The sequence below is a fragment of the Pseudomonas sp. WT-JTC genome, assembly GCF_056711565.1.
This window is the reverse complement of record NZ_CM160042.1, coordinates 4,860,172-4,971,604: the sequence shown is the minus strand read 5'-3', so window position 1 is coordinate 4,971,604 and position 111,433 is coordinate 4,860,172. Positions and strand designations below refer to the sequence as shown.

Here is a 111,433-nt window from a genome sequence, read left to right as displayed (position 1 = left end):
GTATTTGTCCGGCCTGGTGTTCGAGTGGCTGAAGGAGCAGGGCGGCGTCGAGGCCATCGGCAAGCTCAACGAAGTCAAGCAGCGCACGCTGTATGGCTTCATCGATGCCAGCGGCCTGTACAGCAACCCGATCAACAAGTCGGACCGCTCGTGGATGAACGTGCCGTTCCGCCTGGCTGATGATCGTCTGGACAAGCCGTTCCTGGCCGGTGCCGACGAGCGTGGCCTGTTGAACCTCAAGGGCCACCGTTCGGTGGGCGGCATGCGCGCCTCCATCTATAACGCCGTCGACATCAACGCCGTCAACGCGCTGGTTTCGTACATGGCAGAGTTCGAGAAGGAACACGGCTAATGTCTGAGCAAGAACTCAAGGCACTGCGCCTGCGCATTGATGCCCTGGACGAAAAGGTCCTGGAGCTGATCAGTGAGCGTGCGCGCTGCGCCCAGGAAGTCGCGCGAGTAAAGATGGCCTCGCTGGCCGAAGGCGAAGTGCCGGTGTTCTATCGTCCCGAGCGTGAAGCTCAGGTGCTCAAGCGTGTCATGGAGCGTAACCAGGGGCCGCTGGGCAACGAAGAGATGGCGCGGTTGTTCCGTGAAATCATGTCCTCCTGCCTGGCGCTCGAGCAGCCGCTTAAAGTGGCTTACCTCGGCCCTGAAGGCACCTTCACCCAGGCGGCGGCCATGAAGCACTTCGGCCACGCCGTGATCAGCAAGCCGATGGCGGCGATCGACGAGGTGTTCCGTGAAGTGGCGGCCGGTGCGGTGAACTTTGGCGTGGTGCCGGTGGAAAACTCCACCGAGGGCGCGGTCAACCACACCCTCGACAGCTTCCTCGAACACGACATGGTGATCTGCGGTGAAGTCGAGCTGCGTATCCACCATCACCTGTTGGTCGGTGAAAACACCAAGACCGACAGCATCAGCCGCATTTACTCCCACGCCCAGTCACTGGCGCAGTGCCGCAAGTGGCTGGACGCCCATTACCCGAATGTCGAACGCGTGGCGGTGTCCAGCAACGCTGAAGCGGCCAAGCGGGTCAAGGGTGAGTGGAACTCGGCGGCGATTGCCGGCGACATGGCGGCCGGTCTGTACGGGCTGACCCGTTTGGCCGAGAAGATCGAGGACCGCCCGGATAACTCCACGCGCTTCCTCATGATCGGCAACCAGGAAGTGCCGCCAACCGGCGACGACAAGACATCCATCATCGTTTCGATGAGCAATAAACCGGGTGCGCTTCATGAGCTGCTGGTGCCGTTCCACGACAACGGCATCGACCTGACACGAATCGAGACTCGACCATCGCGCAGCGGTAAATGGACCTACGTGTTCTTCATCGATTTCGTCGGTCATCATCGCGACCCGCTGGTCAAGGGTGTGCTGGAAAAGATCAGTCAGGAAGCAGTAGCACTCAAGGTGCTGGGTTCCTACCCGAAAGCAGTTCTCTAAGGGGCGGTAGCATATGAGTGGCAATTTCCTCGCTCTGGCTCAGCCGGGCGTGCAACAACTTTCGCCTTACGTTCCGGGCAAGCCCGTGGACGAACTGGCACGTGAGCTGGATCTCGATCCGGCCAGCATCGTCAAACTGGCGAGCAACGAAAACCCGCTGGGCGCCGGCCCCAAGGCGCTGGCGGCCATACGCGATGCGCTGGCCGAGCTGACCCGCTATCCGGACGGCAACGGTTTTGCGCTCAAGACCCTGCTGGCTGAGCAGTGTCGTGTAGAGCTGAATCAAGTGACGCTGGGCAATGGCTCCAACGACATTCTTGAGTTGGTGGCCCGTGCTTATCTGGCACCGGGCCTGAATGCCGTGTTCAGCGAGCATGCGTTTGCGGTCTACCCGATTGCCACTCAGGCTGTCGGCGCAGAGGCCAAGGTGGTCCCGGCCAAGGATTGGGGGCATGACCTGCCTGCAATGCTGGCAGCCATCGACGCCAACACCCGCGTGGTGTTCATCGCCAACCCGAACAACCCGACCGGGACCTGGTTCGACGCCGAGGCGCTGGACGAGTTTCTGCAGGATGTTCCGGAGCACGTGCTGGTGGTGCTGGACGAGGCCTACATCGAGTACGCCGAAGGCAGCGACATGCCGGATGGCCTGGACTTCCTGGCGGCTTATCCGAACCTGCTGGTTTCCCGGACATTCTCCAAGGCTTATGGCCTGGCAGCACTGCGTGTGGGTTATGGCTTGTCGACGCCGGTAGTTGCCGATGTGCTGAACCGCGTACGCCAGCCGTTCAACGTCAACAGCCTGGCCCTGGCTGCTTCCTGTGCGGCGTTGAAGGATGAAGAATATCTGGCGCAGAGCCGTCAGTTGAACGAGTCCGGCATGCAGCAACTGGAAGCCGGTTTCCGCGAACTGGGGCTGAGCTGGATTCCGTCCAGGGGCAATTTCATCTGCGTCGATCTCGGTCAGGTCGCGGCCCCGGTATTCCAGGGCTTGTTGCGTGAAGGCGTGATCGTGCGTCCGGTGGCCAACTACGGCATGCCGAATCACCTGCGCATCACCATTGGTCTGCCGGCAGAAAACAGCCGCTTCCTGGAAGCGCTGAGCAAGGTTCTGGCTCGTGGTTGATGTCACTGCTCTGCAATCTGCTGAACCTATGATCGGTCGCCTGGTGGTGGTCGGTCTTGGGTTGATCGGCGGTTCGTTTGCCAAGGGTTTGCGTGAAAGCGGTATATGCCGCGAAGTGGTCGGGGTCGATCTCGATCCGCAATCGCGCAAACTCGCGGTCGAGTTGGGTGTGGTGGATCGCTGCGAGGAAGACCTGGGCGTTGCTTGTCAGGGTGCCGACGTCATCCAGTTGGCGGTGCCGATTCTGGCCATGGAAAAAGTGCTCGCGCGTATGGCCGGCATGGATCTGGGGCAAGCGATCCTGACCGATGTCGGCAGCGCCAAGGGCAATGTGGTGCGTGCTGCCACCGAGGCATTTGGCAGTATGCCGTCCTGCTTCGTGCCGGGGCATCCGATTGCCGGTTCGGAGCAGAGTGGGGTAGAAGCCTCCAACGCCGAGCTGTTCCGTCGCCACAAAGTGATCCTCACGCCGCTGGAGCAAACCGATCCGGCAGCCCTGGCGGTGGTCGACCGTCTGTGGCGCGAATTGGGCGCCGATGTCGAGCACATGCAGGTCGAGCGTCACGACGAAGTATTGGCTGCGACCAGTCATCTGCCGCACTTGCTGGCGTTCGGTTTGGTCGATTCGTTGGCCAAGCGCAATGAAAATCTTGAGATCTTCCGTTACGCTGCGGGCGGTTTCCGCGATTTCACAAGAATCGCCGGTAGCGACCCGGTCATGTGGCACGACATCTTCCTCGCCAACCGCGAAGCTGTCCTGCGCACACTCGATACATTTCGCAGCGATCTCGACGCCTTGCGCGACGCGGTCGATGCAGGGGATGGGCACCAATTGTTGGGCGTTTTCACTCGCGCCCGGGTTGCCCGCGAGCATTTCAGTAAAATCCTGGCCCGCAGGGCCTATGTGGACGCTATGAATTCCAACGATCTGATTTTCCTGGCTCAACCTGGTGGCCGCCTGTCCGGTCGGATTCGCGTACCAGGTGACAAATCGATTTCCCACCGTTCGATCATGCTCGGCTCCCTCGCTGAGGGTGTCACCGAAGTCGAAGGTTTCCTTGAGGGTGAAGATGCCCTGGCGACCCTGCAGGCTTTCCGTGACATGGGCGTGGTCATCGAAGGCCCGCACCACGGTCGCGTGACCATTCACGGCGTTGGCCTGCATGGTCTGAAGCCGGCACCGGGCCCGATCTATCTGGGCAACTCCGGTACTTCGATGCGCCTGCTGTCCGGCCTTTTGGCTGCGCAGAACTTCGACAGCACCCTGACCGGCGATGCCTCGCTGTCCAAGCGCCCGATGAATCGCGTGGCCAATCCGCTGCGTGAAATGGGCGCAGTGATCGAAACCGCCGCTGAAGGTCGTCCGCCGATGACAATTCGTGGTGGTAACAAGCTCAAGGGGCTGACCTACACCATGCCGATGGCCAGTGCCCAGGTTAAGTCCTGCCTGCTGTTGGCCGGCCTGTATGCCGAAGGCAAGACCACGGTTACCGAGCCTGCTCCGACCCGCGACCATACCGAGCGCATGCTCCGTGGCTTCGGCTACCCGGTAACGGTCAACGGTGCGACCGCGTCGGTCGAGTCCGGCAGCAAACTGACCGCGACCCACATTGAAGTCCCGGGTGACATTTCGTCCTCGGCGTTCTTCCTGGTGGCGGCATCGATCGCCGAAGGTTCCGAGCTGGTGCTGGAGCACGTCGGCATCAACCCGACCCGTACCGGCGTAATTGACATCCTGCGCCTGATGGGCGCCGACATCACCCTGGAAAACCAGCGTGAAGTGGGTGGCGAGCCGGTGGCGGATTTGCGCGTACGTGCAGCTAAACTCAAAGGTATCGAGATTCCCGAGGCGCTGGTTCCGCTAGCGATCGACGAGTTCCCGGTGCTGTTCGTCGCCGCAGCCTGTGCCGAAGGGCGCACCGTGTTGCGTGGTGCCGAAGAGCTGCGGGTCAAGGAGTCGGATCGCATCCAGGTCATGGCGGATGGTTTGCTGGCGCTGGGCGTCAAGTGCGAGCCAACCCCGGATGGCATCATCATCGACGGCGGCCAGATCGGCGGCGGTGAAGTGCACGGTCATGGTGATCACCGTATCGCCATGGCGTTCAGCGTCGCTTCCCTGCGCGCCAGTGCCCCGATCCGCATCCATGATTGCGCCAACGTCGCGACGTCGTTCCCGAATTTCCTGGCGCTGTGCGCACAGGTCGGTATTCGCGTGGCACAAGAGGCTCAGTCGTGAACAACATTGCACCGGTCATCACCATCGATGGGCCAAGCGGTTCGGGCAAGGGCACGGTAGCCGGGATCCTGGCCAAACGCCTGGGCTGGAACCTGCTGGACTCCGGTGCGTTGTACCGATTGCTGGCCTTCGCCGCGCATAACCACGGTGTCGACCTGACCAATGAAGAGCTGCTGAAGAAGCTCGCCGCTCATCTGGATGTGCAGTTCATCGCGGCGACGGACGGTCAGTTGCAACGCATCATCCTGGAAGGTGATGAAGTCAGCGATGTCATTCGCACCGAAAGCGTCGGTTCCGGCGCTTCCCAGGTGGCTGCATTGCCCGCTGTACGCGAGGCGCTGCTGCAGCGCCAGCGAGCTTTTCAGGAAGCGCCGGGCCTTGTGGCGGATGGTCGCGACATGGGTACGGTAGTTTTTCCTGACGCGCCGCTGAAGATTTTTCTGACCGCCAGCGCCGAGGAGCGGGCACGCCGTCGATATTTGCAGTTGAAGGGCAAGGTCGAGGGTGTTAGTCTGTCGAGTCTGCTAGATGAGATACGTGCGCGCGATGAGCGTGACACCCAGCGAGCGGTAGCCCCGCTCAAACCGGCGGCTGACGCCATACAGCTGGATTCCACGGAATTGTCCATCGACCAGGTGCTGGAACGCATCATGAGCGAGATCGCCATTCGCGATATCGCCGGGTGACCAAGAAGGCCGCAGGGGACCAGTCATAGTCCTGCGGTGGCTTCTTTTAAATGAAACTAACCCACACCGTCTGGGGTGTGGAGATGGGCGTATTCTTCGCCCTCATCAACAGGAATTAAAATGAGCGAAAGCTTTGCGGAACTCTTTGAAGAAAGCCTAAAGACCCTGAACCTTCAGGCAGGCTCCATCATCACCGGTGTTATCGTTGATATCGATTACCAGGCTCGCTGGGTAACCGTTCACGCTGGCCTGAAGTCCGAAGCACTGATCCCGCTGGAGCAGTTCTACAACGACGCTGGCGAACTGAACATCAACGTCGGTGACGAAGTTCACGTTGCTCTGGACTCGGTTGAAGACGGTTTCGGTGAAACCAAGCTGTCCCGTGAAAAAGCCAAGCGCGCTGAATGCTGGATCGTTCTGGAAGCAGCCTTCGCAGCCGAAGAAGTGGTCAAGGGCGTTATCAACGGTAAGGTTAAAGGCGGCTTCACTGTCGACGTTAACGGCATCCGTGCGTTCCTGCCAGGTTCTCTGGTTGACGTCCGTCCAGTGCGCGACACCACGCACCTGGAAGGCAAAGAGCTGGAATTCAAGGTCATCAAGCTGGATCAGAAGCGCAACAACGTTGTCGTTTCCCGTCGCAGCGTCCTGGAAGCCGAGAACTCCGCCGAGCGCGAAGCTCTGCTGGAATCCCTGCAGGAAGGCCAACAAGTCAAAGGTATCGTCAAGAACCTCACCGATTACGGCGCATTCGTCGATCTGGGTGGCGTCGATGGCCTGCTGCACATTACCGACATGGCTTGGAAGCGTATCAAGCATCCTTCCGAAATCGTCAACGTTGGCGACGAGATCGATGTCAAGGTTCTGAAGTACGATCGCGAGCGCAATCGTGTTTCCCTGGGCCTGAAGCAACTGGGCGAAGATCCATGGGTTGCTATCAAAGCCCGTTACCCGGAAAGCACTCGCGTTACCGCTCGTGTAACCAACCTGACCGACTACGGCTGCTTCGCTGAGCTGGAAGAAGGCGTTGAAGGTCTGGTACACGTTTCCGAAATGGACTGGACCAACAAGAACATCCACCCTTCGAAAGTAGTACAAGTCGGCGACGAAGTGGAAGTTATGGTTCTGGACATCGACGAAGAGCGTCGTCGTATCTCCCTGGGCATCAAACAGTGCAAATCCAACCCATGGGAAGATTTCTCTGGCCAGTTCAACAAGGGCGATAAAATCTCCGGCACCATCAAGTCGATCACCGATTTCGGTATCTTCATTGGTCTGGACGGCGGCATCGACGGTCTGGTTCACCTGTCCGACATCTCCTGGAACGAAGTGGGCGAAGAAGCCGTTCGCCGCTTCAAGAAGGGCGACGAGCTGGACACCGTTATCCTGTCGGTTGACCCAGAGCGCGAGCGCATCTCCCTGGGTATCAAGCAACTGGAAAGCGATCCGTTCTCCGAGTACGTTCAAGAGAACGACAAAGGCGCCATCGTTAAAGGCATCGTGAAGGAAGTTGACGCTAAAGGCGCCATCATCACTCTGGCCGACGATATCGAAGCGACTCTGAAAGCCTCCGAAATCAGCCGTGACCGCGTTGAAGACGCGCGCAACGTTCTGAAAGAAGGCGAAGAAGTAGAAGCCAAGATCATCAGCGTTGACCGCAAGAGCCGTGTAATTCAGCTCTCGATCAAGTCGAAAGACGTTGAAGACGAGAAAGAAGCAATCCAGAGCCTGCGCGACAAGCCAGTAGCTACTGATGCTCCTGTGGCCACCACTCTGGGTGACCTGCTGCGTGCACAAATGGAAAAACAGAACTAAGTTCTGATTTTCTGTAAAAAAGGGCGACTTCGGTCGCCCTTTTTTGTGCCTTGGATTTGGCGGACTGCGCCCGGCTTCAGTGGCTTCAGTCGGAACCAAAGATGCTGAAAAAATGTCTGATTGTTTAGTCGGATCAAGCGCTTATTTGCAGCTAGTCTTTAGCCTGAAACTAATGATCGCCCGGTGGGCTTTCTGGCATAAGGACGTGAATGAACAAGCTGATTGTCGCGGTGGCAGTGCTGGCTCTAGCGGGTTGTACCACCAATGCCAAAACGCATGCGGTACGCGGGGTAAGTGGCATTGAGGTTGATTGTTCAGGGCTCGGTTCGAAATGGGACCGGTGTTACAAGCGCGCGGCCAAGGAGTGCAAGGGGGTGGGATACAAGGTTGTGGCAAGGTCTGATGATCTCAAGGAAGAGGAGGAGGTCTTCCCCTTCGGATTCAATCCCGCAGGTTTCCTGACGCGCACTATTTTGGTGATTTGCCGATGAGGTTGTGATGGCTCAAGGGTCTTCCCTCTTTCAGGGGGCAAGCATTTTGGGGTAGGGGAATAGATGGCAAAACTCGGGCTGTTCAAAATCATGCGGCCGTGCTAAAACCTTTGGAGCGCTGACCTAGCTGCTTGAAAAAGAAGGGAAAAATATGACGAAGTCGGAGTTGATCGAACGAATTGTCACCCATCAAGGGCTGCTCTCATCGAAGGATGTGGAGTTGGCCATCAAGACCATGCTTGAGCAAATGTCCCAATGTCTGGCTACCGGAGATCGCATCGAGATCCGGGGTTTTGGCAGTTTCTCTCTGCACTACCGCGCACCACGGGTCGGTCGTAATCCAAAGACCGGTCAGTCCGTTAGCCTGGATGGCAAATTCGTTCCACACTTCAAGCCAGGCAAGGAACTCAGGGATCGGGTGAATGAGGACGAGGAGGAGCAGCAGTGAGTGGAAAGGCTCGTAGCGCCGCCCCAATTCGTTATGTCGGGTTCATCCTGATGATCTTAATAGTTGTATTGATAGTGGCGTTTGTGCTGGAAAACCAAGAATTAGTTGGTGTGCAATTTCTAGGTTGGTTGATGCCTAAACTTCCAGTGTCACTGTATATGTTGCTGTCGTTGTTAATCGGTTTGGCGGTGGGGCCTCTGTTCAGTTGGTGTGCTAGCCTCAGAAAGTATCGGGGTTAGAAGTCTGTTAACTTTAGGTCAAGATAGGAAAGGCCGTTGCATTTTAGTAAGTTCGCAAGAAGTGGCGGGCTGTTTTGTTTCGTAGATAAGTCTTTTCTAGCGTTTAAGGGTACTGATCATTATGCTCCAACTCTCGACCGCCTCAACAAGCAGTGATGAGATAGATATTTTTGTCTTGATCAAAGCGCTTTGGGTGCAGAAGTGGGTAGTTATCAGTGTAATCATTCTGGTGACTATAGCCTCGGCGGTATATGCCTTTACAGCTAAGCCATTGTATGAGGCCAGAATTTACGTATTGCCTCCCACTCAAAACGATATTGCGGATTTTAACTATGGTCGAACATTGAATTCCGACCTGCCGCCTTTCACTGTTAAAGATGTTTATGACGTATTTGTTCGTAATCTCTTTAGTGAATCCTTGCGGCGTTCTTTTTTCGATGAGGTTTATTTACCGTCGTTGACTGAAAATGCACGCAAGGGTTCGCGCGACCGTCTGTATCAAAATTTCTCAAAACAGTTGGTTATATCTGTGGGTGGTAAGGAAGGCCCAGACCGTTATTCTGTTACTGTGCAGGGCTACAACCCTTCGGAAGCTGGTGAATGGGTGCGCACTTATGTTCAAAATGCCGGTGTTGCAGCAAAAAACGAAATGATCAAAAACGTGGTTAGAGAGGCTCAGGTTAGAGCGCGCAACTTGGAACAACAGATTAATGGTCTCCGTGAAAGTGCTCGCCGAGAGCGAGAGGACAAAATAAAGGTCCTAAGTGAGGCTCTGGTGATTGCTAGGGCCGTTGGTTTGAACAAACCGGTCATTATCAGTGGGAGAACCTCTGCGGAGTTGTCTCTAGGTGTGGATAGTCAGGCTTTGTATATGCGTGGAAGTGATGCGCTCCAAGCCGAAATTGATGGCTTGGAAAGGCGTGAGTCTGATGATCCGTTCATTCAGAGTCTGCGAGTTTTGCAAGTTAAGTACTTATTTCTTAAAAATCTGACAATCGATTCCTCCAGTGTTTCGGTATATCGACAGGACGGAGCAGTTGACGATCCCGATAGTCCGATCAAGCCGAATAAATTATCAATTCTGATACAGGGGGCGTGCTTTGGGCTCTTCCTGGGGCTGGCGTTGGCTCTGTTCAGGTATTTCAAACCTTTGTTGCGCGCAAAAATTTTGGTTCCCTCCTCGCATACCTGAGGTGGGTAAATTGCCTATTGGCTGCAAGGGCGTCCGGGGCTTTCTTTTGGATGCTTGTGTTGCGTTCGGAAACGCAGCGCTCGCCACTCTGAGCAGTCGTTTTCAAATACGTGCCCTTCCTTACCCCCCCTTTTTTTTTGCTTGGTCGCGGAGGGGGGAGGGGGATGGCGCGCCAAGCGTTCGCGGTTCGATGGCAATATCAAGCCATAAAGCGCATGCCGATACGTAGAAATGCGGCTACCTATCAAAATCTGGTAACGCAATTGTGTCATCTAGGAGATAATAGCGAACGGGGCAATTAGAAGGCCTTCGCCTGATGCCAGGAAAAGTGTATAGATTTTAGAATTGCCTTAAATATTATTGCGCTGGGCGTTGGTCTATGGTAGGCGAGTTGGTTATGGTTGCGGGACAGGGATGCGGAACAGAATGATTAGGCCAATCATCAACATTGGTTGTCAGGCAGTTTTTAAACTAATGTTCGCTATCGCATCTCTGAAAGTAGTGGCGTTTTATGTTGGGCCGAGCGGCATGGCTGTAGTTGGACAGATACAGGCCTTTCTTCAGATTTTAAGTGCTGGTGTATCTTCGGTAACGACCACCGGTGTGGTAAAGCTGATAGCTGAAGATAAATATCCAAAAGAGCGAGTCCTGCAGTCGTCATTGATGCTGCTATTGGCTTTTAGTTTTTCTTTCGCTTTGGTTTTGCTTTTCTCAAGCACACTTATTTCAAATTTTTTCTTACAAGGTGGGTGGGCAGAGGTGTTGATGCTTCTGCCTCTAGGTGCATTTTTTATAGGTTTGAATAATTTATTCATTTCTTATTTTAATGGTGGTCAAAAATACAGTGAGTATTTTTGGTATTCCGTGATAACAGCATTTTTTACAGCGCTGTTGACGTGTGCTTGTTCCATTGTTTTTGGCAAGCCAGGAGCTGTTTATTCAATAGCGCTGGCACCTGCTATTGCGGGTGTGTGCGTGCTGCTTCTGCCTGCGAGATTTCGACTTCCACGCCTCAATCTGGTTAGTTTGGATGTTGAAGTCATAAAAATATTGTTGTCTTACTCCCTTATGGCCTTGGGGTCGGTAGTCATAGTCTACGGCGTTCAGATTGTCCTGCGAGACTATATATCTACTAACGGCTCAATGGCTGAGGCAGGCACGTGGTATGCAGTAACTCGTCTGTCCGACATATACATGGGTATATGTAGTGTTCTCTTTTCTACGTTGTTGTTACCTAAGTACAGTTCACAAGAGGGTAGGGGGCTGACGAGTTTAGTGTTTCGTATAGGGGTAATGGCACTCGGTTTTGTTGTTGTGATGGCTGTCTCTGTAAACGTATTGGCGAGCTTCGCTATTTGGTTGATTTATGGTGATGCTTTTGCAGCTGCAACCGGAATCATGAAGGTTTATGTAATTGGCGATGCTTTAAAGTGTCTGAGTTGGGTGTTTCTTTATGTGATGATAGCTAAACAGCATGTTCGATTCTATCTCGCCTACGAAATGCTTAGTGCGTTGTTGTATCTCCTTTTCTGTGTTTTGTGTTATCGGTTTTATGGTTTCAATAATATGGCTTATGGATATCCACTGCAGGGGGCTGTTTCTCTGACTGTGGTATTAATATGGTTCTTGGTAACGCGATACAACTCAACGCCTTTAGAACAGAATAATAAGTATGACGCAGTATAATATTGTATATGTTGTGGTTTGGTTGCTGGCTATTCTCTCATTGAGAAAAGATAATCTTCCTTCGGCATGGTTGTTTTTTTTACAGGTGACGTTGCTTGCCTTGTTTGTGGGGTTGAAGTTTCAAACCGGATATGATTGGCCAATCTATGAGGCGCATTACGCTGCGGTCCAAAGTGGGGAGGCTTTTTATCTTGATTTTGAGTTTGGGTACGAGTGGCTTGTCCAGTTTTCAACAAGTATAGGGTTGGCGTTCGAGCAGTTTTCTGCGGTAATAAGTATATTGGAGGTTTCTTTTATAGCTTTCGCAGCAAGACGGTTTTTTCCCAGGTATTGCCTGGTCGTTATGGCGATAATGTACTCGGTTCCAGATTTTTATTTGATACCTGCATTTTCTCTGCTTAGGCAAGGTCTTGCAGTTAGTATATTTTTGATAGGTGTGTATAAGTTTTTTTCAGATAAAAAAATCTCAGGCTTCGTCTTCTTTGCGATTGCTTGCTCGTTGCACTATTCGGTTGTAGGTGGGTTGTTGCTACTTGCATTGCTCTATATGTTTCCCCTAAGTCGAAGGGCGTTTTCATTGGTTTTTGCTGCTTCGGTGGCGCTGTATGTATCCTCTTTTGATATCATTCGCGGTGTTGTTGAGGTTCTGATTGTTTACGTCAATCCAAAATATATGATTTATTTGGATCGTGATGTTTTTAATGCGTCCTTTGCATATCGGGCTGCATTTGCTGTCGTTTCACTAGTGTTTTTTGTATGTATATATGGGGCATGGGTAAAACATGAGTCCTCTAGTGTTGAGAACCTTGGTGATGGGGGCGGGGTACAAACCTGTCGGCTAGCCTTGTTGGGGCTGCTCATTCCTTTGATTATATTTGGATTTCCAACTCTATCCACCCGGTATCAGTTTTTCTTCGCCATATTTCTTGTAGGGTGTGCACTCGGGGCTTTGCAGTATGTGACATACGCAAGTCGCATTATTGTCATATTTGTGGTTGCGATAATTGCATACTTGCCATTCTATAGATTTCTCTCAAGTCCGCTTTCTATTGTTTATATACCCTATCAAAGTCAGCTCTTTTATGATCATAAAAATTCGACTGGGCAAGATCGTACCAATGATTTGCTCAACCAATTAGACGTGCTGTGGTCCAAATAATGAAAACAAGTAAACATATCGTTCTGCTTACTACCAAATACGCAGATGACAAAAAAGATGCCTGGTTGACTAATGAGTTGGCCTACTCATTGAATGAGGAAGGGCATAATGTCTCGGTGGTTGTTTTCTCGTGGCTCAAGAATGAACCTGTGTCATTCACTAAGGTGATTGATGGTATCAAGGTTATCAGGGTCAAGCTTCCGGCTATATTTTACAATACAGGGGTCATCGGTACTGCCCTGAAGATTTTCCTGTTTCCCTTCCTGGCTCGCCATGAAGTGCGAAAGCAAGTGGATAAATGCGACTTGTTAATTGCCAATACGCCTTGTGTGACTATTTTGGGGATGTCGCGTTATTTTAGGAAGAAATATGACTCCCGGTCTTTTCTGGTGCTCTGGGATTTCTTCCCATATTACTTGAAAGACCTTGGTGCTATTAGAAATAAGCTGTTTTTTGGCTTTTTCCGTTATCTTGAGCAGATAATGTATAAAAGTTTTGATCGTATCGGATGCATGACTGAAGGGAATGCGAAATTCCTGTTTGATAATTTTCCGGCAGTGGATAAGCAGCGTGTTGAAATTTTGCCTCTTTGGGCGAAGATCAAGCAGGTTGATCCGATAGATAAGTCTGAAATAAGGTTGAAGTACGATTTGCCATCGGCGGGGTTTATCGCTGTTTATGGTGGTGCAATGTCTATTGTTCAGGAGTTGGACAATATTCTCGATTTGGCCGAGCTTTACTCTGGCGGTGATGTGACCTTCCTTTTTATTGGCAAGGGGACTGAGAAGGAAAGGTTGGAGAAGTCGGTAATTGCTCGAGGGTTAAAGAACGTAAAGTTTATCGACTACGTGCCTCGTGATGAGTATCAGCATGTAGTTCAGGCCTGTGATGTGGGTCTGATTTCGCTGTCTAAGAAGTTAACTGTGCCGAGCTTTCCCTCTAAGTCATTAGATTATTTTAAAGTTTCTCTTCCGGTGCTTGCGTCTTTGGATTCAGTTACGGATTTTGGAGATATCCTTGAAAACAAAATATGTGCTGGTTTTGCCGTAGTGGCGGGAGATGTAACTAATCTAAAAGGCAAGTTGGACTTGTTGATTAAGGATGCTGAGCTCTGTAAGGCGCTAGGGGCCAATGGTCGGCGCTATTACGAAAAATACTTGAGCGTCGAGAACGCAAGAAGTATTATCATTTCATCACAATAAGTGGGGTCTTCTCATGGCTATTTCTTTCAGTAACTCAACGCTTTTGATCACCGGTGGCACCGGGTCGTTTGGTAATGCTGTGCTGAAACGGTTTCTCGATACCGATATCAAAGAAATCCGCGTGTTCAGCCGAGACGAGAAAAAGCAAGATGACATGCGTAAAAAATACGCAAACACCAAGCTGAAATTTTATATTGGCGACGTCAGAGATTTCCAAAGTGTGCTCAACGCTACTCGTGGAGTAGATTATATTTTTCACGCCGCTGCCTTGAAGCAGGTCCCTTCATGCGAATTCCATCCAATGGAGGCTGTGAAAACAAATGTGCTTGGTACGGATAACGTACTGGAAGCGGCAATACAGAATAACGTCAAGCGCGTAGTTTGCCTGAGTACCGATAAAGCTGTTTATCCAATCAATGCAATGGGTATATCCAAAGCAATGATGGAAAAAGTAATGGTTGCCAAATCGCGTAACGATAATAATACGGTTATCTGCGGTACTCGCTACGGTAACGTGATGGCGTCCCGCGGTTCCGTTATTCCTTTGTTTGTTGATCAGATCCGCTCGGGCATACCTCTGAGCCTGACTGATCCAAACATGACGCGATTCATGATGACTTTGGCAGATGCGGTCGATCTGGTTTTGTATGCTTTTGAGCATGGCACAAATGGTGACATGTTCGTCCAGAAAGCTCCTGCAGCGACTGTGGAAGTATTGGCGAAAGCATTGATCAATATGCTTAATGTGCCAGATCATCCCGTTCAGGTTATTGGCACCCGTCATGGTGAAAAACTTTTCGAAGCGTTGCTTAGTCGCGAAGAAATGGCCTGCGCAGAAGACCGCGGTGACTACTTCCGCGTACCGCCAGATCTGCGGGATCTGAATTACTCCAAGTTTGTGGAGCAGGGTGAGACTAAAATTTCTCGCACAGAAGACTACAACTCGCATAATACCGAGCGTCTTGATGTAGAAGGTATGCAGAAACTGCTCCTCAAGTTAAACTTTATGCGCGCTATCCAGCGTGGTGAGCACGCCACACCTGAGGAATAAGTAATGAAGGTTCTGATTACAGGTGCCAATGGTTTTGTCGGCCAGAATCTTATTTCGCATCTGAGCGAGAAGTCAGATGTCGAAGTGGTGCGCTTTACCCGCGAAGATTCGCTGGAAAACCTACCGAGTCTGGTTGCCCAGGTTGACTTTATTTTCCATCTGGCCGGTGTCAATCGTCCGTTGGACCCGCAGGAGTTTCATACCGGCAATACCGATTTGACTTGTGCGCTCTGTGATGCTATTCGTCTCGGTGGCCGGAAAGTTCCAGTACTGTATACGTCGTCGAGTCAAGCGGAGTTGGATAACCCATACGGCAGCAGTAAGCTTGGTGCCGAGCAAGTACTGCTTGATCTGAACTCGAAAAATGGTTCGGAAGTACACTTGTTTCGTTTGCCTAATGTATTTGGTAAGTGGGCTCGTCCTAACTATAATTCAGCGGTTGCAACTTTTTGCAATAATATCGCTCGCGGTCTGCCAATTCAAATCAATGATCCACATGCGCGCATTAATCTGGTTTACATAGATGATGTAATTGCATGCTTCATTGCTGTAATGGAAGGGAAGAAGTCGGGCTCGCCGTTTGTTAGTGTTGAGCCTCAATATAATATTACGGTGGGTGAGCTTTCTGAGCAATTGGCGGCCTTCCGTGATAGTCGAAAGTCGATGATTACCGAGTCGGTAGGGACTGGGCTTGTAAGGGCTCTTTATTCCACTTACTTGAGTTATCTGCCGCCCGAGCGTTTTACTTACGAAGTTCCCAAGCACGGTGATCCGCGCGGGGTTTTTGTGGAGATGCTTAAAACCAAAGAGGCCGGACAGTTTTCTTACTTTACTGCGCACCCAGGAATAACACGCGGCGGGCATTACCATCACACAAAGACGGAAAAGTTTCTTGTCATCAAAGGCACGGCATGTTTCCGTTTTCGTCATATTGTTTCGGGCGAGTTTTACGAATTGTTCACTTCCGGAGAAAATCCGGAAATTGTCGAAACAGTTCCAGGCTGGAGCCACGACATTACCAATATTGGCAGTGAGGAAATGATCGTTATGCTTTGGGCTAACGAGATTTTTGATCGCGAAGCACCTGATACGTTTACCTTTCCTGTTGGTACTGAAGCGTAATAACCGTATGCGCCGCTTTATTCCTTAAATAAGGAATGGGGCGGCGCTGTGCTTTTATGGGGGCTTGCGATCGCTTGAAGTGGTAGTCTTGTAAATCCGGTTTTTGACAGTTCGTCACCCACTCGCTGGGTCAAAAACAGGCCGGAAAGTCTGTTGGTATTGACTTTTTCGTTGGAGTTATTCCTCGAAGGGATCACCACGGGGTGATCGGATGTGGCCACCGAGCGTGGTGGAGATGAGGCGCGATCGATGGTGAACCGCCCTTTATCGCCCGTTCGCACTCAATCACCCAGGATGCAGAAGCCAAGTGGTGTAGCGTCCACTCGTCCATTAATGGCCCCCATTGGGCTTCATCCATGCTAATGGATAGCGTTAGTGGCAGTTGAAGATTAGAATTGTTGATCGTTTTTATCACTTATTAAAATGTGACGTTTAAAAATGAAAAAATTGAAAATCGTTACCGTAGTGGGTACTCGCCCGGAAATCATTCGTCTGTCGCGCGTCATGGCCGCTCTGGACAGGGACTGCGACCATGTTCTAGTGCACACCGGGCAGAATTATGACTATGAATTGAACGAGATTTTCTTTCAGGATCTCGGTATCCGTAAACCCGACCACTTTCTGAATGCTGCTGGTGCAACAGGTGCGGAAACCATCGGTAACGTCATTATTACCGTTGATCGCGTGCTGGCCGAGGTTCAGCCTGAGGCTCTTCTCGTCCTCGGCGACACCAACAGCTGCATGGCGGTCATTCCCGCCAAACGTCGCAAAATTCCGACCTTCCATATGGAAGCTGGTAACCGCTGCTTCGACATGCGTGTACCTGAAGAGATCAACCGACGTATTGTGGATCACACCGCAGATATCAATTTAACTTACAGTACCATTGCGCGTGACTATCTGCTAAGTGAAGGTTTGCCACCAGACAGGGTCATCAAAACTGGCAGCCCGATGTTTGAGGTACTTAATTATTATCGTGAAGGTATCGATTCTTCGGACGTGCTGGAGCGGCTTGGGCTTGAGCAGGGCAAGTTTTTTGTAGTGAGCGCACACCGTGAAGAAAATATTGATTCCGATACTAACTTCGGCAAGCTTGTTGACGTGCTCAACGCAGTCGCGGCGCACTATGACTATCCGGTAATTGTTTCCACTCACCCGCGGACACAGAAGCGTGTCGATGCCATGGGGGTGAAGTTTCACGAGAATGTTCGTCTGTTAAAGCCGCTCGGCTTCAAGGACTACAACAAGTTGCAGCTTGAGTCCAAAGCAGTACTTTCCGATAGCGGTACGATCAATGAAGAATCCTCCATTCTCAATTTCCCGGCGTTGAATATCCGTGAGGCGCACGAGCGTCCAGAGGGTATGGAAGAAGCCGCTGTGATGATGGTTGGCCTTGAGTCCGAGCGAGTGATGCAGGCCTTGCAGGTGCTGGACGGTCAAAGCCGAGGCGAGGTTCGCAGTCTGCGCCTGGTGGCAGACTACAGCATGCCGAATGTGGCCGATAAGGTGGTTCGAATCGTTCACAGCTACCTTGATTATGTAAATCGCGTGGTTTGGAAAAAGTATTGAGTTGAGCTGTGGGAATGTCTGAGAATAAATTAAGGATTTTAGTAGTTACTCAGTATTTTTGGCCTGAGAATATGCGTATCAATGATTTGGTACGCGATTTTTCGGATAATGGTCATGAGGTGACTGTTTTGACAGGATGGCCCAACTATCCTGAAGGCGCGGTATTCTCTGAATATAAGACCAATCCTGAGGGCTTCAAGAGTTACTTTGGTGCACGTATAGTCCGAGTTCCATTGGTCTCGCGCGGCAAGAGAAGTATCCGCTTGATGCTAAATTACCTTTCTTTTTTTTTCAGCGCTTCCACAATAGGTGCTGCGAAACTCCGTAACGAAAAATTCGATGCGGTTTTCGTATATGCGGTTTCTCCGATTATGGCTGCGATTCCGGCGGTTGTAATTGGACGTATGAAGAAAGCTCCGGTTTATGTTTGGGTTCTTGACCTATGGCCGGAAACCCTTCGAGCTGTTGGCGTATTGCGCAATCCTACCCTGCTGGCAATGGTTGGGCGCGTGGTTTCGTGGATCTATAACCGCGCCGATTATTTGCTTTTACAATCAGAAGGCTTCTCAAGCAGTGTAAAGCAATATTGCACTAAAGAGATTTCTCCAGAGCGCTTGGTTTATTTTCCAAGTTGGGCGGAAGATGAATTTTCGGGCTGTCCAGAAAAGTCATCAAGTTTGCTAGAGCGGGATGACTCTACCTTTACGGTCGTTTTTGCCGGTAATTTGGGTGACGCTCAGGATTTGCCAGCAGTGCTGGATGCCGCTGAGTCCTTGAAGCATAGCACCTCAGTACGCTGGGTAATCGTCGGGGACGGCCGCATGAGTAAGTGGCTGGGCGAGCAAGTTGAATCAAGAGGCTTGCAGAACGTATTGCTGCTGGGCCGGCACCCGCTGAGCGCCATGCCAGAAATCTTTGCCTGCGCGGATGCGTTACTGGTTTCGCTGAAAACCAACGATGTGTTTGAAAAAACAGTTCCCGGGAAAGTTCAAGCCTATTTGGCATCGAGCAAACCAATCCTGGGGATGATCAATGGTGAGGCTGCGAGAATTATTGAGGACTCCGGTTGCGGTTACACCTGCCCTTCAGGAGATGCTCAGGGGCTTGCGCGAATCACCCTGAAAATGGCAACCACGGATTCTGTTCAGCGTGAATTCATGGGGCAGGCCGGCCGTTCGTATTATTGGAGCCACTTTTCGAAAGTTACTCTTTTACGACGTTTGGAAGCACTGTTCCGTGCAGGGACTTTACGAAGGGATGTCAAATAAATAATGACGAAGTCAATATTTTTAACCGGTGCAACCGGGTTCGTAGGCGGAGCAGTTTTTAGCCGTTTGCTCACGGATAATTACACTGTTATTGCCGCTTTACGTAAAGGGACGGACTTACGTGAAGATCATGTTGCGAAGATTCACGTAGACAACATTGACGGAACCACTGACTGGCAGGGTAGTCTTGCCGGCGTGGACGTCATCATACATTCAGCAGCTCGTGTTCATGTAATGAATGACACTGAAGCCAACCCCTTGGCTGCCTTTAGGCAGGTCAATGTGGATGGCACGCTCAACTTGGCACGTCATGCGGCTGCGGCCGGTGTTCGACGGTTTATCTTTATCAGTTCGATCAAGGTAAACGGAGAAGGCACATTGCCAAACACCACCTATTCGCCTGAGGATACACCTGCCCCGGCAGACCCGTATGGCATTTCCAAGATGGAGGCAGAGCAGGGGCTTCGTGAGCTCGCGGCGAAAACGGGTATGGAGGTTGTCATTATCCGCCCAGTGCTGGTTTATGGCCCTGGGGTAAAAGCTAATTTCCGGAATATGATGCAGTGGCTTGATAAAGGTGTTCCCTTGCCTTTCGGCGCCATTCGTAACAGCCGCAGTCTGGTCGCCCTGGATAATCTGGTGGACTTGATTCTCACCTGCATCAGTCATCCCGCGGCGGCCAACCAGACATTCCTGGTCAGTGATGGCGAAGATCTTTCTACAACGCAGTTGCTGCGAAAAATGGCATTTGCTCTTGGGCGGTCGGCGCGTCTATTACCAGTGCCGTCCTGGGTATTAGGTGGCGGTGCGACAGTGTTGGGCAGAAAAGACCTGTCAAATCGACTGTGTGGGTCTCTGCGGGTAGACATCAGTAAAACGCGCGCCCTGCTTGGTTGGTCTCCACCGGTCTCGGTGGATGACGCTCTGAAAGCTACCGCACAATATTTTCGAGAAAGTAAAATAAAATGATTTATTGGTGGTTGATTCCCGCGGTGGCTGGTGTTTCATTGATATTAACTGCGCTACTGCGTCGTTATGCTTTGGCTCGCAGCATTGTTGATATTCCCAACGCTCGAAGTTCTCACTCGATACCAACTCCTCGCGGTGGCGGAGTTGCGATTGTTCTCGCGTTCTTGCTGGTACTGCCTTTTCTGGGTTGGGCTCAACTGGTCTCGTTGCCCGTATTGGTGGCTATCGGGGGGGCAGGGGCATTAGTAGCTGTGGTCGGCTTTATGGACGACCACGGTCATATCGCTGCTCGTTGGCGCTTGCTTGGACATTTTTGTGCTGCCGCTTGGGCTTTGATCTGGCTGGGGGGCTTACCTCCCCTCACCTTGTTCGGAATGAGCGTCGATCTTGGCTGGTTTGGTTATATTTTGGCTGCTTTCTATTTGGTATGGATGCTGAATCTGTATAACTTCATGGACGGAATCGACGGTATCGCCAGTGTTGAGGCGATTTGCTCCTGCTTGGGAGCCTGTCTGCTCTATTGGTTGAGCGGATTTGAAAACCTGATGTGGGTGGCGGGAATGTTGGCCATGGCCGTAGTGGGATTCTTGTTCTGGAACTTCCCTCCAGCACGAATTTTTATGGGGGACGCCGGTAGCGGGTTCCTTGGTGTAGTGCTTGCTGTCATCTCTATACAGGCTGCCTGGACGGCGCCGCAATTACTCTGGGCCTGGCTGATTTTATTGGGGGTTTTCATTGTTGATGCGACCTTCACTTTAATTCGACGCCTTGTTCGTGGTGATAAAGTTTACGAAGCTCATCGCAGCCACGCTTATCAGTTCGCATCGCGCAGATATGGCAAACACCTGCCAGTGACTCTAGCGGTAGGGGCAATTAACATTGGATGGTTGCTGCCCATCGCACTGTGCGTGAGTTACTTCGGGCTGGATGGCGCGTTAGGTCTGGTTCTTGCCTACATTCCCTTAGTGATTTTGGCGGTGAAGTTCCATGCGGGCGAACTCGAAAGAAGCCAGATGTTCGGCAACTGATTCATGGGTTTTTGAAGTGACGAGTGCGTCAGGAGACGTACACGCGTTCAACTGGGAAGCGTTTCGAGGTGTACGAGGGCGTTATGGATAAGTTACGCACGCTGTTGCTGGGGTTGCCGCGTCGGCAAAAGCGCCTCATTCAGGTTTCGACGGATGTCATTCTGGTATGGGTAGCGCTTTGGCTGGCATTTTTGGTACGGCTCGGCATTGACGACATGGTCAATCCGCTGATTGCCCACACTTGGCTTTTTTTGAGTGCCCCGGTGGTCGCAATCCCTTTGTTCATCCGCTTTGGCATGTATCGTGCTGTGATGCGATATTTTGGCAACGATGCTCTTATAGCGATTATCAAAGCGGTCAGTTTGTCGTCTCTAATTCTTGGTGTATTTGTTTATTGGTACAGCAATCATCAAAATCTTGTTCCGCGGTCGATCATTTTCAACTATTGGTGGCTGAGTCTGATTATGGTTGGCGGATTGCGTCTGGCGATGCGGCAATACTTCCTGGGTGATTGGTTTGCTGCTGCGCAGCATGTACCTTTTACCAATAGGGACGACGGTTTACCCAGAGTCGCCATTTTTGGCGCTGGCGCGGCAGGAAATCAGCTGGTAGCCGCACTGCGTATGGGGCGCATGATGCGTCCGGTGGCCTTTATAGACGATGACAAGAGCATCGCTGATCGTGTTATTTCCGGGCTTCAGGTTTATAAGCCAAAGCATATTCAACAGATGATCGACGAGACAGGGGCTCAGGAAATTCTGTTAGCAATTCCTTCTGCTAGTCGTGGCCGGCGTCGCGAAATTCTTGGTTTCCTCGAAGGTTTTCCGCTCCATGTTCGAAGCGTTCCCGGATTCATGGACCTGGCTAGTGGCCGGGTCAAAGTCGATGACATTCAGGAAGTAGACATTGCCGACCTGTTGGGGCGTGACGCTGTTCCGGCCCAAGGTGATTTGCTGGAGCATTGCATAACGGGACAATCTGTTCTGGTCACCGGCGCTGGCGGATCAATTGGCTCAGAACTATGTCGTCAGATTCTTTCTTTGCGACCGACGACGCTTCTGTTGTTTGAACATAGCGAGTTTAATCTCTACAGCATCTTGTCCGAACTTGAGCAGCGCGTAAGCAGAGAATCGCTCTCTGTTCGTCTTTTGCCCATCCTGGGATCGGTACGAAATAAGGAAAAATTACTAGATGTGATGAGGGTCTGGCGCGTAGATACGGTTTATCACGCGGCAGCTTACAAGCACGTACCGATGGTTGAGCACAATATTGCCGAGGGTGTACTAAATAACGTAATCGGTACACTCAATACCGCTCAGGCGGCGTTAATGGCGGGTGTCGCCAACTTTGTTTTGATATCGACAGATAAAGCGGTGCGCCCGACAAACGTAATGGGCAGCACAAAACGTCTCGCTGAGTTGACGCTACAGGCGCTCAGTCGAGAACTTGCCCCGGCACTATTCGATGATGACACCAACGTTTCGCGGGTAAACAAGACGCGCTTCACTATGGTACGTTTTGGCAATGTTCTTGGGTCCTCTGGTTCGGTCATCCCGTTATTTCACAAGCAGATTAAATCCGGCGGGCCACTGACGGTCACCCATCCCAAGATCACTCGTTATTTCATGACTATTCCCGAGGCGGCCCAGCTTGTAATCCAGGCAGGTTCGATGGGGCAGGGTGGCGACGTCTTTGTATTAGATATGGGAGAGCCAGTAAAAATCGTAGAGCTTGCTGAAAAGATGATCCATCTTTCGGGCTTGAGTGTGCGTTCGGAAAAGAACCCGCATGGGGATATTTCTATCGAGTTCACTGGTTTGCGACCCGGCGAAAAGCTTTACGAAGAGCTGCTGATTGGTGACAACGTGGCGGCCACCCAGCATCCGATGATCATGACTGCAAATGAGGACCATCTTCCCTGGGATGTACTCAAAATCAAGCTGGCAGAATTACTTTGCTCGATTGAACAGGACGATTACGTGCGTGTCCGCCAACTTCTACGCGAAACCGTCAGTGGTTACGCTCCTGACGGCGATATCGTCGACTGGATCTACCAGCAGCGCCGTTTGGAACCTTGATTGCTTCACATTCGGAAACGTACACGTTTTTGACAGTTCCATAACATGGCCTAAATTGGGGGAGCAGCTTAGGAAAAGCTGCTTCTTTCAACTCATGTCATGGAGCATCATCATGCGTAAAGGTTACTTCTACTCTTTGTTTTTTGCCCTTTTGAGCGGCGCTTCTGTTGCAGCTATTGCTGCTCCGGAAGCTAAAGCTGTTGAGTCTTCCAGGGTCACGGAAGCTGCTACTAGAGCGAACACCTATAAAGTTGATCTCAATGGTGCAGATGCACAAACACTTCAACGTGAACTAATCGGTGTCGGGGAGGCGAAGGCCAAGGCAATTGTTGCGTATCGTGACAATAATGGGCCGTTTGCGTCAGTGGATGAACTCCTTGAGGTCAAGGGGATTGGTAAGGCAATTCTGGAAAGTAACCGAGACAGGATTGAAGTGAATTAATCGCGAGAGTCAGAAAAAGGCCGATCATTGATCGGCCTTTTTATTGGAGCGGGAAATAAGTTTGCAGCTTTTAGTCTTCAATCGCTTTTTTAGGCAGCATGATTGTCCGGACAGCAGCGAGCATTGTTCCGAGCATCAGTCCGAATATCAAACCTAAACCAACGATTAACGCCTTCCTCGGCTTGATAGGGCCTTGCGGGGGAGACGCCGGCCTGTCGATATTAACCAGATTAATCTGTTCAAAATTGACATGCAGATTTTTCAAGTGTGCCAGCTCTTCCCTGATCTCTCCCAGGCCTTTTAAGAACAGCTCTTCGTTACTACGCTGTTTAAGCAGAGCAACTTTTCGGTTGTTAGCGAGAAGACTGAGCTCTTTCTGGATTTCATCAACGCGAGGTTCAGTAAAATCATCGGAGTTTCGGGCGACGAGTGTTGCGCGCTCTGCTTCAAGTGCCGACTGCCCCATAAAATACAGAGGTATTTGTTGGTTGCTTACTTCTGTGCGAATCATGTTGCCTTGCCTTGTCTGCCCAGCCTCTCCAAGGGCAGATGGCGTGGTAGGGGTAACAATTCCCAGATTTTTGGCAATCGATATTGCCTCATCCAACTGTTTCACACGATTTTGTCGACGGGTTTGCAGTTGTTGTCGCAGGGCTTTGAGTTCGTCCTGTAGAGTTTCTTTTTTTAACTGATCCTTTTCAAGGAGTTCTGCGATTTCTGAGTCTTTTTCGGCTTCATAGGCAGCTTTCTTGGATAACAGCTTTTTTTCTGTTTGCGCGATCCGGTTCTCAATAAGTGTTTTAAAATCCGCTTCGACTTTTTCTTTTTCGCGTTTGACTACAAACTCGGTAAAGTTGTTAACAATAGCCACCCCATCCACGCCAGATGGATACTCTACGCCAAGTTGAATTGCTTCCGAAAGATTAGCAGTTTTTTTAGGGTCGATTTGTTCGACTGTAAACGCACTGGTATTGAAACGTTCGAGGGTCTCCTCGATTGACTTGCCGTTGGCTTGTAGGGGAGCGAGTAAACCCGGATTGGCCTGGAAGAAACTTAAACGTTCGGTATAAGAATCCATGGACGAACCAATGCGTCTTAAGGCTTGCTCTGGTTGAATCTTATAAAGGCCGGACTCGTTTAACATGTCCAGGTCTGTAGCTGCCACAGGCCTGATTTCGTTCTGTACTTTATATTGAGGTTGCGCCGTTAATGCATAAGTTACTGCGATCGCTGTGGAAAGCCCGGTGAAGAGCAGAATAATAGATCTTTGCTTCCATAAGTCGCGAAGAAACTCTGTAATATCGATTTCATGATGTTCAATGTCAGGACGTATTTTTGTAGGGAAGTTCATGAAACCCTCAAATTACAAAAAGTCAGCTGGCGTTGAGAAGTGCTCTATCGGTCTTCGCTGACAGTGGTGGTGAAAAATAATTAGTAACGTTTTGCATTCTCCCGTATCTACATTCTGACGGCAAGCTGTTGACAAGTTAAACCGCTGTTTATGCAATCTATTCCTACTCAGCGGAGCCGGCAGACTCCGCAGTATGCAGCAGGCAGGTCTTTGGTGCGTTGCTGTAAGGGTTCGAGTTACCGTCGTGCTGAAGGAGGGGACAGGAAGGGGCCATATTTTTGGGCTTGTCCGCGTGGCCGCTTGCCCGTCAGAAAAATTATGTGTGTAATAAAACAGTTAAATTATGCTTATAATGAAATCTCTGTTCTCATCCTAGTGTTCCCAGGAGCATAGTCATGAACTCTACCCAGTCCCAAGGTACGGCCCTCGTCACCGGTGCTTCTTCCGGCATCGGGGCGGTTTACGCTGAGCGGTTGGCAGCTCGTGGTTTTGATTTGTTGCTGGTGGCTCGCGACGAGCAGCGACTGGAGGCGGCGGCGAGCACACTGCGCACGGCGCATGGGATCAAGGTCGAAGTGCTGAAGGCGGATCTGACCCAAAAACAAGACGTGCTGCAGCTCGAACAGCGGTTACGCAGCGATTCAAGTATCAGTTTGTTGCTCAATAACGCCGGCGTGGCGGCGGACGGGCTATTGGCCAATGCCGATACCGATCAACTGGAGCGAATGATTCAGTTGAACATCACGGCGGTCACGCGATTGGCCGCGGCGGCTGCAGCCAGTTTTACCAAGGCCGGGCGCGGCACGATCATCAATATTGCATCGGTGGTGGCGTTGTTCCCCGAGCGTTTCAATGCGACGTACAGCGCCAGCAAGGCCTATGTGTTGAGCTTGACTCAATCGTTGAACGCCGAGCTGGATGGCACCGGTGTGAAGATCCAGGCGGTCCTGCCCGGTGTGACACGCACCGAGATCTGGGAGCGTTCTGGTATCGATGCGTCAGAGATTCCTGCGGACATGGTGATGGAGGCGGGCGAGATGGTCGATGCGGCGTTGTCGGGTCTGGACCAGGGTGAATTGATCACCATTCCTTCGTTACCGGATACGGGCGATTGGGATGCCTTTGTGGCGGCGCGTCTTGTGATGGCGCCGAACCTTTCCAAAAGCAAGGCCGCTGCCCGTTATCGGTAAGCGCCATCAACCGGCTTGAGGTATGTGTGGTATGAGTAATTGTCGTGTGGTTGTAACAGGTATGGGCCTGGTGTCGCCGCTGGGGAGCGGTGTCGAAGCGGTATGGGAGCGTCTGCTGGCCGGGCGTTCCGGGCTGCGCAATCTGCCGCAGGAGGTGGTTGCCGATCTGCCGGCCACGGTCGGTGGTGCCGTGCCTACGCTGGCCTCCGATCCGGAAGCGGGGTTCGATCCGGACCGGGCAACCCCACCCAAGGAACAGAAGAAGATGGACCGCTTTATTCTGTTTGCCATGGAAGCGGCGCGTCAGGCACTGGAGCAAGCCGGCTGGCAGGCGCTGGACGCCAACGCCCAGGAGCGCACGGCCACCATCATCGGTTCAGGTGTGGGCGGTTTCGGCGCGATTGCCGACGCGGTGCGTACCACCGATAGCCGTGGTCCGAGACGTTTGTCGCCATTCACTATCCCTTCGTTTCTGGTCAACCTGGCGGCAGGTCATGTGTCGATCCAGCATGGCTTCAAGGGGCCATTGGGCGCGCCGGTCACGGCATGCGCCGCCGGGGTTCAGGCAATTGGCGACGCGGCGCGGCTGATTCGCGCGGGCGAGGCGGATATCGCGGTGTGCGGCGGTGCGGAAGCGGCGATCGATCGGGTCAGCCTTGCCGGGTTTGCGGCTGCTCGCGCCTTGTCCAGCGCTTACAACGAAACGCCTGAACGCGCTTCACGACCTTTCGACAGTGGTCGCGACGGTTTTGTCATGGGCGAAGGGGCCGGGCTGCTGGTCATCGAGTCTCTGGACCATGCACTGGCCCGGGGCGCCCAGCCCTTGGCGGAGCTGGTCGGTTACGGCACCAGCGCCGATGCCTATCACCTGACCGCCGGCCCCGAAGACGGCAGCGGCGCGCGGCGAGCGATGTCGTTGGCATTGGCACAGGCAGGTGTGTCACCGGCTCAGGTTCAGCATCTGAATGCTCATGCAACCTCGACTCCGGTGGGGGATCTGGGTGAGCTGGCGGCGATCAAGGCATTGTTCGGTGCACAAAATGGCATCGCTGTGACATCAACCAAGTCGGCGACCGGGCATTTGCTCGGCGCCGCGGGTGGACTCGAAGCGATCTTTACGCTGCTGGCGATCCGTGACCAGATTGTGCCGGCGACCCTCAATTTCGAGAGCCCGGACCCTGCCACTGAAGGTGTGGACATCGTTCATGGCGCAGCACGGCCGATGGCCATCGAATATGCGTTGTCCAACGGCTTCGGATTTGGCGGGGTCAATGCCAGTGTGCTGTTCAAGCGTTGGCAGGGTTAATCCTGTGAGTGTTTGAGGTGTTCGCGTGCGACGTCGAGAATCCGTTGGGCAAACTCGGCGTCGGCCACGCTGCGCGATAACAGCAGGGCTCCGACCAGCGTGGACATGATGACGATACTGCGGTCTGCGGTGTGTTCGCCGCCAAGGGTGTGCTGGATCTGATCGAGTCGCGCCTGGAGCACGACGTCGCTGGTTGGACTCGGTTGACCACGTAGCCCCAGTTCCGAGGAAATGGTCAGCAGCGGGCAACCTTCGTGAGGCGAGGTTTGATGCCATTCGGAGAGGTAGGTATCGATGAAGGCTTCGAGTGGATGCTCCTCTGCGAAGATTTGCGCGCACAACTCGTCGACCTGTACACCAGCCTCCTGCAAGGCTTTCTCCACCAGCTCGTCTTTGGACTTGAAGTGCGAGTAAAAGCCACCGTGGGTCAAGCCCAGAGCTTTCATCAGGGGTTGCAGCCCGGTCGCGCCGATACCATCGCGTCGAAATCGCGCTGAAGCTTCCTTGATTATGCGTTGGTGAGTCTGGGCTTTATGGTCCTGCGAGTAACGCATCTGATATCTCCGCATCAATGCGGCCCATATTAACCAATGAAAATTGCATGGTGACTGTACTTCTACTTCTAAAAAGCATGCAGATGCTTCGATATCAGTACAAAGCGGTATGATTGCAGGCACTTTCACGCAAAAACAAACCCCGCCGGTCAAGGCGGGGTTTTCAGTCAGCGGTCCTGCGCTTCCTTGGCGTCCATTTCCGCATTGCGTTCGGCGACGCGCTTACGTTGCTCTTCGGTCAGTTCGACCTTGTTGGCGGTGTCGCGCAGCATCATCAGACCACCAACGATCGAGCCGATGGCAACGACCAGAATCAACCAGGCATACCAGGGCATAGGACTCTCCTTGAAAGCAGGCGGGCGAGGGTTCGCCAACCGATCGTGCATACCACTTTGAGTGATGGGGTTTCATCGCAGTTCCATCGCTATCACTCCATTCTATGCCTGTTGTTCAAGGTTCACTCGAACCCATTCAATGTCCAGTGAGCATCGCATCCGCCGGTGCGTCGGCGCGCAATTGCGCGGTGAGCATGAAGTACACGAAACCTGCCGCCATGAAGGCCAGGAAGATCAGACCTATCAATGTGTTGAACCAGGCCATCGCCACCAGGCACACCACCGCCAGCATCAGAGCAATAAACGGCACCAGCGGGTAGCACGGCGCGCGGAAGCTGCGTTCCAGGTTCGGCTCGGCTTTACGCAGTTTGAACAGGCTGAGCATGCTCATGATGTACATCACGATGGCGCCGAACACGGCCATGGTGATCATCGCGGCGGTCAGCGTCATGCCGCCGAGGTTGATCAGGCCGTCGCTGTAGATGGCTGCAATGCCGATTACTCCGCCGGCGATGATCGCCCTGTGCGGGGTTTGAAAGCGCGACAACCTGGCCAGGGACGCCGGCAGGTAACCGGCCCGGGCGAGGGCGAAAAACTGCCGCGAGTAGCCGAGAATGATCCCGTGGAAGCTCGCCACCAGGCCGAACAGGCCGATCCACACCAGCATGTGCAGCCAGCCCGAGCTTTCGCCGACCACGGTTTTCATCGCCTGCGGTAGCGGGTCGTTGATGTTCGACAGGGTGCGCCAGTCGCCGACGCCTCCGGCGAAGAACATCACGCCCATCGCCAGCAGCACCAAGGTCAGGATACCGCTGATGTAAGCCTTGGGAATCGTGCGCTTCGGGTCCTTGGCTTCTTCGGCGGCCATGGCTGCGCCTTCGATGGCGAGGAAGAACCAGATGGCAAAGGGAATCGCTGCGAACATCCCGGCAATTGCCGGAGCACCGAACACGTCGGAGCCGGCCCAGCCATTGAGCGCGAAGTTGCTGAAGCTGAACGCCGGGGCGACCACGCCCATGAATACCAGTAACTCAACGACCGCCAACACGCAGACCACCAGTTCGAAGGTCGCCGCCAGTTTTACCCCGAGGATATTGAGGCCCATGAATACGATGTAGGCGCCGACTGCCGCGTGTTTCGGGTCCAGGGCTGGAAACTGGACATTGAGGTAGGCGCCGATGGCCAGGGCAATCGCCGGTGGGGCGAAGACGAATTCGATCAGTGTCGCCAGCCCGGCGATCAACCCGCCTTTTTCGCCAAAGGCGCGACGGCTGTAGGCAAAGGGACCGCCAGCGTGAGGAATAGCGGTGGTCAGTTCGGTGAAACTGAAGATGAAGCAGGTGTACATGGTGGCGACCATGAACGAGGTGACGAGAAAGCCCAAAGTCCCGGCCACGCCCCAGCCATAGCTCCAGCCGAAATACTCCCCGGAAATCACCAGCCCGACCGCAATACCCCACAGGTGCAGCGTGCCCAGCGTGGGTTTGAGTTGTGTGTTCATGCGTTTGCTCCCTGAGTGGTTTGGAAAGCTCAGGGGAGGGCAGTGCAGTGGGCGTGCCATTTTGCGAGGGTACGTCGTAATGGCTGGAAAGCTGTCGTATCGGGGATGTTCGCCTCTGAATACACGAAATTTGTGCGTCAGTCAGGGGCGCCGCTACTTCAAATGCCGCTTTCGCGAGCAAGCCCGCATGCCCGCTACCGCTGCAACGCGGGTATGCCGGTACGGGCAGCGGTTGATGCTCAGGTTTGTTCGGTAAGGCATTCGCGTAGCGCCGTTTGCCAGTCAGGTTGACTGACGCCCCAGTCGGTTTGCAAGCGACTGCAATCCAGGCGCGAGTTGAGCGGTCGGGCGGCGGGGGTCGGGTAGTCGCTGGTCGGAATCGGTATCAGTTTGGCGCAGGGCTTGCCCTGTTGTCGCAATGCTTCGCCGATAGCCTGTGCAAAGCCAAACCAGGAAGTTTCACCTTGAGCGGTCAGGTGATAGGTACCCCAGTTTGCAGCCGTGCTCGTCTGCCAGCGTTCGATCAAGGCGAGGGTGCTGCCGGCGATTGTACCGGCCCATGTAGGCGCGCCGATTTGATCGGCGACCACACGTAGCTCCGGTTTTTCTTGCAGCAAACGTTGCATCGTCAGCAGAAAGTTACGGCCATGAGTCGAATAGACCCAACTGGTACGCAGGATCAGGTGTTTACCTTGCACGTCCCTGATCGCCTGCTCACCGGCCAGCTTGCTCTTGCCGTATACCCCGAGCGGATTGGGCATGTCGTCCTCGTTGTAAGGCCCGGCTTTCGTCCCGTCGAATACATAGTCCGTGGAGTAATGAATCAACGGGATATCGAGTGCCAGCGCTTCTTCAGCAAGGATGCCGGGAGCAACCGCGTTAATGGCAAAGGCTGATTGCGGCTCGCTTTCTGCCAGATCAACCGCTGTATGGGCCGCTGCGTTGATGATCAGATCGGGCCGGATGTTTTGCACCTGACGGCGAATCTGATCGGGTTGCGCGAGATCGAGCTGATCGCGACCCAATACGATCAGTTCGCCGACAGCCCCCAGCCGCCGCTGCAACTCATGTGAAACCTGACCGTGCCGGCCATTGATGAGTACTTTCATGGGCGCAGTCCAGTCTCGTCGCCGGGCAAATCGGGCTCACGCAGGTTCATTGCTCTTCCCCTGCCAGTTTGGCCAGGTACTGGCCATATCCGGTCTTGCCGAAGTACCGGGCGCGCTCCAGCAGCTGCTCACGGTCGATCCAGCCGTTTTCATAGGCTATCTCTTCGAGACAGGCGACTTTGAGGCCTTGGCGGTGTTCGATGGTTTGCACGTATTGAGAGGCTTCGAGCAGGCTATCGTGGGTGCCGGTGTCGAGCCAGGCGAAACCTCGACCAAATCGCTCGACCTGCAGATCGCCACGTTGCAGATAGGCATTGTTGACATCGGTGATCTCCAGTTCGCCGCGAGGCGAAGGTTTCACCGCCTTGGCGATCTCGATCACATCATTGTCGTAGAAATACAGGCCGGTCACGGCATAACTGGATTTCGGCTTTTTCGGTTTTTCTTCGATCGAAAGCGCACGTCCGTCGCTGTCGAAATCGATGACACCGAAGCGCTCGGGGTCTTTGACCCAGTAACCGAACACGGTGGCACCGGAGGAGCGCTTTGCCGCGTTCTGCAATTGTTCGCCAAAGTGCTGACCATGGAAGATGTTGTCACCCAGGATCAGGCACACGGGGTCATCGCCAATGAACTCTTCGCCAATCAGAAAAGCCTGGGCCAGGCCGTCCGGTGATGGCTGCTCGGCAAAGGTGAAGTTCACCCCGAACTGGCTGCCGTCACCCAGCAGATTGCGATACTGAGGTAGATCCTGCGGGGTGGAGATCAGCAGGATATCCTTGATGCCGGCCAGCATCAGCACCGAGATCGGATAGTAGATCATGGGCTTGTCGTAGACCGGCAACAGCTGTTTCGACACTCCGAGCGTAATCGGGTGCAGGCGCGTACCCGAGCCACCCGCCAAAACGATGCCTTTCATCATGCGAGCAGCTCCTTGGGATTGATGGCGCCAAGGCGTTCACCCTGATAGCTGCCATCTTGAACTCGGCGGCACCACTCCATGTTGTCCAGGTACCATTGAACGGTTTTGCGCAAGCCGGTTTCGAACGTTTCTTCCGGCACCCAGCCCAGTTCGCGTTCAATCTTGCTGGCATCGATGGCATAGCGTAAGTCATGACCAGGACGATCCTGGACGAACGTGATCAGGTCGGCGTAATGCGCAACGCCCTCAGGCTTGTGCGGTGCCAGTTCTTCCAGCAGGGCGCAGATGCCCCGTACCACGTCGATGTTCTTTTGTTCGTTGTGCCCGCCGATGTTGTAGGTCTCGCCGACGGTGCCGGTGGTGACCACTTTGAGCAGTGCCCGGGCGTGATCTTCGACAAACAGCCAGTCGCGTACTTGCAGGCCATTGCCATACACCGGCAGCGGCTTGCCAGCCAAAGCATTGAGGATGACCAGCGGAATCAGTTTTTCGGGGAAGTGGAACGGCCCGTAATTGTTCGAGCAATTGGTCAGCAGCACCGGCAGGCCATAGGTTCGCTGCCAGGCGCGGACCAGGTGGTCGGACGCGGCCTTGCTGGCGGAGTAGGGCGAGCTCGGCGCGTAGGGCGTCGTTTCCGTAAACAGATCGTCGACACCGTGCAGGTCGCCGTAAACCTCGTCAGTGGAAATGTGATGGAAACGGAAGGCGCTTTTCTCAGGCTCCGGCAGGGCTTGCCAATAGGCGCGGGCGGCCTCGAGCAGGCTGTAGGTGCCGACGATGTTGGTCTGGATGAATTCCGATGGCCCGTCGATGGAACGATCGACGTGGGACTCCGCTGCCAGGTGCATGATCGCGTGAGGCTGGAAACGAGCCAGCACGGCTGCGACAGTCACCTGATCCACGATATCGGCCTGAACGAACTCGTAGCGAGTGTCGTTGGCAATGCTGGTCAGTGATTCGAGATTGCCAGCATATGTCAGTTTGTCCAGGTTGAGCACTTCATGCTCGGTGTGTTGAATCAGCTCGCGAACAAGGGCCGAGCCTATGAAACCGGCTCCGCCGGTAATAAGGATACGCACGTTGGGCCAGCCTTTTTCAGTAATGCGAATGGCGGTAGCTTGCAGGCGCGAGCGGGGAGGTGCAAGAGTTCTTGACCCCATAGGGTTGCGTCGCGCCAATCAGGCTGGATTATCCATGACTTGCGGCCACCACTCACTACTCTCGTGCAAAATTCAGGGCACCCGGCACAAAACGCCCGGTTTTCCCCGAAGCGGAACGCCTTCCCGCACTCTGTAACCCCTGCGTAAACCCACTCTTTACGCTTTCTTTATGCGCCGCGCGCACTCTCGGTCTCGTTCCTTTACAGCCTCCTTTCCGACAATGACTCCACACGCGGCAATACGCCGTAACACGGAGAACTTCCATGAGCGTTCTGGACGGAGTGTCACTGCTGTTGGCAGTGGGGCTGTTCATTTATCTGTTGGTTGCGCTGTTGCGCGCGGACCGGAACTAGGAGCGGCTATGCACAGTCATGATTATTGGCTGATCCTCGCGTTTTTCGCGGTGGTATTGGTCCCGGCACCGTTTCTCGGGCGCTTCTACTACAAGGTGATGGAAGGACAGCGCACCTGGCTGACGCCGATTCTCGGCCCGGTCGAACGCGGTTGTTATCGACTGGCCGGCGTCGATCCGCAGGCCGAACAGAGCTGGCAGAAGTACACGCTGGCTCTGCTTGCGTTCAACCTCGCGGGTTTCCTGCTGCTGTTCGCGATTCTGTTGTTCCAGGACCACTTGCCACTGAACCCGCAAAACCTGCCGGGCCAGGAGTGGACGCTGGCGTTCAACACCGCCATCAGTTTCATGACCAACACCAACTGGCAGGCCTACAGCGGCGAAGCGTCGTTGAGCTATCTGAGCCAGATGGTCGGCCTCACCGTGCAGAACTTCGTCAGCGCCGCCACCGGCCTGGCAGTTCTGGTTGCGCTGTGCCGCGGCATCGGTCGCAAATCCACGGCATCGCTTGGCAATTTCTGGGTCGACATGACCCGCGCCACCCTCTACGGCCTGTTGCCGCTGTGCCTGCTGCTGGCGCTGTATCTGGTCTGGCAGGGCGTGCCGCAAACCTTCGCGCAATACGTGAATGCGGTGACCGTGCAGGGCGTTGATCAAGTGATCCCTCTGGGGCCGGCCGCCAGCCAGATTGCGATCAAGCAATTGGGCACCAACGGGGGCGGTTTCTTCGGCGTGAACTCGGCGCACCCGTTCGAGAACCCGACCGCCTGGTCCAACCTGTTCGAGATGGCATCGATCATCCTGATCCCGGTGGCGCTGGTGTTTACCTTCGGCCACTACGTGAAGGACCTGCGCCAGAGTCGCGCAATCATCGCCTGCATGCTGGCGCTGTTCCTGATCGGCGGCGCGACCTCGCTGTGGGCTGAATACCAACCGAACCCGGCGTTGAACAACGTCACCGTCGAACAGACCGCGCCGCTGGAAGGCAAGGAAGCACGCTTTGGCACCACCGCCACCGTGCTGTGGTCGGTGACCACCACGGCCGCGTCCAACGGTTCGGTGAACGGCATGCACGATAGCCTCAACCCACTGAGCGGCATGGTGGCGCTGGTCAACATGATGGTCGGCGAAGTGATCTTCGGCGGCGTTGGTGCCGGGCTCTACGGCATGTTGCTCAACGTGCTGATCGCGGTGTTCCTCGCCGGCCTGATGATTGGCCGTACTCCGGAATACCTCGGCAAGAAACTGCAGGCCAGAGAAGTGCAATTGCTGGTGGTGACCCTGATGGTCATGCCAATCGGCGTACTGGTGCTCGGCGCGATCGCCGCCAGCCTGCCAGGCCCGGTGGCTGCCGTGAGCAACCCTGGCGCCCACGGTTTCAGTCAGCTGCTCTACGCCTACACCTCGGCCAGTGCCAACAACGGCTCCGCGTTCGGCGGCTTTGGTGCCAACACCCCATTCCACAACCTGATGCTGGGGCTTGGCATGTTGATCGGTCGTTTCGGTTACATCCTCCCGGTCCTGGCCCTGGCCGGCAGCCTGGCGATGAAGAAAACCGCACCGATCGGCCAGAACAGCTTTCCGACCCACGGCCCGCTGTTCGTCACCCTGCTGACCGTGACCATTTTGCTGGTGGGTGGTTTGACCTTTTTGCCGACGTTGGCGTTGGGTCCGATTGCTGAACACTTGAATATGGGCTTCTGAGGATTATTTGATGAATATGCCCGTAACTAAACCGGTCGCCACCGTCAAAGCGCCGGAACAACCAAAAACCGCGATCTCGGCCCTCTGGCGCCCGGCGTTGCTGCAAGCCTTCGTCAAGCTCGACCCACGGCAATTGCATCGTGCGCCAGTGATGTTGGTGGTCGAACTGACGGCGATCCTGACCACCGTGTTGTGCTTCGTGCCGGACACGGCGGTGCCGACCTTCGTTGCTGCGCAAATTGCCCTCTGGTTGTGGTTCACCGTATTGTTCGCCAACTTCGCCGAAGCCCTGGCCGAAGGTCGCGGCAAGGCCCGCGCCGACAGTCTCAAGGCCGGTAGCGAAGGCCTCAGCGCCCGGCGCAAAACCAGCAACGGCACTTTCCAGGTGGTGCCGGCCACCAGCCTGCGCAAGGGTGATGTGGTGCGCGTCGAAGCAGGGGAGATGATCCCCGGTGACGGTGAGGTGATCGAAGGCATCGCGGCGGTCAACGAAGCGGCGATTACCGGTGAATCGGCGCCGGTGATTCGCGAGTCCGGCGGCGACCGTTCGGCCGTCACCGGCAATACAAGGCTGGTGTCCGACTGGCTGCTGGTGAAGATCACCGCCAACCCTGGCGAGTCGACTCTGGACCGCATGATCGCCCTGGTCGAAGGCGCCAAACGCCAGAAAACCCCAAACGAAGTGGCGCTCGACATCCTGCTGATCGGCCTGACCCTGATCTTCCTGATGGTGGTCGTGACCCTGCAACCGTTCGCCCACTTCGCCAACGGCAGCCTGCCGCTGGTGTTCCTGGTGGCGTTGTTGGTCACGCTGATTCCGACCACCATCGGCGGTTTGCTGTCGGCCATCGGTATCGCCGGCATGGATCGGCTGGTACGCCTGAACGTGATCGCCAAGTCCGGTCGTGCAGTGGAAGCGGCGGGAGACGTGCATGTCCTGCTGCTGGACAAGACCGGCACCATCACCTTCGGTAACCGTCGTTGCTCGGCGGTGTATGCCGCCCCTGGTGTGACAGCCAGGGAACTGGCCGAAGGCGCATTGCTGGCTTCGCTGGCCGATGACACCGCTGAAGGCAAGTCGATCGTCGAATACCTGCGTGGCACTCATCCGCAACCGGAGCCGTCCGCCGATGTGCTGACAGCCGTGCCATTCAGTGCCGAAACCCGCTTGTCCGGTGTCGACTATCAGGGGCGCGTGTTTCGCAAAGGCGCGGTGGATTCGTTGCTGGCGTTCGTTGGCCTCAAGCGGGCGGATCTGGCTGCACCATTGTCCCGTGAAATCGACCGGATCGCCCAAAGCGGCGGTACGCCGTTGCTGGTGTGTGCAGACGGCAAGTTGCTCGGTGTGATCCACCTCAAGGATGTGGTCAAGCCGGGCATTCGCGAGCGTTTTGCCGAGCTGCGCAAACTGGGCATTCGCACCGTCATGGTCACCGGCGACAACCCGTTGACCGCCGCCGCCATCGCCGCCGAAGCGGGTGTGGATGACGTGCTGGCGGAGGCCACGCCGGAGAAAAAACTGGCGCGCATCCGTCACGAGCAAAACGACGGTCGTCTGGTCGCCATGTGCGGCGACGGCGCCAACGACGCCCCGGCACTGGCCCAGGCGGATGTCGGCATGGCGATGAACGATGGTACGCAAGCGGCACGTGAAGCGGCCAACATGGTCGACCTCGACAGCGACCCGACCAAGCTGCTGGACGTGGTGCAGATCGGCAAGGAGTTGCTGGTGACCCGAGGTGCGCTGACGACCTTTTCCATCGCCAACGATGTGGCCAAGTACTTCGCGATTCTGCCGGCGCTGTTCGCCGCGATCTACCCGCAACTGGGCGTGCTCAACGTGATGCACCTGAGCAGTCCGCAGAGCGCGATTCTCTCGGCGATCGTATTCAACGCCCTGATCATCGTGGTGCTGATTCCTCTGGCATTGCGCGGTGTGCGCGTGCAGGCGGCGAGTGCGGCGGCGTTGTTGCGGCGCAATCTGCTGATCTATGGACTGGGCGGGATTCTGGTGCCGTTCGTGGGCATCAAGGCGATCGACATGCTGTTGACGGCGTTGCATCTGGTTTGACTGAACACCCCCCTGTAGGAGCGAGCTCGCTCGCGATGGTGGTAAACGATAACGCGCCCTTTCTGACACAGCGCGGCGCCTTCAGATCCATCGCGAGCAAGCTCGCTCCTACAGGTTTTCATGCGAATTCGAGGATTTTGAAATGTCCACATTGATACGCCCGGCCCTGAGCCTGCTGGTCCTGATGACGCTGGTCACCGGCGTCGCTTATCCATTGGTGGTCACCGGCGTGGCCCAGGTCGCGTTCCCGGATCAGGCCAACGGCAGCCTGGTGCGTGATGCCGAGGGCAAGGTCCGCGGTTCCTCGCTGATCGCCCAGGATTTCGTCGGTGACGCCTGGTTTCACCCGCGCCCTTCGGCCGGTGCCTTTGCCACCGTGTCGAGCAGTGCCAGCAACCTGTCGCCGAGCAACCCCGCCCTGGCCACTCGCGTGATCGACGATGCCAACAAACTGCTGGTGCCAGGCCAGGGGCCGGTGCCATTGGCGCTGGTCACTACGTCCGGCAGCGGTCTCGATCCGCACTTGCCACCAGCGGCGATTGCCTATCAACTGGCGCGTGTTGCGGCGGCGCGCAATCTGCCGGTAGCGACACTGCAACAACTGCTGGACGCCCACATAGAGCAGCCATTGGTAGGCCCGCCGGTGGTGAATGTGCTTGAGTTGAATCTGGCGCTGGAAAAACTGTAAACCGGCGGCGCTGCCATTCGCGAGCAAGCCCGCTCCCACATTGGAATGCGTACTCCTGTGGGAGCGGGCTTGCTCGCGAAGACGGCAGAATAGTCACTACATCAATCCCGGTAAAAAGAGATCCCCAAGCATGAGCAACTCCGGCCGCGCCGACGCGCTGTTAGCAGACCTGCCCCGTGATGGTCGTGGCCGGCTCAAGGTATTTCTCGGCGCCGCGCCGGGGGTGGGCAAGACCTACGCCATGTTGCAAGCGGCCCACACCCAGTTACGCCAAGGGGTGAAAGTCATTGCCGGCGTCGTCGAAACCCACGGCCGGGCCGAAACCGAAGCACTGCTCGGCGGCTTGCCGCAGCAGCCGTTGGTGCGCTCGGAATACCGTGGCGTGTTGCTCGAAGAAATGGACCTCGACGGTTTGATCAAAGCCAAACCGAAACTGGTGCTGGTCGACGAACTGGCGCACACCAACGCCCCCGGCAGCCGTCACGAAAAACGCTGGCAGGACATTCAGGAGCTGCTCGCCGCCGGCATTGACGTGTACACCACGGTCAACGTCCAGCATCTGGAAAGCCTCAACGATCAGGTGCGCGGCATTACCGGCGTGCAGGTCCGTGAAACCCTGCCGGACTGGGTATTGCAGGAGGCCTACGAACTGCTGCTGATCGACTTGCCGCCCCGGGAACTGCTCGAGCGCCTGCGTGACGGCAAGGTCTATGTGCCGGAGCAGGCGCGGGCAGCCATCGACGCGTTCTTTTCCCAGACCAACCTGACGGCCCTGCGCGAACTGGCGATGCAAACCGCGGCGGCTCAGGTCGATAACGATCTGGCCCAGGGCTATCGCCAACTCGGTCAAGCCGCGCCAGCGGTGCGTGGGCGTTTGCTGGTAGGGGTCGACGGCGATGCCCAGGCTGAGCGTCTGGTGCGGCATGCCAGTCGCGTGGCCCAACGGCGGCACCTGCCCTGGAGCCTGGTGCACGTGGACAACGGCCGCGTGCGGGACGAACAGTCGCGCCTGCGCCTGCAAAGCGCCCAGCAACTGGCCGAACGGCTTGGGGGGGAAGTGGTGTTGCTGCGGGCCGGTGAGGTGGCGAAAACCTTGATTCAGCATGCCGCCGAACGTCGTGCCAGCCTGGTGCTGGTCGGCCAGTCCCGGCCGCGCTTGCGCCGACGTCTGTTCGGTGGCGGGCTGGCGGCGCGGCTGCTGCGCAATGCCCGCGGACTGGAAATCAACGTTCTCGACAGCGATCACCCACAGCATCAACCCCATCGGCGGCCGATGCATTCACTGGTCTGGTTCGACTATGTGTTGGCCGTGGTCGCGACGGTTCTGGCCAGCGCCCTGGCCTGGGCCGTGGCGAGTGTTCTGCCACTGCCGAATATTTCACTGGTGTTCCTCGCCGCCGTGTTGCTGGTGGCGGTGCGCAGCAGTCTCGGACCGGCTCTGGCCTGTGCGGCGCTGTCGTTTCTGACCTATGACTTTCTGTTCATTCCACCGACTTTCTCTCTGAGCATCCAGCGCGAAGAAGACGTACTGACATTATTGTTCTTCCTGCTGATGGCGGCCCTCACCGGCAACCTCGCGGCGCGCCAGCGCCGGCAATTGCAAGCCCTGCGCGACACCCAGGAAGAGACCACTGAATTGCTCGACCTGTCACGTAAACTGACCGCCGCCACCGACCGCCAGGCCGTGGTCAGCGCGGCCGCCCAGCACCTCAACGGTTGGAGCGATGTGCAACTGTGCCTGCTCAATCGCGACGGGCAAAACGGCTGGAAAGTCGAAACCGGTGGGCCGCTGACGTTCACCGAAGCCGAACGCGCCGCCGCCGATTGGGCCTGGCAGCACGATCAACCGGCGGGTGCGGGCACCGGCACCTTGCCGTTCGGCCGCTGGTGGTGGTGGCCGTTATCGGTGGAAGACGGCCCGCTGGCGTTGCTCGGCGTGTGCGCCAGGGAAGGCCAGACCCTGAGCGGTCAGCGCCGACGCTTGTTGACCGCGCTGACCCAGCCGCTGGCCCAGGCACTGGCCCGGGCGCAACTGGCCGATGATCTGGAAGCGGCGCGGCTGCACGGCGAAACCGAACAGTTGCGCAGTGCCTTGCTGGCTTCGGTGTCCCACGATTTACGCACACCGTTGACATCCATGCGCGGCAGTATCGATAGCCTGCTGGCCCTGGGTGAAGCGATCCCGCTGGAGGATCGACGTGAACTGCTCGAAGGCACCCGCGATGAAGCCGAGCGCCTCGACCGCTACATTCAAAACCTGCTCGACATGACCCGGCTCGGCCACGGTGCCCTGAAGCTGGCGCGGGACTGGGTATCGCCGGCAGACATCGTCGGCAGTGCGCTCAACCGTCTGCGGACAGTCCTTGCGCCGTTGCAGGTCAGCACAGACGTGCCGGCCGAGTTACCGTTGCTGTTCGTGCATGCCGCACTGATCGAACAGGCTCTGATCAACGTGCTGGAAAACGCCGCGCGGTTTTCGCCGTCCCACGGGCGTTTGCAATTGCACGCCGGAGCTGATGACAGTGAGCTGTTCTTTTCGGTCAGCGACGAAGGCCCGGGGATTCCGGAGGAGGAGCGGGCGAAGATTTTCGACATGTTCTACACCGCGGCGCGGGGTGATCGTGGTGGGCAGGGGACCGGGCTGGGGCTGGCGATCTGTCAGGGCATGGTCGGTGCCCATGGCGGACGCATCAGCGTCGCCGACGGCATCGAGGGGCGTGGCACCTGCATCACATTGCACCTGCCGCTACAGGCTCAGCCGGGATACGAAAGTGAAGCCTGATCGTGCTTGCGCTACTCTCTTGCCACTTCTTTGTGTTGATGTGAATTCATGAGCCAGACCGCGACCATTTTGGTCATCGATGACGAACCGCAGATCCGCAAATTCCTGCGCATCAGCCTCGCTTCCCAGGGTTACAAGGTGCTGGAGGCCGGCACCGGCAGTGAAGGATTGGCTCAAGCTGCGTTGAACAAACCGGACTTGCTGGTGCTCGACCTGGGCTTGCCGGACATGGACGGCCAACAGGTATTGCGCGATTTTCGCGAGTGGTCGACGGTGCCCGTGCTGGTGCTCTCCGTGCGCGCCGGTGAAGGGCAGAAAGTCGAGGCCCTGGATGGCGGCGCCAATGACTACGTGACCAAGCCGTTCGGCATTCAGGAATTCCTGGCGCGGATTCGTGCGCTGTTGCGCCAGGCGCCCGCCGGCGAGGTCCCGCAAGCGGCGCTGACCTTCGGTCCATTGACGGTCGACCTGGCGTATCGCCGGGTGCTGCTCGACGGTATCGAAGTTGCGCTGACTCGCAAGGAATACGCCGTGCTGGCGCAACTGGCGCGGCATCCCGGGCGGGTGATCACCCAGCAGCAATTGCTCAAGGACATCTGGGGGCCGACGCACACCGAAGACACTCATTACCTGCGCATCGTGGTCGGGCACTTGCGCCAGAAACTGGCGGATGACCCGACTCGACCACGGTTCATCGTGACCGAGGCGGGGGTGGGGTATCGGTTATTGAGTGAAGAGGTTTGACGTTCTGTGGTGACTGACCTGACGTCTTCGCGAGCAAGTCGGATCGCCGCACCGCCGCTCCCACACGGGATCCCGGTCAGACACAAATTTTGTGAACACCGAAGATTTACTGTGGGAGCGGGCTTGCTCGCGAAGAGGCCCTGATAGCCACCACAAAGCTTTCAGGCTTTCAGTTCTGCTCATTCTCATAGCGATCCAGCGTATCCCGCGCAATTTCCCGTCCCAGCGCGATCAGCTCCGGCGCCTTGTAGAACTCGAAAAACCGGCACACGCGCTTGGGCACGTTGATCAGGATGTCCGGCGGATACCCGGCAATCTTGTACTGTGCCAGCGACGTCTGCATCACCTCGAAACTCTGGTTGATCAAATCCAGCAAGGACGCCGGTCCTACGTTGTCGATGATGAACGAGCCGGTGGCGGAGCGGGGGGCGCCACTGGTTTCCGGAGCCGCCGCGGGTTGCTGCGCCTCGGGCTCGGCGGACTCGATCCACGGGTTGAGGTCCGCACCTTCGGCCTTCAAGGCTTCCTGTTCCAGAACCAACAATTGTTCAGCCTGTTTGCGCCGGAACGGCAACTTCGAACCGACGGAGTTGATCAGGCTGTCGAAGCGGGTCTTGAAGGCGGCAGGACGCTGGATGACCGGCAATTGATAGTGGCGCTGGTTGGTGGAGTTGAGGTTGACCGCGATGATCAGATCGCAATGGCTCGACACCACCGGCACGATCGGCAGCGGGTTGAGAATGCCGCCATCCACCAGCATGCGGTTGCCCTGCATCACCGGCGTGAACAGGCTGGGAATCGCCGCTGAGGCGCGCATGGCCTGATGCAGGCAACCTTCCTGGAACCAGATCTCCTGCTGGTTGGTCAGGTCGGTGGCAACGGCCGTGTAGGGGATACGCAAGTCTTCGATGTTGATCTCGCCGACGATCTTGCGGATTTGCCCGAAGACTTTCTCGCCACGAATCGCCCCCAGACGAAAACTGACGTCCACCAGACGCAGCACGTCGAGATAGTCCAGGCTCTCGATCCAGTCGCGGTAATCATTGAGTTTGCCGGCGGCGTAGATCCCGCCCACCACCGCGCCCATGGAGCAACCGGCGACACAGGCGATGTCATAGCCGCGTCGCTCGATCTCTTCAATGACCCCAATATGCGCATAACCCCGGGCTCCACCCGAGCCCAACACCAGTGCGACGCGCTTTTTCATGAATCGCCCTCGTTTGAATGGTTCAACAATGCACCCATCGAGGGTCATGCTTCAATCGCCATGGTCGTTCGGTGGGGCAGGAGCGTCGTATTTTCGACACTCCATGGCGGCACATGATTATTCTTGTCGGCGCTATAGTTTGCACAGGGGACCAACGGCACTTTTCAGGTGCCACACCGTCTTACCTGCATGACTGTTGACCTATCTTTGAGGAGTGAGTGATGAAAGCCTGGATCTGCGTGCCATTGATTGCCCTGGCGCTCGCCGGTTGTGCCGGCAAAACCGCCTACCGCGACAGCTGTGGCAGCCAGCTCGATGCCGCCTGGCATGAGCTGGACCTGGCCAAGGCCGAAGGATTCGCCGGGACCGTCAGCTACTCCAAAGCCTTGTCGCTGTTGACCGCGGCCAAGACCCAACAGCAATTCGAGGGATTCGAGGGCTGCTCCCACAAGGCCGAGAAGGCCCGTTTCTATATTCGTGAGTCGCGCGCGGGGCGTTGAAGGCAAAAAGCAGCGCCAGGCTCTAAGCTACCAATTGCAAGACTCATCGGGCTTGCAGCTCGTAGCCTGGAGCCTGGCGCTGTTTACGGAGTAAACCCCCATGATCGATCGGTTGGTGGCTCAAATTCTGGGCCTGGAAATTCGTCTGCTGGCCTGTCAGGCCCGCCTGAAAGAGCGTACTGACCCTGAAGCGTTACACGATCTGCGCACAACCATGCGTCGGTTACGCAGCCTGTTGCGACCCTTGCGCGGGTTGCCCGGTGTCGAGCAACTGGAAGCGGCAGCCTCCCGGGTGGGAGAGCTGACCACGCCATTGCGTGATCGCGAAGTGCTGGCGGCGTACCTGCACCAGCACCATCAACCCCAGGCCGCACAGCGGCGCATGGCGCAAATGACCGAAGCCTATCCGGCCGTTGCGGCTAGCCCGGAGCTCGCGCAATTGCTGATCGTCCTCGATGCGTTTCCGCGTTTTCTGCGTGCCGCCCAGCGCCAGGGATTGCTCAAGGGCCTGCGCAAGCGCATCGAAAAGCGCCTGGGCAAACAGTGGAAAATACTCGACGAGGCACTGCATGACCCGGCCCATGACCGTCATCGCTTGCGCCTGCTGATCAAGCGGGTGCGCTATGGCATCGACGCTTACCCCGAACTGGACCGTTTGCCGAAAGCGGCCATGCCGCGGTTGAAATCGGCCCAAGGCGCGCTGGGTGACTGGCACGATTGCGTGCAATGGCTGGCCATGGCTGAACTGGAAGCGGATTTGCAGCCCTGTGTTGCAGTCTGGACCGCCACCATGGCCGAGGCCGAAAGCCGTGCGGACCAGGTGCTGGAAAAGCTCAGCAAGGCTTGTTTCAAACCCTGAAAACACCGGAGATCCATTGTAGGAGCGAGCCTTGTGCGGCTCATCTGTCAGTCAATTTGGCCGGAATAGGCGATGTGTCGACTTCGCCAGATGGTTAAGATCCCTTCGTCTTTTTTCGATCCCTGAGGTTTTCATGCGTTTTTCCGAACTGCTCGACGCTGTCCGTAGCCAGCCGCTGGAGCTGTCTATTCCGGCCTCCTGGGCCCAGGGGCGCGCCACTTTTGGTGGCCTGGTGGCCGCCTTGCAGTACGAGGCCATGCGTGCCCGGGTGCCGGCGGATCGTCCGGTGCGCTCGCTGGCAATCACCTTTGTCGGCCCGGTTGAACCCGAGGTACCGGTCAGTTTTGAAGTCGACGTGTTGCGCGAAGGCAAGGCGGTCAGCCAGGTGTTGGGTCGGGTGATGCAGAAGGGGCAGGTGGTGACGTTGATCCAGGGCAGTTTTGGCGCCTCACGCCCTTCGGAAGTGGCGGTGGCTGCTGAACCGGCACCTGAAATGAAGCACTGGGACGAATGCCAGGAATTGCCTTTTGTCGAAGGCGTCCTCCCGGAGTTCATGCGGCATCTGGCGATGCGCTGGAGTGTCGGCGGGCTGCCGTTCAGCGGTAGTACATCCCGGCAAATGGGCGGCTGGGTGCGCCTGCGCGGCGACGTGAAAGAAGAGGCCGTCAGTGAGGCGCATATCCTCGCGCTGGTGGACGCCTGGCCGCCGGCCCTGATGCCATTTCTGAAGAAGCCGGCGATGGGAAGCACACTGACCTGGACCATTGAATTCGTGCAACCGCCGCTGGAACTGAGCACCCTGGACTGGTGCAAATACCTCGTCGAAACCGAGCACGCCGCCGACGGCTACGGGCATGCGGCCGCGAAAATGTGGAGCGCGGATGGTCGGTTGATCGCCATGAGCCGGCAGACGGTGACGGTGTTTGCCTGATCAGTGACGACGGTGGCGCTCGCGCCAGGCGCGCCACCAGCCACCGCTGAGGAAGAACCGCGGAAACGTCAGGAACTGCTCGACCATCAGGCGCGATATCGCATCCTTGCGGTCACTGAAGGGTTCGGCGGCTTGCGCCTCCAGGCTGTGGCCGTGACGTTGCAAGGCCAGCGCGGCAATCACACCGATCACGCCGATGGCGATGTTCGAAAGGGTCAGGCTGAACACCCCGGACACGATCAACAGAAACGCCACGATGAACAGCGGCACCGCGATCAGGTGCAACACCAGGTTTGTCGGGTGCTGATGATTGTTCGGGTACGCTCGCCATTGCCAGGCGGGAAGGTTGGGGTGACGTTTGCCCATGATGCTGATCCTCGATCCATGTTGAATACATGAGATGAAGAATAGGCCCGGTCAATGCTGGCGGCGAATCAAGGCTGGCTATTGGCTTGATAGGCGCCATGGTCTGGATTGATCTTGTCAGTTCTGACGCCTTCGCGAGCAAGCCCGCTCCCACATTTTGACGGTATTCCAATGAAAGAACGCGGTCACCTGTGGGAGCGGGCTTGCCCGCGAAGAGGCCCTTACAGTTTGAGCTGACCTATAGCCCTGCTCAACTCCCCGGCCAACGCCGCCAGCTCATTGCTGGTCGTCGCCGACGTCACCGTCTGCTGCACCGTGTTCTCGGTCACGTCACGGATGCTCACCACCGCCCGGTTCATCTCTTCCGCCACCTGGCTCTGCTGCTCGGCCGCCACCGCGATCTGTGTATTGCTTTCTCGCATCTGCGCCACCGCACCGGTGATCTCGGCTAGTGCCACGCCGGCCTCTAGCGCCTGTTGCACGCAGTCGTCGGCCTTGAACGAGCTCTCCTGCATGAAATCCACGGCGTCACGCGTACCGGCCTGCAACGCTGACACCATGCGCGTGATTTCGTCCGTGGAGGCCTGGACGCGTTTGGCAAGGTTGCGCACTTCATCGGCGACCACGGCAAACCCGCGTCCCATTTCGCCGGCCCGGGCCGCTTCGATGGCGGCGTTGAGTGCCAACAGATTGGTCTGCTCGGCGATGCTGTGAATCACGTTGACCACGCCGTTTATCTTCTGACTGTCCTCGGCCAGGCGTTGAATCATCTCGGCAGTCTGCTGGACGCCGGTGGACAGTCCGGCAATCGACTGCTGCACCCGTGTCACGACCTCCTGGCCGCTGCCGGCCAGGGTATCGGCCGATTGCGAAAGGTCGCGGGTGGCACCTGCGTGTTGGGCGATGTGATGGACTGTTGCGGTCATTTCATTGATCGCCGTGGCGGCTTGATCGGTTTCGCTTTGCTGGCCGAGCATGCCGAGGCGCACTTCATTCATGCTGGCCGCCAGCCGTGCGGCACCGACGTCCAGTTGCCGGGCGGTGTTGGCGACCGTGTTGACCACCCGTTGATAACCGGCCTGCATGGCGTTGAAGGCGTTGGCCATTTGCCCGACTTCGTCGCTGCAAGCCAATGGTACGCGGGCTGACAGGTCGCCGGTTTTCTCCACGTGGAGCATGACGTCTTTCAAGGTATTGAGCTGGCTGAGCAGGAAGCGGATCAATAACTGCGATGCGCCGAGCATTGCCAGCATCAGGATGAACACCGCCAACGCGTAGTTGGCGAAGCGCTCGCTGAACACCTGGCTCAGGCTTGGCCCGTGGACAATCACAGCGACCTGCTGGCCGTCGGCGCGCGCGAACACTTCGGCACCCATCAATGGATTGTCACCGAACAACGGCATTGAGTTGATCTCGACCCAGCCGTTTGCATGGGTGAGTTGCGGTATGGGTTGTCCATTCAGCGATGGCGCCTGTCCGCGATTGAACGTCAGCAGGTTATCGGTCTCGGGCAGCGGTTGCCCGGCAGGCCAGGCGCCAAGCAATCGCGCCTGTGACTGAGCCGAAGCCCGGGATGCATGACTGCGGGCCTGTTGTTCGAGCTGCACGGCGTACAGCACTAGCAAAAGCGTGGTGATGAAGGCGACAGCGTTGACCGCCCAGAATTTGTATTTCAGCGAGATATTGCTAAGCCAGGCACCCATGGAGGTCTTCTCTGATAGCGGAAACAGTTTTGGCAAGGTGCCATCATTGTGCCGCTACTCAGAAATTCGAACCTTGATACAAGTCAATGTGGGAGCGGGCTTGCTCGCGAAAGCAGGGTATCAGTCGACATCAGTGGTGTTTGATAGTCCCCCTTCGCGAGCAAGCCCGCTCCCACAAGGGGCCGTGTTTACAAGGCGATGGTGGGTAGCCGGTAAAACGCCCGAGCACACGCCGTAGTATGCGCCGCCAGATCTTCCTGGCTTTCCCCGCGATGCAGTGCCACTTCGCGCAATACTTCGGTCAGGTATGCAGGCTCGTTTCGCCCGTTTTTCGGCTTGGGGCGCAGGCTGCGCGGCAGCAGGTACGGTGCATCGCTTTCGAGCATCAGGCGCCCGCGCTTGATCTCCTTGACCAGCGGATGCAAATGCGTGCCCCGGCGTTCGTCGCAGATCCAGCCGGTAATGCCGATGTGCAAGTCCAGGTCGAGATAGCTGAACAGTGCCTTCTGTTCGCCAGTGAAACAATGAACCACGGCAGCCGGCAGTCGGTCGCGGAAGTCGCGCAGGATTTCCAGCAAACGCTGGCTGGCGTCGCGTTCGTGCAGAAAGACCGGCATCTGCAATTCAACGGCCATGGCCAGATGTTCTTCGAGGACCTTTTCCTGCTGCGGGCGCGGCGAGAAGTCACGGTTGAAATCCAGCCCGCATTCACCCACGGCCACCACATTTGGCTCCTTGAGCAAGCTGCGCAAACGTCGGGCACTGTCGGCGTTCCAGTCACTGGCGCAGTGAGGGTGAATACCGGCGGTGGCGAACAGGCGCTGAGTGCTTTCGTCCAGTTGCTGGCACAGTTCAAGGGCCTGCTCGCTGCCCTCGATGCTGGTGCCGGTCAGCACCAGTTGGCATACACCGGCCGCGTAGGCACGGTCGAGTACGGCCTGGTGTTTGTCGGCAAAGCTGGGGTTGGTCAGGTTGACGCCGATATCGATGAGTTGCATGGTGCTACCTCGGGCCAAAGGCCGGAAAGCATATCAGAGCCGTGGATTTATAAGAAAAGCCAAGAACTACAACGAGTTAACGCTGTCTCTTGAGCCGCGGGGCAGGCCGGGTTGGTAGTTTTGCCATCATTGTGCCAGTCTTTCGCACGTTGCCAGCGCCCAAGGCGCTCTGTTTTGTCGCTGCGCTTGATGCCATTTGTCATTGAAGCGTGCCTCATATTCTTTCCGGAGAGTGGATGATTCGTCCCTCGGTTTTGCTACTGCTGTGCTGTTCGCTGCTACTGCCGATGTCGGCGGTCGCGCGTCTGCCCGGGCCGCTGCAAGCCGTACCGGCCAGCAAGGTGCGCGATCTTGCGGAAATTCGCAGCAGCCGAGTGCTGCGGGTATTGGTCAACCAGAGCCGCAACAGTTCCGGCGAAGTCCAGGGGCAGGCGATCGGGGTCGAATATCATCGCCTCAGAGCGTTCGAGCAATACCTCAACGGCCACGCCCGTGACGGTCAGGAAATTACCCTCAAGATCATTCCCAAGGCCAAGGATCAACTGCTCGGCGCATTGCAGCGCGGGGAGGGGGATCTGGTGGCGCCAGGCGAGTTGCTCGATCTGCAAGCGGGCTTCGCCGTCAGCACCAGTGAGCCGATTGCCAGCAACATCCCGTTGGTGCTGGTGGGCATCAAGGGCGAACGCCGCTACACCCGGCTTGAACAGCTATCCGGCAAAACCCTGGCCTTGCCTGCCGGCAGCGCCGCCGGGGATGCTGTCAGCCAGATCAATCAAAAGCTCGCCCTGCACAAACTGCCACCGGTCACAATCGAATGGGTCGATCCGACCCTTGCCGTCGAGGACGTCCTGGAAATGGTGCAGGGCGGGATCTTCCACCTGACCATTGTCGAGCAGCCGATCGCCGAACGCTGGGGCAAGATCCTGCCCAGGTTGCGTTTCGACAAGCAGGTACTCATCAGCGATCCGGGAGAGGAGTTCTGGTTCGTACGCCGTGATGCCTCGATGCTGCGGGCCAGTATTGATCGCTTCCTCACCGGTTACAAAAAACCGTCGGATCAGGACGCCGCGTTCCTGCGGATCTATCGGCGTCTCTATCAAGTGCACTACCCACTGGCCAAGGCCGATCGGCAGCGTCTGGAAAAACTCCGCCCGGTGCTGCAAAAGCACGCCGATGCCCAAGGCATGGACTGGCTGAACCTGGCGGCGTTGGCGTTCAAGGAATCAGCGTTGCAGCCCACGGCCCGCAGTGGTGGTGGCCCGACCGGCCTGATGCAGATCACGCCTTCTGCGGCGCAGCGGGTGGGGGTCAACAATATCCAGGACGTAGACGGCAATGTGCAGGCCGGGGCCAAGTACCTGGCGATGATCCGGCGCAAGTTTTTTGCCAGCCCGAAACTCAATGAACGCGAACGCATGGCCTTTGTGCTGGCAGCCTACAACATCGGGCCGGAGCGGGTTCAGGGCATGCGCGCCGAAGCCCGGCGGCGAGGGTTGAATCCCAACCAGTGGTTCTTCCAGGTCGAACGCGTTGCCATGGAGCAAGTGGGCATGGGGCCCGTCAGCTATGTTAATAGCGTGAACAAGTATTATTTGGCGTTCGACCGGGAGCGGGAGTCGTTGGAGCCCCAGGGACAAAAGGTTGTCTCACGTAATTGATCTACTAATCTGATTGTTATTGCCGGCTTTTTGCGCTTTTAACATATGATTTACTGATTAATATAGCGGCCAACCAACACACATCAGCAAGGAATGAAACAGCATGAGCACTCTGATCAACAAGGTACTGTCCACCCGCGCTGGCTACGGCCTGACAGTTCTGCGCATCGTTGTCGGCATTGTCTTCGCCGCACACGGTTCGCAGAAACTCTTCGGGGCATTCGGTGGCTATGGTCTGGCGGGAACCGCGCAGTACATGGAAAGCGTCGGGCTGACGCCGGGTTACCTGATGGCGGCAATGGCGGGCGGCATCGAATTCTTCGCCGGCCTGGCCCTGATCATCGGCTTGCTGGCTCGCCCGGCCGCACTTGGCCTGGCATTACTGTCGCTGGTCGCGATTTTCACGGTGCACATCAGCAACGGTCTGTTCATGGCCAACAACGGTTATGAATTCGCCCTGGCGTTGCTCGGTGGCAGTATCGCGGTATTGATCGAAGGTGCGGGCAAACTCTCGGCGGACCGTGCCATCGCCGGTTGACCGCTCTGGCTCAACGAAAAGGCCCGCATTGTGCGGGCCTTTTTTGTTGTGCGTCATTCTTGACACTGTCCAGTCAGCTTCTCTAGGATGTTGCTCATGCGCCGATTTAAACAGCTACTTGCGGGGCGCCAGGTGACTCATTCAGTTGCCGATAGAAGCCGGAACAGGCTTCGAAATACCGCTAAAGCGCTGGTTCGGTGTTGCCTCTCACCTGCCATGCAGACTTTTGAGGCAGAGACACGACACAATGAATGCACTAAACCCTGTTGTACGTCCCGCGCCGATCACGGCACATCTCACCCAGCGCAATCCAAAAATCCTGCTTGGCGGCAAACATCAGCCGACGCTCTTGCGTTATCTCGATGGCTGGCCTCGTCGTACCGGCGGTCCCGCTGCCTTCCTGATCCAGTTTGTCGAAGACGGTGAGTCGCTCGCTCGTTTCGCCGACGACAGTTTCGATCTGGCAGTGATTCAATCCCCCAGCCTTGAAGACGCGCCGGAAGTGATCAGGCAACTGACTCGCGTTGCCCGGCAAGGGCTGATCACCCGCCGTTGAGTTCTACGGGTAGTCGATCGCCACGATATAAACACACTGCTCACCGGTCGGTGTCTGGACTCGAACTTCGGCGTCCAGTGCCTTGCCGATCAGGGCGCGGGCCAATGGCGAATCAATGCTGATCAGGCCTTGTTTGAGGTCCAGTTCATCCGGCCCGACAATGCGGTAGCGCGACTCTTTGCCGTCTTCGTCCTCGATCGTCACCCAGGCGCCAAAATAGACCTTGTTCGGATCGCTGGGTTTTTCGCTGACGACCTTGAGCGCCTCCAGGCGCTTGGTGAGAAAACGCACGCGGCTGTCGATCTCTCGCAGCATCTTTTTGCCGTAGGTGTATTCGGCGTTCTCCGAGCGATCCCCCTGGGCCGCGGCTTCGCTGACAGCCTGGGTAACCTGGGGCCGGCGTACATGCCACAGTTCATGGAACTCGGCACGCATCCGCGCTTCACCCTCGGGGGTGATCAGCGCGGTGCCGGCGGTGCGGGGAGGGCGATAACGGCTCATGACAGCTTCTTGTGGTGAGGATGGCTGGAGTCTATCAACCCTCGCGCAGGACTGTCAGCGGGCTGGCGTTCAATGCCCGACGGGTGCCGAACACCCCGGCACCGCCAATCAGCACGGCACCCACCAATGGCAGCAACAACAGCCATGGATGCGGATGCCATGGCAGGTCGAAGGCATAGCGGTAGAGCACCAGGCTCACCAGTTCCGATCCCAGTGCCGCCAGCAAACCGCTGACCGCACCGAGCAAGCCGAACTCGATGCGCCGTGCCTTGACCAGCAATTGCCGTTCAGCGCCCAGCGCTCGCAGTAATGCGCCCTGGCGAATGCGTTCGTCCAGTGTCGCCTGCAGGCCGGAAAACAGCACCGCCATCCCCGCTGCCAGTACGAACAGCAACACATACTCTACCGCCAGGGTGACCTGGGCGAGAATGCTGCGCAGTTGTTCCAGCAAGGCTTCGACCTGCAGGATCGTCACCGCCGGGAAGGCACGGGACAGGTCGACGATCTGTTGGTCATGGCCCGGTGCCAGATAGAAACTGGTCAGGTAAGTTGCCGGCAGATCCTTCAGGGTGCCGGGCTGGAAGATCATGAAGAAGTTCGGCTGGAAGTTGTCCCAGTTGATCTCCCGCAGGCTGGTGACTTTCGCCTCGCGATTGACCCCGCCAACGCTGAAAACCAGATGGTCGCCGAGCTTGATTTTCAGGCTTTCAGCGACCTTGCCTTCCACCGACACGCCGGGAACATCGTCCGGCGTCTGTTCGTTCCACCAATTACCGGTCGTGAGTTTGTTGCCCGACGGCAGGTCCGCGGCCCAGGTCAGGCTCAGGTCGCGCTGGATTGCCCGATCCCCCGCCGATTCCTTGGTGACGATCTGCTGCACCGGTTCGCCGTTGATGCTGATCAAGCGCCCCGGCACCACCGGATACAACGGTGCCGATTGCGCCGACACGGCGATCAGGTGATCGGTGAAGGCCTGTTTGTCCGCGGGCAGGATGTTCAGGGCGAAGTAATTGGGGGCGTTTTTCGGCAACTGGTTTTGCCAGGTATTCAGCAACTCACCGCGCAGTAGCGCAATCAGCGCCATCGACAGCAGAATCAGGCCGAACGCCAGGGACTGGCCCGCGGCCGCGAGCGGGTGACGCAGCAATTGCCCGAGTCCCAGGCGCCAGGGCAGGGACGCACGGGCGAGCATGCGCCGCAGGCTCTTCAACAGCAGCAGCAACAAACCGCCCAGCACCAGCGCTGCAATCACGCCACCGCCGAGCAGGGCAAAGGTCAGCAGCAGGTCCAGGCTCAGACGCCACATGATCAGGCCGAGGGCACCCAGTGCTGCACCGTAGACCATCCAGGTGCTGGAAGGGATAGGCAGCATGTCCCGACGCAATACGCGCAATGGCGGAACCCGGCCCAGAGCCGCCAGCGGCGGCAAGGCGAAACCGGCCAGCGCCACCAGTCCGGTGCCGATCCCGGCAACGGCCGGAAACAGCCCGCCCGCAGGCACGTCGGTCGGCAGCAAGTCATGCAGCAGGGCAAACAACCCCAGCTGTGCGAACCAGCCGAGGAGGGCGCCGCTGATGCTGGCCAGCAGTCCGAGGACGGTCAGTTGCAGGCTGAACAACACCAGGGTTTCCCGGCGTGACAGCCCGAGGCAGCGTAGCAAGGCACTGGCATCGAATCGGCGAGTGGCGAAGCGGGTTGCCGATAGCGCAACCGCCACGCCGGACAGCAACACCGCGACCAGGCTGGCCATGTTCAGGTAGCGTTCGGCTTTGCCCAGGGCTCCACCGATCTGCCGGTTGCCGTCACGGGCGTCCTGCAAGCGCTGATTGGCGGCGAGGCCCGGTTTTATGAGTTGCCGATAGGTTTCCAGCGCCTTGGCATCGCCGCGCCACAACTCCCGATAGCTGACCCGGCTGCCGGGCTGCACTACACCGGTGGCCACAAGGTCGCCGAGATTGATCAGCACTCGTGGCGTCAGGCTGTAGAAATTGCCGGCGCGGTCGGGTTCGTACGTCAGCACCCGCGTCAGTTTCAGGGTTTTCATGCCGACATCGATGCTGTCGCCGATCTTCAGGTCCAGGGCGGTCAGCAGGCGTGCCTCGACCCAGGCTTCGCCGGGTTTCGGTCCTCCACCGGGTTCCTCCACGGCAAAGGGCGCGGGCGCGCTTTTCAGTTCGCCGCGCAGCGGGTAGGTGCCATCGGCCGCCTTGATGCTGGACAGCTGGATGCCTTTGTCGGTGGCGATAACGCTGGAGAACTCCACCACTTGAGCGTGTTCCAGACCCAGTTCGGTGCCGCTTCTTATTTGCTCGGGGCGCGCCGGCGAGCTGCCTTCGAGCAGCAGGTCGGCACCGAGGAACTCGGTGGCGCGCAACATCATGGCGCCATTCAGGCGCGCGCCAAAGTAACCGATGGCGGTGCTGGCGGCCACGGCCACCAGCAAGGCGAAAAACAACACGCGCAATTCACCGGCGCGGGCGTCGCGCAGCAATTGGCGGATGGCGAGGCTGAACAGGCGCAACAGCGGCAGACGTGCCATCAAGGCTCCAGAGGGGCGACCAGCAGGCCGGCTTCAAGGCGGATCAGGCGCCGGCAGCGATGGGCCAGGCGTTCATCGTGAGTCACCAGTACCAGGGTCGTGCCGCGTTCCTTGTTGAGTTCGAACAGCAAGTCGCTGATGCGCTCGCCGGTGTGGCTGTCGAGGTTGCCGGTCGGTTCGTCGGCGAACAGCACATCGGGCTCGGCGGCGAATGCGCGGGCAATCGCCACGCGTTGTTGTTCGCCCCCCGAGAGCTGGCGTGGCGAGTGAGTCAGGCGCTGGCCCAGCCCCACGCGTTGCAGCAATTGGGTGGCGCGTTCGCGGGCGTCTTTGCGGCCATCGAGTTCCAGCGGCAGCATGACGTTTTCCAGGGCATTGAGGCTGTCGAGCAACTGGAATGACTGGAACACAAAACCCACGTGCTCGGCGCGGATGCGCGCACGCTGGTCTTCATCGAGGCTGCTCAGGCCTTGCCCGGCGAGAGTGACTTCGCCGCTGCTCGGCAGGTCGAGGCCGGCGAGCAGGCCCAGCAGGGTGGATTTGCCGGAACCCGAAGCGCCGACGATGGCCAGGCTGTCGCCCTTGTTCAGTTCCAGGCTGAGTTCGTGCAGGATGGTCAGTTCACCTTCCGCGCTGGGAACCACTTTGCTAAGGTCCTTCGCGATGAGAATGCTTGCGCCCATGGAGAGTCCGATGCGTGTCTGGTTTTTGAGTGCTGGCCTGGCCTTGTTGTGCATGGCCCAAAACGCAGCGGCGGGTACAGTCCTGATCGTTGGCGATAGTATCAGCGCCGGTTTCGGGCTGGATACCCGGCAGGGGTGGGTGTCGCTGCTTGAGCAACGGCTCAGGCGCGAAGGTTTCGACGATAAAGTGGTCAATGCGTCCATCAGTGGCGACACCAGTGCCGGAGGCCGGGCGCGGCTGCCCGCGCTGCTTGCAGAGCATAAGCCGGAGCTGGTGATCCTCGAACTGGGCGGCAATGACGGGCTGCGCGGATTGTTGCCAACGCAATTGCAACAAAATCTTGCGTCAATGATCGACAGCTCCCGGGCCAGCGGTGCCAGGGTGTTGCTGCTCGGCATGCAATTGCCACCCAATTACGGTGCGCGTTACACAAAGGCGTTTGCCGAGGTCTACAGCAACCTGGCCGATGAGAAAAAGATCCCGCTGGTGCCGTTTTTCCTCGACGGCGTGGGCGGCCATCCGGACTTGATGCAGGCTGACGGCATACACCCGGCGGCCGGGGCCCAGGACAAGTTGCTGGAAAATGTCTGGCCTACCCTAAAACCGCTGTTATGACACTTTTCTAGAAGCAGGCTTTCGGCTAAGGTGGCGCCCCCGATTTGGAGCCCCCGATGCCGCGTCCCGCCTGGTCACTCTTTGCCTACCAACTGATCGAGCCTGACGAACAGCTGGATCTGTTCGCCTGCCAGGAAGTGCGGGTACATCTGGTGACCCGTCAACTGGAGTTGGGCGGCTCGGCTGACCGCACCTTGTGCGGCAGCCTGTTGCCGGCGCAGCCTCGCTGGTCGAGTGTTGATCGTCGGGTGTTTCAGGATCAGCGGCTGTGTTCGTTGTGCAGGGCTATTCTTGAGTCGCAGAAGCGTGGGACTTCGCCGATCTGGCCGGAATTGCGTTTCGAGCTTTGATCTGTTGTTGCGGGCTGGTCCTGTTGTTTTGTGTACATATCCGTTTCTTCGGCAATGGCGGCTGATGGTTTCGCCCTTACGGCGACTCACTTTTTTTACAAGCGCCTAAAAAAAGTAAGCAAAAAAACGCTCGCCCCGAACGTCCGGCCCCTCGCTTGGGCTCGGGGTTCCTTCGCTCCGGTGTCCATCCGGGGGCATTGCCCTCCGGTCGGCTTCGCGCGACCTGCATGCAATGAGTTCGACTGCGTCGAACGGCGCTGCGCGCCCATCCCCGGATGAACACCTCCGCTCAGCCTGCCGAGGGGGCGGGTGGATCAAGATCAAGAGCGGCAGGCGAGCTAACGCTCGGCCTGTTGAGTGGTGAGGAGCGTGGGTCTACGCGGCCCTGCTTTTGCTCTGCTCTTCTCTCTTCTGTAGGAGCGAGCTTGCTCGCGATGGTCGTCAACGATAACGCGGGCTGTCTGAATCCCCACGGTGTCCTGGCGTTTTTCGCGAGCAGGCTCGCTCCTACAGGGGGAACGCGTTCAATCGCGATCAGGTCGGCCCGGAGGCCGCCTCGCTTTGGCTTTTGATCTTCTTGCCCCCTCGAGAGGCTTCGTTCCGGTTCTGCGCAGTGGGCAACCCGGCATGGATGCCGGGTTAGCCGCGTACGGCCATGGATGGCCGATCGCGGCGGGCCCACGGAGCAGGACCGGAGCGAGGGAATGCCGAGCCTTGGCGAGGCACCGAACGTCAGGGGCAAGAGCCCTTGGTTACTTGGGGCCGGGCGGCGCTCCGCTTTTCCAAGTAACCCGCCGTAAAGGCGGAACCTTAAGTGGCCGTTGCCGTAGAACCGGATATGTACACCAGTAAAAAACACGTCGCCCAACACACCGCCTTCGTGAGCAGGCTCGCTCCCACACAGGACCGTGGACAATCGCAAAATCGCCTTGCATCGCCTGCAATCGGCTGGTCTCCCCGAAATAACAGACAGCGGTGTACAATCGCTTTCTTATATCTCAGTTGATCATGCGAAGGATTTTCCGGATGTTGTCGCGCTTTCCTGCCGTCACCCGCTGCCTGACTCTCGCCGCCCTTTTTGTGGCCGGTCCCGTTGCAGCATTGGAGTTTCCCCTGCCACCGCCCGGTGAGGACATCATCGGCCAGGTGCAGGTGATCAAGGCCAAGTACGAAGATACCTTCGCCGACCTTGGTACTGCCTACGATCTGGGCTACACGGAAATGGTCGCGGCCAACCCGGGTGTCGATGCATGGTTGCCTGGCGCCGGCACGGAAATCATTCTGCCGACCCGCTTCATCCTGCCACCAGGCCCGCGTGAAGGCATCGTGATCAACCTGGCCGAGTACCGCCTCTACTACTACCCGAAAGGCAAGAACGTGGTGTACACGTTCCCATTGGGGATTGGTCGTGAAGGCTGGGGCTCGCCAATTGCCCACACCAGCATCACCGCCAAGACACCTAATCCGACCTGGACGCCTCCGGCTTCGATCAAGGCCGAGCACGCAGCAGATGGTGATCCGCTGCCCAACGTCGTGCCGGCAGGCCCTGACAACCCGCTGGGGCCGTTCAAGTTCACCCTGGGCACACCGGGCTACCTGATCCACGGCTCGAACAAGAAGTTCGGTATCGGCATGCGTACCAGCCACGGTTGCTTCCGCATGTTCAACAACAACGTGCTGGAAATGGCGGGCATGGTGCCGGTCGGTACGTCGGTGCGGATCATCAACGACCCGTACAAGTTCGGCATGAGTGGCGGCAAGGTCTATCTGGAGGCGCATACGCCGCTGGACGACAAGGGCAACCCGTCGGTGGTCGACAAGCACACCGCGGTCATCAATGCGATGCTCAAGCGTGAAGACATCACCAACAACCTGCGCATGAACTGGGATGTGGTGCGTGATGTGGTTGCCGCTGAAGACGGCCTGCCGGTGGAGATCGCCGTGCCGGGCAACGGCATTGCACCGATGGTGTCGAGCACGCCGATCGACCCGATGCAGTAACGCTTGCAAGGAGCCCGTCGGCGCGGACCGCGTCGACGGGTTTTTTATTGCCTGGAGAAACCCCGGGCAATAAAAAAGCCGACCCAAAAAATGGATCGGCTTGATAACAATCCCGAAGGATTATTACTTGCGGCTAGCTTTGTCCAGCATGCGCAGAGCACGCTCGTTAGCTTCGTCAGCAGTCTGTTGTGCTTTTTGAGCAGCAGCCAGAGCTTCATCAGCTTTACGGTAAGCTTCGTCTGCACGAGCCTGGGAGCGAGCAGCTGCGTCTTCAGTAGCGGTCAGACGTGCTTCGGTTTCTTTCGATGCGCTGCTGCAACCGGTAGCCAGAACTGCGGCCAGAGCCAGAGCAGAGAATTTCAGAACGTTGTTCATCGTGTTCCCCTTCAAGGACTTTCTATTAAGTAGCTATCTCCTCCGATTGAGGAAATAGCCGGCGTACATACTACCCATTACTTGTAGTAAGTAAAACTGACGTGACGCAAGAAGCAAAAAAAATTGTAGGCGTTGATTCTTTTTCGAGCAACTTTTAACTGAACTGTTTAAAAAATATCCAGCTGCAAGGCCCGTGGCTGAGCGAGCAGGCGAGAAAAAGTTCCTTCGGCACATCGCTCTTTTTCCCAGTCTGGCTAAAGTCGCCTATATGGATTCGTCTACACTTTTGTTCGGCTTTTGCGTAGCGCCTCCCAATATCTTTCTCGATGTTCAGGTGACTTTAACAGCGGGCGCTCGTCTTAAGTCTCAACATCCGGCAATGTTCAGGCTATCGACCCGGAGCGACCTTCGGTCAAGCCATTCCTGCGTGATCCGGAGCAGCACCCGCCAACCTGCATGATGACGAGCGTACCTTGAGCATTTCTGTCAATGGTGCCTACTATTTGTACGTGCCCGGTAGCGCGAGATCGGTGCAGCTCTTCTCGGTGTCCATTCTGGCACGGGGTGGCGTAGATGTTCCTTCGCCGGAAAAACATCGGTAAGGTAGGGGTCGGAAATCCAGACCCGCGAGGAGTAGTGATGAGCGAGGCGTTGTCCATCCACCATGACCAGGCTGGTCATCAGTTCGAGACCATTGTGGACGGTCATCGTGCCTATCTGACCTATATGGATCTGGGGAAGCAGACCCTGGATATCTATCGCACCTTCGTGCCCAACGCATTGCGTGGTCGCGGTATTGCAGCAGCCTTGACCGAGAAGGCGCTGGAGTACGCTGAGGAAATGGGCTACACCGTCATTCCATCGTGCTCCTACGTCGAGCGCTACATGGAGCGTCACCAGCGGCATGCGGCCAAGCTGAGCCAGTGACCTTCAATAAAACGAATGCATGAAAAAACGCCGGGTTCTGCCCGGCGTTTTTTTGTCTGCGCTTTTTGTGCGGCCAATCAGGCGATCAGTTGCGATCGCGTTTGGGCAGCACATCCTTGAGCTTGGCATGCATGCTGCGCAAGGTGTTTTCGGTCGCGGTCCAGTCGATGCAGGCGTCGGTGATCGACACGCCGTACTGCAGGTCGGCGAGGTCTTTCGGGATTGCCTGGCAGCCCCAGTTCAGGTGGCTTTCAACCATCAGGCCGATGATCGACTTGTTGCCTTCGAGGATCTGGTTGGCGACGTTTTCCATCACCAGCGGTTGCAGCGCCGGATCCTTGTTGGAGTTGGCGTGGCTGCAATCGACCATGATGTTCGGCTTGATCTTCGCCTTGTTCAGCGCCTGCTCGCAGAGCGCAACGCTGACCGAATCGTAGTTCGGCTTACCGTTGCCGCCGCGCAGCACCACGTGACCGTAGGCGTTGCCCTTGGTGGTCACGATCGACACGCCGCCTTCCTGGTTGATACCGAGGAAGCGGTGGGGGCTGGAAACCGACTGCAAGGCGTTGATCGCCACGGTCAGGCCGCCGTCGGTGCCGTTCTTGAAACCGACAGCCGAGGACAGGCCGGAAGCCATTTCACGGTGAGTCTGGGATTCGGTGGTGCGCGCGCCGATGGCCGACCAGCTGATCAGGTCCTGCAAGTATTGCGGGGAGATCGGGTCGAGGGCTTCGGTGGCGGTTGGCAGGCCTTTTTCGGCCAGGTCCAGCAGCAACTGGCGACCGATGTGCAAGCCATCCTGGATTTTGAACGAGTCATCCAGGTACGGGTCGTTGATCAAGCCTTTCCAGCCGACGGTGGTACGTGGCTTCTCGAAATACACGCGCATGACCAGATACAGGGTATCGGACACTTCGGCAGCGAGAACCTTCAGGCGGTCGGCATATTCGTGGGCGGCCTTGATGTCGTGGATCGAGCAAGGCCCGATGACGACGAACAGGCGGTGGTCGGTGCCATCCAGAATGTTGCGAATGACTTCGCGGCCCTTGGTGACGGTGCGCAGTGCGGCGTCGCTCAGGGGAATATCGCGCTTGAGCTGATCGGGAGTGATCAGTGTCTCGTTGGAGGCGACGTTTAGGTCGTTGATCGGTAAATCAGCCATCGTTTACTCGTCAGGTCACGGGTGCCGGCCGCCAGCGAACCCGCGCGGCGGAGCACAGCAAATTAAGCGCGTCGGGAAGCCGAACCTTAGCGCGTTACACCGTGGCTCGACAATGGGCAGACACCGGTTTAGGGGCCATTCTCGCTCAGTTTCCCCAACGTGACCGGCAAACCCTTGGGCAATGCCCCTAATCCGGCACAGGCTCGGCAAAAGCCTTGCGTACCGATTCGTGAGAGAACTCGTCGGCATGCTCCTGGACCCATTCCAGAGCCAGGGCCTGGATATCCTGCAAGTCGTCGTGGGCGTCATGCAGGCGGCAGTAGCGCTCGATCTGGCACACCTGCTCGCCCATTCGGGCGCTGAACAGCATTTGTTCATCAACGAAGGCGATACCCACCAGATAACCGCGTTTGCGCCGCAGGCACCAGGCGACATAGCCCAGATAGCGCATGTCCGGGTTCACGGTCGGCATGCGGACTTCCAGTGCGGTGCCGTAGCGCCACGCGCGGTGATAATTGCAAGCCATGCCCCCGAGACTGATAGTGTGCAGCTGTCGTCGCGAAATACACTCAGGTTTCAGCAACGTTAATTCGACGGGCACATCGTCAGGGTGAGGAATAAAACGTCCCATGAACACAGACTCCATGTGTCGGCCATCTGACATTGTTCTCCCCAGTATAGTGGTCGAATTGGAACTGACCGATTTTGACGCCGACCAACGGCTGCTGGCGATGAGCGGTGTTTCGCTGGTTATTTTCACCAGTGTCGGCTGCGCCGGTTGCCGTTTTGCCCGTGAGCAATTGCCGGTACTCGATCTGGCAGTCGATCGACTGTGCTGGATCGATGCCGGCAATAACGGCGGGGTGGTCGAGCGTTATCAGGTCTTTCACTTGCCGGCGCTGTTTGTTGTGCGCGACGGCGAATTCTTCGGAGCACTGAAATCGCGTCTGACCGACACCGAGCTCAATCGGGCCGTGCGCCAGGCGCTGAGTCGAACAGCAGAGGAGTTGCCATGATGGGGACAGTTGCCAGGCCGACGATCGGCATTATAGGGACCGGCGCAATCGGCGGTTTCTACGGGGTGATGCTGGCGCGTGCCGGTTTTGATGTGCATTTTCTGCTGCGCAGCGAATTCTCCGCGGTGGCCGGGCATGGGTTGCGAGTCGATAGCGCGCCCCACGGCGCACTTACGTTGAACCCGGTGCAGGCTTATTCGAACGCCGAGGACATGCCGCCCTGCGACTGGCTGCTGGTGGGCGCGAAAACCACCAGCAATGCAGGCCTGGCACCCGCCATCCTGCAGGCGGCGGCACCGAACGCCAAGGTACTGCTGTTGCAAAACGGCCTGGACGTTGAAGACAGCCTGCGCGAGTTGCTCCCCGATTCGCTGCATGTGCTTGGCGGGCTCTGCTACATCTGCGTCCATCGTGAGGCGCCGGGCGTCATCACCCACCAGGCGCTGGGCGCGGTGCATGTCGGTTATCACAGCGGTCCCGCCGATGGGCCGACGCGTAGCGCAATCGTCGAGGAGGGCGTCGGTCTGTTCCGCAGCGCCGGCCTCGATTCCCAGGCCATGGCGAACCTGCATCAGGCGCGTTGGCAAAAACTGGTCTGGAATATCCCTTACAACGGGCTATCGGTTTTGTTGGGAGCGAGCACCACACCGTTGATGGCGGATGCCGACAGTCGCGAACTGATCAAGGCGCTGATGGCCGAAGTGGTGCAAGGCGCAGTCGCGTGCGGGCACGATGTACCGGCGGGGTATGCCGAGCACTTGTTCATGGTCACCGAAAAAATGCCCGACTACTGGCCGAGCATGTATCACGATTTCCTGCACAAGCGGCCGTTGGAGCTGGCCGCAATCTACGCCCGGCCACTGGCGGCAGCCAAGGCCGCGGGGTATGAAATGCCGCGCATCGAGGCTTTGTATCGCAGCTTGAGTTTCATTGATCGACGCAACACCTGAATCGACCGACCTGAGGGGGAAGGGCATGCCGAAGACAATTGACGACAAGCTGGTGCTGGCGATTTCTTCGCGGGCGCTGTTCGACCTGAGCGAAAGCCACAAGGTCTATCTGTCGAGCGGCGTCGAAGCCTACCGGCAGTATCAGATCGAACACGAAGACGAGATCCTCCAGCCCGGCGATGCCTTTCCATTGGTGCAGAAACTCCTGAACCTCAACAACAGCCTCGGCCGCGCCCGGGTCGAGGTGATTCTGGTGTCGCGCAACAGCGCCGACACCGGGCTGCGGGTGTTCAACTCGATTGACCACTACGGACTGGCGATTTCTCGTGCGGCATTTGTCGGCGGGCGCAGTCCGTATCCCTACCTCAAGGCCTTTGGCTGCGACCTGTTTCTCTCGACCCACGCCGAAGACGTACGCAATGCACTGGACGCCGGTTTCGCGGCAGCGACCATTCTGTCGGGTGGTGCCAGCCGTGCGGCCAGCGACGAGCTGCGCATTGCCTTCGACGGAGACGCGGTGCTGTTTTCCGATGAGTCGGAGCGCATTTATCAGGCCGGTGGTCTGGAAGCGTTCCAGGCCAGCGAGCGTGAGGCCGCCCGCGAGCCGTTGCGCGGAGGGCCGTTCAAGGGCTTTCTTGCGGCTCTCAATCTGTTGCAGCGTGAGTTCCCGGAGGACGCCTGTCCGATCCGCACCGCGCTGGTCACGGCGCGATCGGCGCCGGCCCATGAGCGGGTCATTCGCACGTTGCGCGAATGGGACATCCGTCTCGACGAGTCGCTGTTCCTTGGCGGCCTGACCAAGTCAGCCTTTCTCGAAGCCTTCGCGGCCGATGTGTTTTTCGACGATCAGGCCGGTCACTGTGAATTGGCCCGTGAAGTCGTCGCCACCGGTCACGTGCCACATGGCATAAGCAATGAGCAAAAGGTTTAAGCCCGCCATTCAATGCGTTGCGCCGGACGTCGCAGTCGCCAAGGCACTGCTAAGCTGAATCAAATCTCCGCCATGTTGGCAGTTGAGGAGGTCATATGATTCGTTCGATGCTGTATGCCACAGACCTTGGCCTGTACGCGCCCGTGGTGATGCAGCATGCCCTGGAGCTGGCCCGGACCTTCAATGCCAATTTGTATGTCGTGCATGCGGTTGAACCCATGGGGTTGTTTGCCGAATCGGTGCTGCAAAGCTATCTCGATGAGCAGGCGCTGAATGAGTTTCACAGCCAGGGCCTGAATACGGTGATTGCCAGTATCGAACAGCGGGTGCTCGACAGTTTTCGTGAGGAGCTGGGGGATGAAGGGGAGCACGACCTGGAGCGGATTCAGGCGGTACGGGTGTTGCAGGGCGACCCATCGCAGGTGATTTTGGACCAGGCGCAGAAACTCTCCGTGGATTTGTTGATCGTAGGAAGTCACAGCCACGGTGCCGGTGCGGAAACGCCTTTGGGCCGAACCGCCGCCCGCGTGTTGCAACTGTCCAAGGTGCCGGTCTATCTGGTGCCGCTGGTGCAACGTCGCCGCCAAGGGGATCTCTAGAACACGAATAGTGGCAGTCTGATAAAAAAGTTCTAGATTTATTCTTCATGCCATTAATATAGTTATATACCGTCGCTGATGCCCGTGGCGTCTACCTGCTTTGAGGGATTCATATGAAGCTTCAACAATTGCGCTACATCTGGGAAGTGGCGCACCACGACCTCAACGTTTCCGCTACAGCCCAAAGCCTTTACACCTCTCAACCGGGCATCAGTAAACAGATCCGTCTGCTGGAAGATGAACTGGGCGTCGAGGTTTTTGCTCGCAGTGGCAAGCACCTGACCCGGGTCACCCCGGCCGGTGAACGCATCATCACCACCGCCGGCGAGATTCTGCGCAAGGTTGAAAGCATCAAGCAGATCGCCCAGGAATTCTCCAACGAGAAGAAAGGCACCCTGTCGATTGCCACCACCCACACCCAGGCGCGTTATGCGTTGCCGCCGGTGATCAGCAATTTCATCAAGCAATACCCGGACGTTGCCCTGCACATGCACCAGGGATCGCCGATGCAAATCGCCGAAATGGCCGCTGATGGCACCGTGGATTTCGCCATCGCCACCGAAGCGCTCGAACTGTTCGGCGATCTGGTCATGATGCCGTGCTATCGCTGGAACCGTTGTGTGGTCGTGCCTCAGGGCCATCCGTTGACCAAGTTGTCGAAGCTGACCCTCGAAGCGCTGGCCGAATACCCGATCGTGACCTACGTGTTCGGTTTTACCGGCCGTTCGAAACTCGACGAAGCGTTCAGTCATCGTGGCCTGACGCCGAAAGTCGTGTTCACCGCCGCCGACGCCGACGTGATCAAGACCTATGTTCGCCTCGGGCTGGGCGTGGGCATCGTGGCGAAAATGGCCGTCGACCCCAAACTCGACAGCGACCTGGTCGTGCTCGATGCCAGTGAGTTGTTCGAGTCCAGCATCACCAAGATCGGCTTCCGTCGTGGCACCTTCCTGCGTGGTTTCATGTGCGACTTCATCGAGAAGTTCGCGCCGCACCTTACCCGCGAAGTCATGGCCAAGGCCATTCAATGCCACAACAAGCAGGAACTGGAAGAGCTGTTCGACGGCGTCGAACTGCCCGTTCACTGATAGAGTGCCCTAAACCACCTCGGTGACAGCGAACTGTTGCCGAGCACCCGCCACCATGATCTCCACCCCATCGCCCGCGAACTTGCCCAGCAGGCTTTTGCCCAGCGGTGAGCGCGGGGTGATGACGGTAATCAGTTGCCCCACCAGATCGACCTTCAGCCCGGCCGCATCGGGGGCGAGAAACAGCCATTGTTCGCGGCCCTTTTCGTCCTCGAGCCCGAGCAACGCACCCACTTCGATGCCCCGCTGATCGTCATACGGGCGCAGGGCCAGGTTCTGGCAGAGGGTCAGTGACTGGCGAATCTCCTCGACCCTTCTGGCTTGTCCGGCCGCGAGATACGAAGCCTCCAGCCCCAGGGTGTCGTACTTGTTCTCGGCGATGTTTTCTTCATGGGTCGCCGTTTCGTAAGCGGTTTGCGCGGCCCGTTCGGCGATGTCGAGATCGATCCGTAGCCGGTCGAGAATCAGTTGGTGGACGCTGTGTTTATTCATGATCAATCGCAGAATTGCAGGACGTTGGCGCGGCTTTTTTCGCTGGGAGCAGTCCGGTCCTGTTGCAGCCAGAACTGACAGCTTGGATTGGACAGGTTGCGACTGCTGCTACGGGCCTGATCGAGCCGTTGCTGCTGCTCGTTCTTGCGCAGGTTTTCTTCGTATTGCCCGAACAGCGGGCTCTGGGGCGGGATGTCCGGCACCGGTTGAACCACCATCGGTGGTTTGGCCAGTTGCTCCACAGCCGCCGCTACAGGCGCCAGTTGTTCGCTGAAAAGCAAGCGCGAAGCGAGCCAGCAGGTCAGCACAATGGCAATGAATCCCAGCCACATGCCGAGGGCGATGCTGCCGGTCAACTGCAGGGCGCTCAGACGAAATGGGAAGGATCGGCGCGGAGCGGGGCGGTGGGGCATGGTTGCCTCATGGCGAAAGGTCACTGGAGAGCGGTGATTGTCGCATGAAGAATAATCGCCGTCGGCTCTTCTGCACGGGGTAATTTATGCGGACAATCGGCGCCTTTGCCAACGGGAGCCTGGAATGCCTGAATTGAAAACCCGCTGGGATATTTTTTGCACCGTGGTCGATAACTTCGGCGACATCGGCGTGACCTGGCGACTGGCCCGGCAACTGGTGGCCGAACATGGACTGGCGGTACGTCTATGGGTCGATGATCTGCGAGCATTCGAGCGCCTTTGCCCGGAAATCGACATCCACGCTGCGCAGCAGTGGCAGCAAGGCGTCGAAGTGCGGCAATGGCCAGCCGAGTGGCTGCCGACGGAAGCCGCCGATGTGGTGATCGCCGCATTCGCCTGCCAATTGCCGAGCGCCTATATGGACGCCATGGCCGAAAGGGAAAAGGCGCCGCTGTGGATGAACCTCGATTACCTGAGTGCCGAAGACTGGGTGATCGGCTGTCACGGTCTGCCGTCGGTGAAGTACAAAAGCGTACAGAAGTTCTTTTTCTTTCCGGGGTTCCAGAAGGGCACGGGCGGGTTGATACGCGAGCGCGGGTTGCTTGAACGTCGTCGGCAGTTTCAGCAAGACCCGCAGGCTCAAAGAGAATTCCTGCAAAGTATGGGAATTGATCGTGCACCCGGTGCGCAGTTGATCTCATTGTTTGCCTACGAAAACACCGGGCTGGCCAGTTGGCTCGATGCGATGGCAGGCGATTCGACGTCCACTCATCTGCTGGTACCGGAAGGGCGGATTCTCGGCGATGTCGAGCGTTGGCTCGGTGTGGAGGGGCTGGCGGCCGGTGCCGTGCATGTGCGTGAAGCCTTGACCGTGCAAGTACTGCCATTCGTCCGTCAGGACCAATACGACGGGTTGCTGTGGTGCTGCGATTTCAACGCCGTGCGCGGCGAAGACTCCTTTGTGCGCGCACAATGGGCCGGCCGGCCATTTTTGTGGCACATTTACCGGCAGGAAGAAGATATCCATCTGGACAAACTCGACGCCTTCCTCGAACTCTATATAAAGGGGCTTTCGGACCCGGCGCGGGAGGCGATCAGCGGTCTCTGGCGGGCGTGGAACGCCGGTGAGAAAATGACCGACCACTGGCAATTCACCCGTAAACACTGGCCAGAGCTGGAAAAACACGCTGAGGCATGGTGTCTGGAACAGGCCTTGCAGGCGGATCTTGCCACGGCGCTGGTACAGTTTTATGGAAATTGGATATGATACGCGGCCTAGATTTTTGTAAATCCCATCCAAATTCGGATATTCGCAATGAAAACTGGTAAAGAACTCAAACCCGGTACCGTGATCCGTATCGACAACGATCCTTGGCTGGTTCAGAAAGCTGAATTCACCAAGTCCGGTCGTAACAGCGCGATCATGAAGACCAAGCTGAAGAACCTGCTGACCGGCTACAAGACCGAAACCGTATACGGTGCGGACGACAAGCTGGACGACGTGATCCTGGATCGCAAAGAAGCGACCCTGTCCTTCATCAGCGGTGACTCCTACACGTTCATGGACACCACCGACTACACCATGTACGAGCTGAACGCCGAAGACATCGAAGCCGTTCTGCCGTTCGTTGAAGAAGGCATGACCGACGTTTGCGAAGCCGTGTTCTTCGAAGGCCGTCTGGTTTCCGTAGAACTGCCGACCACCATCGTGCGTCAGGTTGCCTACACCGAAGGTTCCGCTCGCGGCGACACTTCCGGCAAGGTGATGAAGCCTGCCAAACTGAAGAACGGTACCGAGCTGTCGGTTGCTGACTTCATCAATATCGACGACATGATCGAGATTGATACCCGCGAAGGCGGTTCCTACAAAGGCCGTGCCAAATAAGCACAGCTTCAGGAATGAAAAAGCCCGACCATTGAGTCGGGCTTTTTTGTGCCTGAAACACTCGACCCTCTGTAGGAGCGAGCTTGCTCGCGATGGTCGTTAACGATAACGCGGGCTATCTGAATGCCCGCGTTGTCTGGGCGTCCATCGCGAGCAAGCTCGCTCCTACAGGGTGGGGCGGTGTTACTTCTTCAGGTGTTGTTTCAGTTCTTCAGACGCCTGCAGCATCGCCGAACGCACCGCTGGCACCTGGCTCACCACGTTGAGCAAACCGTAGTCGTGGATCATACCGTTGTAGCGAACCGCAGTGACCGGCACACCGGCCTCGTCCAGTTTGCGGGCGTAGGCTTCGCCTTCGTCGCGCAACACGTCGGCACCGGCGGTCTGCACCAGCGCTGGAGGCAATCCCTTCAACTGGGCGGTGGTCGCGCGCAGAGGGGAGGCGTAGATCTCGTTACGCTGATTGGCGTCGGTGGTGTAGTTGTCCCAGAACCACTTCATCGCATTTTTGGTGAGGAAGTGCCCTTCGGCAAACTGGTTGTAGGACGCGGTTTCGAAGCTGGCATCAGTCACCGGCCACAACAGCACCTGGAATTTGATCGCCGGTGTGCCCTTGTCCTTGGCCATCAGCGCAACCACGGCCGCCATGTTGCCGCCGACACTGTTGCCGGCCACCGCCAGGCGCTTGCCATCGACGTTGATCTCTTTACCGTGCTCGGCCACCCATCGGGTCGCCGCGTAAGCCTGATTGATCGCCACCGGATAATGCGCTTCCGGCGACGGCGTGTAGTTCACGAACACGGCCGCCGCACCCGAACCCGTTACCAGGTCACGCACCAGCCGCTCGTGGGTCGGGAAGTCTCCCAGTACCCAGCCGCCGCCATGGAAGAACATGAACACGGGCAGCTCACCCTTGACCCCGGCCGGCCGGACGATGGTCAGGCTTAGCGGTTGGCCGTCGACTTGAATGGTCTTCTGGCTGACATCGGCCTTTGGCAGTGTCAGTTTCACCCCGGCCTGCGCACCCACCAGCACGGCGCGGGCATCTTTCGGGCTGAGCTGTTCAAGCGGTTTGCCGGTGCCGGCATTCAGCACATCGAGGAACGCCTGGGTGTTGTGTTCAACGCCATCACCCGCGAATGCGCCGTTGATCGACAGGGCGAGAAGGGTACCGGTCAAGACTTTGCTGAAAGTGTTCATGTTCGTTTCCTGTTCGGGCCTGAGTGGTTGGCGGTCAGACGGTCACGTGCAGGCGCACATCGACGTTGCCGCGGGTGGCGTTGGAGTACGGGCAGACCTGGTGGGCCGCGTCGACCAGTGCTTGGGCATCGGCTTGTTCCAGACCCGGCAGGCTGATGTGCAGGTCGATGTCCAGGCCGAAGCCACCAGGGATCTGGCCGATGCCGACGTGGGCAGTGATCGAAGCGTCGTTCGGGATGCTGCGCTTGGTCTGGCTGGCCACGAATTTCAGGGCGCCGATAAAGCAGGCGGAGTAGCCGGCAGCAAACAGTTGCTCGGGGTTGGTGGCTGGGCCGCCAGCACCGCCGAGTTCTTTCGGAGTGGCGAGTTTTACGTCGAGGATGTTGTCACTGGAAACCGCACGACCGTCACGGCCACCGGTGGAAGTTGCGATTGCGGTGTAGAGAGTTTGCATGGTGAAAGCCTCGTTCAGGGTTTGTGTATTTGTGCTAAATGTTTGCGCGCTAAGTAAGTGCGAAATAAATGTATCGCTCTAATATTTAGTGCGCAAGATAAATTTTCAAAGAAACCTGAAAAAAGCCAAAGGCTATGGGGTGGTTTTGGTTGGAAGTATTGAACTAGAGCTTTTGAGGGGAATTTTTCAGGAGTAGATGGCGAACCCGATTTTTCGGCCCAACGCAAAACAAATGTGGGAGCGGGCTTGCTCGCGAAGGCGGTGCTTCAGTCAACATAGGTGTTGAATGCCAAGCCGTCTTCGCGAGCAAGTCGGATCGCCGCACCGCCGCTCCCACAGGGGATTTGTGGTGAATTGGAGACTACAGGCTGTCTTGCAGGTGGCTGCGCAGCGCTTGCAGTTCCGCTTGCAGGTTTTGCAGGCGCTCCAGAGTCATCCCGCTGGCGCCGAGGATGCACTGGGGAATATCGCGGGCCTTGTCGCGCAACGCCCGGCCCTGTTCGGTGAGTTCGACGATCACTACGCGCTCGTCTTCACGGCTGCGGGTTCGGCTGAGCAGGCCTTCGGCTTCCAGGCGCTTGAGCAGCGGTGTCAACGAGCCTGGGTCGGTCAGCAACCGCGTGCTGATTTCGCCTACGGTCAAACCGTCCCGTTCCCACAACACCATCATCGCCAGGTATTGCGGGTAGGTCAGGCCCAGCGCTTGCAGCAAGGGTTTGTAGACCTTGGTCATCATCAGCGAAGTGGAATGCAGTGCGAAGCAGGCCTGATTGTCCAGCAGCAGGTTGTCGCAGTTGTCCGGAGTGTTGCGCTCGGTGGTCATGTCGAAGCCTTGATCTGTGATCTCAGGAATCTAGCGGGCGAATCTTTAATGCGCCAGATAATTCTGATCAGTGCCGTTGCAAATGGGTTTGCAGCTCCAGATCCCAGGGCGGAACCGGGCTGAAGCGGGTTTTCAGGTACTCCAGCAACAATCGACTGCGGGAGTTGGGCTGTTGTTCCAGGCGCAACGCATAGATGCCGGCGCTTTCCGGTTTCGGCAGGCCGCTGTCGCAGAACAGCGGCAGCAACTCACCGCGCAACAGGTACTCGCTGGCCAGCCAGGTTGGCAGGTGCGCGATACCCAGTCCGGCTAATGCGCCGCATACCAGTGCCTCGGCATTGTTGGCGCTCATGCGGACCCGCGCCGGTCGGTGCAACTGCATTTGCCCGTCCCGCTCGAAACGCCAGGCGAAAAGCGGGGCCAGGCCATCCCAGTCGAGTCCGTCGTGTTCGATCAGCTGTGACGGATCGGTCGGCACGCCGCGACGCCGCAAATAATCAGGGCTGGCGCAAGCGATACGCACCATGCTCGCCAGTGGCGTGGCGACCAGCCGGGTATCGGCCAATTGCCCGGCGCGCAGTACCAGATCGACCTTGCCAAGGTTCTGGCCCTGCATGTCGACGAAACTGTCGATCAGGTGCAGTTGCACGTCGAGACCCGGATAGAGCATGAGGAAATCGGCAATCACCGGTGCCAGGTGCCGACGCCCGAAGGCTGCTGGTGCATCGATGCGGATCAGACCTTCCGGCGCGCTGCTCAAGGAAACCGCTTCGGCCCGGGCCAGGCGCAGCTCGGCGACGATCCGCCGTGCTCGCTCGGCAAAGGCCAATCCCGCCGGGGTGGCGCGTACCGCATGAGTGCTGCGGATGAACAACTGACTGCCGACCGCGTTTTCCAGGCTGTCGATACGCCTTGCCACGGCCGAAGGGGTCATCGGATGACGGCGCGAGGCGGCGGAAAAACTACCGGTTTCCAGCACATCAAGGAACAAGGCCAATTGGTCGGTCAATTGATTGGGGTTCATGGCGGGTCTGCGCTTGTGCGAATTTGGCACAGCCATTGTGCGTCGCTGTGCGTTTCCGCGCTAGAAGCAACTGCGTAGGATCAAAGGCCTGACAGCAACGGGGAAAATGCTGTGATTGATTTCTTGATGTATCTGGTGTTCGGCGCTGCGTTGGGCACGCTCGGCGGGTTGTTTGGCATCGGCGGCGGCCTGATTGCCATTCCATTGCTGGGCGTGCTGTTCGGGCTCGACCAGCAGATTGCCCAAGGCACAGCGCTGGTGATGGTGGTGCCGAACGTGATGCTGGCGCTGTGGCGCTATCATCAGCGCAACCGGATCGAACTGCGCCACGCGTTACCGCTGGCCAGCATGGGGTTCTGCTTCGCCTGGCTCGGATCGATCTGGGCGGTGGGCATTGATGCACAAACCATGCGCATAGGCTTTGTCGCCTTTCTAATCGCGCTGTCGGCGTACAACCTCGTTCGCATGTTCGTCGCGAGCGCACCCGCGGCTTCGCAGATGAATTACTCATGGCCCTGGCTGGGCCTGCTTGGCGCTGCATCCGGCACGATGGGCGGGTTGTTCGGCGTGGGGGGAGCGGTGGTGGCGACACCAGTGCTGACCAGTCTGTTCGGCACCAGCCAGGTGGTTGCGCAGGGGTTGTCGTTGGCGCTGGCCTTGCCGAGTACGGGGGTGACGCTGGTGACTTACGCCGCGCACCATCAGGTCAGTTGGGTGATCGGTTTACCTTTGGCGGTCGGGGGGCTGATGAGCATCAGTTGGGGCGTGAAAGTTGCCCACGCTTTGCCGGAGCGGCTGCTGCGCGGGCTGTTTTGTGGATTCCTGGTGTTCTGTGCGGTGATGCTCGCCTTCAAAGTTTGAAGCCTTCAACGATGTGTTCGGCCAGGCATTCGGTGATCGGTGACGGGTTATGCAGGTTGCGCACGAGCATGATGCTGGCTTCGGGCAGCAGCGGCAGGTCTTCGGCTTCACCGAGGATGCGCATGTCCGCGGTGATCAGGCTTTCAAGCTGCGCGGTGACTGCCAGGCCGGCGCTGACCACGGCCATGATCGCCGACAGGCTGTCGCTGTTGTACGCCACCCGGTAATCGCGCCCCTGGGCATCCAGGGCATTGCAGGCCCACTGGCGGCAGAAGCAATCACTGTTGAACATCGCCAGCGGCAGCGGGGTCTGCTCATGAGCGCTGTAGCATTGCGCCTCGGCCCAGACAAAGCGTTCCTTGCGCAACAGCTGGCCGATTTCGCTGCCCGGTTCACGGGTCACGATGGACAGGTCCAGATCTTGTCGCATCAACAGCTGTTTCGATGATTCGCAGTGCACTTCTATCTGAATCAGCGGGTAGGACTGGGCAAATCGGCGCAGAATCCCCGGGAGGAATCGCATCACATAATCGTCCGGCGTACCGATGCGCACTGTGCCGATCATGTCGGGCTCACGCAGGGTATTGAAGACCTCACTGTGCAGCTTGAGGATCCGCCGCGCATAACCCAACAACACCTGGCCTTCGGCCGTCAGTCGCACCTGCCGTCCGTCGCGCTGGAACAACTGGCGCTGCAGCACATCTTCTTCCAGTCGTTTCATCTGCATGCTGACGGCTGACTGGGTGCGGTTGACCATTTCGCCAGCGCGGGTAAAACCGCCCTGGTCGGCGATGGCGACGAAGGTGCGCAACACTTCGGTATCGATACTCGGGTAGGCGGACATCCATCAATCTCCGAGATATGTGACATCAGAAACATTCGTTGGATTGATCTTAGACCCGGCGCGAGACTGGAGCCATCCAAACGGAGGGCAACAAGATGAAAGGTCAACACGAGTTCCATGGTGCAGAAAAACACTCGATTCACCTGATTTCCGATCTGCTGCACAAGGTCGGCCGCTGGTACGAACTGCATCGCGAGCGCGAACTGCTGGCGAGCTTGAGCGACGAAGCACTCAAGGACATCGGCATGAGCCGTGCGGATGTGGAGAACGAGTCAATCAAACCGTTCTGGAATGATCCGATGCATAAATGACTCGATAATTAATTGATGAAAGCCACGCTACACAAACCCCTTACCGGTGAGGTAGGTTGCGAGCAGACAAGGAGATGCCCATGCCCGCAACATTGTCCTTTACCCTCAAACAGGCTCGGCGTCTGGCGCTGTCCGCCCAAGGGTTCAACGGGCGGCAGCCGCCAGCGGCGATCAAGGCTGTCGCGCTAAATCGCCTGATCGAACGGCTGGGCATTTTGCAGATCGATTCGGTCAATGCGTTGGTGCGTTCGCACTACCTTCCGCTGTTTTCCCGCCTCGGCAATTATTCTTCCGACTTGCTCGACCAGGCTGCCTGGAGTCAGGGCCGTCGACGAACACTATTCGAGTACTGGGGCCATGAAGCCTCGTTGTTGCCACTTTCCTTGTACCCGTTGATGCGTTGGCGCATGCAGCGTGCAAGTCGTGGCGAAGACATTTATCAGCAATTGGCGCGTTTCGGGCGTGAACAGCAAGACACGATTCGGCGGGTGCTGGCTTCGGTTGAGGAGCAGGGCGCGCTTGGCGCCGGGAGCCTGTCGACCCGTCAGGAACGGGCCGGGCCCTGGTGGGACTGGAGCGCGGAAAAGCATGCGCTGGAATGGCTGTTCGCTGCCGGTGAAGTCACCGTTGCCGGACGGCGCGGATTCGAAAGGCTCTACGATCTGCCGGAGCGGGTGATTCCTTCGACGATTCTTGCCCAACCTGAACTGAGTGAAGTTGACGCCCAGCGCGGCCTGTTGCGGCATGCGGCAACGGCCTTGGGGGTCGCTACGGAGAAGGACTTGCGTGACTATTTCCGCCTGAACCCTGTGGACAGCCGCCTGCGTCTGTCTGAGTTGGTCGAGGCCGGTGAATTGCTGACCTGCGAAGTTCAGGGCTGGCGACAACCGGCCTATTGTCTGCCCAAGCCAAAAGTGCCGCGCAAAGTCGCGGCCAGTGCATTGCTCTCGCCGTTCGATTCGCTGGTCTGGGAGCGCAATCGGACCGAGCGGCTGTTTGATTTCCGCTATCGGCTGGAGATCTACACGCCGCAGGACAAGCGCGTCTACGGTTATTACGTCCTGCCGTTTTTGCACAACGAACGGATTGCCGCACGGGTCGATCTGCGCGCCGAACGGGCGACCGGCCGTTTGGCAGTGCATGCGGTGCATGAAGAGGAATCCGGTCTGGATGACGAGGGGATGCTGGCACTGGCGGTCAATCTGCGGCAGATGGCGGATTGGCTGGGGTTGGCGCAGGTTCAGTTGAATTGCCCGCGGGCGAGTGCGGACAGGTTGCGGGTGGCATTGGCGCAGATTGATGGTGACTGAACTGACGCTTTCGCGAGCAAGCCCGCTCCCACATTGAATCGCGTTTGCTCGGGCAACTCGATCAACTGTGGGAGCGGGCTTGCTCGCGAAGGCGGCCTGTCAGGCAAGGAAGACCTTACTGACTCACCGCCGAACCTGCTTCAGTGTCTCGGCAATCAAAAACGCCAGCTCCAGCGACTGATCGGCATTCATCCGCGGGTCGCAATGGGTGTGGTAGCGATCCGACAAACCGTCCTCGGTAATCGGCCGCGCACCACCGATGCACTCGGTGACGTTCTGCCCGGTCATTTCGATATGGATACCACCGGCATAACTGCCTTCGGCTTCGTGCACCTGGAAGAACTGCTTCACCTCGCCAAGGATCTGCGCGAAGTCGCGGGTCTTGTAGCCGCTGCTGGCCTTGATCGTGTTGCCGTGCATCGGGTCGGAACTCCACAGCACCTGCTTGCCTTCACGCTGGACGGCGCGGATAAGCTGCGGCAGGTGATCGCCGACCTTGTTCGCGCCCATCCGTGCGATCAGGTTCAGGCGGCCTGGGTCGTTGTCCGGGTTGAGCATGTCGATCAGGCGAATCAGGTCGTCCGGGTTCATGCTCGGACCGACCTTGACCCCGATCGGGTTGTTCACCCCGCGCAGGAATTCGACGTGGGCACCGTCGAGCTGGCGGGTGCGGTCGCCGATCCACAGCATGTGGGCCGAGCAGTCGTAGTAATCATTGGTCAGGCTGTCGCGCCGCACGAAGGCTTCTTCGTAGTTCAGCAGCAGCGCTTCGTGGGCGGTGAAGAAGCTGGTTTCGCGCAGCTGCGGCGAACTGTCCATGCCGCAGGCGCGCATGAACGCCAGGGTTTCATCGATGCGGTCGGCCAGGTGGCTGTATTTTTCCGCCAGCGCCGAGTTGGCGATGAAGTCCAGGTTCCACTTGTGCACCTGATGCAGATCGGCAAAACCGCCCTGGGCGAACGCGCGCAACAGGTTCAGGGTGGCGGTGGACTGGTGATAGGACTGCAACAGGCGCTCAGGGTCCGGCACGCGGCTTTTTTCGTCGAAACCGATGCCATTGACGATGTCGCCGCGGTAGGCGGGCAGGGTCACGCCATCGATGGTTTCGTCGTTGGCCGAGCGCGGCTTGGCGAACTGCCCGGCCATGCGCCCGACCTTGACCACCGGGCAGCCGGCGGCAAACGTCATCACGATCGCCATCTGCAACAACACCTTGAAGGTGTCGCGAATTTTTGCGGCGGAGAATTCGGCGAAGCTTTCGGCGCAGTCGCCACCCTGCAACAGAAACGCGCGGCCCTGGGTCACCTCGGCAAACTGACGGCGCAACTCCCGGGCTTCACCGGCAAACACCAGTGGCGGATAGCTGGCCAGGGTCTGCTCGACCTGCTGCAAATGCGCGGCATCGGGGTATTGGGGTTGTTGCTGGATCGGCAGGGCGCGCCAGCTGTCGGGGCTCCAGGGTTGGCTCATCACGGTCTCTAGTGTTTTCGCTTGGACGTCCATGTTATCAGCAAATTAGTGCGTGACCTGTTCCCTTCGCTTCGCCGACAATCTCGCCTTTGCCGCTCTCTGCACGCGGTGTTATTGCGTTGCCGGCCCCGGTGACGATCAGGAGATGAAATGACTGAGGAGCGCGTCGAGCATCTGCTCGCCGAGGTACAGGACGAGTTCGGCGTGATTCGTGTGCTGGAAGTGGCCGATTACCGTTTTCTCGAGTTCGGTGATGCCATCGAGCAAAGCTGCGTGTTCACCGCCGATCCGAGCTGGCTCGAATACGACTATACCCGGGCGATGCTGATCGGCGCGCTGTGCCACGAGCATCCGGAAAGCGCACTGTTTCTCGGCCTCGGCGCCGGGACGCTGACTCAGGCCTGTCTCAAGTTCCTGCCGCTGGAAGATGTCGAAGCCATTGAACTGCGCCCGGACGTACCGCGCCTGGCCATTGAGTACCTGGGGCTGGATGACGATCCGCGCCTGTACATCCGCGTTGGCGATGCGCTGGAGTTGCTCGACACTGCCGAGTCAGCGGATCTGATTTTCGTCGACCTCTATACCGATGTCGGTCCGGGTGTCGGGCACCTGGCCTGGAGCTTCCTGGAAAACTGCCAGAAGCGATTGAATCCGGGTGGCTGGCTGGTCATCAATCAATGGGCTACCGATGATGGCAAACCCTTGGGCGCCGCGTTGTTGCGCGGTTTGTACCATCGACATTACTGGGAGCTGCCGGTGAAGGAGGGCAACGTGATTCTGATCGTGCCGTCGGAGCTGGATCAGGAACTGGACATGGACGGCCTGATCACCCGCGCCGAAGCGCTGGCACCGCGGCTGGGGTATTCGCTGGATTCGTTGATCAAGTGCATTCGCCCGGCGACCTGAGTTGTCAGTGATGGCCCGCTCCCACGGGGTCTTGTGGACACCGAAGATCCACTGTAGGAGCGAGCTTGCTCGCGATGGCTTTCTGACTGGCGATAAAGAGCTAAATCCCTTTGAACACCCCAGGCCGTCGCTCCACCATCGACCGCACACCTTCCTTGATATCCTCGCTAGCCATCAACTTCTTGACCAGCGCGGGCAATCCCTGTGCCGCTGCGGTTTCTCCTTCATACCGGGCCTGTCGCGCCGACATCAGCGTCGCCTGCACCCCAAGCGGTGCCTGACGGGCGATCCGCTCGGCCAGTTCAACCGCCCGGGGCAGCAAGTCCTCACTGGCCATGACTTCCTGCACCAGGCCCAAGTGCAGCGCATCACGGGCGTCGAATTCATCCCCGGTCAACAACCAGCGCATGGCATTACCCCAGCCGGCGACCTGATGCAGACGCAGGGTGGCACCGCCGAACGGGAAGATTCCACGCTGCACCTCCATCTGGGCGAACCGGGTGTTGCTGGCGCACAGGTTGATGTCGGCTGCCAGCATCAATTCGATGCCAACGGTCAGGCAATAGCCTTGGGCGGCGACGATTACCGGCTTGTTGACCCTGGGACCTGCGAACACCCCCCACGGATCGCAGCCGCCAGCGGGGACTTGCCAGCCTTCTGCGAGTGTGGCGCTGGCATTGACCAGATCCAGCCCGGCGGTAAAGTGCTCGCCATGACCGAACACCACCGCTACACGGGCCTCGCTGTCGGCTTCGAACTCGCCATAGGCCAGGCTCAATTCGTTGAGCAGGTCGAGGTCAAAGGCGTTGCGCTTGGCCACCCGATCAAGACCGATCAGGAACACATGACCACGCCGTTCGCGGCTGACTCGACTGGAGCTGGGCTGATTCATGGAGCGATCCTCGGGGTAGGAAAGGCGTGCGGAGACCTGCGGTCTGCACGGCAAAGGGTGAACCGTTTTAGCGCCATCACCCGCAAGGCCGGGCCTTTGAAAAATAGACGGCTGACCGATTATTCGCAAAGCCTGTGACACAACGGTGTACCCGGTGGATTATCGATAAAAAAAGCTCCCTTTTTGGGCGAATTCCGGTATAGTGCGCGCCGGCCTTTAGCCGGGCCGCGTTTAGGTAGAGCAATTCCCCGAAGTCAGCTTCGGCTGCACGTCCGCACCGCGGACTCTCCTTGACGATTCTTTTCATTCATTCGTTTTCGCAAATCCCCGCCGACAAAGCTGCCAGGGCGACTCTTGAGTCTCAACACGGCATGCGCAGCTTTGGAGCATGGGTCTTTGCGGATGCACTTAGAGGCAGACCCATGACCCAGGAAATCGGCGGCTTCGCCGCTCTTGAACTTCATCCCAATATTGTCGCTGCAGTAGTCGCTACCGGCTATGAAGAGCCTTCGGCCATTCAGCAGCAGTCGATCCCGATCATTCTCGCCGGTCACGATATGATTGGTCAGGCGCAAACCGGTACCGGTAAAACCGCTGCCTTTGCTCTGCCAATTCTGCACCGCATTGATCCGTCCAAGCGCGAGCCGCAAGCTCTGATCCTGGCCCCAACTCGTGAGTTGGCGCTACAAGTTGCAACCGCTTTCGAAACCTACGCCAAGCAAATGCCGGGCGTGACTGTTGTGGCTGTCTACGGCGGCGCGCCGATGGGCCCACAACTGAAAGCAATCCGTAATGGCGCACAAATCGTTGTCGCCACTCCGGGCCGTCTGTGCGACCACCTGCGTCGCGACGAAAAAGTACTGGCGACCGTGAACCACCTGGTTCTCGACGAAGCCGACGAAATGCTCAAGCTGGGCTTCATGGACGACCTGGAAGTCATCTTCAAGGCCATGCCGGAAACCCGTCAGACCGTACTGTTCTCGGCTACCTTGCCGCAATCGATCCGTGCCATCGCCGAACGCCACCTGCGCGATCCGAAGCACGTCAAGATTCAGAGCAAGACCCAGACCGTTACCGCGATCGAGCAGGCTCACCTGCTGGTTCACGCTGACCAGAAGACTTCGGCCGTTCTCAGCTTGCTGGAAGTGGAAGATTTCGACGCCCTGATCATGTTCGTACGCACCAAGCAAGCGACCCTGGATCTGGCCAGTGCCCTGGAAGCCAAAGGCTACAAAGCCGCCGCACTGAACGGTGATATCGCCCAGAACCAGCGCGAGCGCGTGATCGACTCCCTCAAGGATGGCCGTCTGGACATCGTTGTGGCGACCGACGTTGCCGCTCGTGGCCTGGACGTTCCACGCATCACTCACGTGTTCAACGTTGACATGCCGTACGATCCTGAGTCCTACGTTCACCGTATCGGCCGTACCGGCCGTGCCGGTCGCGAAGGTCGTGCGCTGCTGCTGGTGACTCCGCGCGAGCGCCGCATGCTGCAAGTGATCGAGCGTGTAACCGGTCAGAAGGTTGCTGAAGTTCGCCTGCCGGACGCTCAAGCCGTTCTGGATGCGCGCATCAAGAAGCTGACCAACAGCCTGTCGCCGCTGGTGGCCGAGGCCGAATCGACTCACGGTGATCTGCTGGATCGCCTGACCGCCGACATCGGTTGCAGCCCGCGTGCCCTGGCCGCTGCCCTGCTGCGCAAGGCAACCAACGGTCAAGCGCTGAACCTGGCCGCTATCGAGAAAGAGCGTCCACTGGTGCCGAACAATGCACCGCGTGGCGATCGTCCAGAGCGTTCCGGTGACCGTCCTGAGCGTGGTGACCGCGAGCGTCGCGCTCCGATGCCACTGGGCGAAGGCCGTGCACGTTGCCGTACCGCGCTGGGCGCGCGTGACGGTATCGCTGCCAAGAACCTGCTGGGCGCCATCCTCAACGAAGGTGGTCTGGCGCGTGAAGCGATCGGTCGCATCCAGGTGCGTGACAGCTTCAGCCTCGTCGAGCTGCCGGAAGATGGTCTTGAGAAGTTGCTGACCAAGCTGAAGGACACTCGCGTTGCCGGTAAGCAGTTGAAGCTGCGTCGCTACCGCGAAGATTGATCCGCTCTCGGGCTGATTGATCGAACATGAAAAATCCCCGACTGGTTCGGGGATTTTTTTGCCTGCTTGTTTGTGGTCGGCGTTTGACTTGTGTTGCTGCCATTCGCGAGCAAGCCCGCTCCCACATTGGAGTGTGATCTCCTGTGGGAGCGGGCTTGCTCCGGGCGGCGTTCCGACGAAGGCCGCGACGCGGTCTGGCTGTCAGCCGAAGCGGTAAATGTCCATGCCCAGCGCACCCATGGTGAACCCTTGGTGGGCAATGCTGAACTCCCCCCCGGCCGCGCGGGCGAAGTACAGCGGCAACAAGTGTTCGTCGCTGGGATGGTTGCGCGCGGCATTCGGTGCTTGTGCGCGATAGTCGTGCAGCGCGGCTTCGTCGTTCGCTGCGAGCTTCTCGATCATCCAGTCGCGAAACGCCAGGGCCCAGGGCTCAACGCTTTCGGGACCGGCATGCCAGTCCAGTTCCCGCAGGTTGTGAGTGATGCTGCCGGAGCCGATCAGCAGGACACCTTGCTCGCGCAGGCTGGCCAGCGCGTGGCCAACGCGGGTCTGCAGGGCGGGGCCGCCACGGGTGGGCAGTGATACCTGCACAATCGGGATGTCTGCATGCGGGTACATCAGCGACAGAGGCACCCAGACACCATGGTCGAAAGGTCTATTGCTGTCGATGCGTGCAGGAAGGTTGTTGGATTTCAACAGCTCGACTACCTCATCTGCCAGCTGCGGGGCGCCGGGAGCGGGGTACTGGACCTCGAACAGGGCTTTGGGAAAGCCACCGAAGTCATGCCAGGTTTCCGGTTGTGGATTGCCGCTGACCTGCAGCTCATTGCTTTCCCAGTGCGCAGATACAATTACGATGGCTTTGGGCTTCGGCATCGCAGCGGCCAGGCGGGCGAGTGCCGGCCCGCTGGCACCAGGTTCCAGGGCGAGCATGGGGGAGCCGTGGGATATGTACAGGCTGGGGAACATGAATGAGCTCCTGAGAGTTAAGATGCAACATCTTCAGTCAGATCATTAATCTAAATCTAATATAAGTTTTAGGGCGTTTTGATCGAATTTTCGGGGTTAATTATGCAGCCTGAGTTTTGGCACAAAAAGTGGGCGTCGAATCAGATCGGCTTTCACCTGCCGCAGGTAAACCCTCATCTGAAGCGGTTCTGGCCAGTGTTAAGCCTTGAAGAGGGGGCACGCGTGTTGGTGCCGTTATGTGGAAAAAGCCTGGATTTGCTTTGGCTCGCCCATCAAGGCCATGAGGTCTTGGGAGTCGAACTGTCGGAAAAAGCCGTCGAGGAGTTTTTCAGCGAACATGGCTTTGATCCGGCAGTGAGCGAGCAGGGGCCATTCAAGGTCTATCGGGCAGGTTCCATCGAGCTTTGGTGTGGCAATTTCTTTGAACTCACGGCCGGTGACACTGCTGATTGCTCCGCGCTCTATGATCGCGCCGCGTTGATTGCGTTGCCGCCGAAGATGCGTGAGCAATATGCCGCGCACCTGAATCGGATTCTGCCGAAAGAGTGTCGCGGATTATTGATCACGCTCGACTATGACCAGGTACAGATGGACGGACCGCCGTTTGCCGTACTGGATGATGAGGTGCAGAGATTGTTGGGCGGGTCGTGGGCGTTGAAGGTTCTGGAGGATCAGGACGTGCTGAGTGAGAGCGAGAAGTTTCTGCAGGCGGGTGTCACGCGACTGGAAGAGCGGGTTTACCGGCTGACGAGCCATTAGCAAAAAAAACGGGGCGATAAGATCGCCCCGTTTTGATTTCTGCAGCAGAAGTATCAGCTCCGACGACGAGCCAGGGCGTCGATACGCTCTTCCAGTGGCGGGTGGCTCATGAACATGCGAGCGAACCCTTGCTTGATGCCACCGTTGATGCCGAAGGCGTTCAGGGTGTCGGGCATGTGCACCGGCAGGCCTTGTTCCGCTCGCAGGCGTTGCAGGGCGCCAATCATCGCGGCGGTGCCGGCCAGGTTTGCGCCGGCTTCGTCGGCCCGGAATTCGCGCTTGCGCGAGAACCACATGACAATGGCGCTGGCCAGGATGCCCAGAACCAGTTCGGCGAAGATGGTCGCCACGTAGTAGGCAATGCCCTGGCCTTCTTCGTTCTTGAAGATCACTTTGTCGACGAAATTGCCGATGATCCGTGCAAAGAACATCACGAAGGTGTTCACCACGCCCTGGATCAACGCCAGGGTAACCATGTCGCCGTTGGCTACGTGGCCGATTTCGTGGGCCAGGACAGCTTTCACTTCATCCGGCGAGAAGCGCTCGAGCAAACCTTGGCTGACCGCGACCAATGCATCGTTCTTGTTCCAGCCGGTGGCGAAGGCGTTCGCCTCGTAGGCCGGGAAGATACCGACTTCGGGCATCTTGATCCCGGCTTCGCGGGACAGTTGCTCGACGGTTTGCAGCAGCCATTGCTCGTGACGGGTGCGTGGCTGGGTGATGATCTGGGTGCTGGTGCTCATCTTCGCCATCCACTTGGAGATGAACAGCGAGAACAACGAACCGGCGAAACCAAAGACCGCACAGAAAATCAGCAGCTGATTGAGGTTGAGGTCAACCCCATTGGCCGCCATGAACCCGTTGAAGCCGAAAAGGCTCAGGGTGATGCTGGCAATCAGCACGACCGCCAGGTTAGTGGCCAAGAACAGCAGGATGCGCATCATGGTTGTAGAAATCTCCTCATACTAAAGATGTAGCGTACTGCGGGGTATATAAGGTGCTGCACCGGGGTATTCAACCGGGTGACTATTTCAAACTGTGTCCTACGGCAACAGTCTAGCTGCTTGCAGGGCGTTTCCGGCGCGAGTGCGGGAAGTGTTTGTCAGTCAGTTCATGTCGAAGGCCCCGCCTTTGTCAGGCGCGAGCAAGCAAAGCGTTATCTGGCGGCGGGCAAAGCGGCAGCCAGCGGCGCAATGCAAAAAAGTGTTGCCGGATGAATCACCGTGCGACGTGCAGGAGCGTCGCACGGTGACTGGCCGCTTACTGGCGGTAGGACTTGAGGAAGCCGCCGATGCGTCCGATGGCCATCTCCAGGTCATCGACACGTGGCAGGGTCACGACGCGGAAGTGGTCTGGCCATGGCCAGTTGAATGCGGTGCCTTGAACTACCAGCAGCTTTTCGGAGAGCAGCAGGTCGAGGACGAATTTTTCGTCGTTATGGATCGGGCAAACCTTGGGGTCGATCCGCGGGAATGCATACAGTGCGCCCATCGGCTTGACGCAGCTCACGCCCGGAATGTCGTTGAGCAATTCCCAGGTGCGGTTGCGTTGTTCCAGCAAGCGGCCCGGCGGCAGCACCAGGTCATTGATGCTCTGATAGCCACCCAGGGCGGTCTGGATCGCATGCTGGCTCGGCACGTTGGCGCACAAGCGCATGTTCGCCAGCATGTCGATGCCTTCGATGTAGCTCTGGGCGTGGTGTTTCGGGCCGGAAATGGCGATCCAGCCGGAACGGAAGCCGGCGACGCGATAGGACTTGGACAGGCCGTTGAAGGTCAGGCAGAGCAGGTCGGGCGCCAGTGACGCGGTGCAGATGTGCACGGCATCGTCGTAGAGGATCTTGTCGTAGATCTCGTCGGAGAACACCACCAGATTGTGCTGGCGGGCCAGTTCCAGCATGCCCAGCAGTACTTCTTTCGAGTACACCGCGCCGGTCGGGTTGTTCGGGTTGATGATCACCAGTGCCTTGGTGTTCGGGGTGATCTTGGCCTTGATGTCGGCCAGGTCCGGCCACCAGTTGGCCTGCTCGTCGCACAGGTAATGCACCGGATTACCGCCCGAAAGGCTTACAGCTGCGGTCCACAGCGGGTAGTCAGGCGCAGGCACCAGCACTTCGTCGCCGTTGTTGAGCAGGGCCTGCATCGACATCACGATCAGCTCGGAAACGCCGTTGCCCAGGTAGATGTCTTCAATGCCGACGCCTTCTACCTGCTTTTGCTGGTAATACTGCATCACGGCCTTGCGCGCACTGAACAAGCCCTTGGAGTCGCTGTAGCCCTGCGCGGTCGGCAGGTTGCGGATCACGTCCTGGAGGATTTCGTCCGGCGCTTCGAATCCAAAAGGCGCCGGGTTGCCGATGTTCAGCTTGAGGATGCGATGGCCTTCCTCTTCCAGGCGCTTGGCGTGCTTGAGCACCGGGCCGCGAATGTCATAGCAGACGTTGGCGAGCTTGTTCGATTTGCTGACCTGCATGGCGATGTGTTCCCGAAAATGAACGATCCAGACGGCGTTTGAACAACCGTGCTGGGAATCCTGCGTATTCACACAGGCCTGACGCCTTGAGATGCAGCACCCATATTTCCGTTTGAATGCGCGTGGTCTGGCTGCCAGACTGGCGTTTGACGAGGCGCAATCATACGTGCCGCCCGATCCGTGGAAAAGGTACAGATCGGGCTTTTTCAGCCGCTGAGGTGTGATGATGGAAAAGTTGGAAAAAACCCTGGAAGAATGGAAGGCGATGCTCGATCCAGAGCAGTACAACGTGTGCCGCCTCAAAGGCACCGAACGACCGTTTTCGGGCAAGTACAACGACAGCAAGGTCGACGGTGTTTACCACTGCATCTGCTGTAACGAACCGCTGTTCGATTCCAGGACCAAGTTCGATTCCGGCTGCGGCTGGCCGAGCTTCTACGCGCCGATCGGTGACAGCGCCATGACCGAAGTCCGTGATGTCAGCCACGGCATGATCCGCACCGAAGTGGTCTGTGCCAAATGCGACGCGCACCTGGGTCACGTTTTCCCGGATGGCCCACCGCCTACCGGCCTGCGTTACTGCATCAACTCGGTGTGCCTGGACCTCGTACCTCGCGAGTAATGCGAGCCCTGTAGGAGCGAGCTTGCTCGCGATGGACCAGAGAACAACCCGGGGCACCAGGCTTCCCGCGTTATCGTTTAGAACCATCGCGAGCAAGCTCGCTCCTACAGTAGTGGATTGGCGTTTGATAATTTAAATTGCACACAATTCAATTGCTCGCTATGTTTGTCTCATCTTCCCGAATCCGGAGCTTTCATCATGAGCGACAACCTGCTGAGCATCCCTTGCACCACCATCAAGGGCGAGCAAAAGACCTTGGCTGATTTCGCTGGTAAGGCCGTATTGGTGGTCAATACCGCCAGTAAATGCGGTTTCACCCCGCAGTACAAAGGCCTCGAGGAGCTGTGGCAGACCTACAAGGACCAGGGCCTGGTGGTGCTCGGCTTTCCCTGCAACCAGTTCGGCAAGCAAGAGCCAGGCAATGAAGGGGCGATCTCCGAATTCTGTGAACTGAACTTCGGTGTCAGCTTCCCGTTGTTCAAAAAGATCGAAGTCAATGGTGCCGGCGCCCATCCTCTGTTCGTGCAGTTGAAAAAGCGCGCACCGGGTGTGCTGGGTTCCCAGGGCATCAAGTGGAACTTCACCAAGTTCCTGATCGGCAAGGACGGGCAACTGGTCAAGCGCTTCGCCCCGGCGACCAAGCCGCAGGACCTGACCCGCGAGATCGAAGCCCTGCTCAAATGAACACCTTGTCAGTCGATTCCCTGAAGCTCGACAGCCAGCTGTGTTTCAAGCTGTACGCGGCTTCCCGTGCGGTCATTCGCGCCTACAAGCCAATGCTCGATCAGTTGGGCCTGACTTACCCCCAGTACCTGGCGATGCTGGTGCTTTGGGAGTGGCAGGAAGCAGCCCCGGAGCAACCGACCGTGAAGGCATTGGGTGAGCGTCTGGCCCTGGATTCCGGCACGCTGACACCGTTGCTCAAGCGCCTCGAACAACTGCAACTGGTGCAGCGCCAGCGTTCGGCGCGCGATGAGCGTGAGGTGCATCTGAGCCTGTCGCCGGCCGGCATGGCCTTGCGCGATCAGGTCGGGCCACTCAAGGCGCGTCTATTGTGCGACAGCGGGGTCGATCTGAATCGTCTCAACGAGTTGCGCGATGGTCTCGATCACCTGTTGGGACAGATTAAAGCGCTGTCGTAGCGGGAACCCACAAGTCCAGCAGGGCGGCCAGTTCTTCTCGCCGAAAGGGTTTGGCCAGGTAGTCGCTCATGCCCGCGGCACGACAGCGTTCGCGCTCCTCGGACATGGCGTTGGCCGTCAGGGCGACGATGGGCAGTTGCGGCCAGCGTCCGCTGCGGCGGATTTGCCGGCTGGCTTCATAGCCGTCCATCACCGGCATGTTGCAATCCATCAGCACCAGGTCGAAATCCCGTAGATCGAGTTGATCCAGGGCCTCAGCACCATGAGCCGCGGTGGTGACCTCGCAGCCAAGTTTGCCGAGCATGCCCTTGGCCACCAGTTGGTTGACCGGATTATCTTCCACCAGCAGTACGCGCCCGCGGCGTTGCGGGCATTGCGTGTCGAGTCGGGCATTGTTGATCGGGTGGGTTTCCGGCTGCAGGATCCGCCGCAATGTCTGATACAACATATTGCGAGCCAGGGGGCGTGCCTGTTGTTGCAAGGGGGCGAGGGCGTTGGCCTCTTCGCTGGGCATGAAATTGCCATAAGCGGTGACCAGCAAGATCGGGGCACCAAGGGTGGGGCGCAAACTGAACAGACATTCGGGGCAGTCGGTGATGAGCACGTCGGCTGTCAGGCCAAACAGTGGGTCATCCATGGAGCGCCGTTCATAGTCCAGCCCCCAGCCAGGCAACAGACTGTTGAGCAATTCGCCCAGCCCGCTGCTGGCGGCCGTGATGGCGACGACTTTGCCCTTGAGCGAAAGGGCAGGCATTGCACGGGTATGGCCGGGCAATGGCAAGTCTGCGCAGAACTGGCTGCCAAAACCCGGCTCGGAGCTGATCGTCAGGCGCCCTTGCATGGCTTCGCAAAGGTTGTAGGTCAGCGCCAGGCCCAACCCGGTGCCGCCAAATTGGCGGGTAATACCGGCACCGGCCTGGGTGAAAGGCTGGAAGATCTTGACCTGGGCATCCTGAGGGATGCCGATGCCGGTGTCGCACACTTCGATTCTGACACCGTCCCCGAGCGTCGAAAGGCGCACGTCGACACGCCCGAAACGGGTGAACTTGAGGGCGTTGGACAGCAGATTACTGACAATCTGCCGGACCCGGGTCGGATCACCGAGCACCAGCGCGGGGAAATGCGGGTCGATCAGGCAGGTCAGTTCGACGCTGGGGGCGGCGTTCTGCGACAACAGGTTGGCGGTGTCTTCGATCAGTGAGCCGAGGTCGAAGGGGATGTGTTCGAGTTCGAGTTGACCGGCATCGAACTTCGACAAATCGAGAATATCATTGAGCAATTCCACCAGCACTTTGCCCGAGTCATGGGCGATCGACAGCTGTTGCTGTTGTTCGGCATTCAGCGGCCCGTCGAGGGACAGCGCGATCATCCCGAGCAAGCCATTGAGGGGCGTGCGAATTTCATGGCTCATGTTGGCCAGGAACACCGAGCGGGCTTCGGCCATGTCGAGGGCTGTACTGCGGGCGACCTCCAGTTCCTGGTTGGACTGGCTCAGCCGGTCATTGATCGCCTTGAGTTCAGCGGTGCGGGCCGAGACGATGTTTTCCAGTTGGCCCAGATACTCGGTCAGGCGGTTTTCCGCGTTGCGCCGCTGCTGGATTTCGGTGGCGATGTTCTTGAACTGCTGGCTGGCAACCTTGACCAGCACACCGATCTCATCGTTGGCGTGCCCGGCGGGGCATTCCAGTGATGTCGGTTCGGTACTGCTCGGGTCGCGACCGCTGAGCTCACGGATGACCCGCACCAGTGGTTTGGTCAGCATCACATAGAACAGCGCCAGCAGGATGCCGGACAGCAGCAGGCTGCGGGCGAAGCCGTTGAGCAGGGTCACTTCGGCCCGGCGCAGGAACCGGTCGCCGAAGGCGTAAGTGTCGACGTTCAGCCGCAGCGTACCCAGGGACTCGTTGGGCAAGTTATCCAGGTAAAGTCGGTCTTCGAACTGTCGATTGGCGCCGAACAGGAAGTCGCTGAACATCCGGTAACCGTTTTGCACGCCGGGTCGCTTGACGCTGGCCAGCACGGTGCCGTTGTTGTCGGTCAGTTTCGCGCTGATGATCGCCGGCGAGCGCAGCAGGCCCAGGGTCAGTTCCTTGGCGAGTTCGGCGTCGATGTTGTAGGCGATTCGCGAGGCCGGATTGTGGCTGATTTCCAGCAGCGAAAGGATTTCACGATTGATGGAGGCGTCTTCACTGGCATAATCGATGCCTATTTGCAGCAGGCTGAGCAGCGTGCCCAGAATGAAACCGACCAGCACGGTAAGCCGGGCTTGCTTGAACGACAGCCGGTTGGTGAATTTGATGTCCATGGGGGGGTGAACCACTTCCGTTTCCTTTCGCTGCTCAAGCATAGTCGATCATGCCTGCCTACTGATGTTCTCGCGAGGCCTGTACCGCGGGGGGGGCACCCAGTTGTCTGACGCTGTGTTTCGTCGCTGCATCACCATCATTACTGTGAACGTGCCCGAGGAGAAGTCGTGGATTCCCGATTGAATGCTTTTCTTGAACGCGCCGATGCCGTTCTGGCCCGTATCGAGCCGTTGCTGCCGGCACCCCGGCCAGCCATCGACTGGACACAATGCCTGGCCGCGCGCTGGCAGCGAGAGTCGCGCGGTGGTTATCTGATGCCGCTGGAGGTCAGCCTCGACATGCGCCTGTCGGACCTGATCGGCGTCGACCGGCAAGTCGAGCAGCTTGGTCGCAATACCCGACAGTTCCTCGATGGCATGCCCGCCAACCACGCTTTGCTCTGGGGCTCGCGCGGCACCGGCAAGTCGTCGCTGGTGCGCGCCTTGTTGGCCGAGCACGCTCAAGCCGGTTTGCGATTGATCGAGATTGAACGTGATCACCTGGCAGACCTGCCGCGAGTGGTCGAACAGATTGCCAAACTGCCTCAGCGTTTCGTGCTGTTTTGCGATGATCTCTCGTTCGAGTCGGGCGAGGGCGATTACCGGGTGCTCAAAAGCGTCCTTGACGGCTCGCTGGAACAGGCGCCGGACAACGTTTTGCTGTACGCCACGTCCAACCGTCGCCACCTGGTGCCGGAAAAGGAAAGCGACAACGAAAACTGGAAACGGGTCGACGGCGAACTGCATCCCAGCGAGGCGGTGGAAGACAAGATCGCGCTGTCGGACCGCTTCGGTCTGTGGCTGTCGTTCTATCCGTTTACCCAGGAACACTTCCTGAACGTCGTCGAGCACTGGATCGGCCAGTTGGCCGGCAAGGCCGGACTGGCGTGGCAGCGCACGGAAGAACTGGACATTCTGGCGGTACGCTGGGCCACCGGCCGGGGCAATCGCAATGGACGTTGCGCTTATCAATTTGCCCGTTATTGGGTCGGGCTGAAACTGTTGGAGCACAAGGCATGATCGATTTACAAAAGAGCGGCCAGGGCCTCGAAGGCTACGGCATGCTGCACGCGCAACTGGAGTCCTTGCTGGCGGACGAGCGGGATTTCATCGCCAATGCCGCACAGTTCTCGGCGTTTCTGTTCAATCAGCTCGATGACCTGAACTGGGCCGGTTTTTACCTCAACCGCAATGAGGAATTGGTGCTGGGCCCGTTTCAGGGGCAGATCGCTTGCGTGCGGATTGCGTTCGGGCGCGGTGTTTGCGGGACAGCGGCAGCCACCTTGCAGACTCAGTTGGTTGAGGATGTGCATGCGTTCCCCGGTCACATCGCCTGCGACAGCGCCTCGAACAGCGAACTGGTGGTGCCGTTGGTCAAGGACGGCCGGTTGATCGGCGTGCTTGATCTGGACAGTCCGAAACTGGCGCGTTTCACCGCACAGGACCAGGCCGGAATCGAACAGCTGGCGGCGATTTTCCTGCGCCTGACCGACTGCTGATCAAGACGCCAGGCCTGCCTTGGCCAGCAGGGCCGGCGCGTCCACTGCATCGATCTGCTCAGGGGCGAGGAAGCGCCTGGCGTACTGCAAATGGATCTGTGCCTTGATGAACAGCCCGAACAGCTCCGGGTCGATGTGGGCATCACGGCACATGATTGCCATGATGCCCAGCGCCTCGCTCAAGGTCTTGGCTTTTTTGTAGGGGCGGTCGGCGGCAGTCAACGCTTCGAAGATATCGGCAATTGCCATCATCCGCGCCGGCAGGCTCATTTCTTCTCGCTTCAAGCGTTTCGGATAACCACTGCCGTCCATTTTTTCGTGATGCCCGCCGGCTATTTCCGCGACGCTGCGCAAGTGCCCGGGGAATGGCAGGTGGTTGAGCATCAGGATCGTCTGAACGATGTGGTGATTGATGACATAACGCTCCTCGCTCGTCAGGGTGCCCCGGACAATGCTCAGGTTGTACAGCTCACCCCGGTTGTATTTGTGGAGCGGGACGTCGAGTTTGAAGCCCAGGGGATTATCTTGCGGTATCACTTCGTTTTCGCCGCGTTCGAACAGGTGCTCGGGTTTGTCCGCCAGTAACGGTTCGCTGACGGGCAGGGTGGGGGCGGGCGTTCGGTCCTGACGCCGGTTTTCTTCCCAGGACACGCCCAGCCGGTCATCCAGGGTCCGGGTCCAGGTGCGCTCAGCCAGGCGGCGCAGGCGTTGCAGATCAGCGTCGGCCATGGCTTCGCCACCGAGATTGCAGCGGGCAACGAAGGCGAAATCATCATCCAGCCCGGCCAGGCTGGCATTGCGCAGTTCTGCCAGCGATTGTTCGTCACCGCCCAGGGCAATGGCCTGCCAGTAGCTGATCCAGACATCGCGCTTGAGTACCTCGAAGCGGGTACGGATTTCGTGGATGCGATCGGTCAGGGTTTCCAGCTTCGTGGCTTTGTCTACGACGTATTCCGGCGTGGTGACCTTGCCGCAATCGTGCAGCCAGGCGGCGATGTGCAGTGCCTCCCATTCATCGTCGGTCGGCTGATAGGCGCTGAAGGCGGGTTCCTGGCTGGCTGCCGCCGCCCGGGCAAGCATCAGGGTCAGTTCCGGCACGCGCTGGCAATGGCCGCCGGTATAGGGGCTTTTGGCGTCGATGGCACCGGCCAGCAGTTGAATGAAGGCGTCCAGCAGCTGTTTTTGCCGGGCTTGCAGGCGCTGGCTTTCGATGCACACGGCAGCTGCGCCGGACACTGCCTGGAGAAACGCAATGCGGTCCGGCCGCAGTTTGTCCAGATCGCTCTGATCGCCGCTGTCGGCCAATAGCAACACCAGCAGGCCCACGGTTTCGTTGTGACGATTGTGCAGGCGGATTCCGATCAGATGGACCCGAGGACTTTTCAGTGCGAGCAGGATTTTCTGCAGATCACCCGCCTGCTCGAACCCCAGATTGCTGACGACATTGTCGACGTTTGCCAATTGGTGCAGCCATGGGGGGCTTTGTGCGTTATCGAGCGAGTGTCCGCGGATGTCGAAGGATTGCAGGTTTTCGGCGGCGTTATTGATGACCAGCCCGTGGGGTTTCATGTGCTGGCCATCACCTTCGCGCAGATAGATCAGGCCGGCCTGGGCCTGGCCGATTTTCACGGTTTCAAACAACACCCGCTCCAGCAGCGGGGCGAAACGGGTTTCGGCACTGAGGCTGTCTGTGATCTGGAAGAAGCTCGCCAGTGTGTCTTTCATCCGTGCCATCGACACACTCAGTTGGTCGACTTCGAGCACCAGCGAGCGACGGGAAAGCGGAAAATTGAAATCGAAACTGCGAATCGCATCGGACTCCTGCACCAGGGCGCGCAAGGGTTTGACCAGGACTCTTGATGTCAGCCAGCCCAGCGGCACGCATAACAGCAGCGTTGCCAGGGTAATGAGCGCGCCTTGCCAGCGCATCCGGTAAGCGTCGACAAGCAACTCGTCTTCCGGTACCAGCAGAGCCAGTTGCAGGCCTTGGGGGCCACCTTCCTGCATGCTGCTGCGGGCCACGATCCACTGCCGGCCATTGGCGTTCAGGCGACTGCCTTGAGGGGGGGTGTTGAGCAACGCACCCAGGCCGGGGCTCAGATCCGCCGCCTTGATCAGGCGGGACGTCTGATCATCGATGATCAGTCTGCGGCTGTCAGGGTAGGCAATGGCATTGCCTTGGGCATCGAACAGCACGATTTCGGTATTGGGGGTCACGACGTGCTTGGCCAGAGTTGCGCTGAGTTCGGCCAGGGTCAGGTCAGCGGCCATGATTGCCTTGTCGCCATTGCGTCGCGCCAGCGTCGTGCCAATGTTGTGGGTGGAAAAAAAGATATAGGGTTCGGTCGTGATCTGGTCGTTTTCGTTGCGCGCGCTGATAAACCAGGCGCGATTGCGCGGGTCATACGTGTCGTTCAGGTTTTCCAGACGGGCTGCAAGTGCCAGGTTCCGGTCGAAAAACAAGGACTGGGAATGGGCCTGGCCACTGCTGTTGTGCTCGATGCTCCAGACCTGGTAAGCCGCCGTGTCCGGAGCCCCGACCAGGGCTTTGACCTCTGGGGTGCGCAGCGGGCGGACCATGAAAAAGTCTCCATTGTCGTAGCCCAGGTACAGCGAAGCCAGATTGGGGTTGTCCTCGAGTGACTGGCTGAACGGTCCGAGCAGTGCCAGGCGTTGTGCCAGATCAGGGGACTGGCCTGCCGGATTGAGTGCCAGCAGGCTCAACAGATGACGAATGGGTTCATAGGTTGCGTGCAGGTCCAGGCGGACATCCTGCTCAATGCGATTGAACAGTTTTTCACTGCTGGACAGTATGATCTGTGTGGTTTGCTGATAGTTGAACAGACCCAGCACCACCCCGGTCAGCAGCAACAAAAAGGTGAACATCACGCTGATATGGACATGCAGTGGAAACCGGCGTGGATCCGTGCGCAGTGGGTCAGGCATTACGGGTTTCTCCATGATGGTCAACACCCTGCCGAGGGTCCAAGCATAGTTAAGGCTCTGTCACTTTGCCTTCGTCGTACTCCTCGATCTGACGTAGTAACGCGTCCTCCAGCTCCAGCATGGTGCGCTCCATGGATTTGCAGCATTCAGCCAATGTTCCGCGATCGAAACCCCCATGGCAGGCTGCTTCGAGTGCCTCGCAGCGGTCAATCAGGCGGGAGGCTTGCACTATCCGGGCTGCGCCTTTGATTTTGTGGGCAATGTCCTGCAGCGCCTGCGTATCCCCGAAACTGGATAGCGATAGCAGCGTTTGCAGATCCTGGCGGTTGCTGCTCACCAGTTCGTTCAGCAATCGCCGGTTCAACATCGGGTTTCCCCCGGTCAGCAGTTTCAATCCGTGCAGGCTGAACGCCGGGACTGCATGGGTGGGTTCAATGCCCTGCAGCCATTGACTCAAGGCGCCGAGGCTGAGGGGTTTGAACAGGCAGTCGTTCATTCCGGCCTGTTTGCAGCGTTGCACTTCTTCCGGCTGGGCGTTGGCGGTAAAGCCGAGAATAGTGCAGGGAGGACGATGGTTTTGTCTTTCATGCTGGCGAATGGCACGGGCCAGCTCGTAACCGTTCATGACCGGCATGTTGCAATCGGCGATCACCAGATCAAACGGTTGGTCTTTCCATGCCTCCAGTCCTTCCTGGCCATCGGCCGCGACGGAAAATCGATGTCCAAGAAACTCCAGCTGCTGGCACGTGAGCAAACGATTGGCCGAGTGATCGTCGACTACCAGGACATTCAATGGGATTGTGGCGACGACGGTTTGCGTTTCGGCCACCAGGGCTGACTGTTGCAGTGGCAACGTTTCCAGTTGCAGCAACAACTCCACTTGAGTGCCGAGGCCCGGCTCGCTGCGTAATTGCAGACTGCCGCCCATCATTTCGCAGAGATTGCGGCTGATCACCAGCCCAAGCCCGGCGCCCCCCCTGGCCGATTGCATGGCGTTGTCTGCCTGGGCAAAGGGTTCGAACAGGCGCTGTTGATCCTGTTCGCTGATCCCGATACCACTGTCGTGAACTTGCACCCGCATTTGCACGTGCTCGGGTTGCGTTGCCGGGTGCAGGTCGACAACGACCCGGACCTGGCCTTGCTCGGTAAATTTGATGGCATTGCTGATCAGGTTGGACAGCACTTGCTTGAAGCGCAAGGGGTCCAGCAACACGTCGAAGGTCGGGTTGGCCGATGAAAACTCCAGCACCAGTTCGAGTTCCTTCTGTCGGGCCAGGCCATCGAAAATCCGCACGACCGAGGCCACGAGTTCACCCGGATTGACGCGCTCCGGGCTCAGGCTCAAGCGTCCCGATTCGATTCTGGCAATGTCGAGAATGTCGCCGATCAGCTCCAGCAACCCTTTCGCCGAGTTGTACGCGACATCGATGGCCGGACGTTCCGGGTGCTGATGATCAAGACGCTTGAGTGTCAATTCAAGCATGCCAATGATTGCATTCATCGGCGTGCGGATCTCATGGCTCATCGTGGCCAGAAATGTGCTTTTGGCCCGGTTGGCGTTATCGGCACGTTCTTTCGCGCAACGCAGGTCGTCGAGCAGTTGCCGCCGTTCGCTGATGTCGATCCAGCCACCGATAATGCCTTGCACTGTTGCGCTGGAATCCCGATAGGGAAGAATCCAGTGATAAATCGTCAGTCGCCGGCCACCAATGTGCAGCTCGCGATCGACAATCAACGGTCTGCCCTCGGCCACCACGCGTTGGTAGTCAGCCTGGTACTCCCGGGCTTCGAATACATTGCTCATCGATCCCTGCATGACGCTTTTGCCGATGACATCTTCACGCCTGGCGCAGAATGCTTGCAGGTAACTGTCGTTGCAACTTTGCAGTAGCCCCTGGCGATCACGTACGTAGATCGGATGGGGCGTGCCATTGACCAGCGATCGCATGAACTCGAACTGATCGTTCAACGCACGCTCTGCGGCCTTGCGCTGCTTGATCTGGCGTCGCATGTAGTCGTTCCACGCAATGGAAATCAGCAATAGCACGCCTGCACCGAAGACGATTTGGTAGAACAGCCTTTGATAATTGCGCCAGGTGCTTTGCGAGGACGCCGAGTAGCCGCGCCAGCGACTGTTGATGATGCCCAGCTCCTCCGGGGAAATGCTCAGTAAAGCCTTGTCGAGGATCGCATTCAGCTCTTTGGCACCCCGAGCGGTGGCAAGGGAAAACGCTGCCTGCTCGGTGCCGATGGTGGTGCTGATTTGCAATGTGTGCTCGAACAGCCGCGACGAAATGAAGTAGTTGGCAATGATCAGTGAGTTCACCGCGCCCTCGGCCTGACCTTGGGCGAGTAACTCTACGGCGCTGAAGGTGTCCGGGGTCTCGATCAATTTGATCCGGGGAAACTCTCTGCTCAGGTAGTCCATGAGTGGATTGCCGCGGGCAATGGCCAGGCGCTTGTCCTGCAACTGCTCGAGGTTGGTCGGGCTGTCGTCGGCTTTGCGGGTCAGCAGGACGTAGGAATTTTCCAGAAAGGGGCGGGTAAAGTTCAGCTGGGTTTGACGTTGGGCGCTGGGGAGCAATGGGGCGATGACATCGGCCTTGTTGTCCTTGATCTGTTTGATCATCTCGTCGTCGCTGCGGCTGTGCTGGATGTCAAAGCGCAAGCCGGTGCGCAGCCTGATCAGCTCAAGCAAATCTGCGGTGACCCCGCGAAAGTTGCCATTGCTATCGAAAAACGTCAGTGGCGCAAAAGCTTCGTTGACGACGACACGCACTGTCGGGTGGTGTGCCAGCCAGCGTTCTTCCCGTTCAGTGAGTTGCAGCTTTTGATCGGTCAGCAGAATGTCGCTACCGGCGCTCCAGCGTTTGGCGATACTTTCTCGTTCACTGGTGGGGATGGCCCTGATCATTGTATTGATGATGCCAAGCAGTTCGGGGTTGTTCCTGTTAACGGCAAAGCTGAAACCATAGGCTTCATGTTTACCGAAGTTGGCCATCCGGATGTTGTTCAAGTACCCCTTGTTGATCATGTAGTGAGTTGAAATGGTGTCGCCGAGAAACACGTCCGCCTGATCGAAAGCAACAGCGTTGATCGCATTCTGGTAGGACGGATAGGACGTGATGATCGCCTTTGGGTACAACGCCGTGACTTCCGCCAGCGGCAAATAGTGATACACCATGCTCAGGCGCAATCCGGCCAGGCCATCGGTGAGGGAACGGGTTTCCCCTTCACGGGTCACCAATACAGGTTGGTCAACGGCATAGGGTATGGACAGTGCAATGCCGGCATTGCCAGCTTCGAATCCATTGGCGGTGCCTAGCAGATCGACTTCGCCGTTCTCCAGTGCAGCGATCGCGGCTCCTCGGGAATCGAAGCGCTGAACCTTGACGGGCAACCCGGTTGTTTTTTCCAGAAGACCGGCGTAATCGGCGGTAAACCCTTCATAGTCCTGGCCGCTGGTGGTCAGGTCGAAGGGGGGATAGTCCGGGGCTGACGTCCCGAGCGTCAGTTGATTCTTGCGTTTTATCCATTGTCGTTGCGATTCATCCAGTCGAACCTCCAGCGCCCCGGCCTTCGATCGGCTGAGCAGCGTGTAGTGTTCATCGCCCGGTGCCCCGAACAACGAGGTGCTCACGCATAGACCTGCGGTCACTTGAATCAGAAAGACCTTCAAACGGCTGGGCATCCAGGTTCTCACACTAGCGCGTTACGTTTTGCCATCTCGATGAGTTCAACCAGGGATTTGGCTTTGAGTTTCTGCATGAGGCGCTTTTTGTAGGTACTCACGGTCTTGTTGCTCAGAAACATGCCCTTGGCGATTTCCTTGTTTGTGCGACCTTGGGCAAAAAGTTGCAAGACCATCAGTTCCCGGTCGTTTACGGATTTGAACAGTTCCAATTCGATGCAGCGTGTTTCATCTCCACGGACGGGGTTCAAGGCCTCGCTCGGAAAATAGTTGTAACCTGCAAATACCGCTTTTATGGCACTGACCAGTTCACTGATGTCCTCTTGTTTGCAGACATAGCCCGATGCACCGGATTGCATGCAACGAATACCGAAAAGTGTTGGGCATTGTGCTGTCAATACCAGTGTTTTAAGAGGAGTATTCATTGCGTTGAATCGGGATAGTACTTCCAGTCCATCCAGTTTTGGAATGCTGATGTCGAGAATGACCAGGTCCGGCATGCATTCGCGAACCATCTGCATGGCGTCGACCCCGTTATCAGTTTCGCCGACGACTTTGTAACCTTCATGTTCCAGTAACATTCGAACGGCAAGGCGGATAACCGGGTGATCGTCGACAATAAAAACGGAGTTCATAATAAAGTCCCATGCGAGCTCAAATAAAGCGCGCACCTTAGCTCAGATACTTGAGGGGACGCATGAACTCACCGAGCTGTAGCAGCAATATAGGAGAATTCCTACAAACTTAAAGGAAAAGGACTACGTATTAACTAGGTTTTCTGTTAGGAAGGGTGAGGAAGTTTGGCGCTTGGAGGTACTTTAGAAAGAAGTTGTTTGTAAGTTTTACGCCGTGTATTTGTCGGATGTTATAGGTGTTTTTTCTACATGTGTACCGAGGTCAACAGGTCTCTAAATTCAGATTGTTTCAATGGCTTTATCAAGTAGCCCAATAATGGTAGCCCGTGTTCAGTGGCCGTTTTTACAAGTTCATCCAGTTCAGACGTCGTCAGGCTACTCAGAATGATCGCCTGTCTGATCAGTCCCAGCTGGCTGGCGAACCGGACCAGATCGAGCCCCGTCAGATCGGGCAGGCATTGATCGCATAAAAGGATGTCGAACGGCTGGTCGGCCCCGAGCATTTGCTGCATGGCGTCTTTGGCGCTGTCGGTGGTCGCCAGTCGGGTAAAGCCATAGCTTTCCAGCAGGTATCGAGTGGCTAAAAGTTGGAAGGGGTGGTCCTCCACCACGAGGATGCGTAGATCGTTTTCGGCCATGGGGCGCACTTCATCTGTTGAACAGAAAGGAGGGCGATTGTTTCGCGAGCGTGCCGGACATGCGATCAGTTTGCTCGCCATATGTTGTAGGGCGATTCGACGAAGCTTGAGTGCTGTTGGAAGTTGAAGGGGGATCAGCCATAACGAATGCCGTAATGGCTGATCAGTCGATACGCCTCAGTGGCTGGCGCGTCCGGTCATTTCCAGGGCCATGTCACTGGCATAGCTGTCGGTCATGCCGGCGATGAAATCGATCATGCGCAAAAACGACGTGTGCAATGGGCCGTGAGGGTCGGGTGCATTGTTGCCCAGCAGGTCAAGGATGCGGCGGCTTTTGAACGAAGGGGTCCGACCGTTGTGCTGCTCAAGCGCTGCTCCGCAAAAGGCGTTGAGCAGGATTTCCAGCGTGGTGTAGGCGCCGATCTCGTGCAGGGTCTTGCGCTTGTCCTGGAAGATTTTCTTGCGGGCCATGTCCTTGGCGTTCAGCACGCAACGCTTGGCGGGCCCGTGCATGTGTTCCACCAGGTCGCCGGGTAATGTACCGGCCAGCAGTGCGTCCTGTTGCTCGACGAAGGCGCGGGCCGCGGCATTGGTCAAGTGCTCGATGGCTTTGCCGCGCAGGATCGCCAGTTTGCGTCGGCGCGAATCGCCGGGACCGAGCTGGCGGTAGGTCTCCGGCAAGTCATCGCCCACCAGACCGAGCAGCAGTGACTCGACTTCGGCGTATTCCAGCAACTCCATTTCCAGACCGTCTTCCAGGTCGATCAGCGCGTAGCATATGTCGTCGGCGGCCTCCATCAGGTACACCAGTGGATGCCTTGCCCAGCGTTGCTCCTCCAGTTGCGGCAGGCCGAGCTTATGGGCGATCTGCTCCAGTAGCGGCAGCTCGCTCTGATAACAGCCGAACTTGTGTTTCTTGTATCCCAGCGAGTCGGCGTGCTTGGCCGTCCATGGATACTTCAGGTACGTGCCCAGCGTTGCATAGGTCAGGCGGGTGCCGCCGTCGAACTGGTGATACTCCAGTTGAGTGAGTACCCGAAAGCCCTGGGCATTGCCTTCGAAATTCAGGAAGTCATTGCGCTCGGCTTCACTCATTGCATCCAGCCAGCCACGGCCGGCAGCTTGCTGGAACCAGTGACGGATCGCGTCTTCACCGGAATGGCCGAAAGGCGGGTTACCGATGTCGTGTGCCAGGCAAGCCGATTGCACCACCATCCCCAGGTCGCTGGGTTCGCACCAGTCGGGCAGGGCATTGCGGATGGTTTCGCCGACCCGCATGCCCAGTGAGCGACCCACGCAACTGACTTCCAGCGAGTGGGTCAGGCGCGTATGAATGTGATCATTGCTGGACACGGGATGGACCTGGGTCTTGCGCCCGAGGCGGCGGAAAGCCCCCGAGAAAATGATGCGGTCGTGGTCTTTGTGAAAAGGGCTGCGGCCGAGCTCTTCAGGGCTGTGCAGCGGTTTTCCGAGACGTTCGCGAGTAAGCAGGGTGTGCCAATCCAAGGCGGGGGCTCTCCGTCGGGTGACTGATGGCCTAGCTTCCCGTTTCGCGCCATGACCTGCAAGCGGAACTACAACCCGGCGGCTCCGATATCGATGAGCAGCACACGTGCAGGATGGCGCCCCTCGATAGAGAGGCGCATCCCGTCGACGTCGCAGGAATGCAGCCGGAAAGATACTGATCAGTCTTTGCGTGAAGAGCCCTGCAGGATCAGTGTGATCAGCGGCCCCAGCGTGGTGCCGAGGCGGATCAGCCGGGTCAGGCCGCTGAGGCCGCCGCCGTTTTTTGCCCCCTTGCCGGTCAGAAAACCCAGCAAGGTGACGGCGGCCACGCCCCAGAGGGGGGCGTGTTTGATGCCGAAACCGTCCTGCAGGTTTTTCGTCATCCCGCGCACGCGTTTCAAGGGTTGCAGCAGTTGCGCGGATTCGTGGCGGATTTCCTGACGATGCATTTCCATGCGCAGGCGGATCAGGGCCTTGCGCATTTCCGTGCGTGAGCTGTTGTGTGGCAATTCAGGCAGGCTCATGGCAGCAGACGCTCCCGGTCGTTGGCCAGCTCTTCGAGCGTGCCGTGGAAGGGCGAGGACTCATCGAAAATCGCCGCTCTCAAGCGCATTCCACAAAATATGGCAGCGAGGGTGTAGAACACGCAGAGACCGATGATGGCGGTCAGGCGATACGTGTCCCAGAACACGATAAGCACCAGCGTCGACAGCCCTACCAGCAGCAGCAACGCAAACACCAGCGCCAGGCCGGCAAACAGCAACAGGCTGACGGTGCGGGCTTTTTGTTCCTGCAATTCGATGCCGAACAGTTCGACATGGCTGTGCAGCAACCCAAGGAAGGCCGCACCCAGGCGCCGCGAAGAGGAGCTGGTTCCCGTTTCAGACGGGCCGGATTCACCGATCGACATATCAGCGCCGGCTAGCCAGCAGGCCAATCAGGAAACCCACGCCGGCCGCGATCCCGACCGATTGCCAAGGGTTGGCCTGGACATAGTCCTCCGTGGCGGTGACCGCAGCCTTGCCGTGTTCGCGCAGGGAGTCTTCGGTCAGTTTGAGGGTTTCACGGGCACGCAAGAGACTGTCGTGAATCTGCTCGCGCAACTCGTCGGCCTGATCGCCTGCCAGGGTCGCGGTGTGCTCCAGCAACCGTTCGGTGTCACTGACCAGTGTCTGAAAGTCGTTCATCAGGATTTCTTGAGCAGTCTTTGCCTGGGTGCGGGCCATGGGGGATCTCCATAAGTGGCTTTCTGATGCGTTCGAGTATGAGCCTTCGGCGAAGGTTCAGTACAAATGACTGGTACAACTTTTGCTGTGTCGTGGTGCGCCGGTCCGCACCATTGCGCTATAGCCGGGCATGATTTCAGTAAAACCGCAGGACCAACAATCAAAAACTCGCGTAAACGTCCGGGGCGCGTTTTTCCTGGACGGTATCCGTGCGCCAAAGCGGTTCAAACGAGATCAGTCCGCTGATGCTTCGAAGCCGCAAATTGGTGCGTGAGCGGTCATCGCGAACTGCTTTGGTGCTTTTTTTCTGCCATAAGGTCTGCCCATCCCATGGAAAATCTGCAAAGCGCTGTGGACACCCTGGTCCATAGCTCCAACACGCTGTTCATTCTGATCGGTGCGGTCATGGTTCTGGCCATGCACGCCGGTTTTGCCTTTCTCGAAGTCGGAACCGTGCGACAGAAAAACCAGGTCAATGCGTTGTCGAAAATCCTCAGCGACTTCGCTGTTTCGACACTGGCTTACTTCTTTATAGGCTATTGGGTTTCCTATGGCGTGACGTTCATGCAACCAGCGGCCGTGCTCAATGCCGACCATGGCTATGGACTGGTGAAGTTTTTCTTCCTGCTGACCTTTGCCGCGGCGATCCCGGCGATCATTTCCGGGGGGATCGCCGAGCGCGCCCGGTTTGTCCCGCAATTGTGCGCAACCGCGTTGATTGTCGCGTTCGTCTATCCGTTCTTCGAAGGCATGGTCTGGAACGGCAACTTCGGTTTGCAAGCCTGGTTGCTGGAGCGCTTTGGCGCCGGTTTCCATGATTTCGCCGGTTCAGTGGTAGTGCATGCCATGGGCGGTTGGCTGGCACTGGCGGCGGTGCTGTTACTAGGGCCGCGTAATGGCCGTTATCGCGACGGTCGGCTGGTCGCATTCGCGCCATCGAGCATCCCGTTTCTGGCGTTGGGCTCGTGGATCCTGATTGTTGGCTGGTTCGGCTTCAACGTCATGAGCGCGCAAACCCTGCAAGGTGTCAGCGGACTGGTGGCGGTGAACTCGTTGATGGCCATGGTTGGCGGTACGGTGGCGGCGCTGATTGTCGGGCGCAATGACCCTGGCTTTCTGCATAACGGCCCGTTGGCGGGGCTCGTGGCAATCTGTGCCGGATCCGACCTGATGCATCCTGTGGGGGCGCTGGTCACTGGTGCCATCGCGGGGGCCCTGTTTGTCTGGTGCTTTACCGCGGCCCAGGGCAAATGGCACATCGACGATGTATTGGGTGTGTGGCCGTTACATGGCTTGTGTGGCGTGTGGGGCGGCATTGCCTGCGGCATTTTCGGCCAGAGCGCCTTGGGCGGGCTCGGTGGGGTCAGTCTGATCAGCCAGTTGATCGGCACTGCACTGGGCGTCACTGTGGCACTGGCCGGCGGGTTTGCGGTGTACGGAGTGATCAAGGCGTTGCATGGATTGCGCCTGAGCCAGGAAGAGGAGTATTACGGCGCGGACCTGTCGATCCACAAGATCGGCGCCGTGAGCCAGGACTGACTCGGGTCACTTCATGGGCGACGGCATCAAGGGCAGGGGGCTCAATGGCTCGACGGTTTTTCGGGGCAGGCCTAGAATGGTCACTTCATTTTCTGGTTGAGCGCTCATGCTTCCCGAATGTCAGCTGTTCGGCACCCTTGGATGCCATCTCTGTGAAGTAGCCGAAGCCATGCTGATGGAGTTTGTCGAGCGCGGTCTGCTGGTGGAACTGGTGGATATCGCCGACGATGAAGCGTGGTTTGCAGCTTACAGCCTGCGAATTCCGGTGCTGCGACGCGTCGATACCGGTGCTGAACTGGGCTGGCCGTTCAGTGCCGATGAGGTGGTGACGTTCCTGCGTTAAGCGTTTTTTGCACTGGCGGCATGTCCCGCCCGTCGAACTTTGCGATTGATCCCCTTGGCTTATCCGGCGTTGATCGGATACTGTATGCGCATACAGTTATTCGCAGTGCCTGCCTTGCCGTTGCCGGTTTTCGGCAGCGAGCAGGCAAGCCCGGGCGTGAGAGGGATGAATCGTGGTCAATGTCGAACAGTTGAAGAACAGCGTGAACAGGATGTCCGCGGACGTCGTGCGCGAGGCCGTCCTTGAGTTGCGTCTGGATGGTCTGGTGACCGAGGGGAAAACGCCTTTCAACAAAACGCATTTCAATACCTGTTTCGCAGAAATCGAAGCCTTGTTTCAACGCGCGGGATATCACCGGCAACTCGATGTCGTGGGTTATCAGGGGTTGTTGTACGCCCTGTATGACCCCGCTCGCTGGGAGGCGGTCGATGTACTGCGCTGGCTCAAGGAGTACACCGAAGCGGCGGCGCGCACGCAGATTCCGGCTTGAGGAATCTTCTCTAGGTTCGTACTCCCTGCTGTTGGATAATGCCGCTCTGCACTGAGGGTTAGAGCTTTCGTATGTCCACTTCTACTTTTTCCGCGGCACACAGCCAGGCCAGTACGCTCTACTTGCCACCTGGCCCGTGGCAGACCGTTATCGATTGCCTGTGTGAGCATTTCAGCGCCATCGGTCGTGAACAATGGCTGGACAGAATCGCCCGCGGCCGGGTCCTCGATGGGCAGGGCATGCCGATTGCCCTCGATCTGGCCTACAGGGAAGGTTTGCGGATTCATTATTTTCGCGAAGTGCCGGATGAAAAACCGATCCCGGTGATCGAGTCGATCCTGTACGCGGACGAGCATCTGGTGGTGGCCGACAAACCGCACTTTCTACCCGTGACGCCGGCTGGCGAATACGTTGAACAGACCCTGCTGAGGCGCTTGATCCGTCGCCTGGACAATCCGCATCTGGTGCCGTTGCATCGCATCGACCGGCATACCGCGGGGCTGGTACTGTTTTCCGCCAATCCGCAGAGTCGTTCAGCTTATCAGTCGTTGTTTCCAACCCGGCAGATCGAAAAGCGCTACGAGGCCATCGCACGGGCGTTGCCTGACCTGGTTTTCCCGTTGGTTCATAAAAGCCGACTGGTCGATGGCGAGCCGTTCTTCCGCATGCAGGAGGGGCCGGGGGCCAGCAACACCGAGACTGCGGTCGAAATCAGGGAAAAACAGGGGGATCTCTGGCGTTATGGTCTTTACCCGGTGACGGGCAAGAAACATCAGCTTCGGGTACATATGGCGGCGTTGGGAGCCGCTATCTGCAACGACCCGTTTTACCCCGAGGTGCTCAAGGATGCGCAGGATGACTATGCCAATCCTTTGAAACTGCTGGCTCAGGGGCTGAAATTCATCGATCCGGTCACGGGCCAGGCGCGAGAGTTCGAGAGTGAAATCACCCTGCAATGGTGATCAGGGGGCGACCCTGAAGCGTTGTACTTCAGGCATGAAAAAGCCCGCATCAAGCGTAATGCTGTTCAGTTAAGCGAGAGTGATCCGTTGTAGGAGCGAGCTTGCTCGCGATGGTCGTTAACGATGCCGCGTGTTTACTGACTAAACGCAGCGCTCTTGAGTCCATCGCGAGCAAGCTCGCTCCTACAGAATCCTTAACTGAACAGCATTACGCATCAAGCGGGCTTTTCCGTATCCGGCGGCGCCAGGATTACAGCTCTTTAACGGTACGAACCTGGTCTTTGTTGATGCGGGTCTGTTTGCCGTCGAGCTGTTCGAATTCGTAGAAACCGGAGTCCTTGTCAAACCGAGGCGTGTCGACGGCCTGGATTTCGCGACCGTCATTCAAGGTGATCACCGTAGGCGATGCGCAACCGGCGAGGGTTGCAAGGCCCAGTGCGAGCATGAAAGTGGCAAGGGTCCGTTGAGTCATGAGTGTGTCTCCGAATAAGGGTTCTTTGGTTGCCGGACTTGAGACGTGCACTGTCCGCGCAAGTTCCTGATGATTGTCAGTCTGACACAGTCTTATGACCGCTTAACAGTTCCGGCGTGTTGAGGTTGGCCAGCCGAGGGTCTTTGTCAGGGTATTGCAGCGCAGTCGCACCGAGCTTGTGCATCAACCTGCCAGGGCTGCGCTCACCTTCGATCCAGGCTTGTTCAAATGCTGCGCTGTGTAGCACGGGAATCACACACAATAACGGCTCCCAGTGGCCGTCATGCCGCACCATCAGCGGCTTGTCCGGATGCAGGTTGGCGGTTTCGCGCATATTGCCGATCAACGCCGCATCAATGCCCGGAACGTCACAGGGCAGGACCAGCAGATGGGGATGGCGAGCAGCTTTCAGGCCTGCTCGAATACCCGCCAGAGGTCCGGGGAAGCCTCCTTCATCATCGTGGACCAACTGGTCGGCGTAGGGCGCATACTTCTCAAGATTGCGATTGCAGGAGATGATCAGGTCATCGGTCAGCGGGCGAGTCTTGCGATGCAGATGCGCAATCAGCGGATCGCCGTGCCAGTCCAGCAACCCTTTATCCTGCCCCCCCATGCGTTGGCCGCGACCGCCCGCCAGGAGCAGAATGGAGCAGGGTGGCAATTGTGAATTCGAGGTCATGGCAGGTCTCCATGGGAGCGGCGAAAAAACGGAGCGCTGTGATATAACACCGGGCTGTTTCTCCTTCAACTGGACGAGCCTATGAAAGCCAAGGCTGATGTACCTTTCGCACCGCTGAATATTGCAGTGCTGACTGTCAGCGATACCCGCACACTGGAAACCGACACCTCGGGCCAGCTCTTTGTCGACCGCTTGACCGCTGCCGGTCATTATCTGGCAGCCCGGGTGTTGCTCAAAGATGATCTCTACAAGATTCGCGCGCAAGTCGCCAACTGGATTGCCGACGATGTCGTGCAGGTTGTGCTGATCACCGGCGGAACCGGTTTTACCGGGCGTGACAGTACGCCGGAAGCCGTCAGTTGCCTGCTGGACAAACAGGTTGATGGATTTGGCGAGCTGTTCCGCCAGATCTCGGTTGCCGATATCGGCACCTCGACCGTTCAGTCCCGGACGTTGGCCGGCCTGGCCAACGGCACGCTGGTTTGCTGTTTGCCGGGCTCGACCAATGCCGTGCGCACCGGTTGGGACGGCATACTGGCCGAGCAGCTGGATTCGCGGCATCGCCCGTGCAATTTCGTGCCTCACCTGAAACAGGCTGCGCCTTGTGACTCCCGTGGGTAAGCCTGGCAAGACTGGCAGCCTGATGCCTGTCGAGCAGGCGCTGGCGCGCTTGCTGGAAATGGCCGAGACCTCAAGGATTGTCGAGCGTGAACGCTTGCCGTTGGCGCAGGTACAGGGGCGTGTATTGGCTGAAGATCTGGTGTCGACGCTGGATCTGCCACCCTGGCCCAACAGTGCCATGGACGGTTATGCCTTGCGTATGGCCGACTGGACGGGAGAGCCGTTGGTGGTCAGTCAGAAGGTGTTTGCCGGCCAGGCCCCCGAACCGTTGCAGCCAGGAACCTGTGCGCGCATTTTCACCGGGGCGCCTGTTCCCGCCGGTGCCGATTGCGTCGAGATGCAGGAAAACGCCGAGGTTCAGGCGGATGAGCGAGTACGTTTCACTGGAACCTTGGCCCAAGGCCAGAACATCCGTCCGCAAGGCCAGGAAACGACCGTCGGCGAGTTGATTCTGCCGGCAGGTACGCGGCTGGGGCCCATCGAGCAAGGATTGGCTGCCTCATTGGGATGCGCTGAGCTGGAAGTCGTTCGCAAGGTGCGTGTGGCGGTGCTGTCCACTGGCGACGAATTGATTGAGCCGGGGCAGGCGCTGGGGCCGGGACAGATCTACAACAGCAACCGGGTGTTGTTATGTAGCTGGTTGCAGCGTTTGGGGTGTGAGGTCGTCGACGCGGGCATTCTTCCGGACAATCTGGAAACCACGCGTTCCCGATTGGGTGAGTTGAAGGATGTCGACCTGATCCTCTCCACCGGCGGCGTATCGGTGGGTGAAGCCGATTTTCTGGGCATCGCCTTGCGCGAAGAGGGTGAACTGACGCTGTGGAAGCTCGCCATCAAGCCTGGTAAACCGCTGACGTTCGGGCATTTTCGCGGCGTGCCGGTGATTGGCTTGCCGGGCAATCCGGCATCGACCCTCGTGACCTTTGCCTTGTTGACCAGACCCTATCTCCTGCGCCGTCAGGGTGTGAAAGAAGTTGAGCCGCTGAAGGTGCAGGTGCCGGCAGGGTTTAACTGGCTCCAGCCTGGTAATCGGCGTGAGTATTTGCGCGGACGGCTGGAAAACGGCAGGGCGACGATCTACAAAAACCAGAGTTCCGGTGTACTGCGTAGCGCTGCCTGGGCCGATGGACTGGTAGAAGTCCTTGAAGGTCGCACGCTGGTTCAGGGCGATGGCGTTTTTTTCATTCCGTTGAGCGAAGTCCTGGGCTGACAGATACAGCGGATTTGCCACACAAAACCCGGTTGATTGAACCGGGTTTTGTGTTGATGGCAACTCAATGCGCCAGAAACAATGAAATAACCTGTTCGAACCGGCTATTGGCGATCCAGCCAAGGAGGCCAAGGATCACGGCTGTGCCGCAGGCGGAGTAGGCAAGCCTGTGCTTGATGGATTTGACGTCACCCCGGACTTCGTCCATGTCCCTGCGTATGTACTTGAGGTGTGCTTCCAGCTCGGTGACGCGAGGTTCCATATCGATTTCTCCGGTGGCTTTTGTGCTGCTGCATTCAGCTCGATCGCCTGCACTTTTTACAATGGCCGGTGAATCGAGTTTTTGGCTTTGCATGGCACGTCCTTGTGATGTCCTGCGGTAACCCCAAAAGTCTACCAATTCAGATTCCCGGTCAATTGAGCCGATTCCTCACGTGTTGTAAGAAAATTCCTGCCATGTGAGGGATCAAGACTGTCCGATTGGAAATAATTCATTTTCTTGCGACTTTTGACGGGGGGGGCTTCGCGGTCAACATCTCCCGGATGCGATTCAAACCTGGGGTGAACTGATGGGCGATCGCAAGGCACTGTTGATTCTGCATGGTAAACAGGCACTCAACGAAGCAGTTCGCACGGCAGTCGAAAGCCGGCGTGAGTAAGGTTGGGAACTGCCTGTTCGAATGACCTGGGAAGCCGGCGATGCGCAGAGACTGGTGGGCGGGCGTCGTGCCCACAGGCACTGGTAGATGATGGTTTGCTGGATGTCGGTGTTTTGCCGGCACCGCAGGAAGTGGCCGGTACATTGAAAAACCTGCTGACCGAAGGCTTTGGCATCGACAGCATGTTTGTCCGGGCGCGCCTGCCCTGGGTCGAGATCAAGGTCTCGGAAGGGCTTTACATCAACCTTGATGGTGAACCGCTGGAAGGGGACAACCTGTGTTTCTCGATTCGCCCGGCGGCGTTACTCGTGCATCTGCCTGAGGATTCGCCGCTGTTACGTGCCTGTGAAGTGCCTAGTCATCAAGGCTGATGATTTGTTCGCGCACGGCAAACAGCACCAGGCCGGCCACATCGTAGATCTGCAAACGCTTCATGATCTGCGAACGGTGGGTTTCGACGGTCTTGACGCTCAGCCCCAGGCCATTGGCGATCTCTCGAGTGGATTTTCCGCGAACGATCAACCGCAGGATTTCCAGCTGACGCGCCGTCAGGTTATGCGAGTCGGCGGGTTCGGGTTGGTGCCTCTGGTTTCGGGTCAATGCCTGATTGATTACCGTGTGGGCAATGGCCGGACTCAGATAGCGCTCGTTGTTGCGCAAGGCCTCCAGTGCGTGCTCCAGTTCGGTCGCCGTGGTGTCCTTGAGCAGGTAGCCGTGGGCTCCGGACTCCAGCGCCTGCATGATGAGGGCCGGGTCGGTGTGCATCGATAGGATCAGGACCTTGCTCTGCGGGCGCACTCGCTTTAGCTGCTGCAAGGCTTCGAGGCCGCCGGTCTGGCGCATTGAAAGATCCAGCAGGACAATATCCGGGGACAGACGCCCGACCATTTCGAGCAACTGCGAGCCGTCATTGGCCTCGCCGATGACCGCATAGCCGGGCAGATCCATCACCAGGGCGCGCACGCCAGCCCTGATCAGCGAGTGGTCATCCACCAGTAGTAAATTACAAGTCAATGCAGAACCTTATTCGAACTGGCCCGTTCGAGCGCACGGGGCGCCCAGGGAAAAAGAGCTTCGATTTGAGTGCCTTTGCCCGGCTCGCTGGTAACGGTCAGTGTGCCGCCCAGTTGATCGATCCGTTCCGACATTCCGGCCATACCTCGTTGCCCTTCACGACCAGGATCGGTTGCGGGCGAGAAGCCCTGACCGTCATCGCTGATCTGCAACTTCAGGCCTTGGGGCAGGCGTTGCAGGCATACCAGCAGGTTCTTGGCCTGGGCATGTCGCAGGATGTTGGTGACCGCTTCCTGAGTGATACGGAACGCTGCCACGGCCATTTCCTCCGGTATGCCGGTCAGGCGTTGCTGGCATTCCAGGCTCCAGTGCACCGGCGTGTTGGCCAGGGTCTTGAGCAAGTGTGCCCGCAGACTGGCTTCCAGCCCGAGGCTGGTCAACTGCCGGGGGTTGAGAATGGCGGATACGTCACGAACTTTTGTCAGGGTTTCTTCCAGCGTGTCGCAGAGGACCGAGCATTGCCCCTGAAGTTCTTCGGGCATCCGGCGTTTGAGCCAGTCACTTTGCAGTTTTGCGGCGGTCAGCAATTGGCCGATGTCGTCATGCAGTTCCCGGCTCAGTCGGTGACGCTCGTTTTCCTGAACCTGTAACAACCGGTCGGCCAGTTCCTGAGGCTGGAATTTGATGGATTTGCGCGAGAGGCGGTACTGCACAGCAACACTGGTCAGCGCAGCAATGTCGAGTGCCAGCAATGACAGAGGCAAAGGGATAGACAAGCCATAGACCAGCAAACTGCCGAGCGTCGAGCAGGCGCATAACAACAGCGTGAATGTACGCGCATTTTCTCGGGACGGTGGCCACATGGCAATTGACTTGAGGCTGGCGTGCATAACGGATGGAGCCAATGGATGTTCGCTGCGGGCTGACCGGTCATGCTGGCTGACAGGCCCCTGTTTTTTAATGTGGAGCGTCGACTTCAACGGGATGTACTTTTTGTTGGAGACTTCAGCTCCGGACTGGAGCGAGCTGTGTCCGGCCGCAACCACACTGCCATTAATTGGCGTCAACTAATAGGCGGCATAGTAGCACTTAAGATACCGTTGGTCGCGTCTGTATATATGTCCGAAAAGTCAGGAATCCAGCCATTTGGACGATGGTTCCATAATGGAGCAAGTTGGCTGTTGCCGTCGCAAAATACCGACTGTCCCTGGTTTTTTATTGAGACCAGGCAATACCCCGGTCAAGACAGGCGCGCAATTGTCGATGGGCAAATAGTGGTTGTTAAAGCATGTCGCTTATAGCTATGAGATATTAAATTGCGACATGTGCGCACTCAAGTTACAGCGCGGTATTGATAACCAAAACACACCATACGGCATGATTTGGCAAGTTCAGGCCTGTCGTTCCGAATAGGATACGAGGCTGAACGGTCTGGAGTTGACCGGTGGTTGATATCGGCTTTGTCCGACCTGAAAGGCAAAAGCTTCGATAAGGGTAACTTGCTCGCTGTCGTCGAGACTGAGCTGTCCGGTGGTCTGGTCGATGAGTTCGAGTTGCCAGGCAATCAGGGTCAGGCAGTCTTTGAGGGCGCTCAGTGCCTCGTCGTGCAGGCTCATCGTGTGTTGTGCGTGGTTGAGCAGGCCATGAATATGCAGGGAAAACTCAGACACGGCCGCCAACGCCAGGGCATCGGCCTTGTTGGCTAGCTTGAGCAGTGTGCTGAGCATGCAGTCGATGGCGTCCTTGTCATTGCTGATCAGCTGTAGATGACTCAGGCATTCCTCGGTTTTGGCCAGGAGTGTTTCAGCCTCGACGAGAAACTCCGGGAGCCGTCGGGCCCACTCTTTACGGTCGTTCGGCATACTTATCTCCACAACGTCATGTCAAATGAGGGGATATCGTGCGTGTCGACGAGGGCGGTCGGGACCCCGGCATTGCCGAGTCGTCGGGTGAACGAGCTTCGGCTGGCCCGGAGGCAGGCTGGGGAACACGAGAGGGTGGTTGGCCACTTACTTGCGATCGCACACAAAAGCCTGACTCCGTTCATGCAATGAGAATGGCGTCACATTAATGGCTATTGGATATTGCGAATATCAGGTTGCACCTGATTGTTGATAGGGGAATCCCTTACGCAGCGGAACCTTTCGCTAGAACCATGGTCGCGTGGCGCTGAAGTGCGGCAGATGTAATCACGGCGCCAGTAAAGCATGATGTTAATGTGGCATCAATGCCTTGGCGTGGCATTTCGGAGAGGGTCAAGCTTCGGCAAAAACAGCCGATAACCTTCTTTAGTGAATTCATCCGAACAAGACCAGGAGTCATTGATGGCCGGCATTCTCGACACGGTAGACCAACGCACGCAACTGGTGGGTGAGAATCGCCTGGAAATTCTCATGTTCCGGCTCGCCGGACGGCAATTGTTCGCAATCAACGTCTTTAAAGTACAGGAAGTCTTGCAGCTGCCAAAGTTGACGCTGATGCCGCAGCGCCACCCTTTCGTGTGCGGCGTGGTCAACCTGCGTGGCCAGACCCTGCCGGTGATCGACCTGTCCCAGGCCATTGGCATGCGCCCATTGGTGCCGGGGCCTGGCAGCACGATTATCGTCACCGAGTACAACCGTTCGGTTCAGGCCTTCCTGGTCGGTGGCGTGGACCGGATCGTCAACATGAACTGGGAAGCCATCCTGCCGCCACCGAGCAGCGCCGGGCGCCAGCACTACCTGACAGCCATCAGCAAAGTCGACGACCAACTGGTGGAAATCATCGACGTCGAAAAAGTCCTGGCCGAAATCGTCCCGTACAACGCCAAAGTCTCCCGTGACAAGCTCGAGGATCCGGTACTGGAACGCGCCCGTGGCCGTGAGGTGCTGCTGGTGGATGACTCGAACGTGGCCCTGGCGCAATTGCGCGATACCTTGGGACAGTTGGGCGTGAAGATGCACATCGCCAGCGACGGATTGAAGGCCTTGAACATGCTCAAGGCCTGGGCCGATACCGGCGTGGACATGACCGAAAAACTGCTGATGGTTTTCACCGATGCGGAAATGCCGGAAATGGATGGCTATCGCCTGACCACCGAAATTCGCAACGATCCACGCCTGCGTGGCTTGTACGTGGTGCTGCACACCTCGCTGTCCGGCAGCTTCAACGACTCGATGGTGAAAAAGGTCGGCTGCGACAATTTCCTCTCCAAATTCCAGCCGGACAAACTCGTCGACGTAGTGCGCCAGCGCCTGATGCTCGACGAAGTACCGGCCTGATCAGACCACCGTCAACCTGTAGGAGCGAGCTTGCTCGCGATGGTCTTGAACGATAACGCGTAAAACCAGATGCCCAGCGGCGTCCTTGGGTTTTTCGCGAGCGAGCTCGCTCCTACAGGGTTTTTTGCACTTTGATTCGCTGACCAAGCTCGTATAGGGTGGCATTTTTGCCCACAGGGAGCTGGCCATGTTGCGTCTGAGCGCGCTTTATCGTTATCCGTTGAAATCCGGCAAGGGCGAGGTCTTGCAGCAAGTCGGCCTCGACAAGCTGGGGCTGGACGGCGATCGCCGCTGGATGCTGGTGGACGAGGCCAGCGGGCGCTTCCTGACCCAGCGGGCGGTGGCGCAGATGAGCCAGTTGCCGGCACTGTGGAATGCCGAAGGCGGCTTGACCCTCAGTGCGCCTGGTCATTCGCCGATCGACATTGCCCTGCCCGGCAGTGATGCAGAACTGCGTGGCGTGACGATCTGGCGCGACACCTTGCGTGTACCCGATGCTGGCGACGAGGCAGGTGCCTGGGTCAGTGAGTTCATCGGAAAACCGACGCGTCTGGTGCAAGTGCCACTGGAGCGTGCGCGTACGACCGAGGCTGGTTACGGCAAGGACGACGATCAGGTGGCGTTCGCCGACGGCTTCCCGCTGCTGCTGATCGGCCAGGCATCGCTGGAAGACCTGTCGCG

General features: G+C 57.8%; 109 protein-coding genes and 1 pseudogene (2 of these 110 running past the window's edge). 66 read left to right on the top strand and 44 right to left on the bottom strand.

The window, feature by feature from the left end; all coding sequences use genetic code 11:
* The 21 genes from serC to AC06G5_RS22375 form a co-directional block, all read left to right on the top strand.
* Window positions 1–352, top strand: the end of a protein-coding gene (gene serC / locus AC06G5_RS22475; protein WP_008017789.1) for a 3-phosphoserine/phosphohydroxythreonine transaminase. 734 nt of this gene lie to the left of the window's left edge; only the last 352 of its 1,086 coding nucleotides appear in the window; the start codon falls outside the window, past its left edge; the stop codon is at window positions 350–352.
* Window positions 352–1,446, top strand: a complete 1,095-nt coding sequence (pheA, locus tag AC06G5_RS22470; RefSeq protein WP_007939916.1) for a prephenate dehydratase — start codon at window positions 352–354, stop codon at window positions 1,444–1,446. The genes serC and pheA overlap by 1 nt, the downstream gene beginning before the upstream one ends.
* A 13-nt stretch (window positions 1,447–1,459) precedes the next feature.
* Entirely contained in the window at window positions 1,460–2,572 is a 1,113-nt protein-coding gene (gene hisC / locus AC06G5_RS22465; RefSeq protein ID WP_413425555.1) for a histidinol-phosphate transaminase, read from the top strand.
* Between the two features lie 28 nt (window positions 2,573–2,600).
* On the top strand, window positions 2,601–4,808 hold the full coding sequence (locus tag AC06G5_RS22460) for a bifunctional prephenate dehydrogenase/3-phosphoshikimate 1-carboxyvinyltransferase (RefSeq protein WP_413425594.1): 2,208 nt from the start codon (window positions 2,601–2,603) through the stop codon (window positions 4,806–4,808).
* Window positions 4,805–5,494, top strand: coding sequence for a (d)CMP kinase (gene cmk, locus AC06G5_RS22455; RefSeq protein WP_007973641.1), 690 nt, complete (start codon window positions 4,805–4,807; stop codon window positions 5,492–5,494). The genes AC06G5_RS22460 and cmk overlap by 4 nt, the downstream gene beginning before the upstream one ends.
* 120 nt (window positions 5,495–5,614) lie before the next feature.
* Window positions 5,615–7,306, top strand: a complete 1,692-nt coding sequence (gene rpsA / locus AC06G5_RS22450) for a 30S ribosomal protein S1 (RefSeq protein WP_007973639.1) — start codon at window positions 5,615–5,617, stop codon at window positions 7,304–7,306.
* A gap of 209 nt (window positions 7,307–7,515) precedes the next feature.
* Window positions 7,516–7,797 carry a hypothetical protein gene (locus AC06G5_RS22445; protein WP_413425557.1) on the top strand — a complete coding sequence of 94 codons (282 nt, stop codon included), beginning with the start codon at window positions 7,516–7,518 and terminating at the stop codon, window positions 7,795–7,797.
* A gap of 151 nt (window positions 7,798–7,948) precedes the next feature.
* The gene (gene ihfB, locus AC06G5_RS22440; protein WP_046042607.1) at window positions 7,949–8,245 is read left to right on the top strand and encodes an integration host factor subunit beta; all 297 of its coding nucleotides are present in this window, start codon (window positions 7,949–7,951) and stop codon (window positions 8,243–8,245) included.
* 50 nt (window positions 8,246–8,295) lie between these two features.
* On the top strand, window positions 8,296–8,484 hold the full coding sequence (locus AC06G5_RS22435) for a LapA family protein (RefSeq protein ID WP_057716573.1): 189 nt from the start codon (window positions 8,296–8,298) through the stop codon (window positions 8,482–8,484).
* A gap of 121 nt (window positions 8,485–8,605) precedes the next feature.
* On the top strand, window positions 8,606–9,676 hold the full coding sequence (locus AC06G5_RS22430; protein WP_057713773.1) for an LPS O-antigen chain length determinant protein WzzB: 1,071 nt from the start codon (window positions 8,606–8,608) through the stop codon (window positions 9,674–9,676).
* 426 nt (window positions 9,677–10,102) lie between these two features.
* Window positions 10,103–11,362 carry an oligosaccharide flippase family protein gene (locus AC06G5_RS22425; protein ID WP_407514865.1) on the top strand — a complete coding sequence of 420 codons (1,260 nt, stop codon included), beginning with the start codon at window positions 10,103–10,105 and terminating at the stop codon, window positions 11,360–11,362.
* A complete protein-coding gene (locus tag AC06G5_RS22420) occupies window positions 11,349–12,521 on the top strand; it encodes an EpsG family protein (protein ID WP_057713775.1) in 1,173 nt (390 codons plus the stop codon). The genes AC06G5_RS22425 and AC06G5_RS22420 overlap by 14 nt, the downstream gene beginning before the upstream one ends.
* Window positions 12,521–13,723, top strand: a complete 1,203-nt coding sequence (locus AC06G5_RS22415) for a glycosyltransferase family 4 protein (RefSeq protein WP_413425560.1) — start codon at window positions 12,521–12,523, stop codon at window positions 13,721–13,723. The genes AC06G5_RS22420 and AC06G5_RS22415 overlap by 1 nt, the downstream gene beginning before the upstream one ends.
* Window positions 13,724–13,736: 13 nt before the next feature.
* On the top strand, window positions 13,737–14,774 hold the full coding sequence (locus tag AC06G5_RS22410; protein ID WP_057713776.1) for a polysaccharide biosynthesis protein: 1,038 nt from the start codon (window positions 13,737–13,739) through the stop codon (window positions 14,772–14,774).
* 3 nt (window positions 14,775–14,777) lie between these two features.
* A complete protein-coding gene (wbjC, locus tag AC06G5_RS22405) occupies window positions 14,778–15,896 on the top strand; it encodes a UDP-2-acetamido-2,6-beta-L-arabino-hexul-4-ose reductase (protein ID WP_480458328.1) in 1,119 nt (372 codons plus the stop codon).
* Between the two features lie 438 nt (window positions 15,897–16,334).
* Window positions 16,335–17,465: a non-hydrolyzing UDP-N-acetylglucosamine 2-epimerase gene (wecB, locus tag AC06G5_RS22400; protein WP_057713778.1), complete on the top strand. Its 1,131-nt coding sequence runs from the start codon at window positions 16,335–16,337 to the stop codon at window positions 17,463–17,465.
* Between the two features lie 14 nt (window positions 17,466–17,479).
* The gene (locus tag AC06G5_RS22395; RefSeq protein WP_480458327.1) at window positions 17,480–18,733 is read left to right on the top strand and encodes a glycosyltransferase family 4 protein; all 1,254 of its coding nucleotides are present in this window, start codon (window positions 17,480–17,482) and stop codon (window positions 18,731–18,733) included.
* 3 nt (window positions 18,734–18,736) lie between these two features.
* Window positions 18,737–19,702: a UDP-glucose 4-epimerase family protein gene (locus tag AC06G5_RS22390; protein ID WP_480458325.1), complete on the top strand. Its 966-nt coding sequence runs from the start codon at window positions 18,737–18,739 to the stop codon at window positions 19,700–19,702.
* On the top strand, window positions 19,699–20,730 hold the full coding sequence (locus tag AC06G5_RS22385) for an MraY family glycosyltransferase (RefSeq protein ID WP_413704216.1): 1,032 nt from the start codon (window positions 19,699–19,701) through the stop codon (window positions 20,728–20,730). Before AC06G5_RS22390 ends, AC06G5_RS22385 begins: the two co-directional genes overlap by 4 nt.
* An 83-nt stretch (window positions 20,731–20,813) precedes the next feature.
* A complete protein-coding gene (locus AC06G5_RS22380) occupies window positions 20,814–22,808 on the top strand; it encodes a polysaccharide biosynthesis protein (protein WP_480458323.1) in 1,995 nt (664 codons plus the stop codon).
* A gap of 112 nt (window positions 22,809–22,920) precedes the next feature.
* A complete protein-coding gene (locus tag AC06G5_RS22375; RefSeq protein WP_413425572.1) occupies window positions 22,921–23,250 on the top strand; it encodes a ComEA family DNA-binding protein in 330 nt (109 codons plus the stop codon).
* Between the two features lie 70 nt (window positions 23,251–23,320).
* Here the strand turns inward: AC06G5_RS22375 and AC06G5_RS22370 are convergent, their stop codons facing one another.
* Window positions 23,321–24,601: a Wzz/FepE/Etk N-terminal domain-containing protein gene (locus AC06G5_RS22370; RefSeq protein ID WP_480458322.1), complete on the bottom strand. Its 1,281-nt coding sequence runs from the start codon at window positions 24,599–24,601 to the stop codon at window positions 23,321–23,323.
* Between the two features lie 395 nt (window positions 24,602–24,996).
* On the opposite strand from AC06G5_RS22370, the gene AC06G5_RS22365 reads away from it, so the two are divergent.
* Window positions 24,997–25,791, top strand: coding sequence for an SDR family NAD(P)-dependent oxidoreductase (locus tag AC06G5_RS22365; RefSeq protein ID WP_057713784.1), 795 nt, complete (start codon window positions 24,997–24,999; stop codon window positions 25,789–25,791).
* 31 nt (window positions 25,792–25,822) lie between these two features.
* On the top strand, window positions 25,823–27,097 hold the full coding sequence (gene fabF / locus AC06G5_RS22360) for a beta-ketoacyl-ACP synthase II (protein ID WP_413425576.1): 1,275 nt from the start codon (window positions 25,823–25,825) through the stop codon (window positions 27,095–27,097).
* Here fabF and AC06G5_RS22355 read toward each other — a convergent pair.
* From AC06G5_RS22355 to rfbB, 6 genes are all read right to left on the bottom strand, one after another.
* Window positions 27,094–27,651 carry a TetR/AcrR family transcriptional regulator gene (locus tag AC06G5_RS22355; RefSeq protein WP_111281854.1) on the bottom strand — a complete coding sequence of 186 codons (558 nt, stop codon included), beginning with the start codon at window positions 27,649–27,651 and terminating at the stop codon, window positions 27,094–27,096. The genes fabF and AC06G5_RS22355 overlap by 4 nt on opposite strands.
* Before the next feature lie 167 nt (window positions 27,652–27,818).
* Window positions 27,819–27,986 carry a DUF2897 family protein gene (locus tag AC06G5_RS22350; protein ID WP_079246726.1) on the bottom strand — a complete coding sequence of 56 codons (168 nt, stop codon included), beginning with the start codon at window positions 27,984–27,986 and terminating at the stop codon, window positions 27,819–27,821.
* A gap of 136 nt (window positions 27,987–28,122) precedes the next feature.
* Window positions 28,123–29,487: an ethanolamine permease gene (gene eat, locus AC06G5_RS22345; RefSeq protein WP_480458319.1), complete on the bottom strand. Its 1,365-nt coding sequence runs from the start codon at window positions 29,485–29,487 to the stop codon at window positions 28,123–28,125.
* A gap of 239 nt (window positions 29,488–29,726) precedes the next feature.
* Window positions 29,727–30,596 carry a dTDP-4-dehydrorhamnose reductase gene (gene rfbD, locus AC06G5_RS22340; protein WP_480458318.1) on the bottom strand — a complete coding sequence of 290 codons (870 nt, stop codon included), beginning with the start codon at window positions 30,594–30,596 and terminating at the stop codon, window positions 29,727–29,729.
* Between the two features lie 46 nt (window positions 30,597–30,642).
* Entirely contained in the window at window positions 30,643–31,518 is an 876-nt protein-coding gene (gene rfbA, locus AC06G5_RS22335; protein ID WP_413425583.1) for a glucose-1-phosphate thymidylyltransferase RfbA, read from the bottom strand.
* Window positions 31,515–32,597, bottom strand: a complete 1,083-nt coding sequence (gene rfbB / locus AC06G5_RS22330) for a dTDP-glucose 4,6-dehydratase (protein ID WP_413425585.1) — start codon at window positions 32,595–32,597, stop codon at window positions 31,515–31,517. The genes rfbA and rfbB overlap by 4 nt, the downstream gene beginning before the upstream one ends.
* Window positions 32,598–32,941: 344 nt before the next feature.
* On the opposite strand from rfbB, the gene kdpF reads away from it, so the two are divergent.
* The 6 genes from kdpF to AC06G5_RS22300 all read left to right on the top strand — a co-directional run bounded on the left by kdpF (window position 32,942) and on the right by AC06G5_RS22300 (window position 41,019).
* Window positions 32,942–33,031 carry a K(+)-transporting ATPase subunit F gene (gene kdpF, locus AC06G5_RS22325; protein WP_007899818.1) on the top strand — a complete coding sequence of 30 codons (90 nt, stop codon included), beginning with the start codon at window positions 32,942–32,944 and terminating at the stop codon, window positions 33,029–33,031.
* A gap of 8 nt (window positions 33,032–33,039) precedes the next feature.
* Window positions 33,040–34,734, top strand: coding sequence for a potassium-transporting ATPase subunit KdpA (kdpA, locus tag AC06G5_RS22320; RefSeq protein ID WP_413425587.1), 1,695 nt, complete (start codon window positions 33,040–33,042; stop codon window positions 34,732–34,734).
* 10 nt (window positions 34,735–34,744) lie between these two features.
* The gene (gene kdpB, locus AC06G5_RS22315) at window positions 34,745–36,805 is read left to right on the top strand and encodes a potassium-transporting ATPase subunit KdpB (protein ID WP_413425589.1); all 2,061 of its coding nucleotides are present in this window, start codon (window positions 34,745–34,747) and stop codon (window positions 36,803–36,805) included.
* Window positions 36,806–36,947: 142 nt separating this feature from the next.
* Complete coding sequence (gene kdpC, locus AC06G5_RS22310; RefSeq protein ID WP_159390292.1) at window positions 36,948–37,493, top strand: potassium-transporting ATPase subunit KdpC; 546 nt, start codon at window positions 36,948–36,950, stop codon at window positions 37,491–37,493.
* A 130-nt stretch (window positions 37,494–37,623) separates the two neighbouring features.
* The gene (locus AC06G5_RS22305) at window positions 37,624–40,275 is read left to right on the top strand and encodes a DUF4118 domain-containing protein (RefSeq protein WP_413704219.1); all 2,652 of its coding nucleotides are present in this window, start codon (window positions 37,624–37,626) and stop codon (window positions 40,273–40,275) included.
* Between the two features lie 48 nt (window positions 40,276–40,323).
* Window positions 40,324–41,019, top strand: a complete 696-nt coding sequence (locus AC06G5_RS22300; RefSeq protein ID WP_413428264.1) for a response regulator — start codon at window positions 40,324–40,326, stop codon at window positions 41,017–41,019.
* Window positions 41,020–41,188: 169 nt separating this feature from the next.
* Here the strand turns inward: AC06G5_RS22300 and AC06G5_RS22295 are convergent, their stop codons facing one another.
* Complete coding sequence (locus tag AC06G5_RS22295) at window positions 41,189–42,226, bottom strand: patatin-like phospholipase family protein (protein WP_413428263.1); 1,038 nt, start codon at window positions 42,224–42,226, stop codon at window positions 41,189–41,191.
* Window positions 42,227–42,447: 221 nt separating this feature from the next.
* Between AC06G5_RS22295 and AC06G5_RS22290 the strand changes: the two genes are divergently transcribed.
* The 3 genes from AC06G5_RS22290 to AC06G5_RS22280 all read left to right on the top strand — a co-directional run bounded on the left by AC06G5_RS22290 (window position 42,448) and on the right by AC06G5_RS22280 (window position 44,516).
* Window positions 42,448–42,726, top strand: coding sequence for a hypothetical protein (locus AC06G5_RS22290; RefSeq protein WP_008017838.1), 279 nt, complete (start codon window positions 42,448–42,450; stop codon window positions 42,724–42,726).
* Window positions 42,727–42,826: 100 nt separating this feature from the next.
* Window positions 42,827–43,585: a CHAD domain-containing protein gene (locus AC06G5_RS22285; RefSeq protein ID WP_413428262.1), complete on the top strand. Its 759-nt coding sequence runs from the start codon at window positions 42,827–42,829 to the stop codon at window positions 43,583–43,585.
* Window positions 43,586–43,718: 133 nt separating this feature from the next.
* The gene (locus AC06G5_RS22280) at window positions 43,719–44,516 is read left to right on the top strand and encodes an acyl-CoA thioesterase (protein ID WP_413428261.1); all 798 of its coding nucleotides are present in this window, start codon (window positions 43,719–43,721) and stop codon (window positions 44,514–44,516) included.
* Here the strand turns inward: AC06G5_RS22280 and AC06G5_RS22275 are convergent, their stop codons facing one another.
* The 3 genes from AC06G5_RS22275 to AC06G5_RS22265 form a co-directional block, all read right to left on the bottom strand.
* Window positions 44,517–44,882 (bottom strand): terminase, encoded by a 366-nt coding sequence (locus AC06G5_RS22275; protein WP_413428260.1) that lies wholly within the window; start codon window positions 44,880–44,882, stop codon window positions 44,517–44,519.
* A gap of 221 nt (window positions 44,883–45,103) precedes the next feature.
* The gene (locus AC06G5_RS22270) at window positions 45,104–46,585 is read right to left on the bottom strand and encodes a methyl-accepting chemotaxis protein (RefSeq protein ID WP_480458317.1); all 1,482 of its coding nucleotides are present in this window, start codon (window positions 46,583–46,585) and stop codon (window positions 45,104–45,106) included.
* 188 nt (window positions 46,586–46,773) lie between these two features.
* A complete protein-coding gene (locus AC06G5_RS22265) occupies window positions 46,774–47,583 on the bottom strand; it encodes a TatD family hydrolase (protein ID WP_480458316.1) in 810 nt (269 codons plus the stop codon).
* A gap of 236 nt (window positions 47,584–47,819) precedes the next feature.
* Here AC06G5_RS22265 and AC06G5_RS22260 point away from each other — a divergent pair, with 236 nt between their 5' ends.
* The 3 genes from AC06G5_RS22260 to AC06G5_RS22250 all read left to right on the top strand — a co-directional run bounded on the left by AC06G5_RS22260 (window position 47,820) and on the right by AC06G5_RS22250 (window position 50,335).
* Window positions 47,820–49,241 carry an MltF family protein gene (locus AC06G5_RS22260; RefSeq protein ID WP_413428257.1) on the top strand — a complete coding sequence of 474 codons (1,422 nt, stop codon included), beginning with the start codon at window positions 47,820–47,822 and terminating at the stop codon, window positions 49,239–49,241.
* 103 nt (window positions 49,242–49,344) lie between these two features.
* Window positions 49,345–49,779 (top strand): DoxX family protein, encoded by a 435-nt coding sequence (locus tag AC06G5_RS22255; protein WP_413428256.1) that lies wholly within the window; start codon window positions 49,345–49,347, stop codon window positions 49,777–49,779.
* A gap of 247 nt (window positions 49,780–50,026) precedes the next feature.
* Window positions 50,027–50,335 carry a hypothetical protein gene (locus tag AC06G5_RS22250; RefSeq protein ID WP_008001428.1) on the top strand — a complete coding sequence of 103 codons (309 nt, stop codon included), beginning with the start codon at window positions 50,027–50,029 and terminating at the stop codon, window positions 50,333–50,335.
* A 3-nt stretch (window positions 50,336–50,338) separates the two neighbouring features.
* On the opposite strand, the gene greB is transcribed toward AC06G5_RS22250, so the two are convergent.
* From greB to AC06G5_RS22235, 3 genes are read right to left on the bottom strand one after another with little or no spacing between them, the layout of a single operon-like run.
* Window positions 50,339–50,836 (bottom strand): transcription elongation factor GreB, encoded by a 498-nt coding sequence (gene greB, locus AC06G5_RS22245; protein WP_007973570.1) that lies wholly within the window; start codon window positions 50,834–50,836, stop codon window positions 50,339–50,341.
* 34 nt (window positions 50,837–50,870) lie between these two features.
* On the bottom strand, window positions 50,871–53,375 hold the full coding sequence (locus AC06G5_RS22240) for an ABC transporter permease (RefSeq protein WP_480458314.1): 2,505 nt from the start codon (window positions 53,373–53,375) through the stop codon (window positions 50,871–50,873).
* Window positions 53,375–54,058 carry an ABC transporter ATP-binding protein gene (locus AC06G5_RS22235; RefSeq protein WP_413428254.1) on the bottom strand — a complete coding sequence of 228 codons (684 nt, stop codon included), beginning with the start codon at window positions 54,056–54,058 and terminating at the stop codon, window positions 53,375–53,377. The genes AC06G5_RS22240 and AC06G5_RS22235 overlap by 1 nt, the downstream gene beginning before the upstream one ends.
* A gap of 10 nt (window positions 54,059–54,068) precedes the next feature.
* Here AC06G5_RS22235 and AC06G5_RS22230 point away from each other — a divergent pair, with 10 nt between their 5' ends.
* The 3 genes from AC06G5_RS22230 to AC06G5_RS22220 all read left to right on the top strand — a co-directional run bounded on the left by AC06G5_RS22230 (window position 54,069) and on the right by AC06G5_RS22220 (window position 57,025).
* A complete protein-coding gene (locus AC06G5_RS22230) occupies window positions 54,069–54,674 on the top strand; it encodes an arylesterase (RefSeq protein WP_480458313.1) in 606 nt (201 codons plus the stop codon).
* 56 nt (window positions 54,675–54,730) lie between these two features.
* Window positions 54,731–55,024, top strand: coding sequence for a hypothetical protein (locus AC06G5_RS22225; protein ID WP_003226812.1), 294 nt, complete (start codon window positions 54,731–54,733; stop codon window positions 55,022–55,024).
* Window positions 55,025–56,050: 1,026 nt separating this feature from the next.
* Entirely contained in the window at window positions 56,051–57,025 is a 975-nt protein-coding gene (locus tag AC06G5_RS22220) for a L,D-transpeptidase family protein (RefSeq protein ID WP_413427919.1), read from the top strand.
* Between the two features lie 123 nt (window positions 57,026–57,148).
* On the opposite strand, the gene oprI is transcribed toward AC06G5_RS22220, so the two are convergent.
* Window positions 57,149–57,400 carry an outer membrane lipoprotei OprI gene (oprI, locus tag AC06G5_RS22215; RefSeq protein WP_003199355.1) on the bottom strand — a complete coding sequence of 84 codons (252 nt, stop codon included), beginning with the start codon at window positions 57,398–57,400 and terminating at the stop codon, window positions 57,149–57,151.
* Window positions 57,401–58,039: 639 nt separating this feature from the next.
* On the opposite strand from oprI, the gene AC06G5_RS22210 reads away from it, so the two are divergent.
* Window positions 58,040–58,327 carry a GNAT family N-acetyltransferase gene (locus tag AC06G5_RS22210; RefSeq protein ID WP_057397257.1) on the top strand — a complete coding sequence of 96 codons (288 nt, stop codon included), beginning with the start codon at window positions 58,040–58,042 and terminating at the stop codon, window positions 58,325–58,327.
* A gap of 85 nt (window positions 58,328–58,412) precedes the next feature.
* Here the strand turns inward: AC06G5_RS22210 and AC06G5_RS22205 are convergent, their stop codons facing one another.
* Together AC06G5_RS22205 and AC06G5_RS22200 are read right to left on the bottom strand one after the other, a co-directional pair.
* Window positions 58,413–59,489, bottom strand: a complete 1,077-nt coding sequence (locus tag AC06G5_RS22205; RefSeq protein WP_413427920.1) for a 3-deoxy-7-phosphoheptulonate synthase — start codon at window positions 59,487–59,489, stop codon at window positions 58,413–58,415.
* 187 nt (window positions 59,490–59,676) lie between these two features.
* Entirely contained in the window at window positions 59,677–60,120 is a 444-nt protein-coding gene (locus tag AC06G5_RS22200; RefSeq protein ID WP_413427921.1) for a PilZ domain-containing protein, read from the bottom strand.
* Here AC06G5_RS22200 and AC06G5_RS22195 point away from each other — a divergent pair.
* From AC06G5_RS22195 to cysB, 5 genes are all read left to right on the top strand, one after another.
* Entirely contained in the window at window positions 60,119–60,505 is a 387-nt protein-coding gene (locus AC06G5_RS22195) for a thioredoxin family protein (RefSeq protein WP_413427922.1), read from the top strand. The two genes, AC06G5_RS22200 and AC06G5_RS22195, sit on opposite strands and share 2 nt — an antisense overlap.
* Entirely contained in the window at window positions 60,502–61,455 is a 954-nt protein-coding gene (locus tag AC06G5_RS22190) for a putative 2-dehydropantoate 2-reductase (protein ID WP_413704224.1), read from the top strand. The genes AC06G5_RS22195 and AC06G5_RS22190 overlap by 4 nt, the downstream gene beginning before the upstream one ends.
* A 25-nt stretch (window positions 61,456–61,480) precedes the next feature.
* Entirely contained in the window at window positions 61,481–62,386 is a 906-nt protein-coding gene (locus AC06G5_RS22185) for a 5'-nucleotidase (protein ID WP_008023286.1), read from the top strand.
* 95 nt (window positions 62,387–62,481) lie between these two features.
* A complete protein-coding gene (locus AC06G5_RS22180; RefSeq protein ID WP_008023285.1) occupies window positions 62,482–62,985 on the top strand; it encodes a universal stress protein in 504 nt (167 codons plus the stop codon).
* Window positions 62,986–63,098: 113 nt separating this feature from the next.
* On the top strand, window positions 63,099–64,073 hold the full coding sequence (cysB, locus tag AC06G5_RS22175) for an HTH-type transcriptional regulator CysB (protein WP_008023282.1): 975 nt from the start codon (window positions 63,099–63,101) through the stop codon (window positions 64,071–64,073).
* A 9-nt stretch (window positions 64,074–64,082) separates the two neighbouring features.
* Here the strand turns inward: cysB and AC06G5_RS22170 are convergent, their stop codons facing one another.
* Window positions 64,083–64,565 carry a GreA/GreB family elongation factor gene (locus tag AC06G5_RS22170; RefSeq protein ID WP_480458311.1) on the bottom strand — a complete coding sequence of 161 codons (483 nt, stop codon included), beginning with the start codon at window positions 64,563–64,565 and terminating at the stop codon, window positions 64,083–64,085.
* Window positions 64,566–64,567: 2 nt separating this feature from the next.
* Window positions 64,568–64,978, bottom strand: a complete 411-nt coding sequence (locus AC06G5_RS22165; RefSeq protein ID WP_413704226.1) for a hypothetical protein — start codon at window positions 64,976–64,978, stop codon at window positions 64,568–64,570.
* Between the two features lie 124 nt (window positions 64,979–65,102).
* Here AC06G5_RS22165 and earP point away from each other — a divergent pair, with 124 nt between their 5' ends.
* On the top strand, window positions 65,103–66,245 hold the full coding sequence (earP, locus tag AC06G5_RS22160) for an elongation factor P maturation arginine rhamnosyltransferase EarP (protein WP_413427926.1): 1,143 nt from the start codon (window positions 65,103–65,105) through the stop codon (window positions 66,243–66,245).
* Between the two features lie 48 nt (window positions 66,246–66,293).
* Window positions 66,294–66,863: an elongation factor P gene (locus AC06G5_RS22155; RefSeq protein ID WP_007983530.1), complete on the top strand. Its 570-nt coding sequence runs from the start codon at window positions 66,294–66,296 to the stop codon at window positions 66,861–66,863.
* A 183-nt stretch (window positions 66,864–67,046) separates the two neighbouring features.
* Here the strand turns inward: AC06G5_RS22155 and AC06G5_RS22150 are convergent, their stop codons facing one another.
* The 4 genes from AC06G5_RS22150 to AC06G5_RS22135 form a co-directional block, all read right to left on the bottom strand.
* Window positions 67,047–68,063, bottom strand: coding sequence for an alpha/beta hydrolase (locus AC06G5_RS22150; RefSeq protein ID WP_480458310.1), 1,017 nt, complete (start codon window positions 68,061–68,063; stop codon window positions 67,047–67,049).
* Between the two features lie 34 nt (window positions 68,064–68,097).
* Window positions 68,098–68,517, bottom strand: coding sequence for an organic hydroperoxide resistance protein (locus AC06G5_RS22145; RefSeq protein WP_413427928.1), 420 nt, complete (start codon window positions 68,515–68,517; stop codon window positions 68,098–68,100).
* A 361-nt stretch (window positions 68,518–68,878) separates the two neighbouring features.
* Window positions 68,879–69,340, bottom strand: a complete 462-nt coding sequence (locus tag AC06G5_RS22140; protein ID WP_085715321.1) for a MarR family winged helix-turn-helix transcriptional regulator — start codon at window positions 69,338–69,340, stop codon at window positions 68,879–68,881.
* Between the two features lie 67 nt (window positions 69,341–69,407).
* Window positions 69,408–70,364 carry a LysR family transcriptional regulator gene (locus tag AC06G5_RS22135; RefSeq protein WP_057397244.1) on the bottom strand — a complete coding sequence of 319 codons (957 nt, stop codon included), beginning with the start codon at window positions 70,362–70,364 and terminating at the stop codon, window positions 69,408–69,410.
* A gap of 111 nt (window positions 70,365–70,475) precedes the next feature.
* On the opposite strand from AC06G5_RS22135, the gene AC06G5_RS22130 reads away from it, so the two are divergent.
* Window positions 70,476–71,225, top strand: a complete 750-nt coding sequence (locus tag AC06G5_RS22130; RefSeq protein ID WP_413427929.1) for a sulfite exporter TauE/SafE family protein — start codon at window positions 70,476–70,478, stop codon at window positions 71,223–71,225.
* Here the strand turns inward: AC06G5_RS22130 and AC06G5_RS22125 are convergent.
* On the bottom strand, window positions 71,215–72,069 hold the full coding sequence (locus AC06G5_RS22125) for a LysR substrate-binding domain-containing protein (RefSeq protein WP_413427930.1): 855 nt from the start codon (window positions 72,067–72,069) through the stop codon (window positions 71,215–71,217). The genes AC06G5_RS22130 and AC06G5_RS22125 overlap by 11 nt on opposite strands.
* Before the next feature lie 95 nt (window positions 72,070–72,164).
* Between AC06G5_RS22125 and AC06G5_RS22120 the strand changes: the two genes are divergently transcribed.
* Both AC06G5_RS22120 and AC06G5_RS22115 read left to right on the top strand, forming a co-directional pair.
* Window positions 72,165–72,380: a DUF1127 domain-containing protein gene (locus AC06G5_RS22120; protein WP_413427931.1), complete on the top strand. Its 216-nt coding sequence runs from the start codon at window positions 72,165–72,167 to the stop codon at window positions 72,378–72,380.
* Between the two features lie 80 nt (window positions 72,381–72,460).
* On the top strand, window positions 72,461–73,690 hold the full coding sequence (locus AC06G5_RS22115) for a winged helix-turn-helix domain-containing protein (protein WP_480458309.1): 1,230 nt from the start codon (window positions 72,461–72,463) through the stop codon (window positions 73,688–73,690).
* Window positions 73,691–73,813: 123 nt separating this feature from the next.
* Here the strand turns inward: AC06G5_RS22115 and AC06G5_RS22110 are convergent, their stop codons facing one another.
* Window positions 73,814–75,160, bottom strand: a complete 1,347-nt coding sequence (locus AC06G5_RS22110; protein WP_413427933.1) for a class II 3-deoxy-7-phosphoheptulonate synthase — start codon at window positions 75,158–75,160, stop codon at window positions 73,814–73,816.
* A gap of 150 nt (window positions 75,161–75,310) precedes the next feature.
* Here AC06G5_RS22110 and AC06G5_RS22105 point away from each other — a divergent pair, with 150 nt between their 5' ends.
* Entirely contained in the window at window positions 75,311–76,066 is a 756-nt protein-coding gene (locus tag AC06G5_RS22105; RefSeq protein WP_413427934.1) for a spermidine synthase, read from the top strand.
* Window positions 76,067–76,166: 100 nt separating this feature from the next.
* Here the strand turns inward: AC06G5_RS22105 and AC06G5_RS22100 are convergent, their stop codons facing one another.
* On the bottom strand, window positions 76,167–76,958 hold the full coding sequence (locus AC06G5_RS22100; RefSeq protein ID WP_413427935.1) for a crotonase/enoyl-CoA hydratase family protein: 792 nt from the start codon (window positions 76,956–76,958) through the stop codon (window positions 76,167–76,169).
* Between the two features lie 422 nt (window positions 76,959–77,380).
* Here AC06G5_RS22100 and AC06G5_RS22095 point away from each other — a divergent pair, with 422 nt between their 5' ends.
* Window positions 77,381–79,054, top strand: coding sequence for a DEAD/DEAH box helicase (locus AC06G5_RS22095; RefSeq protein WP_007973525.1), 1,674 nt, complete (start codon window positions 77,381–77,383; stop codon window positions 79,052–79,054).
* 201 nt (window positions 79,055–79,255) lie between these two features.
* On the opposite strand, the gene AC06G5_RS22090 is transcribed toward AC06G5_RS22095, so the two are convergent.
* Window positions 79,256–80,023 carry a DODA-type extradiol aromatic ring-opening family dioxygenase gene (locus tag AC06G5_RS22090; protein ID WP_480458308.1) on the bottom strand — a complete coding sequence of 256 codons (768 nt, stop codon included), beginning with the start codon at window positions 80,021–80,023 and terminating at the stop codon, window positions 79,256–79,258.
* 102 nt (window positions 80,024–80,125) lie between these two features.
* On the opposite strand from AC06G5_RS22090, the gene AC06G5_RS22085 reads away from it, so the two are divergent.
* Window positions 80,126–80,782, top strand: a complete 657-nt coding sequence (locus AC06G5_RS22085; RefSeq protein WP_413428662.1) for a thiopurine S-methyltransferase — start codon at window positions 80,126–80,128, stop codon at window positions 80,780–80,782.
* A 53-nt stretch (window positions 80,783–80,835) separates the two neighbouring features.
* Here the strand turns inward: AC06G5_RS22085 and htpX are convergent, their stop codons facing one another.
* Window positions 80,836–81,726, bottom strand: a complete 891-nt coding sequence (htpX, locus tag AC06G5_RS22080) for a protease HtpX (RefSeq protein WP_046043402.1) — start codon at window positions 81,724–81,726, stop codon at window positions 80,836–80,838.
* Between the two features lie 316 nt (window positions 81,727–82,042).
* Window positions 82,043–83,254, bottom strand: a complete 1,212-nt coding sequence (locus AC06G5_RS22075; RefSeq protein WP_008017190.1) for a pyridoxal phosphate-dependent aminotransferase — start codon at window positions 83,252–83,254, stop codon at window positions 82,043–82,045.
* 226 nt (window positions 83,255–83,480) lie between these two features.
* Between AC06G5_RS22075 and msrB the strand changes: the two genes are divergently transcribed.
* The 3 genes from msrB to AC06G5_RS22060 all read left to right on the top strand — a co-directional run bounded on the left by msrB (window position 83,481) and on the right by AC06G5_RS22060 (window position 85,018).
* On the top strand, window positions 83,481–83,876 hold the full coding sequence (gene msrB / locus AC06G5_RS22070; protein ID WP_480458307.1) for a peptide-methionine (R)-S-oxide reductase MsrB: 396 nt from the start codon (window positions 83,481–83,483) through the stop codon (window positions 83,874–83,876).
* 198 nt (window positions 83,877–84,074) lie between these two features.
* Window positions 84,075–84,560, top strand: a complete 486-nt coding sequence (locus AC06G5_RS22065) for a glutathione peroxidase (protein WP_008002671.1) — start codon at window positions 84,075–84,077, stop codon at window positions 84,558–84,560.
* Complete coding sequence (locus AC06G5_RS22060) at window positions 84,557–85,018, top strand: MarR family winged helix-turn-helix transcriptional regulator (RefSeq protein WP_085715311.1); 462 nt, start codon at window positions 84,557–84,559, stop codon at window positions 85,016–85,018. The genes AC06G5_RS22065 and AC06G5_RS22060 overlap by 4 nt, the downstream gene beginning before the upstream one ends.
* On the opposite strand, the gene AC06G5_RS22055 is transcribed toward AC06G5_RS22060, so the two are convergent.
* Window positions 85,002–87,365, bottom strand: coding sequence for a hybrid sensor histidine kinase/response regulator (locus AC06G5_RS22055; protein WP_413428664.1), 2,364 nt, complete (start codon window positions 87,363–87,365; stop codon window positions 85,002–85,004). The genes AC06G5_RS22060 and AC06G5_RS22055 overlap by 17 nt on opposite strands.
* A gap of 126 nt (window positions 87,366–87,491) precedes the next feature.
* Here AC06G5_RS22055 and AC06G5_RS22050 point away from each other — a divergent pair, with 126 nt between their 5' ends.
* Both AC06G5_RS22050 and AC06G5_RS22045 read left to right on the top strand, forming a co-directional pair.
* Window positions 87,492–88,382: an ATP-binding protein gene (locus AC06G5_RS22050; RefSeq protein ID WP_008017184.1), complete on the top strand. Its 891-nt coding sequence runs from the start codon at window positions 87,492–87,494 to the stop codon at window positions 88,380–88,382.
* Window positions 88,379–88,861: a GAF domain-containing protein gene (locus AC06G5_RS22045; RefSeq protein ID WP_413428666.1), complete on the top strand. Its 483-nt coding sequence runs from the start codon at window positions 88,379–88,381 to the stop codon at window positions 88,859–88,861. The genes AC06G5_RS22050 and AC06G5_RS22045 overlap by 4 nt, the downstream gene beginning before the upstream one ends.
* Here the strand turns inward: AC06G5_RS22045 and AC06G5_RS22040 are convergent, their stop codons facing one another.
* The 8 genes from AC06G5_RS22040 to AC06G5_RS22005 all read right to left on the bottom strand — a co-directional run bounded on the left by AC06G5_RS22040 (window position 88,862) and on the right by AC06G5_RS22005 (window position 99,503).
* The gene (locus AC06G5_RS22040) at window positions 88,862–91,807 is read right to left on the bottom strand and encodes an HD domain-containing phosphohydrolase (RefSeq protein ID WP_480458306.1); all 2,946 of its coding nucleotides are present in this window, start codon (window positions 91,805–91,807) and stop codon (window positions 88,862–88,864) included.
* A gap of 49 nt (window positions 91,808–91,856) precedes the next feature.
* Window positions 91,857–95,498, bottom strand: a complete 3,642-nt coding sequence (locus tag AC06G5_RS22035; protein ID WP_480458305.1) for a transporter substrate-binding domain-containing protein — start codon at window positions 95,496–95,498, stop codon at window positions 91,857–91,859.
* An 8-nt stretch (window positions 95,499–95,506) separates the two neighbouring features.
* Complete coding sequence (locus tag AC06G5_RS22030; protein ID WP_413423701.1) at window positions 95,507–96,133, bottom strand: response regulator; 627 nt, start codon at window positions 96,131–96,133, stop codon at window positions 95,507–95,509.
* A 245-nt stretch (window positions 96,134–96,378) separates the two neighbouring features.
* Window positions 96,379–96,771, bottom strand: coding sequence for a response regulator (locus tag AC06G5_RS22025; RefSeq protein ID WP_413423703.1), 393 nt, complete (start codon window positions 96,769–96,771; stop codon window positions 96,379–96,381).
* A 177-nt stretch (window positions 96,772–96,948) separates the two neighbouring features.
* Entirely contained in the window at window positions 96,949–98,277 is a 1,329-nt protein-coding gene (locus AC06G5_RS22020; protein ID WP_008020358.1) for a deoxyguanosinetriphosphate triphosphohydrolase, read from the bottom strand.
* A gap of 179 nt (window positions 98,278–98,456) precedes the next feature.
* Window positions 98,457–98,801, bottom strand: coding sequence for a hypothetical protein (locus AC06G5_RS22015; RefSeq protein ID WP_413423705.1), 345 nt, complete (start codon window positions 98,799–98,801; stop codon window positions 98,457–98,459).
* A complete protein-coding gene (locus AC06G5_RS22010) occupies window positions 98,798–99,187 on the bottom strand; it encodes a phage holin family protein (RefSeq protein WP_008020360.1) in 390 nt (129 codons plus the stop codon). The genes AC06G5_RS22015 and AC06G5_RS22010 overlap by 4 nt, the downstream gene beginning before the upstream one ends.
* Before the next feature lies 1 nt (window position 99,188).
* On the bottom strand, window positions 99,189–99,503 hold the full coding sequence (locus AC06G5_RS22005; RefSeq protein WP_046040614.1) for an ElaB/YgaM/YqjD family protein: 315 nt from the start codon (window positions 99,501–99,503) through the stop codon (window positions 99,189–99,191).
* A gap of 330 nt (window positions 99,504–99,833) precedes the next feature.
* On the opposite strand from AC06G5_RS22005, the gene AC06G5_RS22000 reads away from it, so the two are divergent.
* The 4 genes from AC06G5_RS22000 to AC06G5_RS21985 all read left to right on the top strand — a co-directional run bounded on the left by AC06G5_RS22000 (window position 99,834) and on the right by AC06G5_RS21985 (window position 102,837).
* A complete protein-coding gene (locus AC06G5_RS22000; protein ID WP_413423707.1) occupies window positions 99,834–101,042 on the top strand; it encodes an ammonium transporter in 1,209 nt (402 codons plus the stop codon).
* Between the two features lie 106 nt (window positions 101,043–101,148).
* Window positions 101,149–101,385, top strand: coding sequence for a glutaredoxin family protein (locus AC06G5_RS21995; protein ID WP_085715299.1), 237 nt, complete (start codon window positions 101,149–101,151; stop codon window positions 101,383–101,385).
* A 172-nt stretch (window positions 101,386–101,557) separates the two neighbouring features.
* Complete coding sequence (locus AC06G5_RS21990; RefSeq protein WP_008020364.1) at window positions 101,558–101,875, top strand: hypothetical protein; 318 nt, start codon at window positions 101,558–101,560, stop codon at window positions 101,873–101,875.
* Window positions 101,876–101,946: 71 nt separating this feature from the next.
* A complete protein-coding gene (locus AC06G5_RS21985; RefSeq protein ID WP_413423711.1) occupies window positions 101,947–102,837 on the top strand; it encodes a pseudouridine synthase in 891 nt (296 codons plus the stop codon).
* Window positions 102,838–103,087: 250 nt separating this feature from the next.
* Here the strand turns inward: AC06G5_RS21985 and AC06G5_RS21980 are convergent, their stop codons facing one another.
* Window positions 103,088–103,309, bottom strand: a complete 222-nt coding sequence (locus AC06G5_RS21980; RefSeq protein ID WP_429370781.1) for a YgdI/YgdR family lipoprotein — start codon at window positions 103,307–103,309, stop codon at window positions 103,088–103,090.
* Between the two features lie 76 nt (window positions 103,310–103,385).
* Window positions 103,386–103,988 (bottom strand): molybdenum cofactor guanylyltransferase MobA, encoded by a 603-nt coding sequence (gene mobA, locus AC06G5_RS21975; RefSeq protein ID WP_480458304.1) that lies wholly within the window; start codon window positions 103,986–103,988, stop codon window positions 103,386–103,388.
* A gap of 81 nt (window positions 103,989–104,069) precedes the next feature.
* On the opposite strand from mobA, the gene moaB reads away from it, so the two are divergent.
* Both moaB and AC06G5_RS21965 read left to right on the top strand, forming a co-directional pair.
* Window positions 104,070–104,609 carry a molybdenum cofactor biosynthesis protein B gene (gene moaB, locus AC06G5_RS21970; RefSeq protein ID WP_480458303.1) on the top strand — a complete coding sequence of 180 codons (540 nt, stop codon included), beginning with the start codon at window positions 104,070–104,072 and terminating at the stop codon, window positions 104,607–104,609.
* A complete protein-coding gene (locus AC06G5_RS21965) occupies window positions 104,593–105,819 on the top strand; it encodes a molybdopterin molybdotransferase MoeA (RefSeq protein ID WP_413423719.1) in 1,227 nt (408 codons plus the stop codon). Before moaB ends, AC06G5_RS21965 begins: the two co-directional genes overlap by 17 nt.
* A 64-nt stretch (window positions 105,820–105,883) precedes the next feature.
* Here the strand turns inward: AC06G5_RS21965 and AC06G5_RS21960 are convergent, their stop codons facing one another.
* On the bottom strand, window positions 105,884–106,174 hold the full coding sequence (locus AC06G5_RS21960) for a hypothetical protein (protein ID WP_413704286.1): 291 nt from the start codon (window positions 106,172–106,174) through the stop codon (window positions 105,884–105,886).
* A 357-nt stretch (window positions 106,175–106,531) separates the two neighbouring features.
* Between AC06G5_RS21960 and AC06G5_RS21955 the strand changes: the two are divergent.
* Window positions 106,532–106,849, top strand: a pseudogene (locus AC06G5_RS21955) (lipid kinase YegS); the annotation flags it as partial.
* Here AC06G5_RS21955 and AC06G5_RS21950 read toward each other — a convergent pair.
* The 3 genes from AC06G5_RS21950 to AC06G5_RS21940 form a co-directional block, all read right to left on the bottom strand.
* Complete coding sequence (locus AC06G5_RS21950) at window positions 106,833–107,492, bottom strand: response regulator (RefSeq protein WP_413423723.1); 660 nt, start codon at window positions 107,490–107,492, stop codon at window positions 106,833–106,835. The pseudogene AC06G5_RS21955 and the gene AC06G5_RS21950 sit on opposite strands and share 17 nt — an antisense overlap.
* Window positions 107,489–108,382: a sensor histidine kinase gene (locus tag AC06G5_RS21945; protein WP_413423810.1), complete on the bottom strand. Its 894-nt coding sequence runs from the start codon at window positions 108,380–108,382 to the stop codon at window positions 107,489–107,491. The genes AC06G5_RS21950 and AC06G5_RS21945 overlap by 4 nt, the downstream gene beginning before the upstream one ends.
* A gap of 501 nt (window positions 108,383–108,883) precedes the next feature.
* Window positions 108,884–109,354: a hypothetical protein gene (locus AC06G5_RS21940; RefSeq protein ID WP_413423725.1), complete on the bottom strand. Its 471-nt coding sequence runs from the start codon at window positions 109,352–109,354 to the stop codon at window positions 108,884–108,886.
* Window positions 109,355–109,816: 462 nt separating this feature from the next.
* On the opposite strand from AC06G5_RS21940, the gene AC06G5_RS21935 reads away from it, so the two are divergent.
* Both AC06G5_RS21935 and AC06G5_RS21930 read left to right on the top strand, forming a co-directional pair.
* Window positions 109,817–110,752: a chemotaxis protein CheV gene (locus tag AC06G5_RS21935; RefSeq protein WP_007973464.1), complete on the top strand. Its 936-nt coding sequence runs from the start codon at window positions 109,817–109,819 to the stop codon at window positions 110,750–110,752.
* A 187-nt stretch (window positions 110,753–110,939) separates the two neighbouring features.
* A protein-coding gene (locus AC06G5_RS21930; protein ID WP_480458302.1) for an MOSC domain-containing protein crosses the window boundary here: on the top strand, window positions 110,940–111,433 show its 5' portion. Its footprint extends 313 nt past the window's final position; only the first 494 of its 807 coding nucleotides appear in the window; it begins with the start codon at window positions 110,940–110,942; its stop codon lies off the right edge, out of view.

What these genes read in the sequence shown, in the direction of transcription:
- AC06G5_RS22410 (WP_057713776.1), top strand. Translation starts at nt 13,737, where the DNA reads ATGGCTATTTCTTTCAGTAACTCAACGCTTTTGATCACCGGTGGCACC.
- AC06G5_RS22350 (WP_079246726.1), bottom strand. Translation starts at nt 27,986, where the DNA reads ATGCCCTGGTATGCCTGGTTGATTCTGGTCGTTGCCATCGGCTCGATC.
- AC06G5_RS22370 (WP_480458322.1), bottom strand. Translation starts at nt 24,601, where the DNA reads ATGAACTTCCCTACAAAAATACGTCCTGACATTGAACATCATGAAATC.
- AC06G5_RS22200 (WP_413427921.1), bottom strand. Translation starts at nt 60,120, where the DNA reads ATGGGACGTTTTATTCCTCACCCTGACGATGTGCCCGTCGAATTAACG.
- AC06G5_RS22270 (WP_480458317.1), bottom strand. Translation starts at nt 46,585, where the DNA reads ATGGGTGCCTGGCTTAGCAATATCTCGCTGAAATACAAATTCTGGGCG.
- AC06G5_RS22240 (WP_480458314.1), bottom strand. Translation starts at nt 53,375, where the DNA reads ATGGCACGTCTGCCGCTGTTGCGCCTGTTCAGCCTCGCCATCCGCCAA.
- AC06G5_RS22385 (WP_413704216.1), top strand. Translation starts at nt 19,699, where the DNA reads ATGATTTATTGGTGGTTGATTCCCGCGGTGGCTGGTGTTTCATTGATA.
- AC06G5_RS22025 (WP_413423703.1), bottom strand. Translation starts at nt 96,771, where the DNA reads ATGGCCGAAAACGATCTACGCATCCTCGTGGTGGAGGACCACCCCTTC.
- AC06G5_RS22040 (WP_480458306.1), bottom strand. Translation starts at nt 91,807, where the DNA reads ATGCCTGACCCACTGCGCACGGATCCACGCCGGTTTCCACTGCATGTC.
- AC06G5_RS22065 (WP_008002671.1), top strand. Translation starts at nt 84,075, where the DNA reads ATGAGCGACAACCTGCTGAGCATCCCTTGCACCACCATCAAGGGCGAG.
- AC06G5_RS22010 (WP_008020360.1), bottom strand. Translation starts at nt 99,187, where the DNA reads ATGTCGATCGGTGAATCCGGCCCGTCTGAAACGGGAACCAGCTCCTCT.
- greB (WP_007973570.1), bottom strand. Translation starts at nt 50,836, where the DNA reads ATGAGCCGTTATCGCCCTCCCCGCACCGCCGGCACCGCGCTGATCACC.
- AC06G5_RS22205 (WP_413427920.1), bottom strand. Translation starts at nt 59,489, where the DNA reads ATGGCTGATTTACCGATCAACGACCTAAACGTCGCCTCCAACGAGACA.
- AC06G5_RS22165 (WP_413704226.1), bottom strand. Translation starts at nt 64,978, where the DNA reads ATGCCCCACCGCCCCGCTCCGCGCCGATCCTTCCCATTTCGTCTGAGC.
- AC06G5_RS21985 (WP_413423711.1), top strand. Translation starts at nt 101,947, where the DNA reads ATGTCCACTTCTACTTTTTCCGCGGCACACAGCCAGGCCAGTACGCTC.
- AC06G5_RS22195 (WP_413427922.1), top strand. Translation starts at nt 60,119, where the DNA reads ATGAACACAGACTCCATGTGTCGGCCATCTGACATTGTTCTCCCCAGT.
- kdpA (WP_413425587.1), top strand. Translation starts at nt 33,040, where the DNA reads ATGCACAGTCATGATTATTGGCTGATCCTCGCGTTTTTCGCGGTGGTA.
- AC06G5_RS22055 (WP_413428664.1), bottom strand. Translation starts at nt 87,365, where the DNA reads ATGCTTGAGCAGCGAAAGGAAACGGAAGTGGTTCACCCCCCCATGGAC.
- hisC (WP_413425555.1), top strand. Translation starts at nt 1,460, where the DNA reads ATGAGTGGCAATTTCCTCGCTCTGGCTCAGCCGGGCGTGCAACAACTT.
- AC06G5_RS22420 (WP_057713775.1), top strand. Translation starts at nt 11,349, where the DNA reads ATGACGCAGTATAATATTGTATATGTTGTGGTTTGGTTGCTGGCTATT.
- AC06G5_RS22430 (WP_057713773.1), top strand. Translation starts at nt 8,606, where the DNA reads ATGCTCCAACTCTCGACCGCCTCAACAAGCAGTGATGAGATAGATATT.
- AC06G5_RS22460 (WP_413425594.1), top strand. Translation starts at nt 2,601, where the DNA reads ATGATCGGTCGCCTGGTGGTGGTCGGTCTTGGGTTGATCGGCGGTTCG.
- AC06G5_RS22395 (WP_480458327.1), top strand. Translation starts at nt 17,480, where the DNA reads ATGTCTGAGAATAAATTAAGGATTTTAGTAGTTACTCAGTATTTTTGG.
- AC06G5_RS21960 (WP_413704286.1), bottom strand. Translation starts at nt 106,174, where the DNA reads ATGCAAAGCCAAAAACTCGATTCACCGGCCATTGTAAAAAGTGCAGGC.
- AC06G5_RS22260 (WP_413428257.1), top strand. Translation starts at nt 47,820, where the DNA reads ATGATTCGTCCCTCGGTTTTGCTACTGCTGTGCTGTTCGCTGCTACTG.
- AC06G5_RS22145 (WP_413427928.1), bottom strand. Translation starts at nt 68,517, where the DNA reads ATGCAAACTCTCTACACCGCAATCGCAACTTCCACCGGTGGCCGTGAC.
- AC06G5_RS22250 (WP_008001428.1), top strand. Translation starts at nt 50,027, where the DNA reads ATGAATGCACTAAACCCTGTTGTACGTCCCGCGCCGATCACGGCACAT.
- AC06G5_RS22435 (WP_057716573.1), top strand. Translation starts at nt 8,296, where the DNA reads ATGATCTTAATAGTTGTATTGATAGTGGCGTTTGTGCTGGAAAACCAA.
- AC06G5_RS22235 (WP_413428254.1), bottom strand. Translation starts at nt 54,058, where the DNA reads ATGGGCGCAAGCATTCTCATCGCGAAGGACCTTAGCAAAGTGGTTCCC.
- rfbA (WP_413425583.1), bottom strand. Translation starts at nt 31,518, where the DNA reads ATGATGAAAGGCATCGTTTTGGCGGGTGGCTCGGGTACGCGCCTGCAC.
- htpX (WP_046043402.1), bottom strand. Translation starts at nt 81,726, where the DNA reads ATGATGCGCATCCTGCTGTTCTTGGCCACTAACCTGGCGGTCGTGCTG.
- AC06G5_RS22100 (WP_413427935.1), bottom strand. Translation starts at nt 76,958, where the DNA reads ATGAATCAGCCCAGCTCCAGTCGAGTCAGCCGCGAACGGCGTGGTCAT.
- fabF (WP_413425576.1), top strand. Translation starts at nt 25,823, where the DNA reads ATGAGTAATTGTCGTGTGGTTGTAACAGGTATGGGCCTGGTGTCGCCG.
- AC06G5_RS22120 (WP_413427931.1), top strand. Translation starts at nt 72,165, where the DNA reads ATGAAAGGTCAACACGAGTTCCATGGTGCAGAAAAACACTCGATTCAC.
- AC06G5_RS22015 (WP_413423705.1), bottom strand. Translation starts at nt 98,801, where the DNA reads ATGAGCCTGCCTGAATTGCCACACAACAGCTCACGCACGGAAATGCGC.
- mobA (WP_480458304.1), bottom strand. Translation starts at nt 103,988, where the DNA reads ATGACCTCGAATTCACAATTGCCACCCTGCTCCATTCTGCTCCTGGCG.
- AC06G5_RS22005 (WP_046040614.1), bottom strand. Translation starts at nt 99,503, where the DNA reads ATGGCCCGCACCCAGGCAAAGACTGCTCAAGAAATCCTGATGAACGAC.
- kdpF (WP_007899818.1), top strand. Translation starts at nt 32,942, where the DNA reads ATGAGCGTTCTGGACGGAGTGTCACTGCTGTTGGCAGTGGGGCTGTTC.
- AC06G5_RS22390 (WP_480458325.1), top strand. Translation starts at nt 18,737, where the DNA reads ATGACGAAGTCAATATTTTTAACCGGTGCAACCGGGTTCGTAGGCGGA.
- AC06G5_RS22365 (WP_057713784.1), top strand. Translation starts at nt 24,997, where the DNA reads ATGAACTCTACCCAGTCCCAAGGTACGGCCCTCGTCACCGGTGCTTCT.
- AC06G5_RS22030 (WP_413423701.1), bottom strand. Translation starts at nt 96,133, where the DNA reads ATGAACTCCGTTTTTATTGTCGACGATCACCCGGTTATCCGCCTTGCC.
- AC06G5_RS22115 (WP_480458309.1), top strand. Translation starts at nt 72,461, where the DNA reads ATGCCCGCAACATTGTCCTTTACCCTCAAACAGGCTCGGCGTCTGGCG.
- ihfB (WP_046042607.1), top strand. Translation starts at nt 7,949, where the DNA reads ATGACGAAGTCGGAGTTGATCGAACGAATTGTCACCCATCAAGGGCTG.
- AC06G5_RS22075 (WP_008017190.1), bottom strand. Translation starts at nt 83,254, where the DNA reads ATGCAGGTCAGCAAATCGAACAAGCTCGCCAACGTCTGCTATGACATT.
- AC06G5_RS22255 (WP_413428256.1), top strand. Translation starts at nt 49,345, where the DNA reads ATGAGCACTCTGATCAACAAGGTACTGTCCACCCGCGCTGGCTACGGC.
- cysB (WP_008023282.1), top strand. Translation starts at nt 63,099, where the DNA reads ATGAAGCTTCAACAATTGCGCTACATCTGGGAAGTGGCGCACCACGAC.
- AC06G5_RS22445 (WP_413425557.1), top strand. Translation starts at nt 7,516, where the DNA reads ATGAACAAGCTGATTGTCGCGGTGGCAGTGCTGGCTCTAGCGGGTTGT.
- AC06G5_RS22180 (WP_008023285.1), top strand. Translation starts at nt 62,482, where the DNA reads ATGATTCGTTCGATGCTGTATGCCACAGACCTTGGCCTGTACGCGCCC.
- rpsA (WP_007973639.1), top strand. Translation starts at nt 5,615, where the DNA reads ATGAGCGAAAGCTTTGCGGAACTCTTTGAAGAAAGCCTAAAGACCCTG.
- kdpC (WP_159390292.1), top strand. Translation starts at nt 36,948, where the DNA reads ATGTCCACATTGATACGCCCGGCCCTGAGCCTGCTGGTCCTGATGACG.
- AC06G5_RS22090 (WP_480458308.1), bottom strand. Translation starts at nt 80,023, where the DNA reads ATGTTCCCCAGCCTGTACATATCCCACGGCTCCCCCATGCTCGCCCTG.
- msrB (WP_480458307.1), top strand. Translation starts at nt 83,481, where the DNA reads ATGGAAAAGTTGGAAAAAACCCTGGAAGAATGGAAGGCGATGCTCGAT.
- AC06G5_RS22150 (WP_480458310.1), bottom strand. Translation starts at nt 68,063, where the DNA reads ATGAACACTTTCAGCAAAGTCTTGACCGGTACCCTTCTCGCCCTGTCG.
- eat (WP_480458319.1), bottom strand. Translation starts at nt 29,487, where the DNA reads ATGAACACACAACTCAAACCCACGCTGGGCACGCTGCACCTGTGGGGT.
- AC06G5_RS22155 (WP_007983530.1), top strand. Translation starts at nt 66,294, where the DNA reads ATGAAAACTGGTAAAGAACTCAAACCCGGTACCGTGATCCGTATCGAC.
- AC06G5_RS22000 (WP_413423707.1), top strand. Translation starts at nt 99,834, where the DNA reads ATGGAAAATCTGCAAAGCGCTGTGGACACCCTGGTCCATAGCTCCAAC.
- AC06G5_RS22060 (WP_085715311.1), top strand. Translation starts at nt 84,557, where the DNA reads ATGAACACCTTGTCAGTCGATTCCCTGAAGCTCGACAGCCAGCTGTGT.
- AC06G5_RS22035 (WP_480458305.1), bottom strand. Translation starts at nt 95,498, where the DNA reads ATGCCCAGCCGTTTGAAGGTCTTTCTGATTCAAGTGACCGCAGGTCTA.
- AC06G5_RS21940 (WP_413423725.1), bottom strand. Translation starts at nt 109,354, where the DNA reads ATGCCGAACGACCGTAAAGAGTGGGCCCGACGGCTCCCGGAGTTTCTC.
- AC06G5_RS21980 (WP_429370781.1), bottom strand. Translation starts at nt 103,309, where the DNA reads ATGACTCAACGGACCCTTGCCACTTTCATGCTCGCACTGGGCCTTGCA.
- kdpB (WP_413425589.1), top strand. Translation starts at nt 34,745, where the DNA reads ATGAATATGCCCGTAACTAAACCGGTCGCCACCGTCAAAGCGCCGGAA.
- AC06G5_RS22085 (WP_413428662.1), top strand. Translation starts at nt 80,126, where the DNA reads ATGCAGCCTGAGTTTTGGCACAAAAAGTGGGCGTCGAATCAGATCGGC.
- AC06G5_RS22210 (WP_057397257.1), top strand. Translation starts at nt 58,040, where the DNA reads ATGAGCGAGGCGTTGTCCATCCACCATGACCAGGCTGGTCATCAGTTC.
- AC06G5_RS22280 (WP_413428261.1), top strand. Translation starts at nt 43,719, where the DNA reads ATGCGTTTTTCCGAACTGCTCGACGCTGTCCGTAGCCAGCCGCTGGAG.
- AC06G5_RS22375 (WP_413425572.1), top strand. Translation starts at nt 22,921, where the DNA reads ATGCGTAAAGGTTACTTCTACTCTTTGTTTTTTGCCCTTTTGAGCGGC.
- AC06G5_RS22305 (WP_413704219.1), top strand. Translation starts at nt 37,624, where the DNA reads ATGAGCAACTCCGGCCGCGCCGACGCGCTGTTAGCAGACCTGCCCCGT.
- AC06G5_RS22290 (WP_008017838.1), top strand. Translation starts at nt 42,448, where the DNA reads ATGAAAGCCTGGATCTGCGTGCCATTGATTGCCCTGGCGCTCGCCGGT.
- wbjC (WP_480458328.1), top strand. Translation starts at nt 14,778, where the DNA reads ATGAAGGTTCTGATTACAGGTGCCAATGGTTTTGTCGGCCAGAATCTT.
- AC06G5_RS22380 (WP_480458323.1), top strand. Translation starts at nt 20,814, where the DNA reads ATGGATAAGTTACGCACGCTGTTGCTGGGGTTGCCGCGTCGGCAAAAG.
- AC06G5_RS21935 (WP_007973464.1), top strand. Translation starts at nt 109,817, where the DNA reads ATGGCCGGCATTCTCGACACGGTAGACCAACGCACGCAACTGGTGGGT.
- wecB (WP_057713778.1), top strand. Translation starts at nt 16,335, where the DNA reads ATGAAAAAATTGAAAATCGTTACCGTAGTGGGTACTCGCCCGGAAATC.
- AC06G5_RS22045 (WP_413428666.1), top strand. Translation starts at nt 88,379, where the DNA reads ATGATCGATTTACAAAAGAGCGGCCAGGGCCTCGAAGGCTACGGCATG.
- AC06G5_RS22170 (WP_480458311.1), bottom strand. Translation starts at nt 64,565, where the DNA reads ATGAATAAACACAGCGTCCACCAACTGATTCTCGACCGGCTACGGATC.
- AC06G5_RS22140 (WP_085715321.1), bottom strand. Translation starts at nt 69,340, where the DNA reads ATGACCACCGAGCGCAACACTCCGGACAACTGCGACAACCTGCTGCTG.
- pheA (WP_007939916.1), top strand. Translation starts at nt 352, where the DNA reads ATGTCTGAGCAAGAACTCAAGGCACTGCGCCTGCGCATTGATGCCCTG.
- oprI (WP_003199355.1), bottom strand. Translation starts at nt 57,400, where the DNA reads ATGAACAACGTTCTGAAATTCTCTGCTCTGGCTCTGGCCGCAGTTCTG.
- AC06G5_RS22135 (WP_057397244.1), bottom strand. Translation starts at nt 70,364, where the DNA reads ATGAACCCCAATCAATTGACCGACCAATTGGCCTTGTTCCTTGATGTG.
- AC06G5_RS22265 (WP_480458316.1), bottom strand. Translation starts at nt 47,583, where the DNA reads ATGCAACTCATCGATATCGGCGTCAACCTGACCAACCCCAGCTTTGCC.
- AC06G5_RS22285 (WP_413428262.1), top strand. Translation starts at nt 42,827, where the DNA reads ATGATCGATCGGTTGGTGGCTCAAATTCTGGGCCTGGAAATTCGTCTG.
- AC06G5_RS22105 (WP_413427934.1), top strand. Translation starts at nt 75,311, where the DNA reads ATGACTGAGGAGCGCGTCGAGCATCTGCTCGCCGAGGTACAGGACGAG.
- AC06G5_RS22190 (WP_413704224.1), top strand. Translation starts at nt 60,502, where the DNA reads ATGATGGGGACAGTTGCCAGGCCGACGATCGGCATTATAGGGACCGGC.
- AC06G5_RS21995 (WP_085715299.1), top strand. Translation starts at nt 101,149, where the DNA reads ATGCTTCCCGAATGTCAGCTGTTCGGCACCCTTGGATGCCATCTCTGT.
- AC06G5_RS22355 (WP_111281854.1), bottom strand. Translation starts at nt 27,651, where the DNA reads ATGCGTTACTCGCAGGACCATAAAGCCCAGACTCACCAACGCATAATC.
- rfbD (WP_480458318.1), bottom strand. Translation starts at nt 30,596, where the DNA reads ATGAAAGTACTCATCAATGGCCGGCACGGTCAGGTTTCACATGAGTTG.
- AC06G5_RS22110 (WP_413427933.1), bottom strand. Translation starts at nt 75,160, where the DNA reads ATGAGCCAACCCTGGAGCCCCGACAGCTGGCGCGCCCTGCCGATCCAG.
- AC06G5_RS22300 (WP_413428264.1), top strand. Translation starts at nt 40,324, where the DNA reads ATGAGCCAGACCGCGACCATTTTGGTCATCGATGACGAACCGCAGATC.
- earP (WP_413427926.1), top strand. Translation starts at nt 65,103, where the DNA reads ATGCCTGAATTGAAAACCCGCTGGGATATTTTTTGCACCGTGGTCGAT.
- AC06G5_RS22225 (WP_003226812.1), top strand. Translation starts at nt 54,731, where the DNA reads ATGCCGCGTCCCGCCTGGTCACTCTTTGCCTACCAACTGATCGAGCCT.
- AC06G5_RS22230 (WP_480458313.1), top strand. Translation starts at nt 54,069, where the DNA reads ATGCGTGTCTGGTTTTTGAGTGCTGGCCTGGCCTTGTTGTGCATGGCC.
- AC06G5_RS22415 (WP_413425560.1), top strand. Translation starts at nt 12,521, where the DNA reads ATGAAAACAAGTAAACATATCGTTCTGCTTACTACCAAATACGCAGAT.
- AC06G5_RS22275 (WP_413428260.1), bottom strand. Translation starts at nt 44,882, where the DNA reads ATGGGCAAACGTCACCCCAACCTTCCCGCCTGGCAATGGCGAGCGTAC.
- AC06G5_RS22220 (WP_413427919.1), top strand. Translation starts at nt 56,051, where the DNA reads ATGTTGTCGCGCTTTCCTGCCGTCACCCGCTGCCTGACTCTCGCCGCC.
- AC06G5_RS22125 (WP_413427930.1), bottom strand. Translation starts at nt 72,069, where the DNA reads ATGTCCGCCTACCCGAGTATCGATACCGAAGTGTTGCGCACCTTCGTC.
- AC06G5_RS22095 (WP_007973525.1), top strand. Translation starts at nt 77,381, where the DNA reads ATGACCCAGGAAATCGGCGGCTTCGCCGCTCTTGAACTTCATCCCAAT.
- AC06G5_RS22425 (WP_407514865.1), top strand. Translation starts at nt 10,103, where the DNA reads ATGATTAGGCCAATCATCAACATTGGTTGTCAGGCAGTTTTTAAACTA.
- AC06G5_RS22185 (WP_008023286.1), top strand. Translation starts at nt 61,481, where the DNA reads ATGCCGAAGACAATTGACGACAAGCTGGTGCTGGCGATTTCTTCGCGG.
- AC06G5_RS22295 (WP_413428263.1), bottom strand. Translation starts at nt 42,226, where the DNA reads ATGAAAAAGCGCGTCGCACTGGTGTTGGGCTCGGGTGGAGCCCGGGGT.
- moaB (WP_480458303.1), top strand. Translation starts at nt 104,070, where the DNA reads ATGAAAGCCAAGGCTGATGTACCTTTCGCACCGCTGAATATTGCAGTG.
- AC06G5_RS21945 (WP_413423810.1), bottom strand. Translation starts at nt 108,382, where the DNA reads ATGCACGCCAGCCTCAAGTCAATTGCCATGTGGCCACCGTCCCGAGAA.